Origin of the sequence: Saccharothrix carnea, assembly GCF_003014735.1 — a bacterium.
GTDB classification, from domain to species: Bacteria; Actinomycetota; Actinomycetes; order Mycobacteriales; family Pseudonocardiaceae; genus Actinosynnema; species Actinosynnema carneum.
Genome location: NZ_PYAX01000025.1, coordinates 1 through 85,621 on the forward strand (window position 1 = coordinate 1; position 85,621 = coordinate 85,621).

Consider the following 85,621-nt stretch of genomic DNA (forward strand, 5'->3'; position numbering starts at 1 on the left):
CGGCGCCAAGGTCCTCTGCGGCAACATCCCCACCGCCAACGCCACCGTCTTCGTCATCGACAAGGTCATGATGCCCACCTCCTGACCTCACCGCCCCGCACCCCTGGGCCGCGACCACTCTCCCCGTGGCCGCGGCCCTCGCACGGCGCCACCTGGACACCGCTTGCGGTCGTGGGGCGAGTTCGCCACTCGGGAGGCCGGCGAACCGGATCGCTGATCCGGGTAGCCGACGCGTCGAGCTGCAACGCCCGGTGTCAGCGGCTGCACCGATCAGGAATCCTCCGCCACGTCGTCAGTTCTGGTAGCCCCTCAGCACCGGTGGAAGGATCGACGACATGACCGACGCCAGACCGCTGGGCGCCGACGAGGCCGCGTTCATCGCGGCGGCCCGCGCAGGCGACGCGGCGCAGTTCGCGCTCGTCACCGAGCGCCACCGGCGTGAGCTGCAGGTGCACTGCTACCGGATGCTCGCGAACTACGAGGACGCCCAGGACATGACGCAGGAGACGTTCCTGCGGGCGTGGCACAAGCGGGAGTCGTTCAAGGGCCACGCCGCGCTGCGGACCTGGCTGTACCGGATCGCGACGAACGCCTGCCTGGACTTCCTGGACAAGCACAACGACCGCACACCCGTGCCGTCCGGGCTGGCGGACCCCGCCTCCGAGGTGCTGTACCTGCAGCCGTACCCCGACCGGGTGCTCCCCGAGGACCCGCAGGAAGCGGTGGTGGCGCGGGAGACGATCGAGCTGGCGTTCATCGTCGCCGTCCAGCACCTGCCGCCGCGGCAGCGGGCGGTGTTCATCCTGCGCGACGTCCTCGGCTGGCCGGCGTCGAAGGCCGCCGACGTCCTCGAGCTGACCGTCGCATCGGTGACCAGCGCTTTGCAGCGGGCGCGCGTGACGGTGCGCGGGCAGCTGCCCGACCGCCGCCTCGACTGGCGGAGCCCCGCCACCCACGAGCTGTCGGATGGCGAACGCGGCGTGGTGAAGTCGTACATCGACGCCCATGTGCGCAACGACCTCGACGGGCTGACGTCCCTGCTGCGCGACGACCTGCGCTTCGCGATGCTGCCCGAGTCGGGCACCACGTCCGTGACGGCCGAGGACGCGGTGGACGGCTGGGTCGCCGGCGGGCTCTTCCAGCGCGGCTACGACGACTGGCGCGGTACCACCACGACGCTCAACCGCATGCCTGCCGCCGCGCTGTACCGACGCACCCCCGACGACCCGGAGTACCGGCTGTTCGCCGTCGCGGTCCTGCACATCGTCGACGGGAGGATCGCCGAGCTCACCGGATTCGACGCCACCGGCAAACCGTGGCTGGACCTGCCCCCGACACTGTGATCACACGTGTCCCCTTCGTCGGCCAGTCCAGCGCACCGGCGGGGTGACTTCGACCTGGCCTCACGAGCCGGTCGAAGTCACCCCGCCCGCGCTCATCGCCTCGTCTCGTACCGGGTCAGCACCACGCCGCCGGGAAACGTCCGGTTCTCCACCAGGGTCAGGTTCACCCAGCTGTCCAGCGCCGTGAAGAACGGCGTGCCGCCGCCCACCAGGACCGGCACGGTGACCAGCACGTACTCGTCGATCAGCCCGGCCCGCATGGCCGCCGCGGCGAGCGTCGCGCCGCCGATGTCCATCGGGCCGGCGTCCTCGGCCTTGAGCCGGTTGATCTCGGTGACGGCGTCACCGGTGACCAGGCGGGTGTTCCAGTCGACCGCGCCGATCGTCGAGGAGAACACCACCTTCGGCATGTCCCGCCAGCGGCGGGCGTACTCGATCACCGCCGGTGTGGCGCCGGGCTGCCGGTCGGCGGTCGGCCAGTGGGGACTCATCGCCTCCCACAGCTTGCGCCCGTACAGCGCCAGGCCCGTCGCCGCCACCCGGTCGGACCACCACTGGAACAGCTCGTCGCTCGGTGACGAGTCCGGGCCCTCACCCCCGCTCCAGCCGAGGTCGTCGCCGGGCGCGGCGATGTAGCCGTCCAGGGTCACGTTCATGCCGAAGGTCAGTTTTCGCACGGCGTCAGCCTCCAGTGAGTCGGTCTCACACGTACAGACGGGCGCGACGCGAGAACCTGATCTGTGCGACCCGCGTCGAGCTCTGGCCGGAGGACTGGTGTGGCGCGGGCGCGGGCACCGGTTCACAGGACCTGGTGCCCGCGCCCGCTGCTTTCAGCGCCCGTTCCCGGCGGGCGGCACGACGAGCAGGCAACCGGCGGCGGCGAGCGTGATCGCTCTGCCACCGAGAGGTCTGCGAGGACGGGATGTGCGCATTGGTGCTCCTCGTTGAGCGTCCATCGGCGGTGATGGGCGTGCGTCGTCGCCACGGCTGCTACCGCCGTGGTGATGGCCCGTGCGACGGGGGTCAGGTGGTGGTTCGTGGAGGGAGAGCGGCGAGCACGGTGCGCTGGATCGCCACGGCGGCGGCGCCGCGGGCCCAGAGCGTGGGGTCGTCGTTGATGAACCGCAGGTCGATCGGGGACGCTTCGGCGTGGCGGGCCTGGGCGATGCCCGCGCGGACCCGCGCCTCGGCGACCTGGGCGAGCCGGATGCCCTCACCGGTGAGGATGACCCGTTCCGGTTGGGCGATGTTGGCGACGGCCGCGATCAGCGTGCCGAACGCGTGGGCGGCCCGGCCGATGATCTGGTCGGCGACCTGGTCACCGGCCTCGGCCAGGTCGAGCACCTCGTCGTAGGTGACGGACCGGCCCAGGGTCAGGGCGGCCTGCGACCGGATGGCGTCGGTGGTCAGCAGAGCTTTCACGCAGCCGCGGTGCCCCTCGGGGCAGGCCGGGCCGAGCGGGTCGATGGGGAAGTGCCCGAGCAGGCCGAGGCCCGAGTCCGGGCCGCCGACCAGCCGGTCGTGCACCACGAGCCCACCGCCGACACCGGCGCCGATGGTGAGCACGGCGAAGCTCTCGACGTCGCGGCCGTCGCCGAACCAGTGCTCGGCCTCCAGCAGGGCGTCGAGGTCGTTGGACACCACGGTCGGCCTGCCGGTCGCCCGGGAGACCTCCGCGCCCAGGTCGACGTCCTTCCAGTGCAGGAACACCGCCCGCCGCACGCGGGTGAACCCGTGCACGACACCGCCTATGCCGATGCCGACGGCGGCGACGGGCCGGGCCGGGTCGTCCAGCCGGGCGACCAGCTCGGCGACCTGCGCCACGACCGCCTCCGGCGCGTGGTCGGTGATCTCGACGGTGGCGCTGTCGAGGATGTCGGCGCGGAGGTTGGTCAGCACGCCGTAGGCGCGGAAGCCCGTGAGCTTGAGACCGATGAACCGCTGGACGTCGGGGTCGACGTCCAACGGCTGCAGCGGACGGCCGCCGCCGCGCAGGTTCGGGGTCTCGACCTCGCGCAGCAGGCCGGCGTCCATCAGGGGCTTGGTCAGCCGGGTCAGGCTCGCCGTCGAGAGGCCCAAGCGGTCCGCCAGCTCCGACCTGGCCAGCGGGCCGTGGAGCAGCACCTCCAGCGTCACGCGGCGGGCGGAGGGCAGCAGGGGTGCCCAGGGTGAGGCGGCGTCGAGCACCGTGCACTCCTCGTCGAGGTCGGGGGTAACCGGGCCGCAATAGTACCGCGACAAAACTAGCTGGCAAGGCCCTCTGCGTGACAAAAACGTGACTAGCTGCGGGTTGACGCGTTACAGTGACGTCGCCCTTAATGTTGCGACAAAGAAATCCCGGTAGGCGACGCCGCCGTCGCGACTCTGGAGGATCGACATGCGCAAGCACCCCCTACGGCTGGTCACCGCGGTGGCCGCCGCCTTGGCGCTGGTGATGACCGGGTGTTCGAGCGGAGGTGACTCCGGGGATCCCGACACGCTCAAGGTCTGGTGGTGGGAGACCGACGACAGCGCGCTGTCGGCCGCCTGGAAGCAGGCCGTCTCGATCTTCGAGAAGGAGCACCCCGGCGTCACCGTGAAGCAGGAGCTCAAGACCTACGAGCAGATGCAGCAGTCCGGCCAGCTCATCCTGGACTCCAACGACACCCCGGACGTGCTGGAGTACCTCAAGGGCAACGCCACCGCCGGCGTCGTGGCCAAGGCGGGCCTGCTCACCGACCTGACCGACGTCGCCAAGACCCGCGGCTGGAAGCTGGACAACACCTCCCAAGACGTCGGCCTGTACGACGACAACGGGCTCATGGGGTCGGGCAAGCGGTACGGGATCACGAACTACGGCGAGTACGTCGGCGTCTGGTACAACCAGGACCTGTTCGCCCAGCACGACGTGCAGGTGCCGACCACGCTGGCCGAGCTCGAGAACGCGCTGAAGACCTTCGCCGACAAGGGCGTCACGCCGTTGGCGCTCGGCTCGGCCGACTACCCCGGCCCGCACCTGCTGTACTCGCTGGCCCTGGCGCACATGGACGAGCAGTCCCTGGCCGCCTACCAGCGGTTCCAGGGCGAGGTGGACTGGTCGGCGTGGGAGAAGGCCGCCACCACGATGCGCCAGTGGGTGGAGAAGAAGTACATCAGCACCGACTCCACCGGCATCCCCGCCCAGGACGCGGGCAACGCGTTCATCGCGGGCCAGTACCCGATGTTCGTCTCCGGCACGTGGTGGTCCGGGCAGATCGCCGAGCAGCCCACGTTCAAGACCGGTCAGTTCTTGTTCCCCGGCAACGAGCTGCACCCCGGCTCCGGCGGCAACCTGTGGGTCGTGCCCGCGAAGGCCAAGAACAAGGACCTCGCGTACGACTTCCTGGAGATCACCCAGCGGCCCGAGGTGCAGAACTTCCTGGCCGACAAGGGTGGCGTGCCGGTCGCGTCCGAGCCCGGTTCGGCCAGCTCGGCGATGGGGCTGCTGGTGAGCGACCGGTTCACCGAGCTGCTGTCCGGCGACAACGGCGGGCTCGCGCTGTACCCGGACTGGCCGGTGGCCGGGTTGAACGACGTGCTGCTGGCCAACACCACGAACCTCGTCGGTGGTGACGCGACACCGCAGCAGGTGGTCGAGGCGATCAAGGCCGCCTACGACGCCGGCAAGCCGACCTCCTAGGTCGGTCGGACCGCCGAAAGGATCGCCATGTCCTCGTCGAACACAGCCACGCACACCGTCGCGCCACGTCGCGCGCGCCAGGGCACGTCCGAACGCCGCAGCGGCTACTGGTGGTACATCCTGCCGGGCGCGGTCGGGTTCCTCGCCGTGGTCGCCGTGCCGTTCGGGATGAACCTCTGGTACAGCCTCACGTCCTTCCGGGGCGTGGGCGACCCGGTGTTCATCGGGTTGGAGAACTACCAGCGGTTGTTGGGCGACCCGCTGTTCTGGGCGTCGTTCCGGCACAGCGTGGCGTTCATCGTGGCCATGGCGATCCTCCCGACGGCCATCGGGGTGGTGGTCGCGGCCGTGCTGTTCAACTTCATCTCGCCGAAGTTCGGGTCGAAGGTGGCGAGCTTCCTGCGCGCCACCTACTACCTGCCGCAGATCCTGCCGATCGCGGTCGCGGGCGTGCTGTGGAAGTGGATGTACCAACCCCAGTACGGGATCATCAACACCACCCTGCGCGACCTCGGGCTCGGCGGCCTGGCGCAGAACTGGCTCGGTGACTCCGACCTGGCCATCTACGCGGTGATGAACGTGCTGGTCTGGCTCCAGATCGGCTACACCGTGGTGGTGTTCATGGCCGGGCTGTCCCGGGTGGACCCGGCCCTGTACGAGGCCGCCGAGCTGGACGGCGCGACCTGGTGGCAGCAGTTCCGCACCATCACGCTCAACCAGCTGCGGCCGGAGATCGCGGTCGTGCTGATCACCACGTCGGTGGCGGCGCTGAAGGTGTTCGCGCCGATCTTCGTGCTCACCCGCGGCGGTCCGGGCACCAGCACGATCGTGCCCGCCTACTTCTCGTTCTCCAACTTCTTCACCACCACCAAGGTCGGCTACGGCGCCGCGGTGGCGTCCGTGCTGGCGCTGATGATCTCGGTCGTCGCGGTCGCGCTGCTGCGCTACCAGACCCGCAACTCCGAAGGGTTCGAAGATGGCCGTGGATAGCCTGGAGAAGACGGCCGTGAGCCCGACGACGCCTCCCGCACCGGTCGTGCGAAAGGTCAAGCGGCGCAAGCGCGGAGTCAGCGGCTGGGTGGTGCTCGCCCTGCTCGCCGGGGTCGGCCTGCTGATGCTGTTCCCGTTCTGGATCGCGGTCATCAACGCGTTCAAGCCCGCGCCCGACTACATCGCCAACGGGCCGGTCTCCGTGCCCACCGAACTGGACTTCTCCGCCCTGGTCGACTTCTGGGGCGGCGTCGACTTCAACCGCAAGCTGCTCAACAGCGTCGTGATCAGCGGCAGCGTGGCCCTGATCGCGGTGGCGCTGAGCCTGCTGTCGGCGTTCGCCATCGGCATCGGCCGCATCCGCGGTCGGGTGTGGATCCTCGCGCTGTTCATGCTCGCGTTCACCATCCCGCAGGAAGCCCTGGTGTACCCGCTGTTCGTGCTCACCCGCGACCTCGGGCTGTACGACACGATGACCGGCGTCGTCATCATCCTGGCCGTGCTCCAGAGCGCGTTCGGCACCTACATGCTGTCCTCGGTGCTCGGCACGTTCCCGCCGGAGGTGCTGGAGGCCGCCAGGCTCGACGGCGCCAGCCGCTTCCAGGTGCTGCGGCTGGTGGTGTTGCCGCTGACCAGGCCGACCATGGCCGTGCTGATGACGTTCTTCTTCATCTGGACGTGGAACGACTTCTTCCTGCCCCTGGTGCTGCTGCCCTCGGCGGACAACCAGACCGTGTCGGTCGCGCTCGGCGCGTTGAGCGGGCAGTACACCAGCGACCCCACCGCCCTGGCCGCCGCCTCGCTGGCGGGCATCCTGCCCGCACTCGTGTTCTTCATCCTCTTCCAACGCACGCTCATGCGCGGCGTCAACCTCGGCGCGGTCAAATAACTCCCCACGAAGGACATCCATGACTCTCGAGCAGACAGTGGCCACGACCGTGGGCACCGCACCGTGGTGGACCTCGGCAGTGGTGTACCAGGTCTACCCGCGCAGCTTCGCCGACTCCAACGGCGATGGCGTCGGCGACCTCAACGGCGTCACGTCGCGGTTGGACCACCTGGAGCGGTTGGGCGTCGACGTGATCTGGCTGTCGCCCGTCTACGCCTCGCCGCACGCCGACAACGGCTACGACATCTCCGACTACCAGGCGATCGACCCCGCGTTCGGCACGCTGGAGGACTTCGACCGCCTGCTGGCCGAGGTGCACGCCCGCGGGATGAAGCTGGTGATGGACCTGGTGGTCAACCACACCTCGGACGAACACCCGTGGTTCGTCGAGTCCCGCTCGTCCAAGGACAGCCCCAAACGGGACTGGTACTGGTGGCGTCCGCCGCGCGAGGGTTTCGAGGCCGGGCAGCCCGGCGCGGAGCCGACGAACTGGGAGTCGTTCTTCTCCGGCCCCACGTGGACGTTGGACGAGGCGACGGGGGAGTACTACCTGCACCTGTTCGACCGCAAGCAGCCGGACCTCAACTGGGAGAACCCCGAGGTCAGGGAGGCTGTCCACGCGATGATGCGGTGGTGGCTGGACCGGGGCGTGGACGGCTTCCGGATGGACGTCATCAACCTCATCTCCAAGAACCCCGAGCTGCCGGACGGCGCCACCACCGGCACCGGCGGTCTCGGCGACGGGTTCCCCCACTACAGCACGGGGCCGCGCATCCACGAGTTCCTCCAGGAGATGCACCGCGAGGTGTTCGAGGGGCGGTCCGGTCAGCTGCTCAACGTGGGTGAGACGCTGGGCGTGACGTGGGAGCAGGCCCGGCTGTTCACCGACCCCGCGCGGCGCGAGCTGGACATGGTGTTCCAGTTCGAACACGTGTCGCTGGACCACGGGCCCGGCGGCAAGTTCGACCCGAAGCCGCTGGACCTTCGCGACCTCAAGGCGTCGCTGGGCCGGTGGCAGACCGCGCTGGCCGACGTCGGGTGGAACAGCCTGTACTGGAACAACCACGACCAGCCCCGCGTGGTGTCGCGGTTCGGCGACGACCGCAAGTACTGGCGCGAGTCGGCGACCGCCCTGGCGACCGTGCTGCACCTGCAGCGGGGCACGCCGTTCGTCTACCAGGGCGAGGAGCTGGGGATGACGAACGCGCCGTTCGCCGGCGTGCACGAGATGCGCGACGTCGAGTCGCTCAACCACTACGCCGAGGCCGTCGCCGCCGGCGGCGATCCGGAGTCGGTGCTGCGCGGCCTGCGCGCGATGGGCCGCGACAACGGCCGCACACCGGTGCAGTGGGACGCGAGCCCGAACGCCGGGTTCACGGCCGGTGAGCCGTGGATCGAGGTTAACCCCAACCACACCTGGCTCAACGCCCAGGCCCAGTACGACGACCCGGACTCCGTCTTCAACCACTACCGCCGGCTCATCGAGCTGCGCCACTCGCTGCCGGTGATCGCGCGCGGCGACTTCCGGATGGTCCTGGCCGACGAGCCCTACCTCTACGCCTACGAACGCACCCTGGACAACGACCGCTTGCTCGTCGTGGCCAACCTCGGCGGCACGCCGCAGACCGCCACCCTGGACGGCGCCTGGTCGGCTGCCGACCTGCTGCTGACCAACGTCGACGAGCCGTCGGTCGTGAGCGGCCGGATCCCCATGGAGCCGTGGTCCGCCCACGTCTTCATGAAGTGAGGCCGCAGTAGTACGACGCAAACCCTTCCCAACGTCGAGAAGAGGATTCGCCATGCCCGCAGCACGAATGAGCAGGCCGGCGGCGCTCGCCGCCTGCCTGGTGCTCGCCCTGGTCGGCGCCGTCGCGCCGGCCTGGGTGGGTGCGGGGACGCCACCGGCCCAGGCCGCCGTCTCCACCGCCGACACCGAGCAGCTCAAGACGTGGTGGCACGACAACCACGAGTTCAACACCTCCAGCCCGGTCGCGAGCGACAAGGTCAGGCGCTCGTCGTTCTACGACGTCCAGGTCGCCACCGCGGCGGCGCCCACGACCAGGTACGACTCGTTCGCGTACATGAGCATCGCGCGCAGCGGCAAGGGCAAGATCGGCTACACCAAGGAGGACGGCGCCGAGTTCTCCTCGGCGGCGAACCTGACGATGAGCTGGTCGTCCTTCCAGTACGCCACCGACGTGTGGGTCGACGTCTCGCTGCGCACCGGCCAGAGCATCTCGTCGGCCGACCAGGTCAAGATCAAGCCCAGCGGCCTGGACTTCGCCAAGCAGCTCGTCGACGGCGACACCGTGCGCATCAAGGTCCCCTACAGCGCGGCGGGCCACCGCTTCTCCGTCGAGTTCGACCCGCAGCTGTACACGGCGTACAACGACATGTCGGGTCCGGCGGGTGACGCGGGCAAGCTCACCACCGCCTCGGGCGGCGGCAACCGCGCCATCCACACCGAGCCGCGCAACTCCATGATGATCTTCGCCGAACCGGCGCCCACCGGGGCGGAGCGGGACCGGCTGATCCCCACCTCGGCCTCGGGCAGCACCTACTACCCGTCGCAGGGGCAGGTCACCAACCTGAACACGATCAGCGAGGAGATCGTGTACTTCCGGCCCGGCACCTACTACATGACCTCGAAGTACCACGCGCTGCTGCCCAAGCAGGTCAAGTGGGTCTACCTGGCGCCCGGGGCGTACGTGAAGGGCGCCATCCGGTTCCCCGACGACAGCCAGGGCCTGTACAAGGTGACCGGCTACGGCGTGCTCTCCGGTGAGCAGTACGTCTACGAGGCCGACACCGCCAACAACTACAACCACCTCTCCGGCTCGTCCAACTGCCACTCCACGTGCGTGAAGATGCTGCAGTTCCAGTCGGCCCAGGGTCGGCAGCAGCACCTGGACCTGCAGGGTGTGACCATCAACGAGCCCCCGTACCACTCGTTCGTCGTCTACGGCGACGAGCAGACCTTCAGCATGCGGGTCGAGAACTACAAGCAGGTCGGCTCCTGGTACTGGCAGACGGACGGCATCGAGCTCTACCGCGGCAGCACCATGAGGAACACGTTCTTCAACGCCAACGACGACGTGCTGAAGATGTACCACAGCAACGTCAACATCGATAACACGGTGATCTGGAAGAACGAGAACGGCCCCGTCATCCAGTGGGGCTGGACCCCTCGCAACATCGACAACGTGCGGGTCTCCAACACCCACGTCATCCACAACCGGATGTACTGGAAGGACGTCAAGTACAACACCTGCATCCTCAACTCCTCCTCGCACTGGGAGAACATGGGCTCGACCACCACGGCGAACCCCGGCACGTGGGTGAAGAACATGACCTTCGAGAACATCACCGTCGAGGGCATGACCAACTGCGCGATCCGCGTCTTCGCCCTGTCCAGCACCGAGAACATCCACGTCAAGAACCTCAAGATCGACGCCTGGAACCAGCTGGACAACTCCTCGCAGGTCAGCCTGCTCAAGCGGTACAGCAACGGCAGCGGGCAGAAGGTGACCCTGGGCAACGAGACCCGTGACAGCCGCGGCCTGAAGCTGGAGAACTACACGGTCGGCGGCACCGTCATCGACAAGGCCGGCACCAACTGGGCCGCGGACAAGCTCGGCCGGATCGGCTTCGACGCCGAGACCTGGGACAACTGGAACGCCTGGGGTCCCGGCGGCAACAACCCCGACCCGGTCACCGGCGGCACGATCGTCAACGGCGCGACCGCCAAGTGCGTCGACCGCGCGGGTGGCGGCACGGCGAACGGCACCGCGATCCAGCAGTGGGCGTGCGCCGAGGTGGCGTCCATGACCTGGGCGCTCGACGGGCAGCAGCTGAAGTCCGGCGGCAAGTGCGTGGACGTCGAAGGCGGCGCCACCGCCAACGGCACCAAGGCCCACCTGTGGGACTGCGGCCCCTGGGACAGCCAGAAGTGGGCCTTCCAGGCCAACGGCACCCTGAAGAACCTCAAGTCCAACCGCTGCCTGGACATCGAAGGCCAGAGCACGGCCGACGGCGCCCGCCTGCACCTGTGGGACTGCGGCAGCTGGAACAGTCAGAAGTGGACTCTCACCAGCTGATCTTCCCCGCACCGCAGCAGTTACCCGCACTCGGACCTTCAGTCCACAATGGATGGTCCTATTAGTCTGATCGGGTACTACGCGAACATCCTTTGTTGACAGGGAAAATCGCGAACCACTAACCTGAAAACGCCGCCGCCACGGTGTACCGAGCCCCGGTGGGTCACTCCTTTCCCCGGGCGCTTCCTTCCGATCCTGACGGAGGCACACCATGAAGAAATCGGCCAAGGCGGCCTGGTCCGCCACCGGAGTCGCCGGTCTCGCGCTGTCCGCGGCGTTCGTCGCGTCCTCGCTGCCCGCGAGCGCGAACGTCGTCGCGGTCACGTCCCCCGTGAGCGCGGGGCCGGCGGCCCACGGCCAGCAGTACCCGGACGGGCCCTCCTCGGTGGACGGCTCGCCCATGGAGCGGTGCCGCCGCGGCACGGACTACGCCGTGCCGGGCCGCAACCCGGTCCTCGACGAGCCGCTGAACACCGGTTTCAAGAGCAACGTCGGCCTGTCGGTCAAGGTGCAGCTCGAAGGCGGCACGTACTACGGCAACCGCAAGCTCATCTTCACCAACACCAGCAGCTCGCCCGTGCACACCGACTGCCTGGTGCTGAAGTTCCGGGCGCCCTCGGGCTCGGTCGACCACCACTACCGGGCGTCGGTCCAGTACGGGCACCCGCAGCAGGACTACGTCGAGGTCCCGCGCGGCAACGGCGAGTCGCACTACATCATCCGGCTCGGGTTCCACGACGTGCCGCTGGCCGACCGCAACGTCCCGGTCGGGCAGACGTGGACCTACGAGCTGGCGGGCTCCAACCAGGGCTCGATGAGCCTGGAGGCCACGCGTGACTCCGTCGAGGTCCTGGCGGACATGAACGTCGGCGGCAACCACTGGATCTCCCAGTACGGCACCAAGCGCCTGGGCAACTGACGCCAGGTAGGGGTGGCGGCCCCGCAACGACGCGGGGCCGCTGCCCGGCCATCCCGGGAGGATCCACGTGAAGACCCTTGTCTGCTTTGCCCTGACCTTCGTGGTCGCCGCCGGTTGCGCGTCCGGCGAACCCGACCACTCTCACCACCGGCACCACTCGATGACGGCGGAGGACGCCGCGCGGCTGCGCGGGGTCGCCACCACCTACCTCGGCCTGCTCTCGGGTGGCGACCCGACCACGGCCTGGAACATGTGGACCACCGACGCACAGCGGCGCGACCCGCGCGAGGCGTTCGTCGACCGGCTCGCGCACTGCGAGCCCGGAGTCCCGTACGAGGTGCTCGGCGTCGTCAGCGACGGGCCGGACCTCGCCCGGGTCGCCTGGCGGCACGGCGAGCGCACCGGCGAGCACCTGCTGCGCCTGCACGACGGCCAGTGGCGCGTCGACCCCGCCGACACCACCACCTGCGGTGCACCATGACCGCCCGCGCGGTCACGTTGCTGCGCGGCTCGCTCGGCCTGGTCTTCGTCTGGTTCGGCGCGCTCAAGGTCGCCGACCTGACACCGGTCGCCGACCTGGTCGCCCGCACCGTGCCCTGGCTGGACCGCCACCTGCTGCTGGTCTCGCTCGGCACGGTGGAGATCGTGCTCGGCGCGGCCCTGTGGCTCGGCCGCCGGCTGCGCTGGGTCGCGGCGGTCGCCCTGGCCCACCTGCTGGGGACGTTCCTGGTGCTGGTGGTCCAGCCGCAGGCGGCGTTCCAGGAGGGCAACCCGCTGCTGCTCACCACCGAGGGCGAGTTCGTGGTCAAGAACCTCGTCCTGATCACCGCGTGCCTGGTGCTGATGGCCGCGGATCAACCACGACAGCAGGCCCAAGAACTCATCGGCGCACGAAAATAGACCACAACGAGGTGGCACATGCGATCCGCACGACGCAGGGTGGCGAGCAGCGCGACCGTACCGGCGTCAGGGGCGGCACTGGTCGCGGGCGTGCCCGGGACCGGATCGGCGGCGGAGAACGCCCCCGGCGCGCCCGGTCGGCAACCGGCGACCTGGGCGCCCGCGAACAAGCAGGGCTTCCGTCAACGGCGCACCCGCCTGACGCGCCCCGGACACCCCTGCCCGGCCCGAACCGCGCAGGGGTGAGCGGGGTCGCCGGTGGCGGCCTGCGACCCCGCTCCCGCAAGAGCGGTGGCGTCGTCACGGACCTACCGGGACGACGCCACCGTGGGCGGCCCTGCCGCCTCTCCACCACCCGACTACAAGACCGAGGTGAACACCTCCGGCTGCACCGGCCGCCACGTCGTCATCACGATCTGGAAGGCCTCGCACGTGGACAAGAAGTACTTCCTGTGCGGTGACGTCGACTTCGGCTGAGCTCCGGAACGGCACCGTCCCGCGACGAACGGGGCGGTGCCGCCGTCGTCAAGGGTCCGCGCCGGTGTTTCTTCGGGATGCCCACCTGACCGCAGGCCTGCCCTCCGAACGGTCGAGGCGAGCGGCCGAGACCTGTTAGCGTCGATCTCCGACATCTGCTGGGACTGATCATCAGCGTCCGCGCTCGTCCGGCGCGGGTAGGGGGATTTTCGATGGGGCGTTGGTTGGTACTGGGCGGCACCCGGTTCCTGTCCCAGGCGGTCGCCGCCGCCGCGGTGGCGCGGGGGCACGAAGTGATCTGCGCCGCTCGGGGTGAGTCCGGGATGCCACCCGAAGGGGCCCGGTTGGTGAAGGTGGACCGCGACACCGAGGACGCGTTGGCGCCACTGCGCGGTGAGCAGTTCGACGCCGTGGTCGACGTGGCCTTCATCTCCTACCGGTGGGTGCGGGAGGCGTTGGCCGAGCTGGGTGAGAAGGCCGGGCACTGGACGTTCGTCTCGACGATGAGCGTCTACGCCGACCTGTCGCGCCGCGGCGGCGGTGTGGACGACCCGGTGCGGGAACCGCGCTACACCGACCCGACGGATCCAGAGGACTTCGGCGCCTACGGGCAGATCAAGGTGGCCTCCGAGCAAGCGGTCATGGAGGCGGTCGGTGACCGCGCGCTGGTGGTGCGCCCCGGCCTGGTCTGCGGTCCGGACGACGAGGCCGACCGGTTCGGCTACTGGCCGGCCAGGTTCGCCCGCGGCGGGCGCGCGGTGGTCCCCGACGCGCCCGACCAGCCGTGCCAGATCATCGACGTCCGCGATCTCGCCGAGTGGATCGTGCTCGCGGGCGAGCAGGGGATCACCGGCACCTTCGACACCTGCGGCCCTCCCACCACCCTCGGCACGGTGCTGGACGAGATCGCGACCGCGGTCGGCGCCGCCGACTTGGAGCGCGTCCCGGTGTCACCGGAAGAGCTCGGTGCGGCGGGCATCATGCCCTGGCAGGGCCCGCGATCACTGCCGCTGTGGTTGCCCGACATCCTCTGGGGCGTGGTCGACCGCGACACCGCCCCGGCCCTGGCCGCCGGCCTGCGGTGCAGGCCGATCGCCGAGACGGCCCTGGCCGCACTGGAAACCGAACGCGCGCTCGGCACCGATCGCGAGCGGCAGGCCGGCCTGACCGCGGCGGAGGAAGCCGAACTGCTGGACGGGCGGTGAGATCGGCCGGCCATCCGGGTCGCTCCGAGTCCGGTTCGGGTCTGTCGGTCCGAACAGCCTGGTGGCGACCCGGCCCGGGTCCGGCCGCGGCTGCACCCGGCCGCGGGTGACCAGGGCACTCACCCGGTGCTCCCGTGAACGTGCGGGCGTGCTGGAGTGTCGAGAAGCAGCGCGAGCGTGGATTCGGCGCCCTGGTTGCGGTTGCGTCCGCCGCGACCGGCGCCGACCTCCCGCGACGTCACCGGCAGCCGGTGGGTCGACGCCCTGCTCGGCGTCGCCATCCGGTCCCTGCGAGCCGACCGCGACCCCCCTGACGGCCACCCGGGGAATCGCGGTCGAACGAGCGGCACTGCCGCTGTCTCCGCCCCTCGCTCGCGCAGGTCCCGCAGCTGCTGCCGCTCATCAGGTGGTCGAGGTCGGCGTGGTGCCGGTCGAGCGGGGGTGGACGGTGATGAGCTCGTCCATGCCGACGACCCGCATGGCTTTGGCGACGTGGGAGGGCGCGTCGGTGATGGTGAGCGTGCCGCCGTCTGCGTGCAGTCGTCGCCAGACGCCGAGCAGGGCGCTCAGCCCCGAGGAGTCGCAGAACTCGACGCGCGAGAAGTCCAGCACGAGGTGGAGCACGCCGCTGGTCATGGCCAGCACGTCGCCGTACATGCCGGGGGCGGTGCTGTAGTCGATCTCACCGCCCACGTCGAGCGTGGTCCGCTCGTCGATTGTCGTCGTGGTCCGCGTGACGGTGACTCTGGGCAGGTTGTTCACTGGCGCTCGCCGTCTTCCTGGGTGTCGGAGCCCGCGGGATCCTGTAGGTCGGGAACAGGCGGCATGCTCAAGACCAGCAGGGCGACGTCGTCGGCGCGTTGTGCGTCGAACCGGTCGAGCAGTGCGACCACGTGCCCGGTCAGCTCGTCGGCCCGGCAGCCGCCGTGCCCGCCGAGGAACGCCCGCACCGCCTCCTCGCCGAACTCCTCGCCGCCGTGCGTGCGAGCCTCGGTGAGGCCGTCTGTGTAGAGCACCAGGGCGTCGCCGGGGCGCAGGGTGGCGGTGCAGGTGACGAAGCGGGCGTCGGGCAGCATGCCGATGAGCATCCCCTCCGGTGTGGACAGGGGCCGGACGTCACCCGAGGGGGACAGCAGGTACGGCGGTGGGTGGCCGCCGGAGACGACGGTCACGTCGAACCCCGTTGGCTCACTCGCCTCCGCGGAGGGCTGCGGGGTGAGCACGGCGAACACAGCGGTGCAGAACTTCGGCATCGCGTCGAGGGTCTGCTCGGCGATCATCGCGGTGTTCAGCTCGGTCAATGCCTCCGCGGGGTCGTCGTGGTGCGCGGCCAGCGACCGCAGCGTGTACCGGACGAACGAGGTCAGCGCCGCCGCCGGCGCGCCCTTGCCGCACACGTCGCCGAGCACGACGGCCCACCGGCCACCGGCCATGGGGAAGACGTCGTAGAAGTCGCCACCCACCTGGCGTACGGACGCGGGCTGGTAGTGCGCCGCCAGTTCCAGCCCCGAGATGCGGGGGAGTGCCGGTGGGATCAGGCTGCGTTGCAGGGTGGAGGCGAACGACTCGATCTCCGAGCGGTCGCGTTCGGCCTGCTGCCGCTGCTCCCGTTCCGCCCTCAACCGGTGAATCGCCGCCATGCGCAGCTCCAACTCGTCCAGCACCACCGCCGCGAGATCGCGCAGCGTGTCGATCTCCGCCTCCTTGATCTCCCTCGGACGGGTGTCGATCACGTTCACCGTGCCCAACCGCTCGCCCTCCGCGGTGACGATCGGTGCGGCGGCGTAGAACCGGACTCCGAGGTCGCCGGTGACCAGCGGGTTGTCCCGCGATCGCGGGTCGTGTGCCGCGTCGGTGACCACGTAGGGCTCGTCGGCGAGGATCGCTGATCCGCACAAGCCGGGGTCACGGCCGATCTGCGTCACCCCGTCCAAGCCGTGAGTGGCCTTGAACCAGATCCGGTCCTCGTCCACGATCGTCACCGTCGCGATCGGGACGTCGAACCACCGCGCGGCCAGTCGCGCGATCCGGTCGAAGGCTCCGTCCGGTGGCGTGTCGAGGATGTCGTACCGCCGCACGGCGGCGATCCGCGCCGCCTCGACGTCCTCGGGCGACTTCCCGCGGTCCGCCGGCGACCTCGCCGCCTCCCGCCGTGGAACACCCACCTCAGCCACCACCGCTCCGACCAGTCGACCAGACAGGTCCAGCCTGGCACGAGGTCGCCGCCGGCCACCAGCCGATCGTGAACCGACCGGGCACGGCGACGCCGTGCGGTGCGCGCGCCAGGGGCGGGACCGGCTGATTGCCGATCCCGCCCCTGTCCGTGTGGTGCTGTCCACCTCAGGTGGCCGATGGCCCAAGCGTCCCCGCCGTGGCCCGCCCGGCTGCCGGGCGACATGCGCCAGGTGACCGGGTCACCCCATCGGGTGAGAACGACGCGTCCCGCGCTTGATCGGCACGTGACCGTCATGCGGGGCCCGGTGTCGCGGCACAGACTTCGGTCATGGGTGAGAAGGAGTTCCGCAAGGGTGACGAGGTCACCTGGTCCAGTCACGGGCAGACGGTGCACGGCGAGGTGGTCGAGGAGATCACCGAGGACACCGAGGCGGCCGGCCGGCAGGTGCGGGCGTCGGAGGAAGATCCGCAGTACCGGGTGCGCAGCGACAAGAGCGGCAAGGACGCGGTGCACAAGCCGACCGCGCTGGAGGACGACTCGTGAGCGGCGAATTCGACGAGGCCGTGAACATGACGGCGGCGGAGTTGGAGCGGTGGCTCAACACCGACGAGTCGAAGTCGGTCGGGCAGTCCACCGGTGGGGAGTCGGTCGGGCACGAGTCCGGCAGGCGGATCGTGGAGCTGCTGCGGACCAAGAAGGGTGAGTTGACCGAGGACGACCACGCGCACATGCGCAAGGTCGTCGGCTACGTCCACCGGCACCTCGCCCAGCGCCCGGCCGGGGATGTCGGGCACACGAGGTGGCGCTACTCGCTGATGAACTGGGGACACGATCCTCTCAAGGACTGACCACCGCGCCGGCAGGACGACGGCGCGGCGCTTCCCGACGACGGCACTGATCGACTGCGACGGCACACGCTGCGGACAACACAGGTCCTGACCGCACCCGCCGCCGCCGACCCCTGAGCAACGGGCTCGGCGGCCCGCTGTTCACCGGACGCCGTCGGACAGGTCCCGCCGCACGATGTCGGCGGTGCGGCGACCGGACACCAGTGCGCCCTGGATGGAGGCGGTGTCCCGGTGGTCGCCGCACACGTACCGGCCTTCGCCGAACCGCACCGGTTGCCGCATCGGACGGCCCGGCGACGTCACCGGCAACGCGTGCGGTATCGCGTACCGGGCCACGAGTTCCCAGCCGCCGGCGTCACGGTCGTGCAGTGCGCCCAACCGCGCGCGAACCCGTGACTCGACGGACTCGTCGGCACCCATCACCCGGTCGGGTATCGAGGCGGTGATCAACGCCTTGCCCGCGGGTGCGTAGCCCTCGGCCACGGCGCTGATCACCGCCGTGTTGATCAGCAGGTCCGAGTCACCGTCGAGGACCAGCACCGGCTGGTCGTCCGCGGAGGCGGGTGCGGCGAAGTACCACGTGGTGACACCGTGCCAGGCAGGTTCCGGCACCTCCGGGACGAGCCGGTGCGCGGTCGCGCCGTCGGTGGCGACCACGACCGCTCGTGCTGAGATCACGGTCCCGTCCGCGAGGTGGACAGCGGTCCCGCGGACCTGTTCGACCGCGTGCCCGGTGCGGATCGACCGACTCGGCAGGGAGCGGGCCAGTTGGCGGGGCAGCTCCTGCATCCCGGCGTTGGGCACGGCACCACCGCCCCTGAGGAAGCACCGCCAGATCAGGCGGAAGGCCCGAGCCGAGCCTCCCAGGGACGGATCGAGGAACACCCCGGCGAGGAACGGCTTGAGGACGTCCTCGACCGTGCGGTCCGTGATGCCCCACCGGGACAGTTCGGCCCGGATCGACCGGTCGTCGGTCGGTCGCCCTCGCACCGCCGCGTCCGGCCCGAGGAGAAGACGCGCCGAGAGCGCGCTCACGGCGGCGACGTCCCTTGGGCGGTTCGCGGCGAACCGCACCGCGTCGGCCACCCGGCCGAGCACCGTGCCCGTCGTCGCGGACGGCGCTCTCCACGGCGGGACGAGGTGTTGTCGCCCGGTGGTGGTGACCGCGACCGCGCCGCGCACGAAGGGCCGCAGGTCCAAGGCCGAGAGGTCGAAGAGTCGCCGTACTTCCGGGTAGGAGGGCAGCAGCACCTGGAACCCCCGGTCCAGTCGGAACCCGTCGACCAGGTCCGTGCGCACCCGGCCACCGACCTCGGTGCCGGCTTCGCACACCGTGACCGCCAGGCCGGCACGGTGCAGCCGCCATGCCGCCGCGAGCCCGGCGAGCCCTGCTCCGACGACCACGACGTCGACGTCCGGTTCCACCACGCGCCCTTCCTGCCCTGTGACGTACCGGGATCAGTCAACCTCAGCGACCGCGGGACGGCACGACGGCGGGTGCGGCGGTGGGTGGCGCCGAAGTTGTCGGCCGACCGCCGCGTCGTCCCCTGGAACGGCTCATCAAGCCGATGGTCTTGACCGGCCGTATCGTCGATCGTGCGGCGCGGCACGCCCCACGTGCGCGATGCGCGGCGGACCGGTCGATCGTGTCGGCGGATCCTGCCGCGACAGCACCGCCGTGCCGGTGGCCGAAGGCACGTCGTGGACAACGTGGTACGTCGGAGGGGAGAACCAAGCATGCGTCGAGACACCGCTCCTGACCGAGTTGCTCCCGAACGGGGGAGGGCCGACCTGTTCCGGTCGGTGGCGGTGCTGGTGGCCGCCGCGGTCCAGACGGCCGCAGGTGTGGTCGGCGGAGCGGGTCTGTGGGGTGAACCCGTGGGGACGGTGGCCAACTCCTATCCGACGTTGCTGCTTCCCGCCGGAGGGGCGTTCGCCATCTGGACGTTGATCTACGCCACGTTCGCGGCGCTTGCCGTCCGGCAGGCCCTGCCCGCTCAGCGCGCCCGCCGAACGCACCGCTCGACCGGCTGGTGGCTGGCGTCGGCCGGGGTGCTCAACGCCGGTTGGGTCGCGTTGTTCGCGCACCGCGAGATCGTCGCCGCGCAGGTGGTGATCGTCGCGTTGCTGGTGTGCCTGACCGTCGCGGCCACCCGTCTCACCCACCACCCGGCTGCCGGCTGGCCTGATCGGCTGCTGGTGCACACCCCGGTCGCCGTCTACACCGGATGGGTGGCGATGGCGACCGTCGCCGGCGCGGCCACCACCGGCGCCGCCTCGGACGCGGCACCGTCCGTGACCGTGGCGGTGATCGCGGTGCTGCTGACCGGCGCGGTGGCCGCCACCGCGGCCCTCCGACTACCGGCCGTGGTCGGCTACGCCGCCGCGGTGTGCTGGGCGCTGATCTGGATCGTGGTCGGCACACCGGCCGCGCCGGTGCAGGTGGCCGGGACGTTCGCCGTCGTGATGGTGTTGGTGGCTTCGGTGGTGCGCGCGTACCGGGCGGGCGATGTCACCCGCAGCGCATGGGGTTGAGTCGGGGGTCGACCGGAAATGCACCTGGTCGGCTCTTCGTCGCCCACCGGAGCGGCGAGCCCTGGGCGGTGGCGTTGGAGGGCGAGCCCGAGTTCGCCGAGCCGGCCGGTCGGGCGCCCCTGCTCCGGCGAACGGTCCTCAGGGCCTGCGGAACAACTCGATCATCGCGGCGTACCCGTCCCGGCCCCGCCCCTCGGCAACGGCGCGCTCGGCCAGCCCCCTGACAAACCGCGGCAACTCGGCGTTCACCCCGTTCGCCTCGCTCTCCCGGATCAGGTACCCCATCGCGGCGGCGTGCGAGTCGATCGTCGCGTCCACCCCCGGGTACGCCCCTTCGTCGATCTGTTCCGCATACCCGGCCAACCAGTCGGCCGTCGTCGCGATGTTCTGCCGCGCGAACGGAACGAAAGCCGAAGCCCTCACGCCCGCCGCCTCCAGCAGGGCCACGCCCTGCAGGAAGCCGTTGAGCACGCTCCACATCAGGCTGACCCCCGCCCCGGCGTACAACGACGACAGCCCGTGATCGGCCCCGAGGTACACCGCCTCACCAAGAACCCGCAGAACCTCCTCGTGCACCTCGAACACCGAACGCGGCCCGCTGTACAAGGTCAACGACTCGGCCGTGCCGATCCCCTGCGGCATTCCCATGATCGCGCCCGCCAGGTAGCCGCCGACGCCCCTCAACCCACTGATCTCCCGCATCTGCGCCGATGTGGCCGAGGTCAGGTTCACCAACACCTTGCCCTCGAGCCCACCGCCCACCGACCGCAGCAGCCCGCGCACCACGTCGTGATCGGCGACGCAGACGACCACGACCGACGCGGCCGCCACGGCCTGCTCGAACGAATCGGCGACCGCGGCCCCCTCGGCGACCAACCGCCCGGCCTTCCCGGGAGTCCGGTTCCACACCGTCGTCGGATACCCCGCCCGCACGAACGCCCCCGCCAACGCCTGCCCCATCAACCCCAGCCCGACAACCGCCACCGGCTTCCCCACACCCATCGTCGTCTCCCTCGACCCATGCGGAACAGATGCCGGTATCCTCAACGTTCACACCGGTATGAAGGTCAAGGGCGAGCCGGGAATGCTGATCGGGGAGTTGAGCCGCCGCACCGGTGTCCGCACCCACCAACTCCGCTACTACGAAGCACAGGGTCTGCTCGAACCCAGCCGCAGCGCAGGCGGCTACCGCGAGTTCACCGAAGACGCGGTCCTGACCGTCATGCAGATCACGAAACTGCTGGGCGCAGGCCTGTCGACCGAGGAAATCGCCTACGTGCTCCCGTGCGCCACAGGTCCTGCGCCGAACATGGCGCCCTGCCCGGAACTGCTCGACGGCCTCCGCGCCCGTCTCCAGGCGCTGGACGACCGGCTCGCGGCCCTCACCCGATCCCGCGAAGCCCTCGCCGACTACGTCGCCGCCACCGAACGATCGACGGCCCCCGTGCCGAGCCGGTGACACCGACGACGACATCCCCGGAGGCGTCGCGCCGGTACGACGTCGAACGTCGCTCCAGCCTGTCACGGTGCACGCCCCAGGCCCGAACCCCGCAGGATCGAGCCGGACGGGACGTGGTGCCGGGCGACCAGGTGGAGAACGCGGTGATGCCCAGTCGGCGGGCGAGGTCCTGGTGACCACGACGTCGGCGGGCGCACTGCCATCGGCAGCGAGAAGATCGGCTGCCCCGGGCTCGTCCCGGTGTACGAGCCCGGGGCAGCGTCCTCAGAGACGTGCCGCACCCTTCGCCGCCGTGGACGCGACTGCCTTGGCACGACGCTCGCCGGCGCGCTCCTCGGCGGTGCCGCGAACCCCGTCCGCCGCGGCGGCACCGGACGGGGTCGGAGCGGAGTGGTCGCCGACGATCCCGCCGCGGATGCTGTTGTTGGTTGCCACCTCGGCCACCGGGTTGTTGGCGGTGAGACGGAGAGTGCCGTTGACGATGTTGTCGTCCAGCGTGGTACGGCCGCCGGTCGTGTTCGAGATGCCGACGTCCCTGGCGAAGTAGCCACCGGAGGCGCAGCTGTCGAGGCCACCGTTCGGGCCGAGCTGCACGCCGCCGAGGTTGCCGGCGAACGTGGCCTTGCCCTGGACCGCGGTGCCGCAGACGACGCTGCCGGTCGCGTTGTTCAGCACGGACAGCGTCCCGTCCACGAAGGTGTCGTGCAGATCCGTGAAGTACGCCGCGTTGGTGCTGACGTTGCCGGCGATCTCGCTGCCGGTCACGCTGACCTCGCCGACGCCCGCGGTGACGTCGCCGTCGACCTTCGAGCCCTGCTCGACGAACAGGAACCCCTCGATCGTGGCCGAGCCCTTCGGTTCCACGACCACACCGCCGGTGTCGGTGTTGTCGAGGAAGAGCCCGAAGCCGCCGGCGGCCAGGGTGACGCGGCCTTCGACCCTGGTGTCGGTCGTGTCGAGGTAACCGTCGGCCGCCACCCGGACCTCGCCGTTGACCGTGCCGCCGTTGATCACGAGGTTGCTGCCGGCGGCCACGCGCACGTTGCCGGTGACGGTGGTGCCTTGCAGTGAGCACGACTCACCCGGCGGCACGTACAGGTCGCTGGGAACCGTGACGGCTCCGCCGCTGCCGACGCAGTACATCACCAGGTCCGCGTGCGCGTTCTGGGCGGTGCACATCACCGTAGCGGTGACGATGGCGCTCAAGGTCGCGAGCGCGGATGCGGTCCGTCTGGCCATTCTCGGTTCTCCCTGCTGCTGTGGAAGGAACTACTCGCCGATGTCGGATCGCGAGGCCGCGCGCACGATGGTGCTCTGTTCCCTGGCGGTCAGCACGCCCCTCGTCACCAGCTCGGCGGTGACCCGTTCGACGTGCCGGACGAACGTGCCGTGGTCGGAGTACCCGCGGTGCTGGTCGATGAGATCGCTGACGGTGCAGCCGTTGCCGGTGTCGGTGTTCGGGACCCGGGTGTCGTCGTGCCCGATGACCACCGTCTCGCGCGTGTCGGAGTCGGGGCACGCATCCGCCCCCTGCTCCACCACGGTGAACGACACCGATTTCTCCGCCGCGGTGTTGCCGGCTTTGTCGGTGGCCCGGTACCGCACGGTGTGCGGGCCCGCGGCGCCGACCACGAACGCCGACGAGTACGCGGTCCAACCACCGCCGTCCACCGCGTACTCGACCCGGTCCACGCCGGACTGCGCGTCCGTCGCGGTGATCGTCACCGTCGCGTGGTCGACGTAGTCGCCGTGGGGGTTCGTGGCTCCGGACACTGCGGCGGACGTCGACGGTGCCGTGGTGTCACCTGGCGGCGCGACGACGGTGAAGGCGACCACGCCCTCCGGCGAGACGTTCCCGGCGTTGTCGGTAGCGCGGTAGTGGACCATGTGCGAACCGGGCGCGGTGACGTCGAACGTTGCCGTGTAGGCGGTCCACGGTCCGGAGTGCAGCCGGTACTCGCGGCTGCGGACGCCGGAGTCGGAGTCGGTCGCGTTGATGGTGACGGTCGCCTTGCCGACGTAGTTGCCCTCGGTGTCCTTGGTCCCGGCGACGTCGGCCGAGACCGCGGGCGGAGTCGAGTCGGACTGTGGTTCGACCACGCGGAACGACACCGATCCGACCTCGGAGGTGTTGCCCGCCCGGTCGGTCGCCCGGTACTGCACGGAGTGGTCGCCGATCGCGGTGACCCGGACCGGCTGGGTGTAGGGCGTGAAACCGGTGTCGTCCACCTCGTACTCGACCAGCTCCACCCCCGAGCCCACGTCCGAGGCGGTCACGGTCACCGTGGCGCTGCCGAGGTAGTTGCCGTCTGCATCCCGCGAGCCGGTGACGCCGCCTGTCACGGTGGGCGCGGTGGTGTCCTCGCCGGCGTCGGTCACCGTGAACTCGCCGACCATCGAGCCGTGGCCGGGGATGGTGCAGAGGTAGCGGTACTTGCCGGGGGTGAGCGTCACCGTGGCCTCGTGCCTGCCGTTGCGGTCGTCGAACGGGTTGGCCAGGATGTTCAGGTCGACGTCGCTGTTGTAGCCCGACGTGGACGTGTCGAAGGTGAGGGTGTGCGGCATACCGGTCGTGTTGCCGGTGGCCTCGCTGTTCTCGAAGACGATCTTCGTCGGACCCGGCGCCGCGGTGGTCGGCGCCGACTTGTAGCGGGTGATGTCGTTGTCGGCGGTCCAGGTCAGCACCTGTTCCTGGAGCTGGACGGGAGCGGCCGGCAGCGCGGCGGCCGGGATGACCGCGGTCAGGGACGCCCACATCAAGGCGGCCGTCACCGCGGCAGTCGAACGTCGGAACATGCTGCACCTTCCCTGAGTGCGGGGCCGGCCGGCGCGCTTGCCCGCGCACCGGCCGGCCTCACGCGGCTACCGCGACCGCACTCGGACGTTGCGGAAATCAATCACGTCGTTGGTGCCGTGGTTCTGCAGACCCAGGAAGCCGGTGGCGAACTGGCGCAGGTCAGTCGGAGGGTCGCTCGGCCGGGACGACTGCTTGCCCGGCGTGTTGTCGAACTCGTTGATCACCACACCGTCGCGGATGATCGTGTAGTGCTGCCCGACGACCCGGATCTCGTAGTCGTTCCAGACGCCCTTCCCGGGCGTGCCGGACGGGGGCGGTCCGACCGGGTCGAAGTTGTAGATCGACCCGGTCTTCTGCGGCTCACCGGTCGCACCGTCGTAGATCTGGACCTCGTGCCCGCAGTAGATCGCCACCCACGCCGCCGACGTCCGCGCGGAGCCGATGGTCCCGCAGCTGCCCGGCGGGCGTTGCTCCACGGGCGTGCGCGGGTCGGGGAACCTGGTGAACACACCGCTGTTGGCGCTGGTGCCCTCCGGTGACATGTCGCGGAACTGCAGCCTCACCGAGAAGTCGCCGAACTGCTTGCGCGTGTACCACAACATGCCCAGCCCGCCGGCGGAGCGCAGCGAGCCGTCCGGCTGGATCGAGAACGACCCGCCCGGTGCCTGCGTCCAGCCGCGCAGCGACTCCGCTGTGCCGTCGAAGATCGGCTCGTACCCGGTGTCGGCCGCCGTGCCGACATCCGAGCCGGCGGCGGCACGGGCCAGCGCGGTGTTCTCGCGGCCGGTGATCACGCCGTCGCGCTGCAACCGGTCGGCGACCGCGGTGACGTGGCGGACGAACGCGCCGTGGTCGACCCACGGGCTTTCGTCGTCGATCAGGTCGTTGACCGTGCAGCCGCCGCCGACCTGCTCGTTGGCCACGCCCGAGTCCGCGTCGCCCAGCCACACCGTGCCCCGGTCGTCGGGAACCGCGCAGCCCACGTCCACGGTGACCGGCACGACCTGCGTCTCGCCGTCTGCGTAGGTCACGGTGAGCTTGGCGTGGTACTCGCCGACCCGGGCGTAGGTGTGCCGGGGGTCGGCTTCGGTGGACGAGGCGCCGTCGCCGAACTCCCAGCGGTGCGACACGCCGCCGGACCGCGAGCCGGTGAAGGCGATGGTCAGCGGCCTGTTCTGGACCGCGACGGAGGTTGCGGCCGGTACCGGCGTCTTGGCCCCACCCCGGTAGGTGATCCGGATCAGCTTCTGGTTCGGGTGCAGGCTGAAGAACCCGCCGCCGTAGTCGAGCAGGTAGAGCGCGCCGTCGGTGCCGAACTTCGCGTCCATCCAGCTCTGCAACCGGTCGTCGCCGACCCCTCCCGGGATGATCGCGCGCAGGCTCTCGGCGAAGGCAGGGGGAGCGGCCGTCGGCACACCGGCCGGGTCGACGGTCACCGCGACCCGGTTGGCCGAGTTGGACTGGTCACCGATGAACCACTTGTCGTCCCAGTGCTCCGGCCACGCGACACCGCTGCCGGTGTCGACCAGCTCGCGGTGGTAGGTGGGCCCGGTCATGATCGCCTGGCCGCCGCCGCGCAGGTACGGCTGGGTGTAGGTGGCGTCGGCGGCGTTGTAGGTGGGGATGCCGCTGCCGTCCGGGCGGGCCGGGAAGACCGGGCCGCCACCGCCCGGCGCGTACCAGATCATGTTGTTCTCGACCGGCGGCAGGTCGACCAGGCCGGTGTTGCGCGGCGAGTGGTTCTTCGGCGCGTCGCAGTCGTACCACCCGGTCAGCACGGTCGCGTCGGTGGCGCTGCGATCGCGGTAGGGCTGCTTGTTGCCCATGCAGTAGGGCCAACCGTGGTTGCCCGCCTCGGTGATGATCGTCGCGGTCTCGTACTTGGCCGGACCGAGTTCAGGATTCGGCTGGGACGCGTCCGGACCGACCCAGGCCGCGGTCAGCCACTGGGTGACGGGGTCGATCTGCAGGCGCGAGATGTTCCGCACGCCCATCACGTAGATCTCCGGGCGGGTCTTGTCGGTGCCCGGGGGGAACAGGTTGCCAGGCGGGATCGTGTACGTCCCGTCCGGCTCGGGGTGGATGCGGATGATCTTGCCGTTCAGGTCGTTGGTGTTCCCCGCTGTACGGCGGGCGTCCTGGAAGGACAGCCCTTGCCACTCCGCGGTCCAGTTGTTGCCGGAGTAGCCCTGGGAACCCTGCGAGGAGTTGGCGTCCCCCGATCCCACGTACAGGTTGCCCTTGGCGTCGAACGCCATGCCGCCGCCCGCGTGGCAGCAGCTGTGCTGCTGGACTTCCCACTGGAGCAGGTCCTTGCGGGTGGCCAGGTCGATCGTCTGCGCGGCGCGGTCGTAGGTGAGCCGCGAGATCGTCCGCTTGCCGGTCCGCTTCTCCCGGTCCACGGTGTCCTGAGGCATCCAGTAGACGTAGATCCAGCCGTTCTCGGTGAACTCCGGGTCGGGCACGATGCCCAGCAGGCCTTCCTCGTTCTTGACCAACTCGGTGCCGCTGCCGCGGTTGCCCATCACCGGTAGCGTCGCCAGCAGCTCCACCTGCTTGGTACCCGGCTTGAACTGGTGGATCGTGCCGCAGCCGAGGCCGACCTTCGGGTCGGTCCAGGGGACGACCGGGCCGGTCGGGCAGGCCGCCTTGCCGACGTAGAACACCGTGCCGTCCGGGGCGACGGTCAGGCCGTGCGGCTCGCCGATCTGGTCGAGCTGACCGGGTTGGTTGGCCGCGGTCAGCCGCTCGATCTTGTAGTTCGCCGCGATGGTGGCCTGGCAGTCGCCGCGCGCCAGGCCGGTCGTCCACTTGAGAGCGCCCGTCAGGTGGCTGCGGAGAGCGTCTTCGCCGTAGCTGTCCTCGGTGTGGCCCATGCCGGTGTAGAAGGAGCGACCGCCTTCGTAGTCGCGGCACCAGGACACCGGGTGGAACGGGCCGTTGGCGCCCGGACCGGGGTCGTAGTGCCGTTCCTCCACCTGGGCGACCGCGTGCACGGTGCCGACCGGGCTCGGGTCCCAGTTGTACCAGCGGTCCGATCGGGTGATGTTCAGCGGCAGGCCCTCGTTGGCCGGGTGCTGCCGGTCCAGGACGTTCACCACGGAGCGGTGCACCCCCGGCTCCGGCGCGGGCGTCGGGTCGCCGGAGAACAGGCGCAGGTCGGCCAGTTGGGTCATCGGCTCGCCCGAGTTCGCTGTGATGTCCAGCCGGTAGTGCTGGAACGACCGCGGCTCGGCGATGGTGAACGTCCGGCTCTGGAAGCGTTCCGCGAACGCCTGGCCGGTGCGGCGGTCCAGGTCGGTCCAGGTCGTGCCGTCCGCGGAACCCTGCAGGGTCCAGTCCTTCGGGTCACGGCCGGCGGCGTCGTTGGCCGAGGTGAGCGCGTAGCGGTTCACCGCGGCGGACGCGGGCAGCCGGTAGGCCGCCCACGCTGTCGGGCTCTTGACCAGCCACTTGGTCTCCGGTTTGCCGTCGGCCAGCATGTCCTTGGTCTCGTTCGGCGCGTTCTCGGCGCTCGCCGTCACCGCGCTCACCGTCTCGGGGGTGGCGGTGGTGCCGACCGGGCGCGTGCCGATGAGACCGGTGAACCAGGACGACTCGGGCTGGGCCTTCGCGGCGTCGGCCACTCCGAGGAACCCGCCGCCGTCCCTCATGTGGTTCCGCAGCGCCGCTTCCTGGTCACGGCTGAGCGCCACGCCCGCCGCGGACAGGAACACGACACCGCGGTACTTGGTGAGGTTGTCCGCGGTGAACACGGCGGGATCGGACGAGGAGTCGACGGTGATGCCGTTGGCCGCGCCGAGCTCCCGGAAGGCCTGCGTGGCGCGGGCGACCGGGTCCCGCTGCTCGGCGACCGGGCCGTGGAAGACCAGGACCGACACCGGTGCGGCGGCGGTGACGATCGGCGCCTGCCGCGGCGCCGCCGGTGCAGCGGTCGCGGCGGTGAGCGATCCGGCGAGCACGACCACCGCGGCGGTCACCGCCGACAACGCCCTTCTCCCTGATCTCCTGCGATTTCCGCCTGCAGACATCCTTGGCCCCATCCTCACTCCTTCGTCGTGGCCGGGCCGCGAGGTCATCGCGATGGCGAGTGCTGGTGCTGCCCGTCCCCCTCGGCAGGGGCGTGCACCGGCGGAGCTTGTGCTGCTGCCGCGCCGTGGTCGTGCCCGTGGAAGCGGTCGACGGCCTCCTGCGCGCCGGGCGGCATGGTGCCGTCGCCGTTGCGCACGAGGAAGATCCCGGACATCCCGGTCTCCGAGTGGCTCTGCACGTGGCAGTGGTACATCCACGCGCCGGGGCCGACGCCCTCGCCCGCCAGGACCTGGAACCCGAACGAGCTGCCGGGGTTGAGGTCCTTGTTGTCCACCACCTGGCTCGGGTCGGCCGGACCTTCGAGCATCCCGGTGCGGTTGTCGGCCCACCGGTGCGCGTGCAGGTGGAAGGTGTGGAACTGGTTGCCGTGCCCGATCGCGATCCACTCCACCCGCTGGCCGAGGTTGGCCTCGAACATCGGCGTGTGCGGCGCGATCCGGTTGTTGATCGTCATCTCGTTGAACACGACGGTGAACTGCTTGTCGGGCAGGATGTCCCCTCTCCGGCGCACGATCAGCGCGCCGTACAGCCCGCGCGCGATGCCCAGGGAGCCGTGGTCGGTGCCCATGGCGTGGTCGTGGTAATGCCAGTAGCCCGCGTTGCCGGGCATCAGGCGCCTGCCCGCGGTGGCCGTCATCTCCCGCGAGCGCCAGGTGTACGTGCGCGTCTCGCCCGGGTTGTTGAAGGAGGCGTTGAGCGGGCTGCCGTCCGACTCGACGCCGTAGTCGACGCCGTGCGGGTGGATGGACATCCGCCGGTCGGTGTTGTTGACGAGGGTGATCTCCAGCGTGTCGCCCTCGTAGATCTCCAGGATCGGACCCGGAACGGTCGCTTGACCGGGTGCCAGACCGTAGCCGTACAGGTTGTCGGGCAAGGCTTCCGCGTACAGGGTGATCCTCTTGACCACGCCCGCCTGCGCACTGGCGGCGTGCCGGGGCACCACCGGGCCCAGGGTCGTGGCGACCGGCACGGCCAAGCCCGCCGTGCCGGTCGCCAGCACGGCGCGACGGGACACGAGCCTGGTGAACCAGCCGGGTTGGACGGGCTCGTCCATCGTTCTCCATCCAGGTCGACGGCGTCCGCCCGGAAAGGGCGCCACCGGTGCCGAAAAGGCTAGGAACAATGAGGGCGTGGGCGGCTCAGGAATGGGCGGAACGCCCATTCCCCGCGTTGAACGGACCGTCCGAGTCGCGTCGGTGCGGACGGCGTTGAAGGTCGTTGTTGTCCGGTCTGCGGTTCAGCGAAGTTTGGCAGTCTTTCGCCTCAACCACCTGCAACTTATGCACGGTTCCAACAAAAGTGAAGGGCCAAGTGGCCTAACGGGGCGGACATTCTGTGTCATATTGTGGGACGCCTGCGTCGCGTTCACTCGATTGGCTCAGTTGCGGTCGTGCGCGTGTACTCGACAAGTGCTCCTCAAGCAAACGTCCATGGCTTGCGCTTGGCGTGCGTGGTGCGTCGGTGCTCATCGGGTAGTGCCGCTAGCTGCGGAAATGGGCCTGAGCGGACGATGTGGCACCGGGTTCCGAAATTTCGGAGAGCACCGCTGCGGGCGGCCGCATTGCCGCCGGGATGCGCGATCAGGTGGTATCCCAACCAGAAGGTGCCGGTCTCGATGGTGGGTTTGGCGGACCGTGGACCGGACGGCGGCCGACCGCTCGGTCATCGCCTCGCCGCCGCGTTCCTGCGTGCGGGGTCGGCTGAACCGCACCGTCCACTTCGGCCTCCTCTGGCGGTCGGGAATGTCGCATTCGACCGTCCGTGTGCCCTTCGTGGGCCGCAGTGCACCTTGCCCCCTGCAGACAAGGAGTCCGATCATGAATTCATCGCGGAGAACGGTTCGGCGAACGACCGTCCTGCTGGCCGCGGCGCTGTCGGTGGCCGGCGTGCTGGCCTGGCCGGACGGCCTGCCCGCTCGGGCCGAGGAGGCGAACTCGTCACCGGCCGGGTGGGAGCGGTCCCACGAGCGCCACCCCACCGGGCAGCTCGCCCTCAACGTGCACCACACCGTGCACCTGGTCGCTTCCGCGGTCAGCTCCGGGGTGCTCGGCATCAAGTGGGAGTGGCCGTAGCGGGTGGCGAACCCGCCCGAGAGGAGGATGGCCGCGTCCAGGCCGAAACCCGGCCGGCTCCGGCGCACGCCGGCTTGGTCCATCGCCCGTGCCCGACGACGTCGCGGCCTGTGCGTGTGGGGCAGGAGCCGGCGTGATGCCTCAGACGGTGCGGGGTCGCCACGGCTCGTGCTCGTGTGCGAGCCACACCAGCTCTGGGTCGAGCGCGAGGACCCGCTGACGGCCTTCGGTGGGCGGCTCGTCGAACTCGCCGTGCCAGACCGCCACGTCGCCGCCGATGACGATCGGACGCCCGCCGGTCTCGACGACGACCACCTGCGAGCCGCGCGTGTGGCCCGGCGCCGGGACGAGTCGGAGCCCGGGAAGCAGCTCCAGCTCGCCGTCGACCGGCACGTACCGCACGCCGGGCGCGTCGACCCACTCGCGGATGTAGACGTCCTCGCTGCGCGCGTCGTCGAGCTCCCGGCGCTGGACGTAGATCGGCTTGCCGGCGAAGAGGTGGTTGCCGCCGCAGTGGTCACCGTGCAGGTGGGTGTTGACGACGATGTCGATGCCGGCGAGATCGAAGTCCTGCTCGCCGAGTGGCCGGAGGCGGGGATCGAGGTCGGCGGCGGCCGGATGCAGCTCCGTCATGCCGGTGTCGACCAGCACGCGCCCTCGCGGATGGTCGATGACGTGCACGTAGATCGGCATCCGCTCGCCCTCGACGTGCAGGTCGGCGACGAAGACCGGCGTGACGGTGATCGAGGCGGGATCGCTCATCGCGCAACGCCCTCCGCGCGCACCGACGCGCGGCCCACGCACGTCTCGCGCCGGCGCCACGCGCGCAGGAACGCCTCCTGGACGAGGTCCTCGGCCTCCTCGAACGAACCGGGCAGGCGGTAGCGGTGGAGGTGCGGCTCGCGGCGGTGCGGCTCGACGCGGGCGCCGAAGGCCTGCTCGTCGAGCGGCCCGAGGTCGTCAGTGGTGGGGGTCATGGTGGTATGACGACGGGCGGCCCGAAAACTCATCACCGACACCGGACCGCGTCCCGAGGTCGTCCGGATCGGGCCGCGCCGGTTCCCCGCTCCCGCTTCGCCCATCGCGCACCTCTCCTGTGCCACCCGCCATCCGGTTGATTCCGGTGCGGCGCCGAGTCCGCGGTCTCGTCGCAGGATAGTTCGATCAGCCTGCGCCGGAGCGCTGGCCCGACTCACACGGGGCGTCGTCCTCGACGGCCTGGACGACCGCCGTTCCGGATGGCGCGAGCCGCACCCGCCGACACCTCCGGCGCGGTCGCCGTCGGAGTTCTGGTGCGGGAACCGGCCGAACCGGGTGTCGTGCTCGACCTGCGGGAAGCGGTAGAAGGCCTCCGAGTCGGGTTCCCCGATCGTCGGCGCGGTCGTCCGTCCAGCGAACCGCGCGGGGCGGCCGTAGATTCTGCCCACGGAGACGAGCGGCGTCCTCCCGGCGGCGCCCTGACCGGCGCCGTGGGCGCATCGCACCGGGACCGAGGTCACCCGTCCAGGTGATCGGCACACCGCGTGCGGAAGGGAGCGGTCGTGCGGGAGCCAGGTTTCCGGCGGGAACTGGACGCCCGCCGCCACCAGCGGGTCGGCGTGGACTGGGCGGGCGGGCTGCCGGCGCAGTACGGCGTGGCGCCGAGGGTCCGGGTGGGACGCGACCGGTGGTTCAACCTGCTGTGGTTGATCCCTCTCGCGTTCCTGTTCCTCGTGATCGGCATCGCGGTGGCCAAGGGGCTGCGCGAGTTGCCCTCCGTGCAGCGGTTCATCGAGGCCCACCCCGGCGACTCGGAGCTGCCCGCCGGGGCCCCGGTGGGCATCCCGGCGTGGCTGGGCTGGCAGCACTTCCTCAACGCGTTCCTGATGATCTTCATCATCAGGTCCGGCATCACCGTCCTGGCCGACCACCCGCGCCTGTACTGGACGCGGAACTCCACTCCAGGCTCGGAGTGGTTGCGGATGCAGAAGCCGGTGCCCGACGACCCGGACTACACCGCCAAGGCCGACTCCATCACGTTGCCGGACGGGGTGGGGCTGCCCGGTCGGCGGCACTCGATCGGCCTGGCCCGGTGGTGGCACCTGGGTGCGGACGTGCTGTGGCTGGTCAACGGCGTCGTGTTCTACGTGCTGCTGTTCACCACCGGGCAGTGGGTGCGGCTGGTGCCGCTGAGCTGGGAGGTGGCGCCCAACGCGCTGTCGGTGGCCATCCAGTACCTGTCGCTGGACTGGCCCACCGAGAACGGCTGGAACAACTACAACAGCCTTCAGCTCGTCTCCTACTTCGTCACGGTGTTCATCGCGGCCCCGGCGGCGCTGATCACCGGGCTGGGCATGTCGCCCGCCCTGTCGACGCGCTTCCACCGCGTCAGCTCGGTGCTGAGCATCCAGTTGGCCCGCTCGCTGCACTTCCTGGTGCTGTGCTGGTTCCTGGTGTTCATCGTCGTGCACGTGACGTTGGTGCTCACCACCGGCGCGCTGCGCAACCTGAACCACATGTACGCCGCGAACGACTCCGGGACCTGGGTCGGGTTCGGCATCTTCGCCCTGTCCCTGGTGGTGATGGTCGTCGCCTGGGTCGCGGCCACCCCCGTCACCTACCGGCACCCCCGCCTGGTGCGGCGGATCGGCTACGCCCTCATCGGACCCGCGCAGCGGCTCTTCGAGCACATCGACTCCAAGGCGGGTCGCTACACCGACAAGGACATCTCCCCGTTCTTCTGGGCCAACGGGCGCGTGCCGGACTCCGAGGAGTACCGGGTGCTGCGGGCCGACGACTTCCGCGACTACCGCCTGGCCGTGTACGGGCTGGTGGAGAACCCGGTCGAACTCGGCCTGGAGGACCTGCGGTCGATGCCGTACCACGACCAGGTCACCCAGCACTTCTGCATCCAGGGCTGGTCCGGCGTGGCCCGCTGGGGCGGGGTGTCGATGTCGACGGTGCTCGACCTGGTCAGGCCCCGGCCGGAGGCGAAGTGGGTGGTGTTCTACTCCTTCGCCCAGGGCTCCGACGAGGGCATCTACTACGACGTCCACGCCATCGAGCAGATGCGCTACCACCTCACGATGCTGGCGCTGGACATGAACGGCGAACCGCTGCCGTTCCGCCACGGCGCCCCCGTGCGGCTGCGCAACGAGGCCCAGCTCGGTTTCAAGATGGTCAAGTGGGTCAAGGGCATCGAGTTCGTCGACGACTTCTCCTCGGTCGGCGGCGGCCTGGGCGGCTACAACAACGACCACGAGTTCTTCGGGTACCGGCAGTCGATCTGATGGCCGACCGCACCGCCCGGCGACCGGGTCCGGGCGACGCCTGGGCCGCGGCGGTCGACCGGGTTCCGCCGAGCGCGTCGTCGTTCGTGATGGCCTCGGGCATCGTCGCCACGTGCCTGTGGCAGCAGGACCTGGTCGTGCTCTCGTCCGCGCTGCTCGTGATCGCGATCGCGGGACTGGTCGCGATCGTCGTCGTGCAGGCGACCCGCCTGGCGTGCCGGCCCGCCGCGGCGCTGCGCGACGCGCGTGAACCGGGGCGGGCCTTCGGCTACCTCACCATCGCCGCCGCCCTGGACGTCGTCATCACCGCGCTGGCCTCCCACGGCGTCCGGACCGTCGCGTCGGGCCTGCTCGTCCTGGCCGCCGCTCTGTGGCTGGTGCTCACCTACGCCATACCGGCCGTCCTGGTGCTGCGCACGACCAAGGCGCCCTCCCCGTCCGACGTCGACGGCAGCTGGCTGCTCTGGGTGGTGGGCGCCCAGTCGCTGTCGATCGCCGTGACGGCAGCCGGGACCGGCAGCGCCACCGCGACGGCCACGCTGGGGGTGGCGCTGTGGAGCGCGGGCACGGTGCTCTACGTCGTCCTCACCGCGATCGTCCTGTCACGCCTGCTGACCGCACCGAACACCGAGCAGACCATCACCCCGTCGTACTGGATCCTCACCGGCGCGACCGCGATCTCGGTCCTGGCCGCCGTCCACGTCCTGTCCCTCCCGGCCGGCCCCCGAATCCTGGGTGCCACGGAGGAGTTCGTGTCCGGGACCGCGATCGCGCTCTGGGCGTTCGGCACCTGGTGGCTGCCCCTGCTGATCATCTTCGGCCTCTGGCGCTACCTGATCCACCACCACCCCGTGCGCTACGAGACCGGCCTGTGGAGCGTCGTCTTCCCGCTCGGTACCTACGCCACGGCGAGCACCGCGCTCGGCGACACCCTGGACCTGCCCTTCCTGCGGACCACGGGCACGGTGACGACCGCGATCGCCACGGTCGCGTGGATCGCGACGACCGCCCTGATGCTGACCGCCGCCGTCACCTGGCTTCGCGGGCGGACCGCTGACGACCGTGGGCGACCGACTGCGTGGTCGGACGGGTCCGATCCTCGGTGACCCACGAGACCAGCAGGGCGTGCCCGCCCGCCGGCCCGATCGCGAGGTGGGATGAACCGGTGGCTGCGGGTCGACGACCCGGGCGGTCCGCGACCGCTCGGCGGCGCGGACCGGTCGCGCGGGGGTCCCGTGGTTCACACCCGGCCTCACGGGCGACCCTGCCGCACTGGTGTGTCGGTGGATCGACCATGCCTCGGTAGAGGTACGCGGAGCCGGGCAGGGCGAGCACCAGCAACGAGGCGGCGCGGGTTCTCGTGCACCCCGTCCTGGGCGGCGCGGACGTCCACGCCGGGGAGCAAGGCCGGGTTCGCAGGCGTGCGCGTGCCTGCGAACCCGGCCCCCCTTGTCCCACCTGTCGTGGTCATCCGCCCATAGGCGCCCCCGCGCGGGCTTCCTGGGCGTTCAACGGACGCAGAGTCAGCGTGTACTCGTAAGTGCTGTCGGGTCGGACCTGGCTGCGGGTCCGTACGGGGTTGGGGGTGTCACCCACACCGGTGACGGCGTGGCTCGCGTGCAGGGTGACCCAGCCCTTGTTGCGCTGGAGTTGGAACGGGTAGGCGGCCCGGTCGAGGTCGTCGTACGGCGTGACGCTGACGTCCTTCGCGCCCGCCACGAGCAGTCCGCCCGTCTTGCCGTCGGTGAGCAGCGCCCATCGGCTGTCCGTGTGGTTGCCGTGGTCCTGCGGGCGGTGGTAGTCGACGTACTGCTCGTCCACGGTGGACGAGTGGACGCCGATCGGGGTGCCGTCCTTGCGGTCGACGTAGCTCTCGGCCTTGCGTCCGTACCAGGCGAACCGGTCGTAGCTGTCCGGCACTGCCAGCGAGACGCCGATCCTGGGCAGGTAGGGCAGCGTGCGCATGGCGCCTTGCGGGGTGACCTTGTGCCCGAGCCGCAGCACGCCACCGCGCTCGACGGTGTAGGTCATCGTCTGGTCGAACCAGGCGCCCGTGACGTCGGGAGCGGCCACCCGGCTGTCCACGACGACGCGCACGCCCCCGGGGGAAGCCGGTTCGACGCGGACGCCGGTGACCGTGGTGGCGAGCCGGTCGAGTCCGACCGCGCGCCAGTCCTCGCCCTCCGCGCGACCCCACCGGAAGGTCTCGTTGCTGATCGGAGCGCGCCATGCGTCGAGCTCCGGCCCGCTGCGCAGCAGTTCGCGGTCGCGCACCTTGATCGACGACAGCGTGCCGGTCCGCTTGTCCACCGTGTAGCCGACGCCCTCGGCGGATGCCGTGACCGCCGCCGCGTCGTCGGTGGTGATCGTGGCACGCCCACCGTGGGTGCTCCGGTCGTGGTCGAGACCTGGGATCCTGGTACCGCCGAGGGGGAACTGGTCGTGCGCGAGCACGTGCCCGGCGGGCACCATCGGCAGCGCCGCCGTGGTGACGGCTTCCACGGTGAGGAACCGTTCCCGGTCGGCCGGGTTCGGCGGTGCGGGGATCCGGATCGTGCCGGTCGAGTTCGCCGCCACGCGCAGCGGCTGGTCCCCGCTGGTCACGACCCGCGAGCCCTCGGTGACGCGCCACCGCAGCGTGAGGTCCTCGGTACCGGTGAACTGCCGCTCGTTGAGCACCGACAGCACGCCCCCGGTGTAGCCGAACCGCAGTGGTTGCTGCGCCCACGCCATCTGGGTCGTCTCGGGCTGGGGATCGCGGTCGGGGCTGACCAGGCCGTCGAGGCCGGAGATGCTGGAGCCGTAGGACAGGTGGGTGCCGCGTTCCTCGATGCGGTCGAAGTCGAGCGCGAGCACCGCGCCGCCAACGGGCTCGGCCGCGTTCAGCTCAGCCGGGGTGAGGGTGCGGTCATAGACGCGGACGTCGTCCACGGTGCCGTGAGCCATCCGCCCGACGTTGCTCGGGTCGTTCCACGACGTCTCGAAATCACGGCCGATGTTGACCTCGGCCGACGAGGGGTCGATCGGTCCGTCGAACGGCTTGCTCGCGACCTCCCGGCCGTCGATGTACAGGCGCAGTGCGGTGCCGTCGTAGGTGCCGCTGACCCGGTGCCAGTTGCCGTAGAAGTCGCTCGGCACGGTGGCCTGCACCGCCTGCCAGGTGCCGCTGTGGATGAAGAACTCCAGCGTGCGCTCGTCCTTCATCTTCAACGCGTACTGGTGATCGCCCTTGCCGACGATCCGGAAGTCACCGCTCCAGGCCGCGGGCTTGACCCACGCGTCCAGGGTCAGCGCCTTGCCGGTGATGTCGAGCCTGCGGTCGCGGTAGACCTCCACGAAGTCGTCCAGGCCGGACAGGAACAACGCCTTGCCGCGATGCCCGTCGACCAGCTCCGGCGCACCGGACAGGTGCGCGGGGATGTTGTTGCCGGACGAGTCGGGCAGGATGCGCACCCGCTGCCGGATGCTGCCCTCGGCCCAGTCCCAGATGAAGCCGCCCTGGGTGGCGGGGTTGGCGCGGATGGTGTCCCAGAACTCGCGGAAGTTGCCGAGGCTGTTGCCCATCGCGTGCGCGTACTCGCCGAGGATGATCGGCTTCGCGGTGCTCTTCGCCTGTTCCTCGAACCGCTCGGGTGACGGGTAGCGCGGGCCCCACACGTCGGCGAACGGCGCGTCACCGTCCGGGTTGTTGGACTGGTGGTACTTGGGCCGGGTCGGCTCGTTGGCGTCCAGCCACTCGGCCATCGCGTAGTGGTGCGCGCCGAGACCGGCCTCGTTGCCGGTGTCCCACAGGAACACGCTCGGGTGGTTCTTGTCCCGCTCGACCATGGCCGTGAAGCGATCCAGGAACGCGGCCCGCCACTCCGGCTGGTTCGCCTGGCACCAGCGCGAGCAGTCCTCGTGGTTGTGGGTCTCGATGTCGACCTCGTCGGCGATCCACAGGCCGTGCTTGTCGGCCAGCTCGTAGAAGTACGGGTCGGACGGGTAGTGCGAGGTGCGCACCGCGTTGACGTTGAGCTGCTCCATCAGCGCCACGTCGCGCTCCTGCGCGGCGCGCGGGACGTGCCTGCCGTGGTCGGGGTCGGTCTCGGCGCGGTTCACGCCCTTGAACAGGACGCGCTTGCCGTTGACCAGCAGCTGCTCGTCGCGGATCTCGATCTCGCGGAAGCCGGTGGTCTCGGAGGTGATGTGCGTCGTGCCGTTGGGCGCGGTCAGGGTGAGCACGGCGGTGTGGAGGTTCGGCGTCTCGTCGGTCCACTTGGCGGGGTCGCGGACGGGCAGCTCGAACCGGGTGGTGCCGCCCGTGCCGGTGATCTCGACGTCCCGGGCGGCGGACGCGATCTCCTTGCCGCGGGCGTCGTGCAGGCTCAGTGCCAGGCGGTGTGCGCCGGTCGTGCCACCGGGCTTGCGCCCCACCTCGACGTCGGCGGACAGCACGGCGTCGGTGTAGGTGGCGTCCAGGTCGGTGCGCAGGGTGACGTCGCGGACGTGCGTGGCGGGCGTGGAGACCAGGCGCACCGAGCGGAAGATGCCCGAGTAGCGCCACTGGTCGACGTCCTCCAGGTACGCGCCCGCGCTCCAGCGGTGCACCTGCACGGCCACGCGGTTGCGGCCCGGCTTGAGGGCGACCGAGATGTCGAACTCCGCCGGGGTGTAACCGCCCTGGTCGTAGCCGACGTAGGTGCCGTTGACCCACACGAAGTAGGCCGACGTCACGCCTTCGAAGCGAAGCACGGTGGTGCGGTCGGCCCAGTCACGCGGTACGTCGAAGTCCTTGGCGTACGCGCCGGTCGGGTTGACGTCACGCGGCACGCGAGGCGGGTCGTCCGGCTGGATCTCGGTGGCGATGTTGCGGAAGATCGGGTGGTCCAGCCCGTCCGTCTGCCAGGTGTGCGGCACGGTGACCCGCCGCCAGCCGGAGGTGTCGAAGCCGCCGGCGTGGAAACCGGCCGGGACTTCCTCGGGCCGCTTGGCCATCGCGATGCGCCACTCGCCGTCCAGGGAGCGCGTGTACGGCGTGTGCTCGCCACCCCGGACGGCCGAGGCCACGTCGGCGTGCGGTGGCAGGAAGACGTGGGCCGGTTCCTGGTGCTCGGCGACCATGCCGGGGTTTTCCAAGTAGGACGCGTAGAGGTCGCCCGGGGGAGCGGCGGACGCGGTGCCGGGGCTGACGCCGACGACAGCACCACCCAGAACCGACAACACCACTGCGAGGACGCGCGAGCGCGACATGCCGAACCTCCCTCTCTTCTTCCGGCGACGAGCGGCTGCGGTGCCCGGTCCCGCTCTGCGCGGGCAGGACCGGACACCGGTGTTCCGGCGGGGTCGAGTTACCTCATGTTGGCCACGACGAAGGGCGCGTGGCCGTGCAGGTAGTTGCTCCAGCCGCCGGTGACGGGTGCGCCCGCCCTGAGCAGGTTGGTGGAATCGCTGCCGGTGTGGAGCTTCCAGGCGGTCCAGGAGACGCCGTTGGTGCGCATCCAGTCGATCCAGGCCTGTGCCTCGGGCAGGCAGGTGCGGCCGTCGGTGCCGCCGTCGGCGTGGCTGGCGCCCCACTCGGTGACGAACAGCGCGAGGCCGGCGCGGATCGCCGCGTTGCCCCTGTCGCGCAGCCAGGAGCCGTGGCTGCACGAGTAGAAGTGCAGCGTGTACACGAGGTTGGTGCCGGACACCGGGCTGGCCGCGGCCTGGTCGACGCCCTGGGACCAGTTCGGCGTGCCGAGCACGATGATGTTGTCGGGGTCGGCGGCGCGGATCGCGGAGACCACGGCCTGGTGGTAGGGCTTGACGACGCCGGTCCAGCTGACCTGGAGGGGTTCGTTCCAGGGCTCCCAGATGACGTTGGGCAGGTGGCCGTAGCGGCGGGCCAGGTCGCTGAAGAACGCGACCGCCTGCGACCGCGAGTTCTGCGCCTCGTGGGCGTGGTAGTCCACGATCACGTAGACCCCGGCGGCGACGGCGTTGTTGATGATCGTCTCGACCTGGCCGCGGGCCCTGTTCGGGTCGCTGAGGTAGGCACCGGACGGTTCCACGCCCATCGCGGCCCGGATGACCTGGAGGTTCCAGTTGTCGCGCATCCACCGCAGCGCCGAGAGGTTCTCGGCGTAGGCGGGGCTCTCCCAGTTGAGCCAGAAGCTGCTCACGCCGCGCAGTTGGACCCGTGCGCCGGTGCGGTCGCACATCGTGGTGCCGCAGACGCGCAGTTGCCCGTGGCGGGCGACGGGGGTGGTGCCCGCCGGCGGGGTCGTGGTGGTCGTGGAGGGGCCGCCGGTGGTGGTCCACCGCTGGTTGGACGCGCCGGTGCAGGTCCAGAGCACGATCAGGGTGCCGTTGGCGGTCCCGGCGCCGGTGGCGTCGAGGCACAGCCCGGACTGCACGCCGCGGATCGTGCCGTCGCTGTTGACGTCCCACTGTTGGCCGGCGCTGCCGTTGCAGTCCCAGATGGTGACGGCGGTGCCCGCGGTGGTGCGGCTGCCGGCGGCGTTGAGGCACTTGGTGCCGTACACCTGCAACTGGCGGGACGAGGTGGTGTTGAAGGTCTGGTTCGCGCCGCCGGTGCAGTCACGCAGGGCGACCTGGGTGCCGTTGGTCTGGGAGGACCCCGGTACCTCGACGCAGCGGCCTGAGCCGACGCCCTTGATCGCGGTGGTGGCGGCCGAGGCCGTGCTGATGACGGTCAGGAAGGTGCCCACGAGCACCGGGACGGCCACGAGAGCCGCCAGCAAGGGGCGGATCCGTGTGCGGCGCCGGCTCGCGTCGGTGAGGGCCGGTCGTGCTGGTTCCACTTGTTCTCCCTCGGGGTGAGGAGTCCGGGCCGGCAGGGCTCGGCCCGGTGTCGGTGTGAAGGCGGGACGCCGACCCGGCTCAGCGCCGGGACGACCGGTGTGAGAGCGACGTGGGCTCGGCCGTGTGTCGCAGGGCGCGCATGCGATCTCCTCGATCCACGAGGGGTGACGTCAAGGCGGCGGCGCACATAGTTAATCACACGATGAAACGAAGTCAAGGTGTGGCGCGGACGCGGGCAGCCGTGCTGGATCGTCCGGTCGTGCTCGGCTCCCGGCGTCGTCGCCCGCGGCCCGGCACCGGTCCGAACGGTATCGTCGCGTCGTGACGACGCCAGCCCGCGCTCGTGCCGCGTCGACGTGGCCGGACCTGCCCGAAGCAGCTCGTGACGTGCTGCTGGAAGTGCTGATCCACGGGCCCAGGTCCCGAGCCGAGATCGCCCCGCGGGTGCGCCTGTCGAGGGCGACCCTGACCCGTGCGGCCCGGGTGCTGGTCGGTCACGGGCTGCTGGTCGAGGGCGGCACCGAACTGCGCTCCTCCACCGGGCGTCCCTCGGAGATCCTGCACGTCCGCGGCGAGGCGCACCACTTCCTGGGCGTGAAGCTCACCGCCGACCGCCTCTACGCCGTCGTCGCCGACCTGACCGCCACGGTGACCGAGGCCGTCGAGGAGCCGTTGCCCTCCACCGACCCCGACGAGGTCGTCGCCCGGATCGCCGAGCTCGCGGCCGACCGGCCGTGGTTGACCGGGATCGGTGTCACGTTGGGTGGTGTCGTTCGTGACGGCGTGGTCGTCGACGCTGGGTTCCCGGCTTGGAAGAGCGTGGCTCTCGCGGCACCGGTCACTCGAGCGACCGGGCTGCCCGTCGCCGTCGACAACGACGTCCAGGCGTTGACCTCCGCCGAGCACTGGTTCGGCGCCGGTGCGGGCGTGGGCTCGATGGTGTTGATCACCGTTGGCGCGGGCGTCGGCACCGGCCTGATCATCGACGGCAAACTCGTCCAGGGCGCACACCGCCTGCCGCCCCGTTTCGCCCACCTCCTCGTCGACCCCGAAGGACCGCGGTGCGGCTACGGTCACCGGGGCTGCGCCTCCAGCTACCTGATGGGCCACGTCATCGCCCGCCGGGTCGACGGCTGCGACACCTTCGACGAGGCGGTCGAGAGGGCACGGGCCGGTGACCCCGGCGCCCAGGAGGTCTTCGCCGAGGCCGGCTACGCGCTCGGTGTCCTCATCGGACACGCGGCCAACTTCCTCGACCCGGAGAAGATCCTGCTCACCGGAGACGGTCTGCCCATCCACGAGCTCGCCACCGGCCAGATCCGCGACGGCATCGAGGACACCTACGAGGGCGACCTCGCCCTGATCGACCTCAACGTACAACCGTTCGACTTCAGTGAGTGGGCGCGCGCCGCCGCGGCGCTCGCCATCAAGTCCGCGATCACCGGCACCACCTGATCCCGCCGCCGGGGGCAGCCCGGTGTGGTGGGCATCGGACTCCGGTCGGGGTCGGCCGCCGCTGCTCGAACCCGACCGGATGCCCGTCCCGGGTGGACCGTCGATCAGATCGGCCTGACGTCGACCCAGAAGCGCGTGTCGTTGCTCAGGTTGGCGGAGTTGCTGTTGAGCTGGTCGCGGATCCAGTGGACGGCGGTCTTGTAGCCGTTGATGTCGCTCGTGTTGGGGTTGTTGATGCCGGTCTGGCCATTGCGGTGGCCGCCGAACCAGACCGTCATGCCGTAGGCGTTCTGGCTCTGGTGCAGGCACGAGATGTCGGCGGAGAGGTTGCTGTTGAGCGCGGCGCCGTTGTTCCACTGGCTGGTGGTCTGACCGCGGAACCGGTCGCACTTGCTGCGCAGCATGTACCAGTTCTGCTTGAAGATGCCGAAGTTCGCGGCGTCGTCCCGCTTGTTGTCGCCGTAGGGGTAGTTGGTGTCCATGCGCTCGGTCTCCAGCATGGCCACCGCCAGGTCGAGCACGTTGGCTCCCGCGTTGCGGACCTGCTGCTTGCGGCTGCCCAGGCCGCTGATGCTGTACGAGCCGCACCTCATGCCCGAAGGGCAGGCGGCCGTGACGACGTCGTCGGGTGCTGTGCAGTAGTAGTCGTTCCCTCGGCCCCACCCGTCGCCGACCGAGTTGCCGTCGGCGCAGTCGGAGTGGTCATCGCGGATGCTGTTCGCACCGGCTGGGACGGCGAACAGCGTCGTCCCGGCGAGTGCCAGCACCAAGGTGACCATGATCGCGGACAGTCTCCGCATGTGCTCTCACTCCTTTGTGAGTCCACTGGTCAGCCGCGGGGCGGTGTCAGCAGGATGGGCGTATTAACCGCTTAAGTCAAGTCGTCTGTTTGAGGGACATCACCTCGGCGCCCAGGAGCTGTACCGCTTAAGTATTAACTGCGACGGGCGCGAACCGCGCAGTGCGCGCATGGACCCGTCGCAGCGTTTTGATCGCGATGAAATCAACTCTTGACCCGGAGGAGCGTAGGGCTCCATCCTGGGATCCGCCCGGCTCGGCCGAGGGGTTGGCAGCGCCCCGGCGGTCGGGCACGCCACCCGTGGCGGGTGGTGTCCGTGCCGGGTCGGGCAGGGCCGGCGCCCCGGATCGCGCCGCACCTCGGTGGACTGCGCCTCCGGTTCGGCCCGACGACCTCATCCCCCCGATGTCCAACTTCGGCGCGGCGCTCTGGGAGCGCTCCCGGAGGGTAGACGAAGGAGCAGTGGTGCTCATGACCTCATTGAGAGCGCGAGCGTTCTCCGCCGTGGCGGCGATCAGCGCGTTGACCGGGGGCCTGGTGGTCGCCGGTGTGGCGGCCGCGGCCCCGGGCTGCAAGGTCGACTACGTGGTGCAGAACAAGTGGCAGGGCGGTTTCACCGGCAACGTCACGATCACCAACCTCGGCGACCCCGTCGACGGTTGGGCGTTGCGGTGGTCCTTCCCCGGTTCGGAGCGCTTCGGCCAGGGCTGGAACGCCACGTTCAGCGCGTCCGGGGCGAGCGTGACCGCGTCCAACGTGGACTGGAACCGCTCGATCCCGACCGGTGGCACGGCGTCCTTCGGTTTCAACGGGACCATGACCGGCGACGCGGTGGGCGTGCCTACGACGTTCACGTTGAACGGGACGACCTGCACGGGCAGCACCGTCCCCACGACCACGTCCTCCACCACGACGACCACCACGACGACCACCACGACGACCACCACGACGACCACCACGACGACCACCACGACGACCACCACGACGACCGGAGGCGGCACACCCCAGTGTTCGACCAACCCGGTGAACCCGAACGCGTCCGTGCAGGCGCGCAAGTTGTTGTGCTACGTCCAGTCGCAGTACGGCAACCACATCATCTCGGGCCAGCAGGAGTCGACCTGGATCGGTGGTCCGGACTACGAGATCAACCACATCCGGAACAACACCGGGAAGTACCCGGCGATCCGGGCGTTGGACTTCGGTGACTCGAAGGACCTGGCTCCGCGTGCGATCGCGTGGTGGAACGCGGGCGGCATCCCGATGATCGGCTACCACATGGGCGCGCCGACGAAGCCGGACACGTACGAGGGCACCCAGATGCAGGTGTCGATCAACGCGGTGCTCACCCCGGGCACGGCCGAGTACCAGTCGTTCATGCAGCGGTTGGACCAGGCCGCCGCGATGTTGCAGCAGCTGGAGAACGCCGGTGCGGCGGTGATCTGGCGGCCGTTCCACGAGGCCGGTGGCACGTGGTTCTGGTGGAGCAAGGAGGGCGGCGCGCAGTACAACCGGCTGTGGCGCTTCATGTTCAGCTACTTCACCAACACCAAGGGCCTGGACAACCTCGTCTGGTTGCACGGCTACAACGGTCAGCCGCAGGCGTCGTTCTACCCGGGCAAGTCGGTGGTGGACATCGGCGGCGCGGACACGTACGCGGGCAATGGCAATTACGACCCGCTCAACGCGATGTACAACTCGGTGCGCAACATCGTCGGCTCCACGCTGCCGATCGCGCTGCACGAGAACGGCCCGATCCCGGACCCGGACCGGTTGCAGTCCACCGGTACGCGGTGGGTGCTGTTCGGGACCTGGCACGGCAACCACCTGACGGTCAGCAACTCCATCGCCCACTTGCAGAAGGTCTACAACCACAGCTACGTCGTCACCCGGGACGAACTGCCCAACCTCCGGTAGTGACCGGCGCGGCCGAGACTCGCAGGTCTGGGCGATGACACCAGTGTGCGAGCCGAGGGTGGGGGACCACCGGCGAAGTTCGGCGGTCCCCCACCCTCGGCGTCGAGCCCCCTGTCGGGGTCTACCGGAAGTTGGGCAGCTCGTCGCGAGTGATGACGTAACTGCTGGCGTACACCTTCTGCAGGTGGGTGACCGAGTTGTGCTGGGTCAGGAAGTGGGAGTTCCAGGTCATGAACCACAGCCAGCGGGTGTTGGTGGACTGCAGGCGGTCCGGGTCGGGGATCGGACCGTTCTCGTGCAGCGCTACCGGGACCTGTGAGCCGACGGCGTTGCGCGCGGCGTTGTACATGGCGTTCTGCGGGTCGTAGTTGCCGCTGCCGGCATAGGTGTCGGCGCCGCCGATGTCGACGTAGGACCTGCCCGGGTAGAAGGAGCCGTTCGGGCTGCCGTTCGTGCCGAACATCCAGATCAGGTTGTTCAGCCCTTTGGTCCGGGTCAGGTAGTCGTACATGTAGCGCCAGAGCCGCACGTACTGCGCGCCGCCTTCCTTGCTCCACCAGAACCAGGTGCCGCCGGCCTCGTGGAACGGGCGCCAGATCACCGCGGCGCCGATGTCCTCCAACCGTTGCAGGTTGGCCGCGGCGGCGTCCATGCGCTGGCGGAACGAGTTGTTCTCGGCCGTGCCGGAGGTGAGCACGGCGTTGATGGACACCGCCATCTGGCTGCCCTCGTAGGTGTCGGGCTTGGTCGGGGCGCCCATGTGGTAGGCGACCTCAGGGATGCCGCCGGAGTTCCACCAGGTGATGGCGCGGCCGACGTAGTCGGTGGTCGCCTGGTCCATGCCCCGCAGGGCGGGGAGTTTGCCGGTGTTGCGCTGCACGTAGTTCATCTCGTACTCGGGACCGCCGTTCCAAGTGGACTCCTCCTGCCCGGAGATGATGTGGTTGCCGTACTGCGAGTGCAGGTAGCACAGGACCTTGCGCACCGCGGTGTTGGAGTTGGGGTTGACCGGGCTGACCGAGCACGTCGGGTCGGGCCCCGGACCGGTGCCGGCGCGCCACTGCTGGTTGGTCTGGCCGTTGCAGTTCCAGGGGTTGACCGAGGTACCGTTGGCCGTCGCGGCCCCGACCACGTCCAAGCAGAGCCCGGACTGGACCGCCGTCACGGAACCGTTGGCGTTGAGCCGGAACTTCTGGTTGGGCTGTCCGGTGCACTCCCGGATCAGCAGCCGCGCGCCCGCGGTGGTGGAGCCGTTCTCCACGTCCAGGCAACGGGTGCCGCCGAAAGTGCGCAGGTCGCCGGACGAGGTGAAGTCCCACGACTGGTTGGCCTGGCCGTTGCAGTCCCAGATCGCCACCGCCGACCCGGGCGTGGTGCTGTTGCCCACCACGTCCAGGCACCTGTTGGACGCCACGCTGATCAGCGAAGCCGGTACCGCGACCGCCGGTACGGCGCTCAACGCGGCCAGTCCGGGCACGGTCAGGACGAGCGCCAGCAGCGCCCGCCCGATTCTTCCTGTCGGGAGCATCGGATCTCCTTTGATCCATGGTGGCCGACGCCCTGGGAACACCGGTGGGCGGCGGGGGAAGTCGTCGGTCCAGCCCTCGGCCACGGGTACGCCGAGGACGATGTCGCTGCCGCCGCCGGCGTGGCCGGCGCGGAGAAAGCCCGTCCCGCCGGCGGTGTCGATGGGCGCGTCGTGCGCTGGGGCGAGGAGGGCGGATCCAGCAGGAGCGTAGTGGAGGAGCGGGTTAGTTTCAAGTTGGTACTAACATCTTGTTCCGCGTCGAAGTGTTGCGCTACGTTGCGCAAGTACCACGCCGGACGGGCGGGAGTGCGCTGTACCAACGCTCCTCGCCGTCCACCGGAGGCGGACGCGGTCGCCCCTCGCTCGTCTCTGGTCCCCTGCCGCCGTGTCGACGACGACACGCGCACCCTGGAGGCTTACGTGGAGATCAACCGACGCAACTTCTTGGAGTTGGGTGCGACCGGGATCGGAGTGGCGAGCCTGTCCGCTTTGGGTGTGAGTGCGCTGGGTGTGCCGGCAGCCGCCGCGCCCGCGGGTGCCGCCACCGAGACCCTGCTGCTGACCGGATCCGACGCGGACAACACGGTCCCCTGGGACTTCCAGGTGACCGAGGGTCGCAACGCCGGGGTGTGGCGCACGATCCCGACGCCGTCGAACTGGGAGTGCCACGGCTTCGGCACCTACCAGTGGGGCTGGAACCTGCGGCCCAACGAGAAAGGCCTGTACCGGCGGCGTTTCACCCCACCGTCGACGTGGTCGGGTAGGCGGATCTTCGTGGTGTTCGAGGGTTCGATGACCGACACCGAGGTGCGGATCAACGGCACCCTGGCCGGTCCGATCCACCAGGGCGGGTTCTACCGGTTCCGCTACGACGTCACGTCGTCGGTGCGGTTGGGGCAGGAGAACCTGCTGGAGGTCACGGTCAGCCGGGACTCGGCGAACAACTCGGTCAACGACGCCGAACGCCGCGGCGACTACTGGAACTTCAGCGGCATCTACCGGCCCGTGTCGCTCCAGGCGTTCCCGGCCTCGCGGATCGACCGGGTCGCGATCGACGCCAAGCACACCGGCGCGTTCCGGGTGGACGTGCACCTGGCCGGGGTGAGCGCGGCCGGCCGGGTGGTCGGACAGCTCCGCCGACTCGACGGCACGGCGGTCGGTGGCCCGTTCTCGGTGGCGGTCTCGTCGGGTGCGACGACGGCGACGCTGACCACGTCGGTGTCCTCGCCGCAGACGTGGACCGCGGAGACGCCGAACCTGTACCTGGTCGACGTGCAGCTCACGGACAGCGGCGGCACGCCCCTGCACGGGACGACCGAGCGGTTCGGATTCCGCACGGTGGAAGTGCGCGCCGGGGACGGCGTGTACGTCAACGGGTCGAAGGTCATCCTCAAGGGCACCAACCGGCACACGTTCTGGCCGACCCTGGGTCGCGCGTCCAGCCCGCGCATGGCGCGCACGGACATCCTCCTCATGAAGGAGATGAACAACAACGCCGTCCGCATGTCGCACTACCCGCCGGACACGTTCTTCCTCGACCTGTGCGACGAGCTCGGCCTGTACGTGATCGACGAGCTGGCCGGTTGGCAGAAGCGCTACGACGAGAACGTGGGCGCTCCGCTGGTCGCCTCCATGGTGACGCGGGACGTCAACCACCCGTCGATCGTGATGTGGGCCAACGGCAATGAGGGCGGCTGGAACACCGCTCTGGACGACGACTACGCCCGCTACGACCCGCAGCGTCGTCCGGTGATCCACCCGTGGGCCACGTTCAGCGGGATCAACACCGACCACTACGAGACCTACGACAGCACCCGGAACATCCTCAACGGCTCGGCGATCCACCTGCCGACCGAGTTCCTGCACGCGCTCTACGACGGCGGCGCGGGTGCGGGACTGAACGACTACTGGGCGTTGCTGGGTGCGGGCGCGCGCCGGGCGGGTGGTTTCATCTGGGCGTTCGTGGACGAAGGGCTCCGCCGTGACGACCGGGGCGGTGTCATCGACACCACCGGCAACTCCGGCCCGGACGGCATCCTCGGCCCGTTCCGCGAGAAGGAAGCGTCCTTCTACACCATCCGCGACATCTGGTCGCCGGTCCAGCTCGCCAACCCCGGCTACTACACCACCACGTTCCCCACGGGCTTCGACGGCCGGGTCAACGTCGTCAACCGCTACGACCACACCAACCTGCAAGGCTGCCGGTTCAGCTGGCAGCTGCTCAGGCAAGCCGCACCGGGCGCGTCGAGCACCGCGCCGACCGTGATCGCACAGGGCGCCGTCGCCGGTCCGAACACCGCGCCGGGGGCCACCGGCTCGGTCGCCCTCGGGCTACCCGGCACGTGGGCGGACGCCGACACGGTGCGGGTCGACGTCCTGGACCCCACCGGCCGCACGATCGGCACCTGGAGCTGGCGGATCAAGAAGGCGGTCGACCTCGCGCGGCGCATCGTGGTCCCCGCCTCGGGCACCACGTCCGTCACGGAGGACAGCAACAGCGTGACCATGACCGCGAACGGCACCGCCGTCACGATCGCCAAGTCGTCCGGCAGGCTGTCCCGCGTCAACCGCAACGGGACCGCGGTGTCGCTCACCAACGGCCCCGCCATGGCCGTGGGTTCGGCGGCGCTGACCGGCATCTCGCACTTCCGCGACGGCACCGGCCACGTCGTGCAGGCCACCTACAGCGGCGACCTCGACCAGGTGCGCTGGCGGCTGGACTCCAACGGGTGGCTGCGCCTGGAGTACCGCTACACCCGCACCGGCCCGCACGACTTCCTCGGCGTGAACCTCGACTACCCCGAGAACCGCGTCCTGGGCATGACCTGGCTGGGCGACGGCCCGTACCGGGTCTGGAAGAACCGGATGCGCGGCGTGCACCACGGTGTCTGGACCAAGGACTACAACCGCACCGCCACCGGCGCGAGCGCCTGGCAGTACCCGGAGTTCAAGGGCTACCACGCCAACACCTACTGGGCCGCCCTGCGCACCACCGAAGGCACCATCACCCTCGTGTCCGAGCAGGAGAACCTGTTCCTGCGCCTGTTCACCCCCGATGTCGGCGCCAGTCCGATGAGCGCCACCGCGCCGTTCCCCGGCGGCGGGATCTCGCTGCTCGACGCCATCCCCGCCATCGGCAACAAGTTCCACACGGCCGACACCCTGGGCCCGAAAGGACAACGGACCACGGCCACCGGCCAGTACAACCGGACCGTCCACTTCCGCTTCACCGCCTGACCCGGCGCACCGGCCGGTCGGCGGGGACGCCACCGCGTCTCTGCCCACCGGACTGCACCTCGAAGCTCGCTCTCGTCTTCACCCCTCCGCATTGATCAAAGGAGATCGGATGCGCACCCTACGACGCACGGGCAGAGCCCTGCTCGCCCTCGCGCTTTCCCTGCCGGCGCTCACCCTGGTCGCAGGTCCGGCCACCGCCGCGCCCGCTCCGCTGGTCGGCGTGGCCTCGAACCGCTGCCTGGACGTGGTCGGTGGGTCGAGTGCCGATGGCGCGCTGGTGGACATCTGGGACTGCAACGGTCAGTCGAACCAGGGTTGGGAGTTCTCCGCGGCCGGTGAGCTGCGGGTCTTCAACGGTGGTCGGTGCCTGGACGTGCCGAACTCCGCCACCGCGCCCGGTACCCGTCTCGCGATCTGGTCCTGCACCGGTGGCGCGAACCAGAAGTTCCGGCTGAACTCGAACGGCAGCATCACCGCCACGCAGTCCGGGTTGTGCCTGGACGTGGTCAACCAGGGCACCGCGAACGGCACCGCGGTCGCCCTCTGGAACTGCAACGGCCAGACCAACCAGCAGTGGCGCGCCGGCACGGGGCCGGGCCCCGGGCCGACCTGCTCGGTGAACCCGGTCAACCCCAACGCCACCGCGCAGGCCCGCAAGCTGCTGTGCTACGTCTACTCGCAGTACGGCAACCACATCCTGTCCGGTCAGCAGGAGTCGACCTGGATCGGCGGCCCGGACTACGAGATCAACCACATCCGCAACAACACGGGCAAGTACCCGGCGATCCGGGCGTTGGACTACGGCGACTCGAAGGACTACGCCTCCCGTGCGATCGCGTGGTGGAACGCGGGCGGTATCCCGATGGTCGGCTACCACATGGGCGCCCCCACGCATCCCGACACCTATGAGGGCACCCAGCAGACCGTGTCCATCAACGCGGTCCTGACGCCGGGCACGGCCCAGTACAACTCGTTCATCCAGCGGCTCGACGGCGCGGCGGCCTCGTTGCAGCAGCTGGAGAACGCGGGCGCGGCGGTGATCTGGCGGCCGTTCCACGAGGCCGGTGGCACGTGGTTCTGGTGGAGCAAGGAGGGCGGCGCGCAGTACAACCGGCTGTGGCGCTTCATGTTCAACTACTTCACCAACACCAAGGGCTTGAACAACCTCGTCTGGTTGCACGGCTACAACGGTCAGCCGCAGGCGTCGTTCTACCCGGGCAAGTCGGTGGTGGACATCGGCGGCGCGGACACGTACGCGGGCAATGGCAACTACGACCCGCTCAACGCGATGTACAACTCGGTGCGCAACATCGTCGGCTCCACGCTGCCGATCGCGCTGCACGAGAACGGCCCGATCCCGGACCCGGACCGGTTGCAGTCCACCGGTACGCGGTGGGTGCTGTTCGGAACGTGGCACGGCAACCACCTGACCGTCAGCAACTCCATCGCCCACCTGCAGAAGGTCTACAACCACAGCTACGTCGTCACCCGCGACGAGCTGCCCAACCTGAAGTAGTGCCACGACCGGCCGGTGTCGCCCGTCGACCAGACGGGCGACACCGGCCGGTCGTGCGACTCGTCGGCTCCGATCCGCCACAGCGAGACGTTGGTCGTCTCGCTGTTCTACTCGGTGTCGGCGGCTGGTATCCGGGCACAGCAGACGGTGGACGCGTTGGCCGTCATGGTCTCCGCGCCTCGGCCGTGTCCGGCTGCCCGGCCGGCGCCGCGTCGAGGTCGGCGAGTTGTCGTCGCACGCGCTCGGCGTCGGTGTGGCGGCCCTGCTGTCGGTAGAGGTCCAGCGCTTCCTGCCAGACGGCGGAGGCCCGGATGTGGTCGCCGAGGGCGCTGTAGGGGTGGCCGAGGTTGTTCAGGGTGTCGGCGGCCTCGGTGGTGTTGCCGACGGTGCGGTACAGGGCCAGCGCCTGCTCGTAGTGCTCGATGGCCCGGTGGTGGTGGCCGGTGTGGTGCTCGATCCAGCCGAAGCTGTCCAAGGTGTCCGCCTCGCCATCGGGGTCCTCGTGGCGGCGGTAGAGGTCGAGGGCGGCCTGGCAGTGCTTGCGGGCGTAGTCGTACTCGCCGACTCGGGCGGCGTGCCAGCCGACCATGTTGAGCGCGGTGGCTTCCCACACCGGTTGGTCGAGGGCGCGGAAGAGGTCCAGCGCGTGCTGGGCGTGCTCCAGGGCCTTGTGGTCGTCGCCGTGCTGCTCCCAGGCCCAGGTGAGGGCGTGCTGGGTGTGGGCCTGCTGGGTGAGGTCGTGGTGCTGCCGGGCGAGGTCGAGGGCCTGGTGCAGGTTGGTGATGGCGAAGTCGTGCCGCTCCAGTTCGGCGAGGGCGTGGCCGAGGAGGCGGTGGGCGAGGATTCGGGCGCCGGGGTCGGGCAGGTGGGTGGCGGCGTCGGCCGCGGCCTGCCACACGGCGAGGTCGTCGTGGATGTGCCCGCGCAGGCGGTGGAAGGAGGCCAGGGCCCAGGCGATCTGCCACACGGTCCGGTGGCGGTGGCGGGTGGCGGCGGCGTGCTGGACGGCCAGGAGGTGGAGGTGGTGCGCGTCCATCCAGGCCAGCGCGGCGGCGCGGTCGGGCAACGGGTGGGGGTGGGTTCCGGGAGCGGGCGGGTCGAGTCCGATCGGTGGGCGGTGGGGGTTCAGGAGTCGTTCGGCGGTGTGGGCGGTGTGCAGGTAGAAGTCCGTCAACCGATCCAGCGCGGCCTCCCGCTCCGGCTCGGGCAGGTGGTCGTCGGCGGTGGTGGCGTAGGCCCGGACCAGGTCGTGCATCGCGTAGCGGCCGTGCGGGTGCCGGTCGAGCAGCGAGTGGTCCTCCAGGACGCGCAGCGCCCTGCGCGCCTCGGCCGTGGTCAACCCGGTGAGGGAGACGGCGGCGGGCAGGTCGATGTCGGGGCCGGGCGCCATCCCCAGCAGCACGAACACCGTGCGCTGCCGCGTGGTGAGGTGGTGCAGGGACCAGGACAGCACGGCGGGCAGGCTGGCGGTGACGTCGGTCTCGTGGTCGAGCATGTCCAGGCCCGGCTCGTGCAGTTCCGCGGCCAGCTCGGCCAGTGGGAGCCGCGGGCGGGTGGCGGCGTGCCGCGCGGTGATCGCCAGAGCCAGGGGGTGCCGACCGCACAGCCCGACCAGCTCGTCGACGGCGTCGGGTTCGGCGTCGGTGCGGTGCTCGCCCAGGCGTGACGCCAGCAGGGCACGGGATTCGACGGGGGAGAGGACGCCCAAGGGCAGGTGGTGCGCACCGTGCCGATCCATCAACGACGGCAGGCTGGTGCGGCTGGTGACCAGCACGGTGCACGTGGGGCTGCCCGGGAGCAACGGCACGACCTGGTCGGCGGTGGCGGCGTTGTCCAGCAGCACCAGCACCCGTCGCCCGGCCATGAGGCTGCGGTACAGGGTGCCCGGGTCCGACTGGGCCCGGTCGGGGGTGACGCCCAGGGCGGCGAGGAAGCCGCGCAGCGCGTCGGTCGGGTCGACCGGGTCTCCGGTGGGGCTGAACCCGCGCAGGTCCACGAACAGCTGCCCGTCCGGGAACCGGTGCAGGTTGCGGTGCGCCCAGGACAGCGCGAGCCAGGTCTTGCCGATCCCGCCCACACCACCGATCGCCGAGATCGCCACCGGTCCGGTCGCCGGCACCCCTGCCGCGGCGCTCTCCTCGTGCGGTGCCGTGAGCAGGACGCGGTCGAGTTCGGCCAGTTCGGGGACGCGGCCGGTGAACGGCCTGGGCGCGGTGGGCAGCTGGCGGGGTATCACCGGTTGGCGGTCCGCCTCGGGAGCGGTCAGGGCGAGGTCCGCGGTCAGGATCTGCTGGTGGAGCTGCCGCAGCTCCGGTCCGGGCTCGGTGCCCAGTTCCTCGGCCAGGCGGGTGCGCAGTTGCCGGTACTGGTCCAGGGCCTCGGCCTGACGCCCGGCGCGGTAGAGCGCGAGCATGAACTGGGCGGCCACGTGTTCGTTCATCGGGTGCGCGGCGGCGCGATCGGTGAGTTCGGGTAGCAGCACGGAGTGCCGCCCGAGCCGCAGGGCCAGGTCCAGGCGGTCGACGTCGGCGGCGAACCGCTCCCGCTCCAGCCCGTTGCGCACCGCGGTGGTCCACGGTGTGTCCAGTCCCAGCAGTGCCTCGCCCCGCCACAAACCCGAGGCTTGCTCGGCCAGTTCGAGGGCGCGGGCGTGGTCCGTCTCGGTGCGTGCGAGGGCGACCAGCCGGCGGAACCGGTGCACGTCCACCGCGTCCTCGTCGACGACCATCTCGTACCCGTTCGCCCGGCGCACGATGGTGGCCTGGCGGGTGGCGCGCAGGGCCCGGCGCAGGCGCGACAGGTAGCCGTAGAGGGTGTCCCGGCCGCCGGGCGGTACCCGGTCGCCCCACGCCCGGTCGAGCAGTTGGTCGGTGGACAGCCACTGGTTGGCCTCGATCAGCAGCACCGCCAGCACGCACCGCTGCCGGGCGTGGCCCAGGTCGACCGATCGCTCGCCGATCCTCGCCTGCACCGGACCCAACACGCGGAATTCCACCGCCACCGCGAAACCCCCCTCGACGACCGACCCCTCTGTACCGGTCTAGCAGGGGCGTTCGGCGGTTGCAGGTTTCCCGCAGGTTTTCGTTCGTTCGGTCGAGCAGGGTGGAGGACGTGGCGGTGGAGGTGAACGGGACACCCGGTTCCACGACTGCTCGGGCAGCGGACCGGTGCTCGATCCGGCCAACTGCTGGCTGGTGTCGGTGCTGGTGCCGGACGCCGGGCACTACCTGGAGAACCTGTCGAAGCAGCTGACCGGTACGCCCGGTGCACGCCATCGCCCGATCAAGCGGCCTGCCGGCCAGGTGTGCGGAATCGGCTGCCTACAAAGAGCAAAACCCACTTCGGCTGAACGGGAGTTCGTCATGGAACTGAGCTTCGAGGTCGACGACCTGGTCGTGGACGACCTGTCCGTGACCGTGATGCGTGACGCGGTGGCGTTGCCCGAGGCGGGTGCGTCCGGCGGGTCGTGCTGTGGTGGCAGCTCCTGCTGCTGCTGTCCGAACCCCATGTGAACCAGCCCAGTCAGGAAGGACGTCATGGAACTGAACTTCGAGGTCGATGACCTGGTCTTGGACGACCTGTCCGTCACGGCGATGCGCGACGCGGTCGCGTTGCCCGAGGCGGGTGCGTCCGGCGGGTCGTGCAGTGGCGGCAGCTCCTGCTGCTGCAGCGTGCAGCCGCCGGACCCGACCTTCTGAGAAGGGAGCACGTCGTGGAGTTGACCTTTGACGTCGAGGACCTGGTCCTGGACGAACTGGCGGTGACCACCATCGGTGGCACGGCCTTCACCGACGGCGCCGTCCCGGCGTCGTGCTCGTGCTGCAGCGTCGAGACACGGGCCTGAGCCAGGTCGGGTGTTCCACGTCGGGGGCGTCGGTCACGGCGCCCCCGACCACCACCAGTTCTCCGGAGGAACAGCGATGGCCGGTCTGACCACCGAGCTGGCGCCGTACGCGATGGTGCGCGTGGCGGCACTGCCCCATCCCGCGCCACCGGCCGGCGCGGCGGGTTTCCGGGCGGCGATGGCCGCCGCGGTCGCCGCGCACGCCCGGGTCCGGGAGCTCGCGCCGCTGGTGGCCGACGCGCTGCACGACAGCGCGGCCGACCACCCGCCCGAGTTCCACCGGCGGGTCGTGCTGCCGCTGCGGCGCGACGTGCACAACGACCGCGTGCCCCGCCCCGCGCTGCTGGCCGAGCTCGGGCGGCTGCCCGACCGGGTTCCGCTGGTGGCGCGGTGGCTGGCCGGGCGAGCCGCCCTCGACACCGCCCTCGACGCGGCGCTGGCCGCGTGGCCGGACGCGCTGGCCGCCGAACGCGCCGTGCTCGCGCAGACGTGCCGGGCGGAGCCGCTGCGGCTGGCCGGGGTGGTGACCGGTGCCGACCTGCTGCACGGCCTGGCGCGCACGGCGGAGGGAGGCGGCACGCCCGATCGCAAGGCCCGCAAAGCGGAGGCCACGGTGCTGCGGTACGCGTTGCGCGCCACGGCCAAGACCAGCCCGCTGTCCTGGTACACCCACGTCGGGTGGGGCACTTGGGGCGATGGGCCGTTGCCACGCCAGGAACCGGTGTCGCACACGCAGGTGAACCGACTGCTGCTGACCCGGTTGACCACCGCCTTCCGCGACCGCCCGCACCGGCCCGCACCGGGCCTGCGCGAACAGGACGGCCGCCTGGTGTTCCGCCGGGACGTCCCGGTCGCCGCGCCGTCCGCCGCCCTGCCGTCACGGATCCACGCCACCCGCGAGGAGCAGGTGGACGTGGCGGTGACGGGTCCGCTGCGGTTCGTGGTGGCGACCGCACGGGCCGCCGGACCCGAGGGCATCACGCCCGGCGCGCTGGCCGACGCGCTCGCTGTCAAGCTGACCGCGCCGGACCCGGCCACCGCCGCCCGCGCCTATGTCGACCGGATGCTCGACATCGGCCTCCTGGTGCCCATCGAGCCAGTGCACCCCCAAGACCCGGACGCGCCGATGGCGCTCGCCGAGTGGCTGCGCGAGCACGGCGAGCACGACGTGGCGGACCGCCTGACCCGGCTGGCGACGACCACGGCCGCGTTCGCCGCCGCCGACCCGCCCGCCCGGGCCGCGGCCGCCACCGAGCTGGCCGAAGGCTGGCGCGACCTCGGCGAACGGGTCGGGGTCGAGCTGTCCGGGATCTCGCCGGTGCTGGAGGACGTGGTCCTGCCTGAGCCGGTACCGGTGCCCACCACGGGCACCGACACGGTGACCCGCTTGACCTCGCTGCTGGTCCTGTTCGACCAGCAGGTGCTGTTGCGCAGGCTGGTGCGCAACCGGTTCGTCGAGGCGGTCGGCCCCGGTGGCGTGGCCTCGCCGGCGGAGTGCGCGGTCTTCCTGTCCGGCGCCTGGCAGGACGCCACGAAGAACATCCGCGCGGTCACGGACCCGGAGATCCTCGCGCTGCTGGAGATCCGCGCGAAACTCGCGGCGGAGGCGGCGGCTCGGGAGGACGGCGTGCTGTCGGACGACCTGCTGGAGGAGGCGGCCCACCACGTGCCGGGCTGGCTGCGTCGGCCCGGTTCGTACTCGTTCTTCGGCCAGCCGACGCGGGACGGGCGGTTGGTGGTCAACCACGTCTACTCCGGCTTCGGCAAGTTCACCAGCCGGTTCCTGGGCCTGCTCCCCGGTGCGCGGGACCAGGTGGCCGCGCAGCTGCGGCGGGTGCTCGGCGCGCGGTTCGCGCAGTACCGCCCGGTGCTCGGGTTCAACGCCAACCTGCACCCGATGCTGGGCGGGCCCGAGATCGGCGACGACCACCGGTGGGCCGACCTGCTGGCCGACGAGCTCCAGGTCCGGCACGACCCGGGCGCCGACGAGATCAGGGTGTTCCACCGCGACGAGCCGCTGGACGTGCTGTACCTGGGATTCCTGATACCGCTGGTGCTGCCCGACCGGCACATCCCGCTGTACTCGGACCTGGCGTGCGGCTGGATCCAGCTCGACGCGCTGCGGTCGCGCGAGGAGGACGGCGGTGTGGTGGCGCGCGGCGGGCTGCGCTACCGCGACGTGGTGCTGGCCCGCCGCTCGTGGGACTTCCCCACGGCGCCGGAGCTGCCCGCCGAGGAATCGGTCGCACCCGCCGTCGCCCGGTTGCGCGCCCGGCACGGGCTGCCGGAGCACGTGTTCGCGGGCCCCCTCCTGCCGTCCGGGGCCGCCGATTTCCTGCAACGCGCGCTCACCTCGGCCAAGCCGCAGTACGTCGACCTCGGCAACGCCCTGCACCTGCGCTGCCTGCCCCGGCTGCTGGCCCGGTTCCCGGACGGGGCGCGGCTGACCGAGGCGCTGCCCGTGCCGGGGGCGCAGTCGCCCGGCGACCGGGTGCTCGAAGTGATCGCCGAAACGTACTGGAGGGCCACATGACCGATGTCGTCTGCTACTACTACGACCCGGTGAAGATCCCGTTGCTGCGCGACGCGGTGTTGCCCGCGCTCGCGGAAGCGCGGGCGGCGGGCGCCGAAGGGCACCTGGAGCGGCACTGGCTGCACGGCCCGCACGTCCGGGTGCGCATGGACGGTCCGGACGACGTCGTGCAGGCGGTGGCCGACCGGCTGCGCGCCCACCTCGCCCAGCGTCCCTCCACAGTGGACATCACGGCCACCGAGCTGCTGGCGAGGTCGCGGCGCAACGGTGTCACCGAGCTGGTGCGGCCACCGTACGAGCCGATCCACCCGGACAACACGGTCGTCGTGGAGCCGACCGACACCACCTCGGTGCGCGAACTGCACGGCTCGGACGTGCTGGTGGACCTGCGCACCCGCACGTTGCGGCTGGGCGTGGCGGCGGTGCGGGAGGCCGTCGCCACGGACCGCACGTCGGCCGGGCGGGTCGAGCTGGCGTTGACCGCGATGGCGGCGCACGCGTCGCGGTACCCGGGCGGCCTGGTCACCGGCTACCACTCGTTCCTGTCCCACCTGGAGGACTTCCTGACGGTCAACGACCCGGACGGCGTGCTGCGCGCCCGGTTCGAAGAGCTGTGGCGGCGCAACGCCGACAAGGCCGTGGCCACGGTGCGGGCCGTGCACGACGGCGCCCTCGACACCGAGTGGACGACGTGGACCGTGCGCAGCCGTGAGCTGATCGAAGAGGTCTACGACCGCGGTGAGCTGCCCACGGTGTACAACCAGAGCCACGGCGAGGTCGCGTTGGAACTGGGCGACGAGAAGGCGATCCGCCGCTGGCACCGGGACCACCGCACGGACTTCAGCGAGTACCACCGGGCGGTGCAGCGGGTGGACCTGGACCACCCGCTGTTCCAGCGCCCGGTCACGGTCTACCGGTTCGGCACGAACATGCTCTACCAGCTGCTGGTCGTGTGCGACGTGACGCCGGTCGAGCGCTACCTGGCGGCGAAGCTGCTGGCCGAGGCGGCGCAGCGCATCACCGGCGTCACGTGGTCGACGCAGCTCGCGGAGCTGTCCGAGGTCGGCCGGTGAGCGGGGAGCTGCTGCGCCTGCGCCCGATCGCGCACGCCAGCCCGACCGACACCGGCCTGCACGTGCGGGGCTGGGCGTCCAGCTTCAGCCTCGACGGCGGCAAGGGCCTGTGGACGCTCTGGCAGCGGCTGGCCGGTCCGTTGACCACAGGTGTGCCACCGGAGCAGCTGACCGTGCCGGAGCACGCGCCACCCGCGGTGGCGGCGGCGCTGGAGCTGATCATCGGTCAGCTGCACGAGCACGACCTGTTGGTCCGGGTGCCCGCCTCCTGGGACGCGGACGGTCCGCCCGAGCACATCGCGCGGTGGCTGGAGTCGGTCGCGGAGAAGCCGGCGCGGGCGTGGGAGCTGTTGTGCGAGGGCACGGTGGCTGTCGTCGGGTCCGGGGCCCTGGCGGCGGGTGCGCACCGGGCGTTGACGGCCACCGGTTTGGCGGTGCCCCCGGTCGAACCGGGGCCTGGCCTGCTGTTGGTGTGCGGCGGGCATGCGGTGGCTGCCGGGTGTGCGGCCGACGTGGGGTTCGTCGTCGCGCCCGGCAAGCGTGGGGATGTGCTGGCCGACGCCGAGGCCGTCGCCCACCGCTTGGACGGGTCGGCGGGTGAGCCGCCGGAGGTGTTGGCGGTACTGGTCGGCTCGGCCGCCGCACACCGGTTGGTGTGCGCGGTCGCCGAGCTGCCCGACCCGGCTCGGGAGGTGGTGAACATGTGGCGCGACTCGGTGCCTCCCGGTCCGGTGCACCAACCGGTGTTCGTCGCGCGGACGGACCCGTTGCGGGGGGAGTACCACCCGTGGCTCTCGGCGGTGCGCCCGGTGTCGCCCGATGGTCGGGTCGTCGAGGTGTTGGGGGATGCCGAGCTCGGGCCGGTGCCCGCACCGGAAACCGAGGACCTGCCCCAGCTTCCGGTGAAGCTGGCGAGGTCCGGTGACGCGGTCGGCTTCGGCACCACCGAGCAGTCCGCCCGCCTGGACGCCATGCTCCGCGCCGCACACCGGCTCGCCCCGGACACCGCGGTGGTCGGCGCGGACCGGGTCCACGCCCTCGGCCTGGCGTTGCGGACCGCCGCCCGGTCGCTGCCGGGCACACCGGTCGAGCCGGACACCTGGCAGACGGACCCGACCGCACGGCGGTGGTGGAAGGCCGTGGTCCTGCGGTTCGCGCTGCCCGCCGAGGTGGAGGTGGAGCGGCTCGGTGACGAGGTGGTCCGGGCCGTGGTGCGGTCGGGGGGTGTCGAGCTGTCCTGGGCGATCGAGGCGAGTGCCGCCGATGCGGTGGCCTTCGCGGCGATGGCGGCGGCGGGCCGGGCCCAGGCAGGGGAGGCCCGACCGGCTGCTGCGCGGGTGGGCGCTCCGGCGGCGGACCGAGCGGATGTGGGTGGCGCGGTGGCGGCTGCCGCGGTGGCGGCCGAGGCGCGGGCCGGTGGCGCGAAGGTGACGGCGGGCCTGGCGCGGGGTGGCGCGGTGGCGGGTCGTGCCGAGGTGGAGCCGGTCGTGTTGTCCGGTGCGTTTCCGGTGGAGGAGCCGAACACCGCCGGCGTCCCCTGGACCGAACGAGCCTGGTACTGGCCGTACGGGTTGCGTGACGGGGAGGAGGCGCTGCAAAGCCGGTTGCAGCAGCTCCTGGGCATGACCGAGGTCAAGCAGGTGGCGTTGGGACCGGTGTTGCAAGCCGCCGGGCTGGTCGCGTTCGCGGTTCCGGAGGTGGGTCGGTGAGCGTGGTGGAGTTGACCGGCTACACCATCGGCGACCTGGCGCGCGTCGGTACGGACGCGGTGGTGTTGCCGATCCGGCACGATGGCGCGTTGACGCTGCTCGGCCCCGTCGTCGGAGGCGGTGGGCCGGGCGTGTGCCTGGTGTGCGCGGAGGACACCCGGTTGGCCGCGCAGAGCACCGCCGTGCCGCGCCGCGACGAGGACCTGCGGCTGGGTGGCGTGCCGTCCCCGGTCCACGGTCCACTGATCGCCGCCCTGACCGACCGCGTGCTGGCCGACCCGGACGCGTACCGGGACCGCGTGCTGGCCGTGCGGACCGACCTGAGCACCGTGAGCGAGCACCGGGTACGCCCCCGCCCCGACGGCTGCCCGGTGTGCGCGCCGCTGCCCGACGACACCGCCGAATCCGCCGCGGTCGTCCGCGAACCCGTGCCCGTAGCACCGGGAACGCTGCGCGGGGTGAACCCGCTGACGGACGGTGACGCGCTGTTCGACGCACTGGTGGACCAGCGGCACGGTCCTGTGGTGGGACTGTCCCACATCGGTGATCTGTCACTGCCCGCCGTCAGCGCGCGGATCGTGACCGATGGTGAGGGCGTGCAGGCGGGCTTCGGCCGGACCGGGACGTTCGCGGCGTCCGAGCGGGTGGCGTTGTTCGAGTCGGTGGAACGGCTCGCCGGCCTGCGTCCGCGGCGCACCAGGACCGTGCTGGAGGCGTCGTTCGCCGAGCTGGGCCCGGACCGGGCGGTCGAGCCGACCCGTCTCGGCCTGCCGGACATGCCGTCGCCGCACGTGGTTCCCTACACCCCGGACGCACGCACGCGCTGGGTGCACGGGTGGTCCTACCCGAGAAGCACCGCCGTCGCGGTGCCCGAGCACGTCGTCTACTGGGGCCGCACACCCGGACCGCGGTTCGTCAGCGAGACGTCCAACGGCTGCGGCACCGGCAACAGCCTCACCGAAGCCGTGCTGTACGGGCTGTTCGAGGTCGCCGAACGGGACGCGTTCCTGATGGCCTGGTACCAGCGGACGCCGTTGCCCAGCCTCGAAGTGCGCGACGAGCTGACGACGCACCTGTCCGACCGGCTGGAGCAGCTGGGCTACCGGCTGGAGTGCTACGACGCGACCAACGACCTGGCGGTGCCCGCGGTGCTGACCATGGCCCGCTACACCGGCACCGATTCGGCCGCGCCACGGGTGTTCTTCGCCGCGGGCGCGGGCGCGGACCCGGACGCCGCGCTGCGGTCGGCGGCGGTGGAGGTGGCGGTGGACGTCGAGTCGGCGGCCAAGCGCGCCCGCACCGACCCGGCGGAGCACGACCGGGAACGGCTGCTGGGGCTGCTGCGCGAACCGGAGCTGATCCGCACCATGGAGGACCACGTCGCGGTCAACGGCCTGCCCGAGGCCGCGGACCGCCACGACTTCCTGCGCCCGACCGACCCGGTGCCGCCGACCCGACCGGACGTGCCGCTGGACGACCTGGACGCGCTGCTGGAGCACTACGTGACCGCGTGGGCCGCGTTGGACCTGGAGGTGATCGCGGTGGACCTGACCGATCCGGTGGAGCGCGACCGGCTCGGCCTGCACTCGGCGAAGGTCATCGTGCCGGGCACCCTGCCGATGACGTTCGGCGAGCGCAACCGCCGCACCCACGGCATACCCCGGCTGCGCCCGACCGGTCCGCTGCTGCCCCACCCGTTCCCGTGACCGCCGCCGACGCGCTGGCCACGGCCTACCGGCACGGTCCCGGTCGGGTCATCGGGAAAGGCCCGACACCACGCCTGCCACCTCCCGCGCCGGCGACCCGGGTCCCGCTGACCGACCTGGCGGCCGGAGGTCGGTTCGGGGCGGCGCTGGCGCACCTGCTGACGGACGTGGCCACGCCGAGGCGGTGGGAGCCATGGAACCAGTACAACGACCACCGCGCCTACCCGTCCGCCCGGTCGGCGTTCCCGGTGGACGTGGTGCTGGTCGCGGACGGCGGTGCGTGGCCGCTGGACCCGGTGCGCCGGGCGCTCGTCGGCGGCGCGCCCGCACGGCTGGGCTCGTCCGTCCGGCTCGACCTCGTGCGCCGTCGTGAGCGGTTCTCGACGGGGTACGGCGAGTTCGCCGACGTGCTGGTCGAACTGGAGGTCGGGCACCTCATCGCGGCGCTGGCGGACCACGCGGCACAACTGGGCCTGCGGGCGCAGGTGGGTGGCGACGGCCTGGTGGTGTCCTCGGACCGCGAGACCGGAGAGCCGGGGCCGCGCCCGCCGGTGCGCAGCAGCGGGTTCGGACCGCGCGGCGTCTCCGCCGATCCCCGGCCGCTGCCCGCGTCGGCGTTCCACGCGGTGGCCACCGCCCTCCCGCGACCCGCGAACCTGCGGCACCGGCTGGCCGTGCACAACGTCGTGGGCGTGCCGGACGGGTGGTACGACGGGCCGCGACTGATCGCGGAAGGGCCCGCGATGGACCAGGTCCGGGCCACCTACGGACACGCGCCGAACATCGTGGACGTCGGCAGCGCGAACCTGGCGCTGGTGATCACCGGTGACCCGGCGGACGCCGTGGCCGCCGAAGGACCCGATGGCTACCGCGGGCTGCTCCGGGCCGCCGGCGCCTGCGCCCAACGCGTCTGCGCGGCCACCGCCGAGGCCGGCCTGTTCTGCCGCCCGGTGCGCAGCGTCCACGACGAGGACCTGGAGGCGCTGGTCCGCGCCCCGGCCGGGCACACCGTGCTCTACCTGCTGGTCGCGGGCCGTCCACGCGCGACCGGGTTCACCTACGACCTGACCCCGCTGGAGGCGTGACATGACGTGGACCGGGCTGCACGTGCGGTTGTCGTGGCAGGTCGAGCACGTCGACGCGTTCATCACCGACGTGCTCGCGCCCGTGATGGCCGAACACCGCGCCGCGGGCCGGATCGCCGACTGGTTCTTCATCCGCTACTGGCACACCGGCCCGCACCTGCGCATCCGGCTGCGTGACGCGGCCGGGCACGCGGACCTGATCGCCGAGCAGCTGAGGGACGCGGTCGCGGCGGCGGACCACCCGGAACTGGAGCTGGACCCGGACGGCTACTACGACTCGGTCGGCACGGGACGCGACACCTGGCTGCCGCACGGCGATGTGCGGGAAGTGCCCTACGAACCGGAGGTGACGCGTTACGGCGGCCCGGACGCGCTGCCGGTCGCCGAGGAGGTGTTCTGCCGCAGCACGGACGTCGTGGTGGCGGTGCTGCGCGCGGCCCGCACACCCCAGGCCAAGCTCAGCGCCGCCGTGGAACTGGTGATGGCCACGACCACCGCGCTGGGCCTGGACCGCCCGGCGGCGGCCGCGTGGTTGCGCGGCATGGGCGCGGCATGGCGGCTGCGCTACGAGCCGGCCACCGCGCCGACGATGTCGTCCCACGTGGCCGCGCACCGGCTGCACGCCACGCGTGCGGCGCGCCTGAGCGCTCGCTGGGAACACCTGGAGTCCGCGCCGACCGGTGCGGTGGCGTACTGGATGCGGCAGGTGCGCACCGACCTGCCGCGGCACGTCTGGGCCTCCCAGCTGCACATGCTGCTCAACCGGCTCGGCATCGCCCCGGACGAGGAACGCACGCTGTGCTGGCTGGTCGCGGCGACCGCGCTCGCGCCGACCGGCGTAGCGGACTTCCACGCTGACGGCGGTGACGCGTTCGACCGCCGGTACCTGGAGGCCAGCAAGTACCGCCCGCACGCCGACGAGCAACTGCCGCGCAAGGACGGCAGCGCCCGCGAACGGCCGGCGCTGCTCCCGTGGCAGCGGGTGGTGCGGCTGCCGGACCCGCCGGAGCCGACGACGTCGTTGGTGTCGGCACTGCGGAGCAGGCGCACCGGCCGGGGCGACCAGCTGCGGGGACCGCTGGACGCCACGCGGTTGGCGGCCTTGCTGTGGGCCGCCCACGGCAGCACGTCGGACGGCAGGCGGCCGTACCCCAGCGCCGGCGCCCTCTACACCGCACGACTGCGGCTGCTCGCCCTGTCCGTCGACGGCCTGGTACCGGGCGTCTACGACGTGGACGAGGTCAACCGGCAGTTGGTCACGGTGACACCCGCACCGGAGATCGGCGACGTGGAGGCGACGTCGAGCTGGTTCGGCGAGGGCGCCGCGCTCGCCGGAGGCGTGGACATCGCCACCACGCCGGCGCTGCTCGGCCTCTACGTGCGGATCGGCGAGCTGCGCCGCGACTACGGGCTGCGGGCGGTGCGGCTCGGCTTCACCGAGGCCGGCCACCTCGCGCAGAACCTCACCCTGGTCGCGGCCGGCCTGTCGTTGTCGATGGGTGTCCTCGGCGGTTTCTACGACGACCTGGCACACGACCTGTTCAGCCTGGACGGCGTGGACGACACCCTGGTCTACCTGATGCCCGTGGGTTCCGCGGACCGTTGCGCTGTCCGGCCGACGCCGCCGCAGGCGCACGGGGACTATCGTTGATCGATCCAGTACCACTTCAGGACATCCTCGCAACGGAGCGATCATGCCCGACTTACGCACATCGCTGGCCGTGTTGGCGCTCGCGACAGCCCTGCCACTGGCCACCACTCCCGCGGCGGCCGCGTCCGCCACGCACGTCATCGCCGAACTGCAGGGCGTCGCAGGTCTGCCCGGCACCCTCGGCTACCACCCCACCGGTGTCAACGACCTCGGCCAGATCATCGGCAGCGCCCAGGGTGACGGGCTGACGCGCGCGGTGCTGTGGGCGCCGCGCGGCGGTGCGACCGATCTCGGCCCCGGTCTGGCCGGCGCGATCAGCCAGAGCGGCAAGGTGCTCGGGCTGACCTCTGACGGCGTGCCGGACACGCAGAAGCCGTGGGTCTGGTCCGAGGGCCGGCGGAAGGCCATCACCCCTCCGGGAGCCGCGTGGGCGCTGGCGCAGGTGATCAACGACGACGGCAGCGTGCCGATGTCGTACGCCACGTCGCCCCGGGGCGAGCAGCGCGCCACCGTGTGGGACGGCGAGCGGCACGTGGAGCTGCCGGTGGCTGGTGATCACGTGTCGACGTACGCGATCAACAACGCCGGTGTCGTCGCGGCCGGCTACGCCTCCGCCTCCTACCAGCAGTTCGCCGCGCTCCGCTGCGCAGAGGGCGCGTGCACGGAGTTGCTCCCCGGTCCGGGCTACGGCACGTACGACCCGGAGGCGATCAACGAGGCCGGCGTGATCGTCGCCAACCGGGGCATGGTGGCGCTGCGCTGGGACGGCGAGGAGATGACCGTCCTGTCGGAGAGCGGCCGGCTCGCCCACGGCGAGCAGTCCCTCAACGAGCGCGGCGACGCGGTCGGCTGGGTGCTGGACAACGGCATGTCCCGCGCCGTGCTGTGGCCCGCCGGCGGCAAGCAGGTCGACCTCGGCGTACCCGACAACTCCGTGGCGACCGCGATCAACGAGCGCGGCGACATCATCGGCCACACCTCGACGCCGGACTACTCGTCGACCCGCGTGTTCCTCTGGCGCGACGGGCAACTCACCTACCTCGACTCGCTGGGCGGCGCCTACAGCACACCGGTCGCACTGAACAACCACGGCGTCGTCGTCGGTCGCAGCACCACCGCAGACGGCACCTGGAAGGGCGTCCGCTGGACCCCGGTCACCACCACCCTGTCCCACTGACGCGCGCCGGCCGCCCCGGGCGCTCGCGGCCCCTGGCGGCCGGTCAGGTCATCCGCACGTTGCGGCCGGATCAACAGGCCGACTCGATGGACGCGCTGTCGGCCATCCGCGACGTGCTCGACAACCCTGTTCAGTCGGGCGACTGATGTGGCCGGTACGTACGTCAGTCACGTGACGGAGGCGGGCGTCGGTGCGATCTTCCTAGGCTCTGGCCATGTCGAAGACAGTGTTGGTCACCGGCGCTTCCACCGGAATCGGCCGGGCCACCGCCCTCCTGCTGGCCCGTGAAGGCTTCACCGTGCACGCCGGAGTCCGCAAGGACGTCGACGGCGAGGCCCTCGGTCCGACTGTCGTCCCGATCAGGCTCGACGTCACCGATCCCGGTCAGATCGCGTTGGCGGCAGAGGAGATCGGCGGCCTGGACGCCCTGGTCAACAACGCGGGCATCGGTGTCACCGGCCCCCTCGAGTTCGTCTCCATGGATGCTTTGCGCCTGCAGTACGAGGTCAACGTCTTCGGCCAGATCGCGGTCACCCAGGCCATGCTGCCGAAGCTGCGCAAGTCGCAAGGCAGGCTCGTCACCATCGGCTCGGTCGGCGGCTGGATCACCCTGCCCTTCGGTGGTCCGCTCTGCTCCTCCAAGCACGCCATCCGCTCCCTCAACGACGCCCTGCGCATGGAGCTCAGGCCGCACGGCGTGACGGCGGTCCTCGTCGAGCCAGGCTCGATCCACACCGACGCGGTGGACAAGCTGGCGGATGAGGTCGAACCACGACTGGCCTCCCTCGGCGCCGAGGGCAGGCGCCTGTACGGCGCCGCCTACCGGACCATGGTCACCAGTGGTTTGAAGGAGGAGCGTGCCGGTTCCAGCCCCGACGTGGTCGCCCGCGCGGTCCTGCACGCCCTGACGGCGCGCAAGCCGCGTTCCCGTTACCCGGTCGGCAAGAAGTCGCGGCTGATGAGCACCCTCGGCCGCGTCGTCCCCCAGTACACCCTCGATGCCCTGCGCCTGCGTGCGCTGGGTCTGTCCTGAACGGAGCACGTCATGACCCAGCTCGCCGGAGCCGAGGCCCTGACCGCCCTCGATCCCGTCTTCGCCCAGTTCGCCGTCGGCGCCGGGCACAACCTGTGGGGCCTGACCCATCTGACGATGCGCGAGAAGGCCTTCGTCTGCCTGACCGCCGACCTGTGCCACCCCCACCTGGACCTGCCGATGGCCATGCACGTGCGGATGGCCCTGGACAACGGTGTGGACGCCGAGTCGATCAGGGAGCTCTACCGCCACCTGGCCCCCTACGTGGGTTACCCGATCCTGGTCCCCGCCTTCCAGCGCCTGGCCGAACTCGGCCTGCCCGAAGCGGAGGACACCACGCCGGTCGAACCGGTGCCGCCGGCCGGGCCGCTGGCCAGGGCGGTCCGCGACCTGGAGGCCCTCGATCCCGGGTTGGCCGCCTTCACCGAGGACCAGTTCGCGGGGCGCTGGGCCCGCTCGCACCTCAGCGTCCGCGAGCGGGCCATCGCCTGCCTGACCGTGGACGCCTTCTACCAGACGCTGGGCGGATCCCTGCGCCTGCACGCCGCCCTGGCGCGAGCCGCCGGGGCGACCGAGGAAACCTTTCGCGACTTGATCCGCGGCCTCGCCGAGTTCGGGCTCGCCCGAGCCTGGGCCACCGCGTCGGCCCTGCTTCCCCGGCGCGTCACCGACTGACGGTCGTGGCGGAGTTCGGGCCGCAGGGCCGGACCGCACAGCCCGAGTGGGCGACCGAGGTGATGCGCGCCTGCTACTGACCGGTCAGGCGCGGCGGTGATCTTCCTTGAGGTCTTCACGTACACCCGGATGTGTGGCAGGTGCGCCGGTTGAGCTAGCTCACCTGCGGTCGGAGGCAGCGGCGGAGGAACGCGATCTGGTCGGTGAGGGCGTGCTCGCGGGTGGCCGGGTCGGTGTAGAAGGTGAAGTGCGTGCCGGGGTAGCTGCGCAGCTCCCCGCGCGGGGCTCGCTCCGCCAGCGCCCGGGTCGTCTCGATGGGCGTCTCGTGGTCGTCGGCCGCGACGCAGACCAGCAGCGGCATGGTCAGCCGGGCGGCGGCCCGGTCGGGGTGGTAGCGCATCATGCTCAGCAACGCCCGTGGGGCGACGCTGTTGCGCCACAGGGAGGTTGCCTCACCGCCGGTGAGCGTCTTGATGTGCTGCTCGGCCTCGACCGTGGCCGCGACCGCGAGTTCGCCCGGCCGACCGACCATGGGTATGTAGCAGGGGCGCAGGCCGACCTTGCCACGCAGCGCGTCCCAGCCGATGGCTCCCAACAGCCGCAGCGTCTGCCACGTCGAACGTCCCGCCACGCGCTTGGGAAACCCGTTGAACGGGATCTGTGCGACCACCGCGACGATGTCCGGGTCGCCGGCGGCGACGGAGATGGCGTGGGCACCGCCGAGCGAGTTGCCCCACAGCACGACGGCGCCGGGGTCGACGTGTTCGTGGCCGCGGGCGAACGCGATGGCCGCCCGCAGGTCCTCCTGCTGACCGTCGATGTCGGCGAGCTGGCGTGGCTCGCCGGCGCTCTCACCGAAGCCGCGGTAGTCGAACACGAGGGCCGCCATGCCCTCGGCGGCGAACCGCTCGGCATGCGGGAACAGCCGGTCCATCGTCCCGCTGAACCCGTGGCCCAGCACGACGCAGGGCAGCTGCCTGTTCGGTGCGGCCGGCAGGTAGAGGTATCCCGCGCAGGTGGTGCCACGGGACTCGAAGGCGACCTTGATCCGCTCGTTCATGGCTCTCCTCTAGACTTACCGGTGGTAAGCATCCTAGCCTTGAACTTGACCGGCGGTAAGGAGGCGTCGCATGAGCGCGACACCGCAGCGGATCCTGGCCGCCTCCCGCGCGCTGTTCGCCGAACGCGGTTATCGCGCCACGTCCATGCAGGCCATCGCCGATGAGGTCGGCATCACCAAGGCGGCGCTCTACTACCACTTCGCGTCGAAGGACGAGCTCCTCCGGCATCTCACGCTGCCGCTGCTGGACGAGTTGGAAAGCGCACTCGCCGAGGCCGAGTCGGCCGGTGACCCGGAAGCGGTTCGCTGGCGTGCCATCGAGGGTTACGTCGACGTCTACCTGCATCACCGGGAAACGCTGCTGATGCTGGTCAGGGACATGACGCTGCTGGTCCAGGCGCCGGTGGCGGACCGGTTCCGCGCGGCTGTGGCCCTGGCCAACGACCTGGTGTGCGGGCCGGGTCGCGGCCTGGGGGAGCGGGTGCGCGCCGCGCAGGTCGTCGCAGGGCTGAGCGATCCGGTCGTGCTCTTCGTGAACGTGCCGCCCGAACGGCTCAAACGTCTCATCCTCGACGGTGCCAAGGCCCTGCTGGCAGGTTACGAGACCGCCGCTCCCGCCGGCCGGCACGACGAGGTGACCGGTAGTCCACGCCCTCGTGGGCGCCCACGAGGGCGAAGCGGTGGGCGGCCCGCCGCGTTGAGCGGGCCGGAGGCCGGGCAGGCGCGTGAGCTGTACGCGGCCGGGCGGCCGGTGGCGGAGATAGCCGAACGTCTCGGCGTCTCACGAGCCACCGTCTACCGGTGTCTCAAAACCTCTGGGCTTTGATTTTGATATCAACGCTAGACGGCGCCGTGTGAACCGGCTCACTCGCCGTGCGCGTCACGGTGCCAGGCGCCGACTCGTCCGAAAGACGTGAACACCCCGGCAGTCACGGCACGCAACCACCGGAACCACGTTGCGCGCACCCTTCACATGACGGACAACTGTTTCTTGGAGTGCCATGCTGTACGGGCGTCGGGCGGAGTTGTCCGTCATCGGTGAGTTGCTGGACGGCCGCTGCGGCGCTCTGGTGGTGCGTGGTGTGGCGGGTATCGGCAAGTCCGCTCTCCTGGAGTCCGCCGCGGCGGGTACGCGGGCGCGGCTGCTGCGGGTGACCGGTGTCGAGTCCGAGGCGGACCTGCCGTTCGCCGCGTTGCACCTGCTGCTGCGCCCGGTTCTCGGGCACGTCGAGGCGCTGCCCCGGCAGCTGGTGGAGGCGCTGCGCGGTGCGCTGGGTCTCGGCGGTGCCACCCGGGGAGACCGCTTCCTCGTCGGGCTCGCGACACTCAGCCTGTTGGTGGAACTGTCGGCCGAGGGGCCGGTGCTCTGCCTGGTCGACGATGCGCAGTGGCTGGACGGCGAGTCGGCCGACGCGCTGCTGTTCGCCGCGCGCCGCCTGCACGCCGAGCCCGTGGCCGTCCTGTTCGCCGCGAGGGAGGGCGAGTTCCCCGCACGAGGGTTGCCCGAGTTGCGGCTGGGTGCGCTGGCCACCGAGGCCGCCAGGAAGCTCCTCGCCGAGCAGGGGGCGGACCTGCCGCCTGCCGTGCGCGACCAGCTCGTCGCCGAGGCCGGGGGCAACCCGCTCGCGCTGATCGAGCTGCCCCGCATGCTCACCGCGGAGCAGCGCAAGGGAGCGCTCGTGCCGCTGTCCTTCTCCCTCGGTACCGCGCAGCCGGCGACCGACAAGGTGCTGACCGGTTTCCGCGACCGGATCGCGGAACTCCCCGCCACCACTCGCTCCTGCCTGCTGGTGGCGTCCCTCGATCACCACGACGAGCTGGACGTGCTCGCACGTGCGCTCGGTCCGCTCGGCGCCTCGCTGGCCGACTTCGCCGAAGCCGAGCGCGCCGGCCTGGTCCGGGTGGGCCCGTCCGGCGTCACCTTCCACCACCCGCTGGTGCGTACCGCGGTGCTGACGGCCTGTGACATCGCCGCCCGGATGGCCGCGCACCGGGCGTTGGCGGAGACGGTCGACGACGACCGGCGGGCCTGGCACCTGGCCGCCGTCACCGCGTGGCCGGACGAGGAGGTGGCCGGGACGCTGGAGAGCCTGGCGTTACGTGCGCGACTGCGCGGTGGGCAGATGGCGGTGTCGGCGGCCTACGCACGCGCGGCCGAGCTGTCGGCCGAACCCCACCACGCCGTTCGCCGATGGACGGCCGCCGCCTCGGCTTCGGCCGAGGCAGGCCTGTGGCAGCGCACGGCCGAACTGGTGGACAGGGCCCGCCACCGCGGCGGGACGACGCCGACAGGTGCCGTCCTCGCGGACCTCGCCTACGTGCGCGCGATGCTGGAGGTGGAGGCTGGTCGGCCGCTGCGGGGCGTGCGGCTGCTGCACGAGGGAGCCGAGGCGGCCGACGACCTGCACACCAGGCTGTCGCTGCTCTGCCTGGCCGGCTACCACACCTGGGCCGGCGTCACCCATCCCGACCAGCTCGCGCTGGCCCGCCGCACCGAGGAACTGTGCCCGGACGGCGGCGGGCTGGCCGCCGTGGTGCGCGACCTCAACCGCGCCTTCCGCTTGATCATCGAGGGTGACGCCGTCACCACGTTCACCTACCGGGTGCCGGACCAGGCCGAGCGCATCCCGTTCGAGCTGCGCTTCCTCCTCGCCCAACAGTGCGTCGTCCGTGGGGACGTCGACGGCATGCTGGACGTCTCGGCCCAACTCGTCGAGGACTGCCGGGCGGAAGGACGCCTGGGACGCATGCCCCAGGCCATGACGATCTTCGGCATTGCCCAGCTCCTCGGCGGACACCACGGTTCCGCACGAGCCACCGTGGCCGCGGGCCTGGCGCTGGCCGCCGATGTCGGCCAGCCGCAGTGGCGCAGCTACCTGGCGGGCGTGCAGGCCTGGCTGTCCGCGGTCGCCGGCGCGGGGGAGGAGTGCGAGACGTTGGCCGCGCAGGCCATCCGGGACGCCGACCACCGCAGGTGGATGCCGGGAGCGTGCTGGGCCGAGTCCGCCCTCGCGGCCCTGGACTTCGGACTGGGTCGCCACGAAGCGGTGCTCGACCGGATCGACCGGGCGATGTCAGGGCCGACGCGCCACGCCTTCCTGTGGCGGTACTACTGGCCGGACTACGTCGAGGCCGCCGTCCGGGCGGGTGATCCGCGGCGTGCCGGGGACCATCTCCGCCGCTACGCGGAATGGGCCGAGGCGACCGGCCGGCCCCGACAGCTCGCCGTCCTGCACCGGCTCCGCGCGCTGCTCGCCGAGGACAGCGCGGCCGGCGAACTGTACGAGCGGGCGATGGCCCTGCACGCGGAGAGCAGGCAGCCCTTCGACGAGGCGCGCACCCGCCTGGTCCACGGCGAGTGGCTGCGCCGCCACCGGCGGCGCGCCGAGGCGCGCACCCAGCTCCACACCGCCATGGCGGCCTTCACCCGGCTCGGCGCCCTGCCGTGGGTCGACCGCGCCGCCGCAGAGCTGCGCGCCACCGGGCTCGCCCTGCCGGACCGTTCACCCGCCGGAGATCCGCTGGCCGTGCTGACACCGCAGGAGCTCCAGGTGGTACGGCTGGCCGTCACCGGAGCGTCCAACCGCGAGATCGGCGCGCAGCTCTTCCTGAGCCCGCGCACGGTCGCCTCCCACCTGTACAAGGCCTTCCCGAAGCTGGGGGTCGCCTCCCGCGCCGAGCTGAGCAGGCTGCTCCCGCCATCCGACTGACGCTTTCGAGGCGGCCGTCCCCGCGGATCTCGCGGATGTGGGGTGCCCCGCGGTCAGCGGGTCGCGGTCTTGTCGTCGGTGGTCGGCTGGACCCGTTCGAACCGCACTCGGTTGAGCCATCCCGGCAGGTCGCTGAGCACGTACAGCTCACCGTGCACGTCGGTGGCGATCGCGGTCGGCTGGGTGGGGAGGTGGCCGATCGCGGCGGACTCGTAGCTGCCGTCGAGCTTGGGGCGCACGGCGAACACACGGGTCGAGCAGTAGTCGGCCGCGATGTAGGTGCCCCACGCCTCCGGGGTCCGGGACCCCCGGTACACCACGCCGCCGGTCACCGAGCAGTTGTCGTTGTAGTGGTCGTACTCGAAGACCGGGTCGGTGTACCGCGCGCCCGGCCGGCATTGCCCCGGGTCGAACACCGGGGTGCCTTCCTTGCAGGACCAGCCGAGGTTCGCGCCGCCCTGCCACGGGCGGATGTGGTTGACCTCCTCGACCAGGCCCTGGCCGACGTCACCGATCCACAGGGAGCCGTCGACCGGGTCGACGGAGAACCGCCACGGATTGCGCAGCCCGAAGAGCCAGATCTCCGGCCGCGCGCCCGGCACGCGGACGAACGGGTTGCCGGAGGGCACGCAGTAGGGCTTCGGCCCGCAGGTGCGGTTGACGTCGATCCGCACGATCTTGCCGAGCAGCGTGCCGAGGTTCTGACCGGCCTTGAACGGGTCGTGCGTGTGGCCGCCGTCGCCGAGGGACCAGTAGAGGTAGCCGTCGCGACCGAACGCCACCTGCCCGCCGTTGTGGTTGCCGTACTCGGCGTGGTCCTGGGTGAGCAGCACCTGCACCCGTTCGGGAGCGCCGATGGGCACCCGCGCCAGGGTCAGTGCGCCGGCCGGCAGGCTCGTGTAGGCCACGTAGAGGATTCCGGTCCGGGTGAAGTTCGGCGCGGGCGTGATGCCGAGCAGGCCGCGCTCGTTGTCCGAGGCGTCGATCCGGGCGGTCAGGTCGAGCACCGGCTCGGCCGCCAGGCCGGTGTCGGGGTGGTAGGCGCGGACGGTGCCTTCCTTCTCCGCGATCAGCATCCGGCCGTCCGGCAGCCCGGTGATCGCGATGGGCCGCCGCAGACCGGACGCCACCTGTTCGGACATCACGGTCAGCTCCGTGAGCGGGACCGCGCGGCTGTGGCGCGTGTCGGCCGCGGCGCTGCCGCCCACCGACACCGAAGGCAAGAGGAATGCGGACAGGGCCAGTACGAGCATGCCGGCCATCAGGGTGACCGGGCGACGACGTCGTCGCGACATGGTTGGCTCCTCGGGCAGGGTGGATTCTGGGAGCGCTCCCAACGTAGCGTGACTGCCCAGTGACTTCCAGCCGCCGTCCTGGCGTCTTCTCTGCGGGCGAAGGAGTCCGGACGTCCACGGTCCGGACCGTCGCGCAGTGCGTGTGACCGGGTGTTCGGCGTCGTCCCCGACCAGCGGACACCGAGGTCGTGCACGACGCCGTGATGCCGGGGATCGGCACCGCGCCACTGTTGTTGGTGCGGGTGGCGTGAGGGCCGCGGGGGCATCGGGCAGTGGGTGGGGTCGACAGCCGGGTGCCGGAGGGCCCAGTCGGATCGGCGCGCGGTGGAGGTCCAGGAGCCGGTCGGCGGTGTGCGCGGTGTGCAGGTAGAAGTCCACCACGCGGTGCAACGCCGCTGCCCGCTCGTCCTCAGGCAGCAGGTGCTCGGCGGCGTGGGCGCGGATCAGGTCGTGCATCCGGTAACGACCCTGGGCGTTCGACGTGGTCAACGACGCACGTTCCAGTCCTCGGAGCACCGTCGTGGTTCGGTCCGGGGGTAGCCCGGTGAGTGCGGCGGCGGAAGGAAGGCTGATGTCGGGGCCTGGGGCTATGCCCAACAGGGTGAACGCGACGGCCTGGTCCGAAGTGAGCGTGCGGCGCGACCAGGACAGGACGGTGGGTAGGCTGGCCGCGGGTTCGTCGTCGTCCAGCGCGTCGAGGCCCAGGCCTCGCAGTTCGGCGGCGAGTGCGGGCAGCCGCAGGTCGGGGCGAGTGTGGGCGCGGCCGGCCACGATACCCAGCGCCAACGGGAATCCGCCGCACAGGCTGATCAGCTCGTCGACCGCCGGCCGTTCGGCGTCGACCCGCGTTCTGCCGAGCCGGGCGGCCAGCAGGAGACGGGCCTCGCCGGTGGAGAGCACGTCGAGTTGCAGGTGGTGGGCTCCGTGGCCGGTGACCAGGCCCGCGAGTCGGTTCCGGCTGGTCACGACGACCACGCACGCCTCACCGCCGGGCAGCAGCGGGACCACCTGGTCGGTGTCGATGGCGTTGTCCAGCACCACGAGCACGCGCTTGTCCGCGGTCAGGCTGCGGAACAGCGCGGACCGATCGCGCACGTCAGGCGGGACCGCGGCCGGCTCGACGCCCAGGGCGGTGAGAAACCCGTGCAGTGCCGCGGCGGGTGCCAGCGGCACGCCGTCCGGGCTGAACGCGCCCAGGTCCACGAACAGTTGGCCGTCCGGGAACCGGTCGAGGTGGCGGTACGCCCATCGCAGGCTCAGCCAGGTCTTGCCGAAGCCACCCGCGCCGGTGATGGTCGCGATCGTCGTCGCACCGCTGGGTCGTGCGGCGTCGACAAGGCCGTCCAGGCGGCGAAGCTCCTCGTGGCGGCCGACGAACGCGGCGGGGGCGGCGCGCAACTGACGGGGCACCACCGCTTCGGTGTCCGGCGGCCCGGGGGCGAGGGCGGTGTCGACGGCGAGGACCTGCTGGTGCAGCCGCTGCAGCGCGGTGCCGGGTTCGACGCCCAGCTCCTCGATCAACCGCGCGCGGGTTAGTCGGTAGTGCTCCAAGGCGTCGTTGGTGCGCCCCGCTGCATGCAGTGCCAGCAGGTATTGGCCCGCCACCCTCTCGTCCAACGGGTGCTGGGCGGTCCGCGCGGCCAGTTCGGCCACCAGCCCTCCGCTTTCCCCGGTGCTCAACCGGGCGTCGACCAGGTCGTGTTGTACGGCCAGCCGTTGCTGTTCGAGCCGGTCGCGTTCGGCCTGCGCCCACTCACCGTGCACGCCGGTCAGCGCCTCGCCGCGCCACAGCTCCAACGCCTTGGTCAACGTCCTCACTACTTGGACGTCGTCGTCGCGGGCCCGGGCGCACAGGTCTCGGAACCGGTGGAGATCAACCACGGGTTCGGAGGTCTCGGCCACCAGGGCGTATCCCCCCGACCGGCGGATGATCGCCACCTCGTCCGCGCCGGCCAGTGCCCGCCGCAGCCGGGAGATGTAACCGTGCAGCGTCGCCCGTGCCCTTGGTGCCGCCGCCGCACCCCAGACACGTTCGACCAGCCGGTCCACCGGCACCACGCGGCCCGCGTCGGCCGCCAGCGCGGCCAGCACGCACCGCTGCCTGGGCGTGCCCAGGCTCACCGGCCGCCCGCCGACCTCCGCGCCCACTTCCCCCAGCAGACGCACGACCACTGCCACGCCGACCACCCTGCCACCGATACCGCATCGGTCACCGGCATAGCACCCAGAGCAACGCCATGCAGAAATCCTGCCAGCGATTCACACGACCGGGTCCCGACGCTTGAGGGGGTCGGCGGTCGCCCCGCCGCCCCCGGGCCCGAAGCGAAGAAGAGCTCAGGCCCGTTGCACCTCACCGCACCGCGGATAGACCGAGGAGAGAACATGAATCGGTTTCGGAGCACTCTCGCGGCCCTGGGCCTGGCAATGATCGCCCTGACCTCACCGGCGGCCGCGCAGACCCAGTCGCCGGGTGCCGTGGAGCCGCTGGCCTTCGCCGACTGCCCGTCCGGCTACTTCTGCGTCTGGGAACACGCGGACGGAACCGGCCACTGGGCCAGGTTCCGGACGGGGTCGTCTGACCTGACCGTGCCGATCGGCGGTTTCGTCTTCAACGACGAGATCTCGTCCGTGTGGAACCGGACCAGCCGGATCTGGTGCCTCTACGAGAACATCGACTACGGACCCCCTGCCTTGCGGATCGCGGTCAACTGGAGGGGACCGCTCGGCCCGCGCTACGACTTCAACGACAAGGTCAGCTCCTTGAAGCCCTGCTAGTAGGACGAGACCTCACGCGCCGGTCAGGCCACCGGAGATCCGGCGGCCTGACCGGGCTCGGTCTCGTACCGGTCAGTCGACTTGCGGTCGAACGTCCTGTCGTGCCGCGTAGTGGGCGTTCGCTTGTTCCGCGATCATCGCAGGATCGGTCGGTCTCCCCATCAGTAGGGGAATACGAACCAGTAGAACGACTGGCTCACGCTCGCCCCCGCGCTGTCGGTGGCCGTGACCCGCGGGTTGTAGTTGGCCCACGTGGTCGGGGTTCCGCTGATCAGACCGGTCGACGTGTTCACGCTCAGTCCGGCGGGCAGACCGGTCGCGGAGAAGCGGTACCCACCGCTGCCGCCCTCGGCGACGAGCTGCAGGGTCACCGCACGACCCTTGACGCTGGTCTGGGTGCCCGGGTTGGTCAGCGACAGATCTGTCGGGCCGGGATTGCCGGTGGTGACCGTCAGGCTGTACTTGACGGTCCTGGACTCGGTGCCCTTGGTGCCGGTGACGGTGATCTCGTAAGTACCGACCGGGGTGGACGACGTGGTGCCGATCGTCAGCCTGGAGCCGCTGCCCACAGCGATCTTGCCCGGGTTGAACGACGCGGTGGCACCGGAGGGCAGGCCGCTGGCCGAGAGCGTGATGTCCCCGGTCGGCGGGTTGGTGGAACCGATCTCCTGGTTGGCCCAGTCGCCGAGCACACCGTGCATCCTGGCGTGCGCCTGGTAGTAGGCGCAGTCCGTGCGCAGCCAGGAGAAGACGCCGTAGATCTTGCCGTTGTGCAGGTACGGGCCGCCGGAGTCGCCCTGGCACAGCGACGGTCCACCGCTGCTGTAGCCGTTGCAGAACATGTACCGGGCATCGAAGTGACCGGCGATGTCGCGGCAGTTCTGGTCCTCCGCCACCGGCAGGACCGCCTCGTACAGCTTGGTGTTGCGGTTGGCGTCGTTCGCGTCCGACTTGCCGTAGCCGACCGCGGTTCCTCGCGTGCCGACCGGCAACGAGTCGGTGGACCTGGCGATCGGCGGGTAGGCCATGCCCGCCGGGGTGGGGATGTCGGTCGTCGTCGTGATGATCGCGACGTCGAAGCCGGTCCGCCAGCCGTCGGACGGGTTGTAGCTCGGGTGGGCCTTGTACTCGGCGATCTCGATCCGGGTGCCGGTGTCGGTGTTCGCCAGGTCGTCGCGGCCGTAGATCAGGTACTTCGGGTCGCCCTGGGAGAACTTGCAGTGCGCCGCGATGAGGACCTTCCGCGGGGCCACGACGGAGCCGGTGCAGGACTGCTCCTGCGGGCGCACGCCGCCGGTGCGGTGCTGCGAGATGATGAACGGGTACTCGGCCACCGTGGTCGGCGTGCCACCGACCACGGCGACGCCGGATTCGCCGTCTGCTTGGAAGGCGCTGGTGGCGCTGATCGTCGTGGTCACCGACGAACCCTGCGCGACGGAGCCGCCGGCCGGGTCGGCGGTCAGGGTGAAGCTGCCCGGTGGTACCTCGCCGTTGACCTTCAGCGACACGTTCGCGGTGCGGGTGGCATCGGTGCCGGTACCGGTGACGGTGAGGTTGTAGGTGCCCGGGGTGACCGAGGCGCCCACGCTCAGCGACAGCCTGGACGAGCCGCCCGCGGTCACCGAGGACGGGTCGAACGACGCGGTCACGCCCGCGGGTTGGCCGCTCGCCGACAGCCGCACGTTCTGCGCCGCCCCTCGGGTGACCGCAGTGGAGATCGTGGTGCCGGCCGACTGGCCCGGGTCGGCGCTGACCGAGGACGGGCTGGCCGAGATGGAGAAGTCGTTGCCCGGCTGGGGATTGCCCGCGGGCAGGTGCAGCAACCGGTTGGGGGTGCCCGTCCGGATGTTGGTCATCTTGCCGGTGGTGGCGTTGTCGACGACCCACTTCTTCAGGTCGGCGGGCGTCGAGGACGGCGCCTCCGACAGGCGCAGCGCCAGGGTGCCCGCCACGTGCGGGGCGGCCATCGACGTGCCGGACAGCTGCCCGTAGGAGGAGTCCGACTGGTGGAAGGACGAGTCGATGCCGCTGCCCGGTGCGAACAGGTCCATGCACGCGCCGTCGTTGGAGTCGCCCGCGCGCGCGTCGCTGCTCGTCGCGTTGCCCGTGCGGACGCCGGTCTCGACCCGGGGACCCGGACCGTGGTCGCACGAGTTGCCGCCGTTGTTCCCGGTGATCAGTGCCCACTGCACGCCGGCGGCGATGGAGCCCTTGATCGCGTCGACGGCGATGGACGGGTTGTCCGTGTACACGCTCAGGTTCGCCACGGCGGGCTTGATCGCGTTCCGGGCGAGCCACTCGGCGGCGACGACGACGTCGCTGTCCTTGCCGCGCCCGTTGCAGTCGAGGATGCGCACCGAGTGCAGGGTGACCTTCTTCGCCACGCCGCGCGTCTCACCGCCCGTGATGCCCGCGACGTGCGTGCCGTGCCCGTTGCAGTCGTTGCCGTTGTCGGCCGGGACGATGAAGTCCGCGGCGAACTTCGCCCGGCCGTCGAACTCCTGGTGCGAGTAGCGGATGCCGGTGTCCACGATGTACACGTTGACGCCTTGGCCGCCGTGGCTGGGGTAGGTGTACTTCCTGTCCAGTGGGCGGTCGCGCTGGTCGACGCGGTCCAGGCCCCAGTTCACCGGGTTGTCCTGGGTGTCGCCCGCGCGCGACGTGCCCGACTGGATGACGGACTCGACGGCGGGGTGCGCCGCGAGACGTCGCGCCTGCTGCTCGCCGAGGTTGTCGACCACGTAGCCGCGCATGACCTGGGTGAGCACGTGCTCCGCGCGGCCGCCGTACTGGCTGACGAGGGAGTCGACGGTCCGGGCGACGCCGGAGGTGGCGACCGCCGCGTCCTTGAGCTTGACGACGTAGTTGCCGGGGACCGGGTTCTCGGCCCCGCCTCGGACCACGCCCTCCGGTGCCGTGGCGTGGGCCGGCGAGGCGAGCCCACCGGCCATGACTGCTGCCAGCGCGAGCGCCAGCAGGGTTTTCGATGTGCAGGGCATTGAATTACTCCTTTATGTGCGGAGCTTTCAACACCGGAAATTAGTCCAGCTCCTCCCGGAGCAGAAGTGATCTGTTGACGGTCGACACCACTGTTTGGTTCGCCGTGATAGACGCAGGTCAGGGGTGGTTTCGAGAAACAGTTCTTCCCATGTTCGTCAGGACTCCCAGCGCACGCCGATCGTGCCTGGACGCACTGTCGAAGCGACGAGAGACGTCGTGCCGGCGACACCCAGCCACAAATCTTCGATGTATTTCTCCGGTCCGCGCAGGCCTGGTCGGTCGTACCGGCGCAGCCTGCCCGGCGGCGGACCGCTGAAGCGCAGCGTGGCGGTGTACAACCCGACCGGTCGCGGGAACCGGCGGTAGTAGTGGTCCAGCGGCTGCCGGGTCGGGAGTCGCACCTCGTACTCGATCACGGTGTGCTCACCCCGGCCGAGCGGCCGATCGAACAGGAACTCGGCCACGAGCGCCCGGTTGGTGGCGTCACCGCGCACCCGGCCGACGCGGGCGTGGGCCACCCCGACCAGTTCCGGGGCCGGGTACGCCGGGTCGTCGACCTCGTGGCACACGACGTGCCGGTCCACGCGTTCGGCGGCGGCCCGCAGCACCAACCGGGTCCGCTGCCTGCGTTCACCGGTGTTCTCGTCGATGCTGAGCGAGTCGCTGATGCCGAGGAACTCCAACTCCCCGTCGGGCACGGTCCCGAGCCCGGCCAGCAGGCTGCCGCAGGACGGCCACAACGCCCGCCGGGACAGCGTGCCCGGTGAGCGCCCCGACGTCCCCCCTCGCGGGCGCCGCCCGCCGAGCAACGCGACCAGCGACGCCGCCGGCAGCCCCAGGACCTGCTCCAACCGGCTGAGGGCTGCGAGTGACTCGGCCCGTTCCGGACGACTGCGGCCGGTGCGCCAGTAGGAGATCGCCGTGCGGCTGATGGTCACGCCACCTTCCGCGAGTCGGCTGCGCAGCCGTTCCAGCGTCAGCCCGGAGGCCTCGATCGCGGCGTCGAGCGCCACCTCGAACGGGCCGGTCCGCAGCAACTGCCTCAGTTCCCGGTTCACGTCGCCCCCGGTTGCGTCCTCATCGCTCGAAATGTGAACCGTATACGCAGAACCGTCCCGGCGAGAAGGGCAGAAGTGGCCAGTGGCCGGCATTGGCCGGCCTAGGGTGAGGTGATGGACGAGTTCGACCCCGGATTCCTCGAACCGATCGGCCTCGGCGTCCCCGAAGGCGCCCTCTACCTGTGGCTGCTGCGCCGGCCCCGCGCCGACAGGAGCGAGCTCACCGCCGCGCTCGGGATGACCGCGGGCAGCCTGTCCCGGGCCATCGGGAACCTGGTCGAGGCGGGCTTGGCGACCCGGCTGCCGGGACGTCCGGTCCGCTACGTGCCCGCACCGCCGCAGGTCGCCCTGGACGCCCTCACCACGCGCCGCGCCGAGCAGCTCGACCGCCTCCGCGGGGTGACGCGCGACCTCGCGGCGAGGTACGAAGAGGCGCCGCGCGGTGGGTCGGGCGACCTGGTCGAGCTGATCGAGGGCGGGCCCGCGGTGTGCCACCACATCGCTCAGATCCAACTGGCCGCCCGCCAGGAGGTGCTGCTCATCGATTGCCCGCCGTACCTGGGCGGCGTGCCGGAGCGCAACGTGGAGGAGCTGCAAGGCCTGCGGCGCGGAGTGGTCTACCACACGATCTACCACATGCCGATGCTCCACGACCGGGCGCGGCTGGCCGAGATCAGCACCTACATCGAGGCGGGCGAGGACGCCCGCACGCTTCCCGGCGTGCACATGAAGATGATGATCGCCGATCGCCGGGTGGCACTGATCCCGCTCAGCTTCGAGATGTCGGAGACGGGGTCGCGGATCCTGGTGCACCGCTCTCCCCTCCTCGACGCGCTCATCGCCTGCTTCGACATGCTGTGGGAACGCGCGGCGCCGATCGGCGCCGCGCTGCGCGGCGGGCACCGCGACAAGGAGTTGTTGACGCTGCTCGCCTCCGGCATGAAGGACGCGGCGATCATGCGCTCCCTCGGGATCACCCAACGCACCATGACCCGGCGGATGTCCGCCCTGCTCGAAGAACTCGGCGCGGCCACCCGCCTCCAAGCCGGGCTCCAGGCCAACCGGCGCGGACTGGTGTGAGGTCGCCCCTACTCTCCGCCCGAGAACCCCCACTACCTCAAGCAGGGGGAGCTCTCCCACTACTACGCCTTCCGCGAGCTCTACCACCGCCGCAAGCTGCAGCGGGTCGGTGACCGCTGGTCGTTCACCGGCGCCAAGATCACCATGCCCCCGCTCCGGCCGCTCGACTCGGGATCCGTTGGGTGCCATGCCGGACATGCGTCGGGCCCGCCGGTTGAGTACCGGCGGGCCCTTGCGCTGTGGTGCTGTCGTGTCAGCTGTGTGCGCGGTGGCCCCGCTTGGTGACGACGTGGTAGATGCCGAGCACGATCAGCGAGCCGAGGATGGCCAGCAGCCAGGTGCTCAGGTCGAAGAAGCTGCCGATGTCGGAGCCGAAGATGGCGCGGCCGATGAAGCCGCCGATGATGGCGCCGACGATGCCGAGCAGCATCGTGATGATGATGCCGCCGGGGTCCTTGCCGGGCATGATGGCCTTGGCGATGGCGCCGGCGATGAGACCCAGAACGATCCAACCCAGGATGCCCACGGTGCTTCCTTATCCTCGTGTCACGCCGACTCCTGCGGCGCGGCGTGATCGTTACAGGCACTGGGTTGCCCAACTCGCATCGATTTCACACCTACGGCGAGTTCCTCGGTGGAGCGATACGTCGACGATGAGCGGAATCACCACCTAACCTCGGTGCGGGTCTGCACTTCGGCCACTCCCACCGGCGGGGCGGGAGTGGCCGCGTCGACCATCGGTCAGTGCCTGGGGGCCGGTGACGCGGTCTGCCGCAGGGGTGCGCCGGCGTCGTGCAGGTGGCGGAGGACCTCGGCGTAGGAGTCGCGCATGGTCGCCTTGCTGTAGGGGATGCCGTGGCGTGCGCAGAAGTCTTCGACGATGGGTTGGGCGCGGCGCAGGTTGGGGCGCGGCATGTGGGGGAACAGGTGGTGCTCGATCTGGTGGTTGAGCCCGCCGAGCAGCGCGTCGACCCATCGCCCGCCGGTGACGTTGCGGGAGGTGAGGACCTGCTTGTGCAGGTGGTCCAGGCGTTGGCCGGGGGCGATGATGGGCATGCCCTTGTGGTTGGGGGCGAAGGAACAGCCGAGGTAGACGCCCATGAGGCCTTGGTGCACGGCGATGAACGCGATCCCCTGCAGCGGTGACAGCACCCAGAACACCGCGGTCAGGTACCCGGCCAGGGGGACGAGCTGCAACGTGGCCTCGGTCCACGGGCGGCTGACCTCGCGCCGCCACACCGCTTGAAGGCTGGAGATGCGCAGCACGACCGCTTCGGCCAGCAGCAGCGGGAAGAACAGGAACGCCTGGTACTTGGTGATCCACCGGTACAGGCCGCGCTTGTCGCCTGCCTGCTCGCGGCTGAAGGCGATGGCGTGGATCTCGATGTCGGGGTCGTGGTCCTCGTGGTTGGGGTTGGCGTGGTGGCGGGTGTGCTTGCCGACCCACCACTGGTAGCTGATCCCGGTGACGCCTCCGTGCAGGTGTCCCACGATGTCGTTGTGGCGGTGGCTGCGGAAGATCTGCCGGTGCCCGGCGTCGTGGCCGATGAACGCGAACTGGGTGAAGACCACCGCGAGCAGCGCTGCGGTCAGCATCTGCCACCACGACTCGCCCACCAGCACGAAGAGCGCACCGGTGGCCGCGAGCAGCAGGATGTTGATCACCATCCGCGCGGTGTAGTAGCCGCGACGCCGTTCCAGCAGCCCCGCCTCCTTGACCTCACGGGTCAGACGCGCGAAGTCACTGGCCGGTCTGGAACCGGGAACGCGCGTGGCGGGATCGGACAACGATGTCATGAGGTGCCTTCCAGGCGAACGAGCTGTTCGTGGAGGGTTTCCGCTGAAGGACTCGTCTAACCCCGAAAAGCTGTTTTCAACAGAGCGCACTCGGGAGGACGCGCACGGTTTGCGCGAGCGGCACCCTGACTCCGCCTCGCTCTTGGTCTTCGAGGTGGGACTACCGGTGGCGTCGACATCGACGTGTCGGGGTCCCGATCGCCGACTCGGACCGGGCAGTAGTCGTCCGGGATGACGGAGGCGAGGTCGGGTGGATCGGTCAGCTCGCGGTCAACGGGCTTTCCGCTCCTGCTTTGGCGTGCACCGCGCGACCAACACGGCTCTCGTCGGTCACCGATCGACGCGCAGGAAAGCGGTCACAGTCGTGCCGTGGGCGGTGGCGTGGGTGCGTACGAGGTCGGCCAGTTGGTTGACCAGTAGCAGGCCGCGGCCTCCGCGCTGTCCCGGTTCGGGTGGCCGGCGACCGGCCAGCGGGTCGGTCAGGCGTCCGTCGTCCTCGACCGAACAGATCAGGTGTGCCCCGTCGCGCCAGATCCGCAGTCGGCATCCGGCGCCGGTGTGCCTGAGGCTGTTGGTCACCAGCTCGGTGGCGATGAGTTCGAGGTCTGCGATCGCCTCGGCGTCCAGTGGCGATCGCCGTGCCTGGTCGGCGACGAGACGGCGGACGTCGCGGATGTCCGCGGTGGTCCCGACGTCGAGGTCGGCGGAGTCCGGGGCGGTCGGCAGTGGTCGGTTGTAGCGGTCGACCACGGCGTGGGGGTCGTAGTGGTCGCTGTCGCGACGCCCGGTCGCCTCCCACACCGTCGGGTGTGTGGCCAGGGCGTCGGCCAGCACGTGGTCGTCGAGGGCGCGGGAGTCGTAGGGGCAGACGATGGTGACGTCGCGTCCGGCGAAGGCCAGGTTGATCAGTGCTTCGTGCTGTGCGCAGGCGGGGTACTCGATTTCGGTGCGGCCGGCCCAGATCGGCTCGCCGATGATGCGCACCTGCCCGGAGCGGTGGGCGTCGGCGAACCGGCGCAGGACGGTCGGGATGATCCTGCCGGGGTTGCGGCCCACCACTTCCATGTCGAGCATCAGCACGTCGTCCGCGGCCGTGCCCAACGCCTCGCGCAGCAGCCGCAGCCTCGCCCCGGGCACCGCCACGGCGGCGGGGTGCCCTTCGCCCAGGCCATCGGTGATGAAGGGCACGAGTGCGTCCAGGTACTCCTCGTCGGAGTTGTAGAACAGGGCCGGGTGCACGAACACGCCGGAGGGCGTCGTCGCGGCGCTCATGCGGCGTGGTCCACGTGCACGTCACGCAGGTCGAGCAGATCCACGAGGCGGGCCAAGCCCGGCCACGAGCCGCGCAGCGCGAGGGGTGCGCCGAGGCGTGCGGCGTGGTCGGCCAGGCGCAGCAGGTTGTTGTGGTCGATGAAGGTCAGCTCCCTGGCGTCGAGCACCAGCTCTCCGTCCCGAGCACGTAGGTCGACGCGGTTCAACGCCTGGGTGAAGAGGCCGTCTGCGTGGGAGTCCACTTCGCCGCCCAACGCGGTGGTGTGACCGTCCGCGGCGTGCAGCCGGAAGCCGGGCGCTCGGGCGTTGGTGTTCGGGTGCAGGCACGCCAGCTCCGCGAACGCCGAGTCGTCGATCTCCGCGGAAGAGTACGCGCACATCGCGGAGAACGGGTGGTCGGCCATGTAGCGGTCCACCAGGTGCTCGTAGCGGGCGAAGGCGGCGAGTTGCTTCGGGGTGCGCACCAGGGGAGTGGCCTCGGCGACCACCCGGAACCCGGCGAACCCGTCGCGCACGGCGGCCTCGGTGGCGGCGGTGTAGGCCCGGACCTGCGCCTCGGGCTCGACCACGGCGCCGACCGGGTACGTCGCTTCCAATGAGGTGACCTGGGCCGCACCTTCTCGCAGTGCGCGGTCGATGCCGTCGATCCCCCGCAGGCCGTGCACCAGGGCGTCCACGTCGCCGGAGGCCACGTAGCAGACCCGGTAGCCCTGTTCCAGGCCGTCGAGCAGGAACTCCCGTGCCCGGGCCTCGAACTCGGGCACGTCGTCGTACCGCCAGCACACGTGGTCGTGTGCACCCAGCCCACGCGTGTGATCGACGAGCCCTGACCTGCGCATTCCTGCAATTCTACGTAACGCTGGTGCTCGCCCGCCACACTGGGGGTGGCCGGTCGGCGGATGACCGGTGGTCAGCGCGACAGCACCGCGGTGACCGCCTGGTCGACCGTGGCGTGCACGGCCACCGGCCGTCGCAATCGACCGTCGGCCACCTGCGCCGGTCCGGTCACGTCAGGACGCCGTCGGGTCCCGGGATGCGGTGCCGGGTCAGTGCTTCGTCGAGTTCGCCGCGCTCGTGGGCGGTCACGAGGTCGTGGGCGATGTCGCGCAGTTTGCGGTTGGTGTGCT

The 85,621-nt window shown here is 70.9% G+C and carries 63 protein-coding genes and 1 pseudogene; 39 read left to right on the forward strand and 25 right to left on the reverse strand.

Annotated features, from left to right (window positions below; genetic code table 11):
• Together B0I31_RS42355 and B0I31_RS37775 are read left to right on the forward strand one after the other, a co-directional pair.
• Positions 1–85: pseudogene (locus tag B0I31_RS42355) on the forward strand (fasciclin domain-containing protein); the annotation flags it as partial.
• Positions 86–335: 250 nt separating this feature from the next.
• On the forward strand, positions 336–1,343 hold the full coding sequence (locus B0I31_RS37775) for an RNA polymerase subunit sigma-70 (RefSeq protein ID WP_106620182.1): 1,008 nt from the start codon (positions 336–338) through the stop codon (positions 1,341–1,343).
• Positions 1,344–1,435: 92 nt separating this feature from the next.
• Here the strand turns inward: B0I31_RS37775 and B0I31_RS37780 are convergent, their stop codons facing one another.
• A complete protein-coding gene (locus B0I31_RS37780; RefSeq protein ID WP_106620183.1) occupies positions 1,436–2,020 on the reverse strand; it encodes a dihydrofolate reductase family protein in 585 nt (194 codons plus the stop codon).
• A gap of 346 nt (positions 2,021–2,366) precedes the next feature.
• Positions 2,367–3,530: an ROK family transcriptional regulator gene (locus B0I31_RS37785; RefSeq protein ID WP_106620184.1), complete on the reverse strand. Its 1,164-nt coding sequence runs from the start codon at positions 3,528–3,530 to the stop codon at positions 2,367–2,369.
• Between the two features lie 190 nt (positions 3,531–3,720).
• Here B0I31_RS37785 and B0I31_RS37790 point away from each other — a divergent pair, with 190 nt between their 5' ends.
• From B0I31_RS37790 to B0I31_RS37835, 10 genes are all read left to right on the forward strand, one after another.
• Positions 3,721–5,001: an ABC transporter substrate-binding protein gene (locus B0I31_RS37790; protein WP_106620185.1), complete on the forward strand. Its 1,281-nt coding sequence runs from the start codon at positions 3,721–3,723 to the stop codon at positions 4,999–5,001.
• A gap of 27 nt (positions 5,002–5,028) precedes the next feature.
• Positions 5,029–5,991: a carbohydrate ABC transporter permease gene (locus B0I31_RS37795; RefSeq protein ID WP_106620186.1), complete on the forward strand. Its 963-nt coding sequence runs from the start codon at positions 5,029–5,031 to the stop codon at positions 5,989–5,991.
• Positions 5,978–6,880: a carbohydrate ABC transporter permease gene (locus B0I31_RS37800; protein ID WP_106620187.1), complete on the forward strand. Its 903-nt coding sequence runs from the start codon at positions 5,978–5,980 to the stop codon at positions 6,878–6,880. The genes B0I31_RS37795 and B0I31_RS37800 overlap by 14 nt, the downstream gene beginning before the upstream one ends.
• Positions 6,881–6,899: 19 nt before the next feature.
• Positions 6,900–8,627, forward strand: coding sequence for an alpha-glucosidase (locus B0I31_RS37805; protein WP_106620188.1), 1,728 nt, complete (start codon positions 6,900–6,902; stop codon positions 8,625–8,627).
• 52 nt (positions 8,628–8,679) lie between these two features.
• Entirely contained in the window at positions 8,680–10,977 is a 2,298-nt protein-coding gene (locus tag B0I31_RS37810) for a family 49 glycosyl hydrolase (RefSeq protein ID WP_106620189.1), read from the forward strand.
• A gap of 211 nt (positions 10,978–11,188) precedes the next feature.
• Positions 11,189–11,896 (forward strand): hypothetical protein, encoded by a 708-nt coding sequence (locus B0I31_RS37815; protein WP_106620190.1) that lies wholly within the window; start codon positions 11,189–11,191, stop codon positions 11,894–11,896.
• A 100-nt stretch (positions 11,897–11,996) separates the two neighbouring features.
• Complete coding sequence (locus B0I31_RS37820) at positions 11,997–12,377, forward strand: hypothetical protein (RefSeq protein ID WP_106620191.1); 381 nt, start codon at positions 11,997–11,999, stop codon at positions 12,375–12,377.
• Entirely contained in the window at positions 12,374–12,796 is a 423-nt protein-coding gene (locus B0I31_RS37825) for a DoxX family membrane protein (RefSeq protein WP_106620192.1), read from the forward strand. The genes B0I31_RS37820 and B0I31_RS37825 overlap by 4 nt, the downstream gene beginning before the upstream one ends.
• A gap of 291 nt (positions 12,797–13,087) precedes the next feature.
• A complete protein-coding gene (locus B0I31_RS41415) occupies positions 13,088–13,273 on the forward strand; it encodes a lytic polysaccharide monooxygenase (RefSeq protein ID WP_219910989.1) in 186 nt (61 codons plus the stop codon).
• A gap of 212 nt (positions 13,274–13,485) precedes the next feature.
• Positions 13,486–14,478 (forward strand): NAD-dependent epimerase/dehydratase family protein, encoded by a 993-nt coding sequence (locus tag B0I31_RS37835; protein ID WP_106620193.1) that lies wholly within the window; start codon positions 13,486–13,488, stop codon positions 14,476–14,478.
• A gap of 402 nt (positions 14,479–14,880) precedes the next feature.
• Here B0I31_RS37835 and B0I31_RS37840 read toward each other — a convergent pair whose 3' ends face one another.
• Both B0I31_RS37840 and B0I31_RS37845 read right to left on the reverse strand, forming a co-directional pair.
• Complete coding sequence (locus B0I31_RS37840) at positions 14,881–15,240, reverse strand: STAS domain-containing protein (protein WP_106620194.1); 360 nt, start codon at positions 15,238–15,240, stop codon at positions 14,881–14,883.
• Entirely contained in the window at positions 15,237–16,643 is a 1,407-nt protein-coding gene (locus B0I31_RS37845; protein ID WP_219910990.1) for a PP2C family protein-serine/threonine phosphatase, read from the reverse strand. Before B0I31_RS37845 ends, B0I31_RS37840 begins: the two co-directional genes overlap by 4 nt.
• A 338-nt stretch (positions 16,644–16,981) precedes the next feature.
• On the opposite strand from B0I31_RS37845, the gene B0I31_RS37850 reads away from it, so the two are divergent.
• Together B0I31_RS37850 and B0I31_RS37855 are read left to right on the forward strand one after the other, a co-directional pair.
• The gene (locus tag B0I31_RS37850) at positions 16,982–17,197 is read left to right on the forward strand and encodes a hypervirulence associated TUDOR domain-containing protein (protein WP_106620195.1); all 216 of its coding nucleotides are present in this window, start codon (positions 16,982–16,984) and stop codon (positions 17,195–17,197) included.
• On the forward strand, positions 17,194–17,502 hold the full coding sequence (locus B0I31_RS37855; protein ID WP_106620196.1) for a DUF3140 domain-containing protein: 309 nt from the start codon (positions 17,194–17,196) through the stop codon (positions 17,500–17,502). Before B0I31_RS37850 ends, B0I31_RS37855 begins: the two co-directional genes overlap by 4 nt.
• A 141-nt stretch (positions 17,503–17,643) precedes the next feature.
• On the opposite strand, the gene B0I31_RS37860 is transcribed toward B0I31_RS37855, so the two are convergent.
• Positions 17,644–18,930 carry an NAD(P)/FAD-dependent oxidoreductase gene (locus B0I31_RS37860; RefSeq protein WP_106620197.1) on the reverse strand — a complete coding sequence of 429 codons (1,287 nt, stop codon included), beginning with the start codon at positions 18,928–18,930 and terminating at the stop codon, positions 17,644–17,646.
• 309 nt (positions 18,931–19,239) lie between these two features.
• On the opposite strand from B0I31_RS37860, the gene B0I31_RS37865 reads away from it, so the two are divergent.
• Positions 19,240–20,037 (forward strand): tryptophan-rich sensory protein, encoded by a 798-nt coding sequence (locus B0I31_RS37865; RefSeq protein ID WP_106620198.1) that lies wholly within the window; start codon positions 19,240–19,242, stop codon positions 20,035–20,037.
• Between the two features lie 138 nt (positions 20,038–20,175).
• Here B0I31_RS37865 and B0I31_RS37870 read toward each other — a convergent pair whose 3' ends face one another.
• On the reverse strand, positions 20,176–21,039 hold the full coding sequence (locus tag B0I31_RS37870; protein WP_106620199.1) for an NAD(P)-dependent oxidoreductase: 864 nt from the start codon (positions 21,037–21,039) through the stop codon (positions 20,176–20,178).
• Positions 21,040–21,121: 82 nt separating this feature from the next.
• Here B0I31_RS37870 and B0I31_RS37875 point away from each other — a divergent pair, with 82 nt between their 5' ends.
• The gene (locus B0I31_RS37875; RefSeq protein WP_106620236.1) at positions 21,122–21,496 is read left to right on the forward strand and encodes a MerR family transcriptional regulator; all 375 of its coding nucleotides are present in this window, start codon (positions 21,122–21,124) and stop codon (positions 21,494–21,496) included.
• Between the two features lie 264 nt (positions 21,497–21,760).
• Here the strand turns inward: B0I31_RS37875 and B0I31_RS37880 are convergent, their stop codons facing one another.
• From B0I31_RS37880 to B0I31_RS37895, 4 genes are all read right to left on the reverse strand, one after another.
• A complete protein-coding gene (locus tag B0I31_RS37880) occupies positions 21,761–22,735 on the reverse strand; it encodes a hypothetical protein (protein ID WP_106620200.1) in 975 nt (324 codons plus the stop codon).
• A 30-nt stretch (positions 22,736–22,765) separates the two neighbouring features.
• A complete protein-coding gene (locus B0I31_RS37885) occupies positions 22,766–24,292 on the reverse strand; it encodes an OmpL47-type beta-barrel domain-containing protein (RefSeq protein ID WP_106620201.1) in 1,527 nt (508 codons plus the stop codon).
• A 66-nt stretch (positions 24,293–24,358) separates the two neighbouring features.
• Positions 24,359–28,336, reverse strand: a complete 3,978-nt coding sequence (locus B0I31_RS37890; protein WP_425444478.1) for a ThuA domain-containing protein — start codon at positions 28,334–28,336, stop codon at positions 24,359–24,361.
• Between the two features lie 32 nt (positions 28,337–28,368).
• Positions 28,369–29,439, reverse strand: coding sequence for a multicopper oxidase domain-containing protein (locus tag B0I31_RS37895; protein ID WP_106620203.1), 1,071 nt, complete (start codon positions 29,437–29,439; stop codon positions 28,369–28,371).
• A gap of 763 nt (positions 29,440–30,202) precedes the next feature.
• Here B0I31_RS37895 and B0I31_RS37900 point away from each other — a divergent pair.
• On the forward strand, positions 30,203–30,457 hold the full coding sequence (locus B0I31_RS37900) for a hypothetical protein (RefSeq protein ID WP_146174105.1): 255 nt from the start codon (positions 30,203–30,205) through the stop codon (positions 30,455–30,457).
• Positions 30,458–30,598: 141 nt separating this feature from the next.
• On the opposite strand, the gene B0I31_RS37905 is transcribed toward B0I31_RS37900, so the two are convergent.
• Both B0I31_RS37905 and B0I31_RS37910 read right to left on the reverse strand, forming a co-directional pair.
• Positions 30,599–31,219 carry an MBL fold metallo-hydrolase gene (locus B0I31_RS37905; protein ID WP_106620205.1) on the reverse strand — a complete coding sequence of 207 codons (621 nt, stop codon included), beginning with the start codon at positions 31,217–31,219 and terminating at the stop codon, positions 30,599–30,601.
• Positions 31,216–31,434 carry a sigma factor gene (locus B0I31_RS37910; RefSeq protein ID WP_106620206.1) on the reverse strand — a complete coding sequence of 73 codons (219 nt, stop codon included), beginning with the start codon at positions 31,432–31,434 and terminating at the stop codon, positions 31,216–31,218. The genes B0I31_RS37905 and B0I31_RS37910 overlap by 4 nt, the downstream gene beginning before the upstream one ends.
• A gap of 564 nt (positions 31,435–31,998) precedes the next feature.
• Here B0I31_RS37910 and B0I31_RS37915 point away from each other — a divergent pair.
• Positions 31,999–33,726, forward strand: coding sequence for a molybdopterin-dependent oxidoreductase (locus B0I31_RS37915; protein WP_219910991.1), 1,728 nt, complete (start codon positions 31,999–32,001; stop codon positions 33,724–33,726).
• Positions 33,726–34,832 (forward strand): tellurite resistance/C4-dicarboxylate transporter family protein, encoded by a 1,107-nt coding sequence (locus B0I31_RS37920; protein WP_106620207.1) that lies wholly within the window; start codon positions 33,726–33,728, stop codon positions 34,830–34,832. Before B0I31_RS37915 ends, B0I31_RS37920 begins: the two co-directional genes overlap by 1 nt.
• Positions 34,833–35,193: 361 nt before the next feature.
• Here B0I31_RS37920 and B0I31_RS37925 read toward each other — a convergent pair whose 3' ends face one another.
• On the reverse strand, positions 35,194–38,958 hold the full coding sequence (locus tag B0I31_RS37925) for a glycoside hydrolase family 2 TIM barrel-domain containing protein (protein WP_106620208.1): 3,765 nt from the start codon (positions 38,956–38,958) through the stop codon (positions 35,194–35,196).
• Between the two features lie 98 nt (positions 38,959–39,056).
• A complete protein-coding gene (locus B0I31_RS42360; protein WP_106620209.1) occupies positions 39,057–40,511 on the reverse strand; it encodes a cellulase family glycosylhydrolase in 1,455 nt (484 codons plus the stop codon).
• A 322-nt stretch (positions 40,512–40,833) separates the two neighbouring features.
• Between B0I31_RS42360 and B0I31_RS37935 the strand changes: the two genes are divergently transcribed.
• Positions 40,834–41,967 (forward strand): ROK family transcriptional regulator, encoded by a 1,134-nt coding sequence (locus tag B0I31_RS37935; RefSeq protein WP_245950733.1) that lies wholly within the window; start codon positions 40,834–40,836, stop codon positions 41,965–41,967.
• A 104-nt stretch (positions 41,968–42,071) separates the two neighbouring features.
• Here B0I31_RS37935 and B0I31_RS37940 read toward each other — a convergent pair whose 3' ends face one another.
• Positions 42,072–42,767: a lysozyme family protein gene (locus tag B0I31_RS37940; protein ID WP_106620211.1), complete on the reverse strand. Its 696-nt coding sequence runs from the start codon at positions 42,765–42,767 to the stop codon at positions 42,072–42,074.
• A gap of 470 nt (positions 42,768–43,237) precedes the next feature.
• Here B0I31_RS37940 and B0I31_RS42365 point away from each other — a divergent pair, with 470 nt between their 5' ends.
• Positions 43,238–44,680, forward strand: a complete 1,443-nt coding sequence (locus tag B0I31_RS42365; RefSeq protein WP_245950734.1) for a glycosyl hydrolase — start codon at positions 43,238–43,240, stop codon at positions 44,678–44,680.
• Positions 44,681–44,801: 121 nt separating this feature from the next.
• Here B0I31_RS42365 and B0I31_RS37950 read toward each other — a convergent pair whose 3' ends face one another.
• Positions 44,802–46,208, reverse strand: coding sequence for a glycosyl hydrolase (locus B0I31_RS37950; protein WP_106620213.1), 1,407 nt, complete (start codon positions 46,206–46,208; stop codon positions 44,802–44,804).
• Positions 46,209–46,628: 420 nt separating this feature from the next.
• Between B0I31_RS37950 and B0I31_RS37955 the strand changes: the two genes are divergently transcribed.
• Together B0I31_RS37955 and B0I31_RS37960 are read left to right on the forward strand one after the other, a co-directional pair.
• A complete protein-coding gene (locus B0I31_RS37955) occupies positions 46,629–49,445 on the forward strand; it encodes a glycoside hydrolase family 2 protein (protein ID WP_245950735.1) in 2,817 nt (938 codons plus the stop codon).
• A 109-nt stretch (positions 49,446–49,554) separates the two neighbouring features.
• Complete coding sequence (locus B0I31_RS37960) at positions 49,555–50,961, forward strand: glycosyl hydrolase (protein ID WP_245950737.1); 1,407 nt, start codon at positions 49,555–49,557, stop codon at positions 50,959–50,961.
• A gap of 163 nt (positions 50,962–51,124) precedes the next feature.
• Here B0I31_RS37960 and B0I31_RS37970 read toward each other — a convergent pair whose 3' ends face one another.
• The gene (locus B0I31_RS37970) at positions 51,125–53,944 is read right to left on the reverse strand and encodes an AfsR/SARP family transcriptional regulator (protein ID WP_245950739.1); all 2,820 of its coding nucleotides are present in this window, start codon (positions 53,942–53,944) and stop codon (positions 51,125–51,127) included.
• A gap of 184 nt (positions 53,945–54,128) precedes the next feature.
• On the opposite strand from B0I31_RS37970, the gene B0I31_RS42370 reads away from it, so the two are divergent.
• The 12 genes from B0I31_RS42370 to B0I31_RS38025 all read left to right on the forward strand — a co-directional run bounded on the left by B0I31_RS42370 (position 54,129) and on the right by B0I31_RS38025 (position 67,447).
• Positions 54,129–54,473: a thiazolylpeptide-type bacteriocin gene (locus tag B0I31_RS42370; RefSeq protein ID WP_245950741.1), complete on the forward strand. Its 345-nt coding sequence runs from the start codon at positions 54,129–54,131 to the stop codon at positions 54,471–54,473.
• 24 nt (positions 54,474–54,497) lie between these two features.
• A complete protein-coding gene (locus B0I31_RS37980; RefSeq protein ID WP_106620215.1) occupies positions 54,498–54,659 on the forward strand; it encodes a thiazolylpeptide-type bacteriocin in 162 nt (53 codons plus the stop codon).
• A gap of 14 nt (positions 54,660–54,673) precedes the next feature.
• Complete coding sequence (locus B0I31_RS42830) at positions 54,674–54,805, forward strand: hypothetical protein (protein ID WP_281262342.1); 132 nt, start codon at positions 54,674–54,676, stop codon at positions 54,803–54,805.
• 76 nt (positions 54,806–54,881) lie between these two features.
• Positions 54,882–57,338, forward strand: a complete 2,457-nt coding sequence (locus B0I31_RS37985) for a lantibiotic dehydratase (RefSeq protein WP_106620216.1) — start codon at positions 54,882–54,884, stop codon at positions 57,336–57,338.
• Positions 57,335–58,411, forward strand: coding sequence for a lantibiotic dehydratase C-terminal domain-containing protein (locus B0I31_RS37990; RefSeq protein ID WP_106620217.1), 1,077 nt, complete (start codon positions 57,335–57,337; stop codon positions 58,409–58,411). The genes B0I31_RS37985 and B0I31_RS37990 overlap by 4 nt, the downstream gene beginning before the upstream one ends.
• Positions 58,408–60,120, forward strand: coding sequence for a hypothetical protein (locus B0I31_RS40220; protein WP_146174107.1), 1,713 nt, complete (start codon positions 58,408–58,410; stop codon positions 60,118–60,120). The genes B0I31_RS37990 and B0I31_RS40220 overlap by 4 nt, the downstream gene beginning before the upstream one ends.
• Positions 60,117–61,826: a TOMM precursor leader peptide-binding protein gene (locus tag B0I31_RS38000; RefSeq protein WP_106620218.1), complete on the forward strand. Its 1,710-nt coding sequence runs from the start codon at positions 60,117–60,119 to the stop codon at positions 61,824–61,826. Before B0I31_RS40220 ends, B0I31_RS38000 begins: the two co-directional genes overlap by 4 nt.
• Positions 61,823–62,911: a nitroreductase family protein gene (locus B0I31_RS38005; protein WP_106620219.1), complete on the forward strand. Its 1,089-nt coding sequence runs from the start codon at positions 61,823–61,825 to the stop codon at positions 62,909–62,911. Before B0I31_RS38000 ends, B0I31_RS38005 begins: the two co-directional genes overlap by 4 nt.
• 1 nt (position 62,912) lies before the next feature.
• Positions 62,913–64,562 carry a thiopeptide-type bacteriocin biosynthesis protein gene (locus B0I31_RS38010; RefSeq protein WP_106620220.1) on the forward strand — a complete coding sequence of 550 codons (1,650 nt, stop codon included), beginning with the start codon at positions 62,913–62,915 and terminating at the stop codon, positions 64,560–64,562.
• Positions 64,563–64,605: 43 nt separating this feature from the next.
• Positions 64,606–65,739 (forward strand): hypothetical protein, encoded by a 1,134-nt coding sequence (locus B0I31_RS38015; protein ID WP_106620221.1) that lies wholly within the window; start codon positions 64,606–64,608, stop codon positions 65,737–65,739.
• 214 nt (positions 65,740–65,953) lie between these two features.
• A complete protein-coding gene (locus tag B0I31_RS38020; RefSeq protein WP_106620222.1) occupies positions 65,954–66,772 on the forward strand; it encodes an SDR family oxidoreductase in 819 nt (272 codons plus the stop codon).
• Positions 66,773–66,784: 12 nt separating this feature from the next.
• Complete coding sequence (locus B0I31_RS38025; protein WP_106620223.1) at positions 66,785–67,447, forward strand: carboxymuconolactone decarboxylase family protein; 663 nt, start codon at positions 66,785–66,787, stop codon at positions 67,445–67,447.
• Between the two features lie 154 nt (positions 67,448–67,601).
• Here B0I31_RS38025 and B0I31_RS38030 read toward each other — a convergent pair whose 3' ends face one another.
• Positions 67,602–68,507: an alpha/beta hydrolase gene (locus B0I31_RS38030; RefSeq protein ID WP_106620224.1), complete on the reverse strand. Its 906-nt coding sequence runs from the start codon at positions 68,505–68,507 to the stop codon at positions 67,602–67,604.
• Positions 68,508–68,577: 70 nt separating this feature from the next.
• Here B0I31_RS38030 and B0I31_RS38035 point away from each other — a divergent pair, with 70 nt between their 5' ends.
• Positions 68,578–69,333, forward strand: coding sequence for a TetR family transcriptional regulator (locus B0I31_RS38035; protein ID WP_106620225.1), 756 nt, complete (start codon positions 68,578–68,580; stop codon positions 69,331–69,333).
• 175 nt (positions 69,334–69,508) lie between these two features.
• Positions 69,509–72,217 carry an ATP-binding protein gene (locus tag B0I31_RS38040; RefSeq protein WP_106620226.1) on the forward strand — a complete coding sequence of 903 codons (2,709 nt, stop codon included), beginning with the start codon at positions 69,509–69,511 and terminating at the stop codon, positions 72,215–72,217.
• 53 nt (positions 72,218–72,270) lie between these two features.
• Here B0I31_RS38040 and B0I31_RS42375 read toward each other — a convergent pair whose 3' ends face one another.
• The gene (locus tag B0I31_RS42375; RefSeq protein ID WP_245950743.1) at positions 72,271–75,690 is read right to left on the reverse strand and encodes a PQQ-dependent sugar dehydrogenase; all 3,420 of its coding nucleotides are present in this window, start codon (positions 75,688–75,690) and stop codon (positions 72,271–72,273) included.
• Between the two features lie 204 nt (positions 75,691–75,894).
• Here B0I31_RS42375 and B0I31_RS38055 point away from each other — a divergent pair, with 204 nt between their 5' ends.
• Complete coding sequence (locus B0I31_RS38055) at positions 75,895–76,287, forward strand: peptidase inhibitor family I36 protein (protein WP_106620227.1); 393 nt, start codon at positions 75,895–75,897, stop codon at positions 76,285–76,287.
• A gap of 161 nt (positions 76,288–76,448) precedes the next feature.
• Here the strand turns inward: B0I31_RS38055 and B0I31_RS38060 are convergent, their stop codons facing one another.
• Positions 76,449–79,286 carry a trypsin-like serine protease gene (locus tag B0I31_RS38060; protein ID WP_106620228.1) on the reverse strand — a complete coding sequence of 946 codons (2,838 nt, stop codon included), beginning with the start codon at positions 79,284–79,286 and terminating at the stop codon, positions 76,449–76,451.
• A 156-nt stretch (positions 79,287–79,442) separates the two neighbouring features.
• Positions 79,443–80,345: a PE-PGRS family protein gene (locus tag B0I31_RS38065; protein ID WP_106620229.1), complete on the reverse strand. Its 903-nt coding sequence runs from the start codon at positions 80,343–80,345 to the stop codon at positions 79,443–79,445.
• A gap of 114 nt (positions 80,346–80,459) precedes the next feature.
• On the opposite strand from B0I31_RS38065, the gene B0I31_RS38070 reads away from it, so the two are divergent.
• Positions 80,460–81,425: a helix-turn-helix domain-containing protein gene (locus B0I31_RS38070; protein ID WP_106620230.1), complete on the forward strand. Its 966-nt coding sequence runs from the start codon at positions 80,460–80,462 to the stop codon at positions 81,423–81,425.
• Positions 81,426–81,678: 253 nt separating this feature from the next.
• Here B0I31_RS38070 and B0I31_RS38075 read toward each other — a convergent pair whose 3' ends face one another.
• The 4 genes from B0I31_RS38075 to B0I31_RS38090 all read right to left on the reverse strand — a co-directional run bounded on the left by B0I31_RS38075 (position 81,679) and on the right by B0I31_RS38090 (position 85,333).
• Positions 81,679–81,951, reverse strand: a complete 273-nt coding sequence (locus B0I31_RS38075; protein ID WP_106620231.1) for a GlsB/YeaQ/YmgE family stress response membrane protein — start codon at positions 81,949–81,951, stop codon at positions 81,679–81,681.
• Positions 81,952–82,166: 215 nt separating this feature from the next.
• Positions 82,167–83,222: a fatty acid desaturase family protein gene (locus B0I31_RS38080; protein WP_106620232.1), complete on the reverse strand. Its 1,056-nt coding sequence runs from the start codon at positions 83,220–83,222 to the stop codon at positions 82,167–82,169.
• A gap of 330 nt (positions 83,223–83,552) precedes the next feature.
• A complete protein-coding gene (locus B0I31_RS38085) occupies positions 83,553–84,494 on the reverse strand; it encodes an anti-sigma factor RsbA family regulatory protein (protein ID WP_106620233.1) in 942 nt (313 codons plus the stop codon).
• A complete protein-coding gene (locus tag B0I31_RS38090; protein ID WP_106620234.1) occupies positions 84,491–85,333 on the reverse strand; it encodes an MEDS domain-containing protein in 843 nt (280 codons plus the stop codon). Before B0I31_RS38090 ends, B0I31_RS38085 begins: the two co-directional genes overlap by 4 nt.
• Positions 85,334–85,621: the final 288 nt, after the last annotated feature.

Bases quoted from the DNA above. Each gene is read 5' to 3' on its own strand.
- B0I31_RS37775 (WP_106620182.1), top strand. From the start codon at position 336: ATGACCGACGCCAGACCGCTGGGCGCCGACGAGGCCGCGTTCATCGCG.
- B0I31_RS37790 (WP_106620185.1), top strand. From the start codon at position 3,721: ATGCGCAAGCACCCCCTACGGCTGGTCACCGCGGTGGCCGCCGCCTTG.
- B0I31_RS37795 (WP_106620186.1), top strand. From the start codon at position 5,029: ATGTCCTCGTCGAACACAGCCACGCACACCGTCGCGCCACGTCGCGCG.
- B0I31_RS37800 (WP_106620187.1), top strand. From the start codon at position 5,978: ATGGCCGTGGATAGCCTGGAGAAGACGGCCGTGAGCCCGACGACGCCT.
- B0I31_RS37805 (WP_106620188.1), top strand. From the start codon at position 6,900: ATGACTCTCGAGCAGACAGTGGCCACGACCGTGGGCACCGCACCGTGG.
- B0I31_RS37810 (WP_106620189.1), top strand. From the start codon at position 8,680: ATGCCCGCAGCACGAATGAGCAGGCCGGCGGCGCTCGCCGCCTGCCTG.
- B0I31_RS37815 (WP_106620190.1), top strand. From the start codon at position 11,189: ATGAAGAAATCGGCCAAGGCGGCCTGGTCCGCCACCGGAGTCGCCGGT.
- B0I31_RS37825 (WP_106620192.1), top strand. From the start codon at position 12,374: ATGACCGCCCGCGCGGTCACGTTGCTGCGCGGCTCGCTCGGCCTGGTC.
- B0I31_RS37835 (WP_106620193.1), top strand. From the start codon at position 13,486: ATGGGGCGTTGGTTGGTACTGGGCGGCACCCGGTTCCTGTCCCAGGCG.
- B0I31_RS37850 (WP_106620195.1), top strand. From the start codon at position 16,982: ATGGGTGAGAAGGAGTTCCGCAAGGGTGACGAGGTCACCTGGTCCAGT.
- B0I31_RS37865 (WP_106620198.1), top strand. From the start codon at position 19,240: ATGCGTCGAGACACCGCTCCTGACCGAGTTGCTCCCGAACGGGGGAGG.
- B0I31_RS37870 (WP_106620199.1), bottom strand. From the start codon at position 21,039: ATGGGTGTGGGGAAGCCGGTGGCGGTTGTCGGGCTGGGGTTGATGGGG.
- B0I31_RS37875 (WP_106620236.1), top strand. From the start codon at position 21,122: ATGCTGATCGGGGAGTTGAGCCGCCGCACCGGTGTCCGCACCCACCAA.
- B0I31_RS37880 (WP_106620200.1), bottom strand. From the start codon at position 22,735: ATGGCCAGACGGACCGCATCCGCGCTCGCGACCTTGAGCGCCATCGTC.
- B0I31_RS37885 (WP_106620201.1), bottom strand. From the start codon at position 24,292: ATGTTCCGACGTTCGACTGCCGCGGTGACGGCCGCCTTGATGTGGGCG.
- B0I31_RS37890 (WP_425444478.1), bottom strand. From the start codon at position 28,336: ATGGGGCCAAGGATGTCTGCAGGCGGAAATCGCAGGAGATCAGGGAGA.
- B0I31_RS37895 (WP_106620203.1), bottom strand. From the start codon at position 29,439: ATGGACGAGCCCGTCCAACCCGGCTGGTTCACCAGGCTCGTGTCCCGT.
- B0I31_RS37900 (WP_146174105.1), top strand. From the start codon at position 30,203: ATGAATTCATCGCGGAGAACGGTTCGGCGAACGACCGTCCTGCTGGCC.
- B0I31_RS37905 (WP_106620205.1), bottom strand. From the start codon at position 31,219: ATGAGCGATCCCGCCTCGATCACCGTCACGCCGGTCTTCGTCGCCGAC.
- B0I31_RS37910 (WP_106620206.1), bottom strand. From the start codon at position 31,434: ATGACCCCCACCACTGACGACCTCGGGCCGCTCGACGAGCAGGCCTTC.
- B0I31_RS37920 (WP_106620207.1), top strand. From the start codon at position 33,726: ATGGCCGACCGCACCGCCCGGCGACCGGGTCCGGGCGACGCCTGGGCC.
- B0I31_RS37925 (WP_106620208.1), bottom strand. From the start codon at position 38,958: ATGTCGCGCTCGCGCGTCCTCGCAGTGGTGTTGTCGGTTCTGGGTGGT.
- B0I31_RS37940 (WP_106620211.1), bottom strand. From the start codon at position 42,767: ATGCGGAGACTGTCCGCGATCATGGTCACCTTGGTGCTGGCACTCGCC.
- B0I31_RS42365 (WP_245950734.1), top strand. From the start codon at position 43,238: ATGACCTCATTGAGAGCGCGAGCGTTCTCCGCCGTGGCGGCGATCAGC.
- B0I31_RS37950 (WP_106620213.1), bottom strand. From the start codon at position 46,208: ATGCTCCCGACAGGAAGAATCGGGCGGGCGCTGCTGGCGCTCGTCCTG.
- B0I31_RS37960 (WP_245950737.1), top strand. From the start codon at position 49,555: ATGCGCACCCTACGACGCACGGGCAGAGCCCTGCTCGCCCTCGCGCTT.
- B0I31_RS37980 (WP_106620215.1), top strand. From the start codon at position 54,498: ATGGAACTGAACTTCGAGGTCGATGACCTGGTCTTGGACGACCTGTCC.
- B0I31_RS37985 (WP_106620216.1), top strand. From the start codon at position 54,882: ATGGCCGGTCTGACCACCGAGCTGGCGCCGTACGCGATGGTGCGCGTG.
- B0I31_RS37990 (WP_106620217.1), top strand. From the start codon at position 57,335: ATGACCGATGTCGTCTGCTACTACTACGACCCGGTGAAGATCCCGTTG.
- B0I31_RS38010 (WP_106620220.1), top strand. From the start codon at position 62,913: ATGACGTGGACCGGGCTGCACGTGCGGTTGTCGTGGCAGGTCGAGCAC.
- B0I31_RS38015 (WP_106620221.1), top strand. From the start codon at position 64,606: ATGCCCGACTTACGCACATCGCTGGCCGTGTTGGCGCTCGCGACAGCC.
- B0I31_RS38020 (WP_106620222.1), top strand. From the start codon at position 65,954: ATGTCGAAGACAGTGTTGGTCACCGGCGCTTCCACCGGAATCGGCCGG.
- B0I31_RS38025 (WP_106620223.1), top strand. From the start codon at position 66,785: ATGACCCAGCTCGCCGGAGCCGAGGCCCTGACCGCCCTCGATCCCGTC.
- B0I31_RS38030 (WP_106620224.1), bottom strand. From the start codon at position 68,507: ATGAACGAGCGGATCAAGGTCGCCTTCGAGTCCCGTGGCACCACCTGC.
- B0I31_RS38035 (WP_106620225.1), top strand. From the start codon at position 68,578: ATGAGCGCGACACCGCAGCGGATCCTGGCCGCCTCCCGCGCGCTGTTC.
- B0I31_RS38040 (WP_106620226.1), top strand. From the start codon at position 69,509: ATGCTGTACGGGCGTCGGGCGGAGTTGTCCGTCATCGGTGAGTTGCTG.
- B0I31_RS38055 (WP_106620227.1), top strand. From the start codon at position 75,895: ATGAATCGGTTTCGGAGCACTCTCGCGGCCCTGGGCCTGGCAATGATC.
- B0I31_RS38060 (WP_106620228.1), bottom strand. From the start codon at position 79,286: ATGCCCTGCACATCGAAAACCCTGCTGGCGCTCGCGCTGGCAGCAGTC.
- B0I31_RS38070 (WP_106620230.1), top strand. From the start codon at position 80,460: ATGGACGAGTTCGACCCCGGATTCCTCGAACCGATCGGCCTCGGCGTC.
- B0I31_RS38080 (WP_106620232.1), bottom strand. From the start codon at position 83,222: ATGACATCGTTGTCCGATCCCGCCACGCGCGTTCCCGGTTCCAGACCG.
- B0I31_RS38085 (WP_106620233.1), bottom strand. From the start codon at position 84,494: ATGAGCGCCGCGACGACGCCCTCCGGCGTGTTCGTGCACCCGGCCCTG.
- B0I31_RS38090 (WP_106620234.1), bottom strand. From the start codon at position 85,333: ATGCGCAGGTCAGGGCTCGTCGATCACACGCGTGGGCTGGGTGCACAC.